The sequence below is a fragment of the Streptomyces sp. 6N223 genome, assembly GCF_052246635.1.
Lineage (GTDB): Bacteria > Actinomycetota > Actinomycetes > Streptomycetales > Streptomycetaceae > Streptomyces.
This window is the reverse complement of record NZ_JBQQCA010000033.1, coordinates 1-83,091: the sequence shown is the minus strand read 5'-3', so window position 1 is coordinate 83,091 and position 83,091 is coordinate 1. Positions and strand designations below refer to the sequence as shown.

The following is an 83,091-nucleotide window of genomic DNA, read 5'->3' as shown; positions in this document are numbered from 1 at the left end:
ATCAACATCCTGGAGCGAGACGGGGACCCCGATATCTCCCTGTTCACCCAGCACACACGGGTGAAGCAGATCCTCCAGGAACGCACCGATCGCCAACGGTCCGGACTGCCCTTGGACCAGGACTCCAGCACCCGGCTCTGCCGCTGCGGAGAGCGAAATATCCGACCAACGCTCAACTCTGAGCAATAAGTAGGAAGCAGGTACTTCTCGCGTGGCTCGAAGGCAACGCCGTCGGGTGCGAGGTCACCCGGCCTCGGGCATGCAGGCGCACGCGGTACGTGCCGGGGCCGAACGGAGTGAGCAGGGGCAGGTCCGGGGCAACATATCCGGTTGGGCCGGGTGTTCGTCGTCGATGCGGGAGACAGGCGGGATGACTCGGATCACTGACTGTCGCGAGGAGGACGTGGCGCTGCTCGACGTCGGGTCCTGCCGTCGTAGTCGGTGACGGCGAATCACGCGCGGCGGTACGGCAGGCCGCGTGCCGGGGTCGGCACATACCTGATCGCCTGGCACGAAGGGCAGCCGGTCGGGACCTGCGAGGTGCGATGGGACGGTTGCGCGGCCCGAGAGGCGCGGGCCGTCGTGGGGAACTGCCCAGAGATCAACGGGCTGTTCGTGTGGCCGGAGCAGCGGCGGGTGGCCGGCGACGTTGGCGTCGCGACCGGACTGCGGCAGGTAGTTCAGATCGGCGAAGAGGACGCCCTCGAACAGTTCCTCCTCGCGGCGTGCGTAGTCGCGCAGCCGCTCGACGGCACGGGTGCCGGTCAGGTCGAAGAACCGCCCGTACGACCGGCCGCCGCGCGCGACCGCGCCGGGGTGAAGCACCGCGCGCCAGTCGCCGCGGTCGATGGCCGCCGCGGACTCGGCCTGGATCTGCAGCCGTGGCGCCACGTCCGCGCGCCCGGCGCCTGGGCGGCCCAGGTCAGCAGCCCGGTCAGCGGTCCGTGACCGGCCGCCGCCCGCTCGATGTCGCCGAGGCGTATGAGTTCTCTGGGTTCTGCCACGGGCCGTGCCATCAGGGTTCGTCCGCACCCTTACATGTGACCGGTCACACTGCTAGGTTGCGAGCGGGCTGTTGGAGTTATCCCCCCCACCTCCAAGGAGTCTCCATGCCGATGCAAAGGCGCACCTTCCTCACCGCAGCGGCCGCGGCCGGCGCCGGCGTGAGCGCGGGCGCGGCGTTCCTCCGACCGCAGGCGGCCAGGGCGCAGAGCACGCTGCTGATCGACGTGAGCGCGCCGATCCGCCCGGTCAGCCGGGTCGCGAACGGCTGTCTCTACGGTCTGGCGCTGCCCGACCGGCCACCGGTCGACCTGATCCTGCCGCTGAAGCTCAACACCCTCCGCCAGCCGCCGCCCAACCACGAGCACTACCCCAACGGCGAGACCGAGCTTGTCGGCGACCCCCTCGACATCGGCGCCAACGCCCTGGAGGCGGGCGCGGTCATCCAGGTCGACATGGCCGACACCTTCAACGGCTTTCCCTACTACTGGGAGGGCTGGGACGACTGGCTGGGCCGGGTGGACCGGATGATCGCCGACCTTCAGGCGCGTCCGGATCTCACCAACATCGCGTCCTGGGAGATCTGGAACGAGCCGGACTGGACCTGGCACGCCGACGCGGGCGACTGGTTCGAGGGCTGGGCCCGCACCTACGAGCGCATCCGCGCGAGCGACCCGTCCACGCCGATCCTCGGTCCCAGCTACTCCTACTGGGACCGCGGAATGATGGGCGACTTCCTCCGTGCCTCGCAGGCCTCCGGCACCGTCCCGGACGAAGTCTCCTGGCACGAGCTCCGCGGCTGGCAGGGCGTCGACGCCCACATCAGGGAGTTCCGCGCCCTGGAGCAGGAGCTGGGCATCGGGCCGCTGCCGATCTCGATCAACGAGTACGCGGCGCCCGAGGAGATCGACGTGCCCAGCACCGTCAACCACTACGTCGCCCAGTTCGAGCGCGAGGGCGTGCGCGACGCGGAGCGGGCGTTCTGGTTCGAGGCGGGGACGCTCAACGGCCTGCTGTACAACAACCAGCCGACCGCCTCGTTCTGGATGTACCAGTGGTACGCGGAGCAGACCGGCGAGATCGTCGGCGTGACCCCGACCGAGTACAACGACGCGGTCGCCGCCTACGACGCCGAGGCGCAGGTGGTCAGCGTCGTCTTCGCGGGCGAGTCGGGCGACAACACGATCCAGGTCAACGGGCTGGCCGACGCCTTCGGCTCGTCGGTTACCGCCACCCTGGAGTACACGCCCGGCTCGGGACGGCAGACCGTCGTCGAGGCGCCGACCGAGGTGTCGACGGAGACCTACGACGTCGCCGACGGCAGCGTCACCGTCCCGGTCGCCGGCCAGGACTCCCAAGGCGCGTACCGCCTCCTCCTCACCCCCGCCTGATCGCTACGGGTCCACACCCAGCAGCCGCCGGGTCAGCGGGGTCATGGCGGCGAGCTGCGCGGCGTCGTACCGCTCGGGCGGCTGCGGGCGGTCGGCGCCGTGGGGGTGAGGGACGCGGACGTGGCGCATGAACTGGGCGATGCGGGTGGCGGGGCGGCGGTGGTGGGAGGCGCCGTGCGGCATCAGGTGGTGGAGGAGGGCGAACGAGCCCGCGGGGCCGGTCACCTGAAACCCTGCTGACCGACCCGACCACGGGTCAACGATCAGCATGGTCGGCGTGATCTTCAGCCAGACAGTCCTGTAACAGACGGTGACGGAGTGGGGAGCCCGGCAGAGGGCTCCCCACTTCGTCACCGTTGCCGCTCAGCACGGTTCCGTATCGGCGCTCGTGCCTGAACCTGATCAACCTGAGCAACCTGAACGGCAAGCCTGGCCGACCCGGGGACCGTAGCCGTGTACGACGGGCAGAGATGCTCGTTGAGATCTCGACCGCCCTCAGCGGAGGTCACGAGGGGTGGTCATCGCGAGGAGCCGATCGGGCCGACCCGGTGCCGGACAGGGTTGCGTGGGTGATGGTCGGTTCCGCTACGACTCGGCTGATCGTGCTTCGCGGCAACTCCGCCTCGGGAAAGTCGGCAGTCGCCGCCGAGGTAGCGCCGTGTCGAGGTCGGCGAGCAGCGCCCACAGCAACGCCTCGCCGACCACCGCCGCCAGGTCCCCGCCGGGCGCGAGGCGGGCGGCGCTGACGTAGACGTCGGCCCCAAGACCGTTCGGGGCTTGGGGCCGGGGCGCGGTGCGGGTCAGGTCAGGCTGAGTAACCCTTTGGCGGGATGAGCGTCGCGAGTTGGTCGAACGACAGCCAGTAGATCTGGTTGCCGCTGAAGGAGGCGGGGTCGGCGATGAGGACCGTGCCGTTGGCGTCGTCGTAGCCGATGACCGTGAAGTAGTGATAGATCGTCTGGTCCGGCGGGTAGCCCGGGGGCTGGTTGCCGGGCGGGGCGACGATGTTGGCCACGATCGGGTAGTTGTTGTCGATGTCCAGGACGACGTCGCTCCACAGCAGGTCCCGCTCGGCCTGGGTGGGCGGGTCGTTCGGCATCTCCTTGGTCTCGTACCAGCCCGTGCCGAGGTGCGCGTTGAGCACGTCGGTGACCTGGCTGATGTGGTCCGTGCCCGCCTCGGTGGTGCCGAGCTGCACGGCGAGATCGGACTGGCTGGGCGGGGCCATGCGCGCGGAGAGCGCGATGCGGGTGGCGGCCGGGCCGCACCAGTAGCCGGTCTCCTGAACCTGGTAGTCGACGTTGAGGGTGTGCGCGCTCGCGGTGTGCTCGCCGGCGACCGATATCCGGCTGCCGGGGTCCTGGTGCCCGCTGACGACGGCCGTGCCGGCCTCGGAGCCGTGGGCGAGCGCCGACACGGTCGGGATCCTGGGCGGCGGCGACGCCTGGGCGGCGCCGGGAAGGGTGAGAGCGCCGACGGCGACGACGGCGATCGCGATGGATACGAGTCTCGTGCGCATGAAGCCCTCCTGGGGCGGGTGGGGGCCGCTGAGGAAGAACCGACTTCGGGGTCGCACTCGGCTGTGTGCGACCGCCGACAAGCGTGGCGCCTCGCTCGCCGTCCGCACAAGCGTTGAAAGCCCTGGCTTACCACGGACTTGGCGCGTGTACTCCGGCTACTCCGGCTACTCCGGAGCCGCCGCGTCAGCGGCGCGCATCAGGGCCCGCCCTTCCGCGGTGGTGACGTGGAAGGACCGCCCGGCCCTGCGGACGGTGGTGACCAGTCCCGCCGCGCGCAGCACCTTCACGTGCTGGCTGACGGCGGGGTGGGTGACGTCCAGGCGACGGGCGACCTCGACGGTGGAGCAGCCGGTGACGGCCGCACGCAGGATGGCAGCCCTCGTGTGCCCGAGCAGCGATGCCAGAGGTCCGGAGCCGTCCGCGTAGCGGCCATCACGGGCATCTCGGGCGTCGCGGGCGTGCCTTGCCCAGCCGTCGGCGTGATGAATGGGATAGACGAGGACGGGCGGCAGCCGCGGGTCGGCGAGGGTGATCGGCGTTGGCCAGCAGAAGAACGACGGCTGCAACGTGATGCCCCGGCCGCGCAGATGCAGCCGCTGACCAACGGGATACGCGACCTCGAGCACGGGAGGCCGCCATCGGAACTTCGGCCCGAGCCCGGCGAGCAGCCCCTCGACGCCGCCGTCGAGCAGGCTGTGCAGCCGGACGGCGCGGTCGGCGTCGATGTGGGCGCGGACGCGCTGCCAGAACGGCGCGAGCGCCTCCAGGTGGTAGGCGTGGACAGCCCGGCCAAGGCGGCGGAGGGTGTCGCCGTCGCCGTCCGCCAGCGACCGTGTCCAGCCCGGGAGTCGACGCGAGTCAACGAGCAGAGCGAGGTCGTCGCGCAGCCGCGTGCGCGGGGTGCGCATCAGGGTGTCGACGGCCGCGCGCAGCGTGGCGTGGTCGCCGGACGTCGGGGTCAGGAAGTCCGGTGAGTAGCCGACGGGCGGCAGCAGGCAGGACAGCAACCGGCCGCTGTCGGAGACCCGTTCCCGCGCCCACCGGCGCCACTCGCCGAACTCCGCCGTGCCATCCCGCCGTTGCAGGGTCTGCACGCTGTTGCTGACCTCCCAGAGAAAGTCAGGTCCCGGCGCCACACGCACCCGCGCGAGATCCTCGGACGTGAAGTACACCCGTAGCATGGCCGCTCCTCTGCCGCGCGCCCGCCGAGAAAACTAGACACCGACCGTCCTCTTGGGAAGCGCTCCGGGACGACCGAGGGGCGCTGGCGCCACCCGCGCCGCCCGCCAGGCGCCGGGGCGCGAGTAATCGTCAAGACTTGTGACGGGGCGGGATGTTGCCTCGCTTTGCGGCCGCCGGCTACTCCTGGGCCATCAACTCCCTCCAATGCCGCCCCGACCCCACCGACCTCCTCCTCGGCGCCCTGGGGGCCCTGTCAACGGCGGACAGATTGTCGATGCCGTGCGTTCCAGTCCTCGCGGCGGGTGCGGTCTTGAAGAGTCACGAGGCATCATCAGGGGTTCACTTGCGTTCGCCCGTCCGGCCTTCGCCTCGCCTGTGACTCCCCGATGACCGGAGTGCTCCTGGGCTTGACGCTCGGCTTCACACCCCGCCGTTACCAGCCACGCAAGCGAGCGCGGGACGGGCCTGGACACTGGCCCGAAGTTCAGCCGACCGATAGATCCTTCACGTGACTTCCTTACTTCCCTGGAGCGACCTCGTGTCGCACACTGAGCGTTCTGGCTGGCCGCAGGGCAGTGGTCCCGATCGAGGCTTCGTCAACGCGACATGATGAAGTCCAGGGCCAAGCCCGAGGCCGTGGTCCAGTAGGTGACACACTGACCGTCATCGGCGAACAACGCCTCGACGCCCGGCACCTCGATGATGATCGGCTCCCCCGCGTTGCTGCCGGGCTCGCGGCCCTGGAGGTCGAGAGTGATGAAGTCCGCCTCGTACTCATCCATGGCGCCACCGGCCACGAGCAGAGCGGCGTGTGCCTGTTCCCCCGGAGCGAGGCTGACGAACTCCTCCGGATCGCTCTCCTCGATCACCGGGGCCGTGGTCTGGGCATCAGCCCCGAGCTGTACGTAGGGGTAGTGGTAGACGGCGCACTGCTCCTCGCCGGTGTTGATGACGGTCAGGAGGACGTGCCTGACGGGATCGCCCTCCCCGTCCTCGTTCGAGGCGGAGAACGACAGATCGTCCTCCGAGCAGGCAGCGACGGCGGCGCCGTCACCGTCGGGCCGGGCCACTCGCGAAGGATTCGGGCTCGGCGGCGCCGACACCGCAGGCCCGGCAGGCGGCTGACGCTCCCCCAGCAGCCGTGGCACCGCCACCGCCGCACCCGCGACCAGCAGCACCGTCACCGTGGCGGCTGCCACCACCCGCCGACGCCGTCCCCGCGCCTCACCACGCTGCCGGATCTGCGCGCCGGTCAGCGAAGGAGACGCCTCACCCTCGACGGCGAGCTCACGCAGTACGGAGCCGAGCTCTTCCCTCCCGCCACCACCTTCAGACATGGCCGTCCTCCCTCACCCGCTCGGTCAGCAGCCCAGCGAGAGCGGCCCGGCCCCGCGACAGTCGCGCCTTGACCGTCCCGACCGGCGCGCCCGTCTCGGCCGCGACCTCCTCCACGCTCATGTCGCACAGATGATGCAGCACCACCGCACGGCGCTGCGCCTCGGGCAACTGCCGCAACGCCGCCACCAGCACCGTGTGCTCCGGCCCCGGACCGGGCGCATGGTCCTGCGGCGGACGCCGCCGCACCAACTCCATCCACCGCCGCGTGCGCCGCCAGCGGCTCACCGCGAGCCGCATCGCCACCGTCCGGACCCAGGCCTCCGGTGCGCCCTGGGCAAGCATGGCGGAGCGCCGGTCCCAGGCCCGCACAAAGGCTTCCTGGACGACGTCCTGGGCCTCGCCGTGATCCCCCGTCAGCGCGTACAACTGCCCTACGAGACGGGGGAAGGCCGTCGCGTAGAAGGCGTCGAACTCCTCCTCGGTCACAAGCGGAAGGAGAGTCCGCCGGGGCATTCGGTTCCCCGCGGAAGATTCCGTGTTTCAGATGCAACCTCCCCGCCCTGCCACGCGTACAGAAACCGACACGGCGCAGCTGGCCCTCAGCTGCCTCAAGGGGAGGAACCCATGCCACGCCACACCCGAGCCCGTACCCTCGCTGCCGCAGCCGCCGGCCTCATCTGCGCGCTGTCTCTCTCGGCCTGCAATGGTGCCGATGAGACAGCGGACCCGGCCGCAACGACGCCCGGAACGACAACGTCTCCGGCACCGGACGGCGGTTCGGACAACACCGATGACGACGGCGAGGACGGCGACGGTGACGGCGCCGCCGTCGCTGCCTGCTCGGAGGACGATCTGTCGTTCTCCGCCTCGAACGAGGACGGGGAGGGCGATCCCGTCAGGCACGTCCTCCTGACCGTCATCAACACCGGCGAGGAGCAGTGCGCCGTCTACCACTACCCCTACGTACAGCTCGGGGCTGATGCCCAGACCACGGCCCCGGTGATCGAGGAGAGCGATCCGGAGGAGTTCGTCAGCCTCGCTCCGGGGGAACAGGCACACGCCGCTCTGCTCGTGGCCGGTGGCGCCATGGATGAGTACGAGGCGGACTTCATCACTCTCGACCTCCAGGGCCGCGAGCCCGGCAGCAACGCGGGGGAGCCGGTCACCGTCGAGGTGCCGGGCGTCGAGGCGTTGTTCGCCGATGACGGTCAGTGTGTCACCTACTGGACCACGGCCTCGGGCTTGGCCCTGGACTTCATCATGTCGCGTTGACGAATGACGAAACCTCGATGCGGAGACAGCAGTCGCGGCCCGCCGCGACAAGTGCCTGGTGCATGCGCTGACTCTGGTCGAGCGCCATCTGCTGGTCCCGGTCACCGTGCACGATCAGAACCGGCGGCGCCTGGCCCAGGTGCTGGTGCAGAGGACTGGCTCGGCGGGCCTTGTCGAGGTCGGGACCGGGACCGGCCGGGTCGGCCGCCAGAAAGGCCGCGTCCGGTGGGTCGCGTAAGATCACGCGCTCCAGCGCGGTCCGGGACAGGCGAGCCGGCAGGTCGGTGGGACCGAAGAAGTCGACCACGGCGTCGATCCGGGCCCGGTCGTCTGAGCCGTTCGCGGTGAGCGCCGCCATGAGCGAGAGGTACCCACCGGAGGACGCGCCCCAGGCCCCTATCGCAACCGTGGCCAGACCGTACGCGCTGCCACGGCCACGCAGCCAGCGGACGGCGGCCTGGACGTCGTTGACGGAGGCGGGGAAAACGCCACCGGGGCCCAGCCGGTAGTCGATGCTGGCAAGGGCGATGCCGCGCCGGGCCATCCCGTGGGCGAGCGGGCCGACGCCGGTGGCGCGGTCCCCGTACAGCCAGGCCCCGCCGTGTACCCACAGGCACACCGGATGAGGACCGCTCCGCGCCGGCACGTACAGGTCAAGGCACAGCTCCTGCCCTGCCACGACGGCGTACTCCAGATCCCGGACCACGGTGACCGTTTCCGCCTGTGTCTCTGCCATGACCGGACTCTATCGAATACCGTTTTCATTTTGGGCGGCCGGCAGGTCCATAAATGAACACGGTTATCGATTGCCCTAACGGCAACTGCGAGTTAGATTGCTCCCGCCAGGAAGGACTGACCCCCAGTCAGCAGCAAGTGGAGGCGAACCATGGATGACGGTCCGTCAGGCCGGACATTGGGGCCAGCGATGAAGGTGGCCGTGGTCGGCGGCGGCATCGGCGGACTCGCGGCCGTTCTCGCGCTGCGGCGCGCCGGGCACGAGGTCGTCTGCTTCGAGAAGGAACCGGAGCTGTCCGAGGCGGGGGCGGGCATCCAACTCGGCCCGAACGCCTCCCGCCTGCTGCACCGTCTCGGCCTGGCCGATGCCCTGACGGACGTCGCGGTACGGCCGGCCCGCCTGCAGACCCGCCGTTGGGACACCGGGGATGTCCTCCAGGAACAGAGCGCGCACCCCGATGTGGAGGCCTTGTTCGGGGCGCCCTACTACACGCTCCACCGTGGCGACCTGCACCGGGTGATCGCCGCCGCGGTCCCCGCCGACGTCGTTCGCCTGGGCGCCCGGTGCACAGGCGTCGTGCAGGAGGAGGACGCGGTCACCCTGGAGTTCGCCGACCACCCCCCGCACCGCGCCCACGTCGTGGTCGGAGCCGACGGCCTGCGCTCCACGCTCCGCCGGCTGCTGGACCCGGAGGAGCCGCGCTTCTCCGGTGAGGCGGCCCTGCGCGTACTCGTCCCCGCCGCCGCCGTTCCGGATCTGGCGACACCACCGACCACCCGCCTGTGGATGGGGCCGCGCATCCACCTCGTCTCCTACCCGGTGTGCGCCGGCACGGTCCTCAACCTCGCCGGCGCGATGCCCGTGGGCGGCACCGGCAGCGCCGGCGTCGAGTCATGGACCCGGGAGGGATCGGTCGAGGAGTTCGCCGCGTTCCTCCGCGGCTGGGATCCGGACGTTCACCGCATCCTCGCCGCCGCCGAGACGACCCTTCGCCTCCCGCTCTTCGACCGCCCACCCCGCCCGCGCACCGGCCACGGCCGCCTCACCCTGCTCGGCGACGCCGCCCATCCCATGCTGCCGTTCTTCGCCCAGGGCGCCGCCCAGGCCATCGAGGACGCCTGGGTCCTGGGCCGCAGCCTCTCCGACGCGACGCCCCAGACCGCGCCGACTGCCCTCCGCCGATACGAGCGGGCCCGCCGTGGCCGCACCCACACCATCCAGCGGCGTTCCGCCCGCAACGGCCGGCTGTTCCACCTGCCGGACGGCCTCCGGCAACGAGCCCGCGACCGCGTGATGCGCCGGGCCGGCCTGTCCTCCTTCCAGTGGCTGTACGGATACGACGCCGACCACGCCCTCGACTGAGCTGCCGGGGAAGCGCTGCACGCCGCCTGGTGAGCCGGTCCACCGCCGACCGCATGCGCAGCGAACTGGTCACCGACGCGCTCACCGCCGCCGCCCGCACACGCGCGGCCTGGCCGAAGCCGTCTTCCACAGCAACCACGCTGAGCAGCATGAGCCGTGACTTCACCAGCTTCGAGGGCGAGTCGGCCGGGTCACGGCGGTCGCGCCGCCGGTGACGGCGGTGCGACCGCCAGCCAGTTCCTGCCGTACGTGGCGTCCGGGCCGTTCCAGTTCGCGGTCGCCGAGGGGCTGCGACGCCGCTGCATGCGTACCACGCCACGCTCCGCGAGGCCCAGCGCGCCGAGGCGAGATCCTGGCCGACGGGCCGGCCGAGACAGGCTTCGGGCACCTTCCGGGGCGGGCCCGCGGGATGCTACAGGCGGGCGGTGAACCGGCCGTCGGGCACTTGCGCAGCCAGTCGCGCTCGGCCGGCTTGGTCAGCTTCCCCCGCAGCGGTTCCAGTCTCCCGCGCACCGCGACATCCACGCCCAGCTCCCGTCCGACGTCCTTGGTCCACACCGGGCCGTCGGATCGGGCCACGACGGCGAGGATCTTCTGGTAGTCGCCCGGCAGGGCGGACTCGGAGGCGACGTCGCCGCGGTGCGGGACCAGCAGCACCGCCCGCCCGGCCACCTGGGCCTTCGCCGGAGCGGTACCGGACTCAGCCTCGGCGGTGGCCCACTGTCGTGGTGTGCCAACTCGGTGACGCATCGTAGGCGGGCGCGAGAGCCTCGTGCAGCCCAACCGGACATCCCCTCGCGCCGACCGGTCAGACGATCTTCGTCGTGGACACGCGCCCCCAGCCAGCCGTGGACACGCGCCCCCCACAGAAGCCCCGCCCACCGCGCGGGGCTTCCGCATGAGCGGCCTCTGCCCGGCGGCCGACCCGGGCGGCACTATGACGGTATGACGAACCCGCAGCAGGCCAACCCCCGCCTGAAGAAGATCGCCATGTGGATGTGGGCCGCCGTCGCCGCCATCGTGGCCGTCGTGGCCATCGGAATCATCGGCGCCCTCGCCGGAGACAGCGACGGTGAGGACAACACACACGCGCCGGCCCCCGACTACGCCATCACCAGCCGAGACACCACCGGCAACAAGCGCAACATCATCGCCGAGGTGGACACAGCCGACGACCTCCGGGCCGTCTTCGACTACATCGCCAACGGCCTCACCGATGAAGCCGGCTACTCCATCATGATCAACTGCTCGACCGGCGGCACCGACGCAGCAGACAACCGGCTCGCGAACGGCCAGGTCGCCATCGGCTCCCTGGGTGCCGCAACCACCGGCCTCGAAGAGGGCGGGACCGAGTTCATGGTCAACGAAGGCCGCACCTGCTCTGCCGAGCAGAACACCACAGACCACCGACATGAACACTGATGAGGACAGCCGCCCGAGGGCCAACCCCCAGACCCTCGGGCGGCACACCACAGGAGGGAGCCCGCGTCGATGTAGCGGCACCGGTGCTCGCCGAGCGGGACGAACGTGAGGTGGTGCCGCCACGTGCGAACCCGCCCGCCGTGCTCGGCGGCGTGGATCTCCAGCGGGTCCAGCCGCTCGACCGTGATGTGATGCGTTCACCCGGGAACACGCCAAACCACCACAACCGCTCCCTGCCGTGTGCACCCACCTCGATGCGCTCGGGCACGTCCATCCGGTACAGCCGCAGCACCGGGCTCATCACGAAGGCCATCACCTCGGGTTTGCGCGCCAGCCCGGCCGCAACCTGCGCAGGACCCGGCACAGCTGGCGACGCGAAGGTGTCGCGGTGTTCGGAGATGAACCGGCCCGCCGCCCGAAAGCCTCATAATGACAACGGTTTTCATTGTAAGGTGACGATGGTGAGATCGACTGATCGATCGCGTCGGACGGCTGGCCCCCTCCCACCTGTTCCGACGGAATCACCGATTCCGCAGGCGAGCGATACCTTCATGGAGGTGCGGCCGTGTGGTCGACGATCAAGCTGTTCCTGGCACTGCGACCGCGGGCCTGGGTGGAGATAGCCGGCCTCGTCGGCCTGATGCTGCTCATCACGGCGACGTATGTCGGTCAAGGGCTGCTGATCGCGGACCTGTTGTCCAGGGCGTTCTCCTCGGTCGAGATGGAGGGGCTGCTGGCGCCTCTGGCCGCGATCGGCGTGCTGCAGTTGGCTCGGATCGTGCTGATTGTCGTGAAGGATTCGTGGGCACCGCGGGTGTCCGCGCGGGTCAAGGAGGCGGTGCGCGAACGCCTCACGCTCAAGCTCATGGAGATCGGGCCCGGCCAGGCGCAGCGGATGCGCACCGGCGATCTGCAGTCGACGCTGGTGGACTCCGTTGAACTGCTCGACCCGCTGGTGGGGCGGTTCGTGCCCACAGTGGTGGCCTCCGTCATCGGGTCCTGCCTCGCTTCGGGGTATGTGACAGCGGTCGACCCGGCGGTGGGCCTCGTCGTGCTCGCGTGCGCCCTCCTGGCGCCCCTGTCCAAGGTGGCGGGGGAAAAGTGGATCAAGGAACGCGGTGGCCGCTGGATGGTGTCCTACCGGGGCCTCTACGCGGAGAGCCTGGACGCCGTGCAGGGGATGGCGACGCTCAAGGCGTTCAATGCCAGTGGCAGGCGTGGCCGGGAGCTGGTCGAGCGCGGTGAGGCGTTCTGCCGGGACTCCATCCGTCTGATGGTGGCGTGGTGCGGCACCTCAAGTGTCGGCGCGCTGATGGTGCCGATCGGTACGACGGCCGCGGTGGGCCTGGGTGCCTGGCACGCGGCCACCGGCTCGATGAGCGTCGCGGGGCTGTTCACGATCCTGATGCTGACCCGCGAGACCTTCCGGCCCATGGATGAGCTGGAGGCGGCTTACCACTCGGCGTACTCCGCCATCCCGGCCGGTCGGGCGGTCGCCGACGTGCTGCGCCTGGAACCGCAGGTGCAGGACACGGCGACAACGGCCCCTGCCTTGCGACAGACCCCTCCCGGGCTGGAGTTCCGCGACCTCCGGTTCTGCTACCCGACCCGGCGCGCCCCGGCCCTGGACGGGTTCAGCCTGGTGGTCGCGCCGGGCGAGCGGGTGGCCATCGTGGGCCGCTCCGGAGCGGGCAAGAGCACCGTGCTCGGCCTACTGATGCGCTACTTCGACGCCGACGCGGGCTCCATCCGCATCGACGGCCGCGACATCCGCGAGTTCCCGCTGGCCGGCCTGCGGTCACTGGTCGGTGTCGTGGCGCAGGACACCTACCTGTTCCACGGCACGGTTCGCGAGAACCTGCTGCTCGCCAAACCGGACGCCACCGACGAGGAGATCCGTCGTGCGGTGACCGCCGCGCAGGCGGTCGATTTCATCTCTCGCCTGCCCCAGGGCTTCGAGACGGTCGTCGGCGAACGCGGCCTGAAACTGTCCGGTGGCGAGCGCCAGCGCATCGCGATCGCGCGTGCGCTGCTCAAGGACGCTCCCGTGCTCGTCCTCGACGAGCCGACATCGAGCATCGACGCCGCCAACGAGGCGGAGATCACCCAAGCTCTCGGGGACCTGACCCGCGGCCGGACGACGGTCGTCATCGCGCACCGGCTGTCCACGGTGCGCGACGCCGACCGGATCGTCGTCATGGACTCCGGCCGGGTGGTCGAGTACGGCAACCATCCAGACCTCTTGGCACGCAAGGGCCTCTACGCCGAACTCGTCGCGACCCAGACCGGAGCGCCCGCATGACCTCGACCACCCACACCCACGAGCACGGCGTCCGACACGGTCACGGACACGGACAGGGTGACGCGCCGGTGACCGGCCGGGCGCTGGTCACCAGGCTGAGGAACCTGATGCCCCTGCTGGGCGAGCACCGCCGACTCATCGGGGTGGCCTACCTGGCCGGTGTGCTGCACCAACTGCTCCTGCTTGCCTCGTCCGGGATCGGCGCGTACGTGGTGGCACGGGCGGCCGAGGGCGCCTCGGCGGACCAGCTCACCGGCTGGCTGATCGTGCTCGGCTGCCTGATCCTGCCGCTGGTCGTCATGAACATCGTCGACAGCACCTACGCCCACGTCGCCGCCTTCCGCGCGCTGGCCGACACCCGGGCCAAGGTGTTCGCCGCCTTCGAGCGGCTCTCGCCCGGTTACATGCTCGAACGGCGCTCCGGCGACCTCGGCTCCGCCGCCGTTTCCGACGTGGAGCAGATCGAGCTGTTCTTCGCCCACACGCTCAGCCCGCTGGCCGTCGCGTCGACCGTTCCGGTGGCCACCACCGTCGCACTGGGCTGGTTCCACTGGTCACTGGCCTGCGTTCTGATTCCGGTCCTGGTGCTGCTCGCCTCGGTCCCGGCATGGTTGCGGCGCCAGGCCGAACGACACGGACACGAGCTGCGCGACTCCCTCGGCCGGATGAGCGCCGACAGCACCGACACCTTCCAGGGCCTGCGCGAGCTGGTGAACTTCGGCGCCCACGCCCAGCGACTCGGGCTGCTGCGCAAGCAGAGCGTCCGGCTGGCCAAAGCGAAGTCCGCGCACGGACGCCGAAGCGGCATCGAGTACGCCGCCACGGACACCATCGCCCTCCTGGGGATACTCGCGGTGCTCGTCCTGGGCGCGCGGCTCGTCGTCGCGGGCGACCTCGACCGCTCCCTCTTCCCGGTCGCTGTCGTGCTCGCCGCGATGGCGATGCTGCCAGTGCTGAAGGTGACCGAGGTCGCACGCGAGTTGTCCATGGTCGCGTCATCAGCTGACCGCATCAACACGCTGCTCAACGCGCCCGCCCCGGTCTCGGACCTGGTCAGCCGGGCGCCGGCGGGCCCGGTCGTGCCGCATGTCCGCTTCGACGCCGTCACCTTTGCCTATCGCAGTGACCTGCGGCCCGCCGTGCGGGACGTCAGCTTCGACATCCGTCCCGGCGAGACCATCGCGCTGGTGGGGCACTCCGGTGCGGGCAAGTCGACCTGCGCCAACCTGCTGCTCAGGTTCTGGGACGTCACCACCGGGTCGGTTTCCGTGGGCGGGCACGACGTCCGAGACTTCCCACAGGAAGACCTGCGCCGCCTCATGACACTGGTGCCGCAGGACACCTTCCTGTTCAACACCAGCCTGCGCGAGAACATCCGTCTCGGCCGCGCCGACGCCTCCGACGACGAGGTCGAGGCCGCCGCGCGGGCCGCCCAGGCCCACGGGTTCATCACGACGCTGCCGGACGGATACGACACGGTCGCGGGCGAGCTCGGCGCGCTCATGTCCGGCGGGCAGCGGCAACGGATCGCGATCGCACGGGCCCTCCTGAAGGACGCCCCGATCCTCGTCATGGACGAGGCCGTGTCAAACCTCGACGCCGCGAGCGAGCAGGCCGTCACCCGGGCGATGGACGAGGCCCGGCACGGCCGCACCGCCCTGGTCATCGCCCACCGGCTCTCCACCATCAGGACCGCCGACCGGGTCGTCGTCCTCTCCGGCGGACGAGTGGTCGAGACCGGAACCCACGAGGAGCTTCTCGCCGTCGGCGGCGCATACGTCGACCTGCTCGCCTCACAGCTCGACGGATTCACCGAACAGGGCTCCTGAAAGGTGGTGCGAGCACCCCGCCCACATCGAGCCAAGGGGCGGAGATCTCCGGTGTCCGGGGGCCGGGGTCCGGCCCTTCGCACTCACCGCCTGGCCCGATCGTTCCGGTGACGTCCGCATCCACTACCGGTGACGTGTCCAACCCGTCCCGATGGCCATCCACTTGGACCCGCAAGCCCTTCTGTACCCGCATGCGGGCTGCTAGCCTCTTCTGCTATGAAAACGAAAACGATTATCGCTACGCTTGCCTCCGTAGCGATGGTCGCGGCGGGTTGCGCGGGCGGCGGGTCCTCCGATGCGGGCAGGCAGGAGACGGCCACGGGGTCGGGCGCGGTGGACTACCCGTTCACCATGAAGAACTGCGGCACCGACGTGACCTTCGAGGCGGCGCCGCAGCGAGTCGTCACGCTGAACCAGACCGCCGCCGAGATCCTCATCCACCTGGGGGTGGGCGACCGGATCGTCGGATCGGGATACGAGATCTACGAGCCGCCGGACGAGATCGCCGAGCAGTACGAGAAGATCCCGATCCTGTCCCCACACGGACAGCCGATCAAGCACGAGCAGCTGCTGGAAGCACAGCCGGACTTCGTCTACAGCTCCTTCGGGAGCTTTCTCACCGCGGCGCAGGGCGGCGAACGGGAGCAGCTGCACAACCTGGGCGTGCCGACCTACGTGACCGAGTTCGACTGCACCGAGCACGTGAGCGTGGCGGGCGCGGATTTCGAGATGCTGTACGAGGAGTACCGCCAGCTGGCCAGGATCTTCGACATGCCGGCCGCGGGGGAGAGACTGGTGACCGAACAGCAGGCCGTGGTGGACGAGGCGCTGGGCACCGTCGAGAATCGGGACACCCCGCTGAAGGTGATGTGGTTCTACTCCACCTACGGCGGTACTCCGTGGGCAGCGGGTCCCGGCGGTCTGCCGCAGCACATCTCCGAGCTCGTCGGGGTCGAGAACATCTTCGATGACGCGTCGACCAAGTGGGCCGAGGTGAGCTGGGACGAGGTCGCCGCCCGGAATCCCGACGTCATCATCCTGGCCGATCTGACCAGGGGCGAACCCTATGACACCGCGCAGGAGAAGATCGACCTGCTCAAGAGTGACCCGCTCACCAGCAATCTCGGCGCGGTCACAGGCGACCGGTTCATCACCATCCCCGGCGGCCAACTGGACCCTTCCTACGGCAGCGTGGATGTGGTTCCCGCGCTTGTCGAAGGCCTGAACCAGTTCCGGTGAGCAGCCGACCGCTATGACAACGAGTCCACGCAGGACCGCCGGGCGCACCAAGAACCCGATCGTCGGCCATGAGACGGTTCCGGCGAGTCCGCGGCGCGCCGCGACGGCGGCCTTCTTCCTCCTGGCCGCGGCCGGGCTGCTGGTGTCGATCGTCGCGGCGTCCCTGTTCGGGAGCGCGAACATCGGCCCCCTCGATGTCGTCTCCACGATCCTGCGGCATGTCGGCCTGGGCGGGATCGCCCCCACCCCGCCACTGCCGAAACTGCTGGACGCCCTGATCTGGGAGTCACGCTTCCCTCGGGTGTTGCTGGCCGCCGCCGTCGGCGCGGCCCTGGCGGTCTCGGGCGCGGTCCTGCAAGCGATCACCAGGAACCCCCTGGCCGACCCCTACCTGCTGGGGGTTTCCTCCGGTGCCTCCACCGGCGCGGTGGCCGTTCTCCTGCTGGGCATCGCCGGAGGCATCTCCCTCTCGACCGGAGCTTTCGCCGGTGGTCTGGTCGCCTTCGGCCTGCTGCTGGCACTGCTCGGTGGGGGGCGCGTCGACAACCCTTCCCGCGTGGTGCTCACCGGCGTACTCGTGTCCCAGTTCTTCGCCGCCGTCACCTCGGTCATCCTCATGGTCAGCGGGGACGCGAACTCCACCCGCGGCTTCACCTACTGGCTGCTCGGCACCCTCGCGGGTGCCCGGTGGGAGGGGGTGAGCGTCACCGTCGTGATCATCCTGATCGGGGTGCTCGCCATTCAGTTCTTCGCGCCGGCCCTCGACGCCTTCACGTTCGGCTGGGACTCCGCCGCCGCCCTGGGGATCAACGTCACCGCCGCCCGCATCTGGCTGATGGTGCTGACCGCCGTCATCACGGCGGCTGCCGTGGCGGCCTCCGGCGCGATCGCCTTCATCGGGCTGCTCATCCCGCACGCCGTCCGCATCCTGGCAGGCCCGACGCACCGCTCCCTGCTACCCCTGTCGGCGATCGTCGGCGCCATCTTCCTCATCTGGGTGGATACGTTCGCACGGACCGCGTTCACGCCCCACGAATTGCCCGCAGGCGTCATCACCGCGCTTCTCGGCGCGCCCGCCTTCGCGCTGGTTCTGAAGCGTCTGGAGTCCTGATGGGCCGCATCACCTCCACCGAACTCTCCTGGTCGGTCAAAGGTCACCGGCTGCTCGACAACATCGAGATGGCGGCCCAGGACGGGAAGATCGTCGGGCTCCTCGGCCCCAACGGCTCGGGCAAGTCGACACTGCTGCGCCTGCTCGCCGGGTTGCGCCGCCCCGACACCGGAATCGTCCGCTACGACGACACCAGCCTGCGTGATCTCGGCCGCCGTGTGCTCGCCCGGCGGCTCGCCGTCGTCGAACAGGACGTGTCCGCCCACAACCACGTCAGCGTTCGCCAGGTCGTGGAACTCGGCCGCACACCTTTTCGGGGTCGCTTCGACGCACTGACCAGGCACGATCAGCAGATCGTCGACGCGGCACTGGAACGGGTCGACGTCGCCGACAAACAGCACCGGGCCTGGCACACCCTCTCCGGAGGAGAGAAACAGCGCACCCAACTCGCCCGTGCCCTCGCCCAGGAGCCCCGCGAGATCGTCCTCGACGAACCCACGAACCACCTCGACATCCGGCACCAGCTCGAACTCCTCGCTCTGCTGAGAACGCTGGACGTCACCTGCGTCGTCGCCCTGCATGACCTCAACCTCGCCGCCCGCTACTGCGACCACATCGTCATCCTCGACCACGGACAGGTGGTCGCCGCAGGCACCCCTGAGACCGCACTGACCTCCGACCTGATCGAGTTGGTCTACGGCGTCAACGTGCTCATCGACCGCGAACCCACCACGGGCATTCTCCGAGTCACCTACCTGGCTGCCACCCCCTTGGGAACGACAGCCAGGAAAGCGATGCAACTCGATCCTCAGTAGGTGGCCGCCGTTCGACGGTCCAGAGATGCCGATTCTGACCGTGACGACGGCGGAGCGGGGCGGCGCAGAGGGCAGCCACATGGCGCCGGGGGGAGCGCTGTTCCCCCGGCGCCATGTGGCTGAGAACCGAGCGTGTCGGCTCCCCGCGCACCACGAGCCCCGCGCCGGAATCACGGGCCGGGCCGAATCGGCCCCGAACCCCGGGGCCGGACAGCGACGAGGGTATCGCCGCCCGCATGCGGACCTCTCATGGTGACGTCTTCTCGGCCTCCAGCAGGAGGCCGCGCGATGCTCGTCCCCGTACGCGCCGGCGATGCGCAGCAGTTCGCCGTCGGTGCGACGACCCGGAACCGGCGACCGGCGAGCGGGATGGCGGCGAACAGGAGCACGTGAGAACGCCGTGGCGCCAGCTGTGCTGGTCGAGGTGACACTCGACGGCGAGCTCCCGCTTGCGCGTGACGAGGCGAGCGTCGCCGGTAGTCTGCGCCGCGCATGGTCGTCGACGGTTCCGTGCGGCATGCCGTCGGGGGCGGTACGAGGCCGGCGCGCGGGGCCAGCAGTCCACTGATCGCAGTCGTCGCCACGCAGCCGCGCGCTCCGATCAGCCACACTCCCACCCGTTCGCCAGTCATGTCCCGTCTCCGTAGTGGTGATGCGGGTGGTCCTTCGGTGCCCTGGCGGACGCCTGGCCGGTGGCGGCGGCGGGTGGGGCGTAGGCCCGCAGCAGGGACTCCGAGGGCAGGGCGTACAGCACCTCCAAGCGGCGGCGCCGGGCCCGGTGACCAGGACCGGGTCGAAGGCCCTCGCGGCTCCCATCGCCTGCGTCTCGGCCAGCGCGGCGAGGTTGGCCTCGTTGTCCAGCAGGATCGGGTACGAGGGATTCCCAGGAGGCGGCGATCTCGTCGACGACGGCGATGTCCCGCCAGCCCAGGTTCGGCGCCACGCGGACGACCCCGGTGGCGGACTCGACCAGGCCGGGCACCGCGATCGTCATGCCGACCGTCCGGATGTCCTTCTTCTCCAGGCCGCGCAGCACCGCGCCGGGCAGCTCGGCCACCAGGCTGGAGACCGTCGCCTTGTTCAGGCCCGTCTCTACCGCGAGCCGGGCCCGTGACCGGGGGCCGTGGTCGCGCGGGTAGGTGAGCACGAGCGAGAGGTTCTGCCTGCGGACCGCGATCTGGTCCGCGGCGGACATGCCGACCCGCGGTCGGATCTGAGCGCCGCTCATGCCGCCCCTTCGTGTGCCCCCACGATCCGGCACCGAGGCCGGATCGTGATACTGGAATGACGTTGTCACGCAGGTCAAGAGTTTGCCTGTTGAGCGGAAATCTAATCAGGCCCCAATGGAGGGTCAAGATGGAGGACACACCCCGGGCGGCCAATTCTGAGACTGGCCAGTGACCCTGAGCCCTGAGCTCTGAGCCCTGAGTCCCAAACATCGCAGCATCAAACAGAATGCAAAGGTATCTGTCATCGGGTGAGGGGCGTCGGGCCGGTGGTGCCGACGGCCCCGGCGCGGGCGGCACGCCGGGAGCGCCGGCCCGCCGGACGGACGATGCGGACGTCGTTCCCCGGCTCTGTCTCTTCTCGCCGCGCGTGCGCCGCGTACTCTCGCGGAAAAATCATTGCCTCGAACGCGCCGATGACGCCTGCGTGCGGCCGGCGCGACGCCGCAGGGAGGACGCCGTCCCCCGCCCTGTCGAGTCCTCCGCCATCCGTCCGTGCATTCATCACGAATGGCACACTGTTCCCACCCCGTTCCCATGCCGTTCCCACCATTTTCGCGGCGTTTCTCCCCACAGTGACCACGGATCGCAGCGTCCGCGGGCGCCATGCCGCGACCGCGCACACGCCGCCGACCTGCCACAAGTCGGCACGGGCCGACTCCATGTGACGCCGCGTCCCCCGCGGCCTGCTGCCGCCGCTCGCCGTTCCCGTTGCTGAGGAATCGGATGCGGCGCGCGCCTGCGAGGAAACAGAAAAATCAGAAAGAAGTCGCTGGAATGAGCACGAGAAAAGGCACGGGTATTTCCTCCGAGAATCTCACTCTCGACGGTGGAACGGGGGAAGGCATGGGCCTGAAAAGACCCATGCCTTCCCCCGTTCGGCAGATTCCGTCAGAGCTGCTCGCGCAGTGCCTCGCCGACGGAGATCAGGAGTTCACTCACCTCCTGGTCCTTCACGAGCTCGGCCTGATCAATGAAGCGGTTGAGCCATGCCTCCGCCTTCCCGGGCTTCGACGTGCTGTAGGCCTCGGCCTTCTCCAGATAACTGATCAGCTTGTCGCCGGTGCGCTCGCTGATCCGGTCCTCGCTGACGAGGTGCTCCACCAGAGCGATGGCCCCGGCGTAGTCGGCCACGACGGTGAACGACGCCCGGGACTCCGCGGTGTTGCCCGCCACGTCCGTCACGGTCGCGGCGAGCACGTGGTCGCCGAGTCCCAGGCCGGCCGGGTCGAGGGTGACCGGTGTCCCGGCCGGCTCCCCGTCCAGGGTGAACTCGACCCCGGCCACACCCGATGTCGCGTCCTCGGCCTCGGCCGTCACCTCGACGACGTCGGCCAGGCTGATCTCGTCGCCGTCGGCGATGCCGGTGAGGGATACCACCGGAGCGGAGCCGTCGATCCGGATCACCGTGGACACGACATCCGAGACGTTGCCCGCGGTGTCGCCGGCCCGCACCTGCACCGTGTGCGTGCCGTCGTCGGACAGGGTGAATGGCGCCGTGTACTCCGACCATGCGCCGTCACCGATCCGGTACTCGGTGGCGACCTCGCCGCCCTCCTCGTCGGTGGCGGTCGCCGTCACCGTCACGGGCGTCGTCCACCACCCGGCCTCGCCGTTGGGTTCGGCGGGGTCGGTCGTCACCTCGACGGCCGGCGGGGTGGTGTCGTCGTCGAGGAGGTGGAAGTAGTCGAAGGACGCGGGCTTCGACGCCGTCTGCGGGCCTCCCATGGCGTAGACGCCGAACTGCATGCCGCCGCCGGCCAGCGCCTCGTTGGTCACCGGCGGCAGGTCGGTCCAGGTCTCCCCGTCCGCGCTGTAGGAGCCGGTGAAGGCGTTGCCCGCCTTGGTCATCCGCAGGTACCAGACACCCTGGGTGGGTGCCGGAGACGCGTTGGGCTGCGGCGAGAGGACGACGTCGTCCGCCTCACCGCGCATCTCGATCCCGCGGCTGACCGCGTTCCCGGGGGCGTTGGTGGTGAGGTAGTCGAACTTGACGTAGGTGCCGTCGTCGGCGTACGCCATCAGACCCGCCTGCTGGTACTGCTCGTCGTAGGCGGACGCGTCCACCTTCGTCTCGATCGTCCAGTCGCCCTCGGGAGCGGGCTGCAGGATGAGGTTGTCCGGGTCGGTGTTGCTCCCTCCGTAGATGTCGCCGTCGCTGGAGTCGATGCGCAGCGCGCCGTCCGCCACCTCGCGGGCCGACGGGTCGGACCGGACGATGCCGGACCAGCGGCACGCGTCCAGCTCGGTGCCGTCGAACTCGTCGGACGGCTCGGCCGCGCCGGCGGTGTCGTCGGGTGTGACGACGAAGTTGTCGAACTCCGCTGTGATGGGCAGCGCGCTGGCCAGGTTGACCAGGCCGAACATGCCGATCCGCGGGTTCTCGATGGCCCCGAGGGACTTGGTCTGCGGCATCTCGGTGAACGTGCTGCCGTCGCCGCTGTAGGAGGCCCGCAGGGTGCTGCCGTCACTGGTGAAGCGGACCCAGACGGTGTCCGGGTAGTCCGCGCCCAGCGGGGCGGTGTTGCTGTCGGAGACCTCGTTGGGCTGCCCGTTGTCCTCCAGGATGAACTGGAAGATCCGGCTGGCCGCGTCGGGCCCGGAGGTGGAGCGGCCCCCGAGCACCATCTTGGCGTAGTTGTCGTCGTCGCCGTAGACGATGAGCCCGGCCTGCTGGTACGCGAGGCGCGCGGGCAGGGTCAGCTTCGTGGTCGCCTCCCAGGCTCCGTCCGGGAGGTCCTGGAGCACGATGTTGGGCGTGTTCCTGTTGCTGGTGCCGTAGATGTCGGTGTCGGTGAGCGGGATGACCAGGTGGCCGTCGCGCACGGCGAGGTCCTGGTTCTCACGGATCACCTCGGTCCACCGGCTCCGGTCCAGCTCCGCGCCGTCGAAGCCGTCGGACCTGCCGGTCAGGCAGACCGGCTCCTCGGCCCCGACGTTGATCGCGACGCTCTGCGAGGAGACCGCGCCACGGCTGTCGGAGACGCTGACCCGGGCCTGGTACCGGCCCACCCCGGTGTAGGTGTGGGTCGCGGTGGGGCCGGTGGCGGTGGTGCCGTCCCCGAACTGCCAGGCGTACTCCACGATGTCGTCACCGTCCGGGTCGACCGCGTCGGCCGCGAAGCTCACCTCCAACGGTGCGGTGCCGCTCACCGGGTCGGCGGTCAGGGTCACCTCCGGGCGCTGGTTGTCGGTGACGCCCCGGCCGTCGAAGTCGACCCAGTTGACATTGAGCTCGCCGCTGGTCTTCACGAAGTACAGCGGTCCGCTGGTGGTCGCCGACGGCCCGCTCACCGGGGCCGCGAAGTCGCCGTAGGTCTGCCACGCCCCGGTGGGCTCCACCTGGATGGTCGCGACCGTCGGGCCGGTGTCGGGGTCGCCGGTGCGGACCTCGACGGTGGCGCCCGCGGTCGGTGACGCCGCGCGCAGGCTGATCTCCTCGATGTTCGTGAGGTTGGCGGGGTCCCAGGCCCACCAGTCGCCGTCCTCGATGAATCCGATGTTCTGGCCGCCGCCGGCCGTGTCTCCCGTCGTCTCGGCCACCACGCCGGGATCGCCACCGGCGGCGGAGGTGGTCAGGCGGCCGGTGGTGTCGAAGTGCTCGGCCTCACGGTGCTTGGGCTGGAGGACGATCACCTCCGTGGTGGTGAGCGGCGGCGCCGCCCCGTTGCCCTGGTCGGTGTAGCTGACCTTCACGGTGCCGAAGATGTTGGCGCCGATGTGTCCCTGATCGCCTTCCAGGGGGATCACGCCGGTGCAGCCGTGGTACTGGCTGCCGCCGTGGTCGTGCTCATCGTGCCCGAGGGCCGGCTGCACCACCACGTTCTCGCAGTCGATCGCGCCGTCCTCCGGATCGGTGACCTGGACCTCGTAGGCGATGGTGTCGCCGAAGTCGAAGAACCCGCCGTCGGCCGGGGCGATGACCTCGATGGATGGCGCGGTGTTGCCCGCCACGATGTCGAGGTTCGACACGGAGGACCGGCCGTCCTGGTCCGTCACGGTCAGACGCACCGTGTACTTCCCGGGGTCGGCGTAGGTGTGCGTCGGCGCCACCTCGGCGCTGTCCTCGGTGCCGTCGCCGTCGAAGTCCCACGAGACGGTGATCGGTCCGCCCTCGGGGTCGAAGGAGTCGCCGGAGTCGAAGGCGACGTCCAGGGGCGCCGGGCCTGAGGTCCTGTCCGCGGTGAAGCGGGCCACCGGGGCCCGGTTGCCGGAGGTGTAGTCGATGCGGTAGATGCCGGAGTCGGCGTTGTTGCCGCCGAATCCGCTGCCCCACTCGATCAGGTAGAGCGCGCCGTCGGGGCCGAACTGCAGGGCATGGGGCCGGTTGAAGCTCATCTCCTGGAGCATCCGGGAGACGTCCGCGACATCGGCGCGGTCCTCGGTGGGCTGCACCGAGAACAGCCGGCCGTCGTTCCAGTCGGCGAAGACGGCCTTGCCGTCGAAGTACTCCGGCCACTTCCGGCCGGAGTCCAGCGCCGGGTCGTAGTCGTAGGCGCCGCTGGTCATCGGCGCGCCACTGCCGCCGATCTCCGGAACGCCGGTGGCGGACTTGCCCATCCACATCTCGGCCGGGATGGCCGCCGGCAGGTCGGTGACGCCGGTGTTGTTGGGGGACTCGTTGACCGGCGCGGAGCAGTCGAACGTCCCGCCGGAGGTGGCGGTGGCGAAGTCGTAGTCGTTGTAGGGCGTGTTCGCGCCGACGCAGTAGGGCCAGCCGTAGAAGCCGGGCTCGTCGACGATGTTCCACTCGACGCGGCCGTCCGGTCCCCGGGCGGGGTTGGCGCTCCCGGCGTCCGGCCCGTAGTCGGCGACGTAGAGCCGGTCGGTGGCCGGGTCGATCCCGATCCGGAAGGGGTTACGGAAGCCCATGGCGTAGATCTCGGGCCGGGTGTCCGCCGTGCCCGGCGGGAAGAGGTTGCCCTCGGGAACGGTGTAGGTGCCGTCCGGCTGCGGGGTGATCCGCAGGATCTTGCCGTTGAGCACGTTGCTGTTCGCCGCCGAGCGCTGGGCGTCCCAGAACGCCCGTCCCGGGCGCTCGTCGATCGGGCTGTATCCGTCCGAGGCGAACGGGTTGGTGTTGTCGCCGGTCGCGATGTACAGGTTGCCCTGGCCGTCGAATTCCAGGGCCCCGCCGGCGTGGCAGCACTCGGTGCGCTGCGTGTCGATCTCCAGGACCACCTCCTCGCTCGCGGGGTCGATGGTGTTGCCCTCGAGTGTGAAGCGCGAGACCCGGTCCACCGGATCGGATCCCGACGGGGAGTGGTAGAGATACAGCCAGTTGTTCTCCGCGAAGTCCGGGTCCAGGGCCAGGCCGAGGAGTCCGAACTCCTGGCCGGTGTAGACCGGGATGTTCCCGGCCGTGACCACGGAGCCGTCGGTGAGGACGACGCGCACGGCGCCGTTGCGGTCGATGTAGAAGACCCGGCCGTCGCCGGCGATCGCCAGCTCCATCGGGTTGCTGGTGTTGTCGTCCAGCGCGACCTTTTCGTAGCTGCTGGTCAGCGACGCGGAGCAGTCGGCGTCCACCACGCCCGCGGCGGAGCGGATGCCGCCCAGCAGGTGCTCCAGGAACAGCTCCTCGGAGAACGCGGCGGCGTCGTGTCCCATGCCGGTGTACCAGGCACGACCGCCGTCGTAGTTCTGGCACCAGGAGATCGGGTGCTCCACGCCCATGGAGCCGCCGGAGTAGGTGCTCTCGTCGTACGACGCGAGCACGTGAACGTTGCCGCGCGGGTTCGAGCGGAAGTTGTACAGCTCCTCCGAGCGCTGCCACAGCACCGGCAGGCCGGCGGTCGACGGATGGGCGGGATCTTCCACCTTCACCGTGACGTTCTGCGGCGCGGGGTGGCCCGAGAAGTAGGCACCCACCAGGCCGCCGTACCACGCCCAGTCGTACTCGGTGTCCGAGGCCGCGTGGACACCCGCGTAGCCGCCGCCGCCCTGGACGTACCGCTCGAACGCGGCCTGCTGGTCGGCGTTGAGGACATCACCGGTCGTCGAGAGCCATAGGACGGCCTCGTACTGGGCGAGGTCGGTGTCGTTGAACACCGAGGCGTCCTCGGTCGCGACCACCTCGAAGCCGTTCTCCTCACCGAGCGCCTGGATCGCGGCGACACCGGCGGGGATGGAGGTGTGGACGAACTCCGCGGTCTTGCTGAACACCAGGAGGCGGAACGTCTCGTCCCCGTGACCGGGATGAGCGGAGGCCATGTTCACGCCCGTCAGAACCATCAGGACCGCCATGACGAAGCCTGCGGCGCGCACCGCTCTTCGTCTCAGCCGTCGGGAAAGTGTCGTCACTAGTTGCCCCTAACTGAACACGTGTAGTTAGAGCGCTCCCATGGTTTCCGAGGCGGGTCCCCGGGCGTTCGGCCCTTGGCGGCGACGCGGCCACACCGTGGCCACATCCCCGGTGGCCTGAGGTTCCAGCGGTCACGGCGAGCGGCGCCCCGTTCCTCGCAACCGACCTTTTGTCAGGCCGGATGACAAATTAGAAGTGGGGACGAATCCAGTCAAGACATCGCGCACGATGTTTTAGGAGATAAGCGGACAAGGCATCCCTCAGCCCTGAGGGCCTCCGCGCATCAAACCGGCGGCCAGCCGCCCTCTCCACGTGTCCTCCCGCTCCGTCATGGGCGTGACCGGATGTGGTCGGTGAGGTGGGCCGTAGGTCCTCCAGGGCCGATGCCGGGACCATGCTGCCGTCGTGGCTCAGGACCCGCTCGGCCCCCTGGCCCACCAGCCGGATGCCGCCGCGCTGGTCGAGGCGTACCAGGTCCCCGGGGCGAAGCCAGCCGTCTGTGTCGGTGCCGACCTGCTGGGCTGCCGTGTCGCTTGAGAAGGCCGGCCCTCGCTGATCTCAGAAGACCTGGCTCTCGGGAAAGTCACGTCGGGTTGGCGGGCTGAGCGGGCGGGAGAGGGTGGGAGATCTGGTAGCGCAGGAACAGGTACGACGCTCGTCGCCGGGCGCTGACGAGGTCCGCTGTCCGGCGGTGGGCGGGTAGCAGTTCGAGGCCGGCGATCAGGCCGGGGCGGATCGTGTTCGCACGGCCGGCCAGCACGGGGGCGGTGGTCAGGAACAGCTCGTCCAGCAGCCTCTCGCGGATGAGCTGCCCGATCAGGTGTGGGCCGCCCTCGGTGAGTACCACGCCGTGTCCGCGGGCGCGGACGGCGTCGATCACGTTGCTGATGGGCAGGCGAGGGCCACGCCCGGCCGCCAGGACAGTGCAGGTTGCGGGGAGGCGTGCATGAAGGTTTCTGGCGTTTTCCGCGGTGGTGAGGATGACGGCGTCGGCGTGGAGGGCGGGGTGCTCGGTCGGGAGGTCGCCGCTCGCGGTGACCACGACGAGTTCCGGGTCGGGGGCGCGGCGTCGGCGGTGGCGGAGTTCAGCGAAGTCGGCTGTGGCGGCCGGGTAGACGTGCTGGGGCGTCCACAGGTGGTGTGGTGAGGCGCGCAGTGTGCCTGCTCCGATGACGACGGCGTCGGCGCAGGCCCGCAGCAGCCCCATGACGAAGCGGTCCGTCGCCTCGTTTCCACTGATGGCCGAGCCGGAGGAGGGGTGTTCGGGACCGAGGGCGACTACTCCGTCGAGGGAGGCGACGAAGTTGCTGTAGATGACGGGTTCGGCGAAGCCCAGGTCGCTTCCGTAGAGCTCGGTGAGCGCTGGTGGCAGGCTCCAGCGCGGTAGCTGGGGTGCCTCGTACAGCGGCACCAGAGGCCGCGCCTGCGTGCCCGGGGCATCGGCGCCGGTGTCAGGCCCGGCCATGTCCCGCGCTCCTCGGCCCCGACAGCTCGAAGAACTCCATCCTCAGTTGGCTTTCGGTGTCGTAGGTACCGCGCCAGTAGGTGGTGCGGGTGGTGGACTCGATCTCACGGACGCCGCGCATCTGTGTGCACAGGTGGACCGCCTCCAAGTGCACTGCGACGCCGTGGGGGAGCAGGATGCGTTCCAGTGCGTCGGCGAGTTGCTGGCCGATGCGCTCCTGTACCGAGAAGCGGCGGGCGAACAGCCGGAGCAGGCGGGTCAGTTTCGACAGGCCCAGAATGTGTTCGTGGGCGACGTAGCCGATGTAGGCGGTGCCGAAGAAGGGCAGGGTGTGGTGCTCGCACAGGGAGAAGAAGGGGATAGGTCCTTCCACCACCTGGCTGATGCGGCAGTCCGGGCCGCCGCGGCATTCGGTCGGGAACGCGGTGACCAGTTTCTCGTCGCCCTCATATCCGCTGGTCGCTTCGAAGATCGCGCGCAGGTAGCGGCGTGGGGTGTCGGCCGTCGCTGGTGATCCGTCGGGCATGCCCAGTGCGGTGAGGATCTCCCGCATGTATCCCTCGAATCGCTGCCATTGCTCGGGGGTGATCTGCCGGGGGCGGACAGCGGCCCATTCCTCGCTGTCGTAGCCGATGTCGTCACCGGCCAGGCCGCCCACCGTGGGCGTGTCGACGGGGTGATGTTGCTGATGAGTCACATGCCACCGCTTTCCTGCGGCTCCGTTTCCCTGCCGCGTGGCCGTCCAGGCCCGGGGAACTGCGAGAGCCGACGCCGCTTTCGCGCATGCCACGGGCACTGATCGATGGGGTCGGCCTCGGCCTCCGGTGCTCGTGGCCGCCTCGACCGGGTCCCCTGCGCGCCCCTGTATCCCTCGACGCCTCGAGCATGCAGCGGCGACCGAGATGGCGCACCCGGGGACCCGCCGTGCGGTGGACTGGGGGTCTCGCCTGGTCCCGCACCCTCGGGATGCGCGGCCCCGGCTGATCGGTGAGTCTTGATCCGAGGCGGCGTTTCGCGGGTTCGTGACGTCCGCGGCGACTGAGGCGAGGTGATGAGCAGATGGTGACCGACACTCTCGCGCGGCTTGCCGCCTCCGGGGTGTCGGCCTGGCTGGACGACCTGAGCCGGCAGCGGCTGGCGGATGGCAGCCTGGCCAGGCTGGTGCGCGACCGGCACGTGGTGGGCGTGACCACCAACCCGACGATCTTCGCGCACGCCATCGAGGGCAGCGACTCCTACGACGAACAGCTCACCGACCTCTCCCTGCGCGAGGTCGGGGTGGGAGAGGCGTTGCGCGCCCTGACCACGCTCGATGTGCGGTGGGCCTGCGATGTGCTGCGGCCGGTGTACGAGGCCACCGGAGGTGTGGACGGGCGGGTGTCGATCGAGGTCGATCCGCGGCTGGCGCACGACGAGGCACGCACGGTCGCCGAGGCGCGGGCGCTGTGGTGGCTGGTGGACCGGCCGAATCTGTTCGTGAAGATCCCCGCGGCCAAGCAGGGCCTTGGGGCGATCAGCGCGTGTCTGGCCGAGGGCATCAGCATCAACGTCACGCTGCTGTTCTCGCTGGATCGCTACGACCAGGTGATGGAGGCGTTCCTGACCGGCATGGAACGCGCCCGGGAGGCCGGGCGTGACCTGTCCGGCATCGCGTCGGTGGCGTCGTTCTTCGTCTCACGGGTGGACACCGAGATCGACCGGCGGCTCGACCGGATGGGCGGCGACCAGGCCGCCGCGCTGCGCGGGCAGGGGGCCACCGCCAACGCCCGGATCGCCTACGAGCACTACGAACAGATGCTCGCCACAGAGCGGTGGAAGCGGCTGGAGCGGGCCGGTGCCAGGCCGCAGCGCCTGCTGTGGGCGTCCACGGGCGTGAAAGACCCGGCCTACGACGACACCCGGTATGTCGTTGAGCTGGTCGCCCCCGATGTGGTCAGCACCATGCCGGAGGCGACGCTGAACGCGGTCGCCGACCACGGCGTGGTGCCGGCCAGCGGCATCCGCGACACCTACGGACAGGCGCATCAGGTGCTGGAGGAACTGGCCGCACTCGGCATCGACTACACCGACGTCGTGCGGGTTCTGGAGGACCAGGGCGTGGAGAGGTTCGAGGCCAGCTGGGACGAACTGGCCGGCAAGCTCTCGGACAGCCTGCGTGCTTCCGGCACCTCCCAGCCGCACGGCACACAGGGCAGCACGGAGCACACGTGAGCGCACATCAACGCACCTTCGTGATCACCGGGGCGAGCCTGGCCGGGGCCAAGGCCGCCGAGGCGCTGCGCGGCCACGGTTTCGACGGCCGACTCCTGCTCATCGGCGACGAGCCGGATCGACCGTACGAGCGGCCGCCGCTGTCCAAGGGCTACCTGCGGGGCAAGCAGGACCGCGAGACGATCTTCGTTCACCCGCCGCGCTGGTACACCGACCAGGACATCGATCTGCGCCTGGACACCACGGTCACCACGATCGACCGGAACCGGCACGCGGTCACCGTCTCCGGCGGCGAGAGCATCCCCTACGACAAGCTGCTGCTGGCCACCGGCGCCTCACCGCGCCGCCTGCCGGTGCCGGGCGCCGATCTGGACGGCGTCCTGTACCTGCGCCGCGTCGGCGACTGCGAACGCATCATGGACACCTTCCGCACCGCCTCCCGCGTCGTCTTCATCGGCGGAGGCTGGATCGGCCTGGAGGTCGCCGCCGCCGCCCGGGAGGCCGGCGTCGAGGTGACCGTGATCGAGCCGGGCGAACTGCCGCTGCTGCGCGTCCTGGGGCCGCAGATCGCACCCGTCTTCGCCGACCTGCACCGCGAGAACGGCGTGGACCTGCGACTGCGCGCGCACGCCACCGAGATCGTGGGCGGGAACGGAAGGGTCGCCGGGGTTCGGCTCACGGACGGCGCCCGCATCGACGCCGACGCGGTCGTGGTCGGCATCGGCGCCGTTCCCAACACCCGGCTGGCCGTCGAAGCCGGTCTTCACATCGACAACGGCGTGGTGACCGACGCGTCCCTGCGCACATCGGACCCCGACATCCACGCGACCGGCGACGTGGCCAACGCCCTCCACCCGATGCTGGGCAAGCACATCCGCGTCGAGCACTGGGCCAACGCCCTCCACCAGCCCGGGACGGCCGCGCGAGCCATGCTCGGCGAGCCCGCGTCGTACGACCGCGTCCCGTACTTCTTCACCGACCAGTACGACCTGGGCATGGAGTACGCGGGCTACGCCGAGCCCGGCGACTACGACGACGTGGCCGTACGCGGGGACCTGAACGGGCGGGAGTTCATCGCCTTCTGGCTGTCCAACGGCCGCGTGCTGGCCGGCATGAACGTCAACATCTGGGACGTCAATGACGCGATCCAGCACCTGGTCCGCTCGGGTGACCGCATCGACCGCAACAGGCTCACCGACCCGGACATGCCCCTGGACCAGCTCACCGCGGGGTGAGCCGCCGCTCCGGCTGGTGATCACGTGTCACCCGGACGTCGTCCCGCCCCGGTTCCGGCTGTCCGCCAATCCGGCGATCGCGGCGCCGTCGCGCAGCACATCACGCAGCGTGGCAGGGGTCAGCCCGCCGGTCTCCGTGAACGTCGCCGAGCACGACGAGGGCCCCGTGCGCGGAGGCCGGGCGCGGACGGGGCAGCTGCCACCCGGCGGCATCGAGCACCGGCAGCAGCGCCTGCCAGGCGAACCCGCCGAGCACGACGATCGCCCGCAGGGCCGACCGCAGCATCCGCAGCTCGCGCGCGAGCCAGACCGTGATCCGCACACCGAGCAGTTCCATCCCGTCGCCAGGGTGTGTAGCGGTGGGCTGGGAAGCCAGCCCGGCCGCGTGCAGAGCGGGGTAGAGCACGTCACCGGAGGGGTCCCCCGAGAAGATGCGTCCGGTGCGGTTGCCGCCGTGCGCGGCCGGAGCCGACCCGATGATCACCAGCGGCGCGTCCGGAGGACCGAAAGCCGGACACCGGCCGCGCCCCTACCGGGTCGGCCGCTCCGCATACCCACGGTCCTCTCCTCGCCCATCCTCGCCGGACGGCCGCCGTCAGCCGACGACCTGCCCGCTGGGCCAATCGCCCATAAAATGGATGAACTGGAAAAGGTGCCGAAGCCACACCGACCGGTGGCCCGCGCACGCCGGCCACCGCTCGCGCGAGCTCACCGGATGGCAGGGCGCTCCCAGCTCACAGGGTGTACCGGAGAGGTGCGGATGATGACCAAGAAGATCACCTACCGCAGAGTCTATGAGGAGACCTCCGCCAAGGACGGCAAGCGGATCCTCGTCGACCGCGTCTGGCCCCGGGGCATGCGCAAAGAAGACGCCCATCTGGACGAATGGCTGCGTGATGTCGCGCCCTCGACCGAACTCCGCAAGTGGTACAGCCACGAACCCAGCCGCTACCCCGAGTTCCGCCGCCGCTACATGGCCGAACTACGCGACCCCGGACGCCGGCAGGCAGCCGAGCATCTGCGTGACCTGGCAAGCCACGACAAACTCACCCTGCTGACCGCCAGCAAGGACGTGGACCACAGCCAGGCGGCCGTGCTGGCCGAATGGCTCACCGGCAGCGGCTCCTCCACGACCTGATCCGCCAGAATCCGGCAAGCGACCACCGCATCACCGCCATCGAACGCTCGCGCCCCAGGTACGTCGTGCGCGGCGCACTACAGCGGGCGGTGGGCGCACGAGTGAGAACACCCTGCGCCATCGTCCTGGCCCACCTCGGCACCCTCCACCTACGCCGCGGCGACCCTGCTTTTCGTCGGCTGCGCGGCGGGTGCTGTCCGCGTCACGTCATCGTATCCTCCGCGTCGCCGACGCCGGGGCAACCGTCGCCTGGCACGAGCGCTTGGGCTTCCCCGCCTCACATCAGCCAGCTCGCCACCAGGAGACTGAGCAGTGCCATGTCCGGCCCGGCGATGACTCTGTTGACGGTTTGCAGCGAGACCGCCCCGAAGGGCGTCGAGAGGAGGGCGGTTTCCGCTGCCGCGCTCCGTATCGAACGGCGCCGCGCCGTGATCGCTCCCGGCAGCGCGACGAGCATCAGCGGCATCACGAGACCGATCACCGGGATGACGGTGCGGAGATGGCGCGCCAGCACCGCCCCCGCAAGGCTGGCGGGCCACCTGATCCGGTACAAGAACGCCGGCAGCAGCCGCTTGGCCGCCTTGGTCTCGCGTTGCCGCACGACGTGAACGATCTCGTGGTCCAGCATCGTGATCCCGGCACCGACGGACCATCTGCCGCTAGCGCCTCGGTGCAGCTGCCATCGCGGCGTGAGCTCCGCCCGTATGCCGCCCAGTGTCCAGGTCCCGCTCCGGGCGACGAGCAGGCTGATCAGGCCGACGAGGAGACAGCTCCAGGCGATCACGGCGGCCGGGCCGTTCCAGGCCTCGCCGACCGCCAGAACCACGCCGGTCGAAACGAGGACGAGGGGGACGAGCCGAGCGACTTGGTCGAGGTCGCGGCGCTGAAGTCGCAGGGTGATCACCAGCAGGAGCTGGAGCGCGACCCAGACGGCGAGTGCCGGAACGACGTACGGGTCACCGGCGGCCGAGAGCGCGAGTCCGCTGAGCACCGCGACGACCGCTGAGACGAGCGCCCCGACGACGAGCGCGCCGATCCTCTCGCGTCGCAGCCACCGCGACGGGTGGTGACCTGCCACCACGACGGTTTTCAAGAACGTTCGGATCTCGAACGCCATGGGCCCTGACCTGCGGCCATACGCGATTTCGGCCGACATCACGACATGTCTGACCACAGGTTGACCACGGAAACGGAGCGCGCCGCCCATCGCCACAGAGCGGGCGACACGTGCGGATCCCTGGGTCTTCTCACCGATCGTGAACGGTCGGGTCAGGCCGATCAGCTCCGCGAAGCGCCAGGCCGGCATGTGACCACCGGCGCCGATCCCCGGTCGAACGTGTACACCTCGGCGTACAAGGGCGGCGACTCCGAGATCGTCATCGTCGTCATCAACAAGGGGACCCCAGAGCGTGACGACCTTCGTGACCGGGTAACGCGGACCGGGTGGCCCGGGGCGGGATGCGCCCCGGGCCACCCGGGTCCGAAAGGGTGAGCCGAATCGGCGACCTGGTCGCCCAGGCCGATCTGTGCCTAGGCTCATCTGCTCCGGTTGGCGGCACGAACGATGTCACGAGCTTCGCGGCTGCTGATCACACCGTCGGCCTTGAGCTGAGTGGTCACCTCCCTCACGTGGCCGATGAATGCGCGCTTGCTGCTCCACGACTGCTCGTCCAGGATGAGGTCGTTGATCGTGCATCCGTCGCCGACGTCGTAGTTCGGAACACCGCTGTCGACATCACCGATGATCACGGTCTCCCGCTGATCGGGATCGGTGCACGCACCCGGGTCCACGATCGCCTCGCCGAACTCCATCCAGTTCACGCGCACCTGAGCGTCCGGGAAGACCAGGTACAGCGGGAACGTACCCACGGTCTGGTTCAGGTCGAGCGTCACGTTCTGCCAGGTCGCGGCGTCCTCGGCGAGCAGGATGCTCGCGTCGTTGCCCATCCCGGAGGAGTCTGCGGCCGTGGCGCCGCCGTCCTCCTCGAACTGGTACCAGGCGACGTTGCCGCCGCCGACGTCCCCGCCGCCGGGAGCGGCGGTCAGCGACTGGATCTCGGCCGGGGTCAGGGCGCGGTCGAAGAGGTTGAAGTCATCGACAGAGCCGTTGAGCAGCGGGTCGGCCTCCCACTGCGAGTCGCCGATCCAGTTCTGCGTCGTCTGACCGAGGTCCGACGGGTTCAACGTGAGGTTGTCATTGGTCCCGATCGGCTCACCGTCCAGGTACAGCGTTCCCGTCGTACCCGACAGGGTGACGGCGACGTGGTGCCAGCCGCCGGTGGGCAGCGGCTGCGAGCCCTCGATCTGCTGCTCGCCGGAGCCGGTGGTGATCGCGAACCTCAGGTTGTCGCTGCCGCCGGCACTCGGCGTCAGGAACATGTAGTTGCCGGTGCCGGTTCCGAAGTCGAAGACCCGGGCCCACGTCTGGTTGCCGGCCCAGTTCACCCACGCGGAGATGGTGACGTCGTCGACACCGCTGACGACACCCGCGGGCAGCTCCACCTTCTCTATCTGGCTCGTGCCGTTGAGCCCGACGGCGCTGCCGAATCCCTCCGGGCCGGCCACTCGGGGCACCTCGACACTGCCCTCGATCTGAGCGGTGCCCAGCAGCTCACCGTCGGGCGCGCCACGCCGCACCTCGACCGTGGCGTCGCCGGCCGCGGCCGCGCGCAGCGTCATGTCGCCGATGCCGTCAAGGCTGTAGGGCTCGTACGAGGCCCACGCGCCGGCCTGCCCGGTGATCGCCTCACCGCCGCCCTCCGCGTCGTTCGCGTCGCTGACGCCGACGTCGGACGAGTCGCTGAAGTGCTCGACCTCCTTCCGCTTCTGTTGCAGGAAATGCGTCACGCCGCCCGTCAGCTCCGGTGAGCCGGCCTCGCCGCCGAGGTCGGTGTAGCTCGCCGTCACCGTCAGTGCGATGTCCGCGGCCTCGCCGTGCTCCGCGTCGGACTGGGTGGTGAGCACGCCCTCGCAGCCGGTCTGCAGCTGGCCGGGGTGCACGTGCTGGTTGCCGCCCTCGTCGTGGAAGAGACCCTGCTGGACGGTCACGCGCTCACAGTCGATCGCGTCGCCGGAACCGTCCTCGGCGTCCGCCACGGACACGCGATAGGGGATCTCGTCGCCCCAGTCGAAGGTCTGGCCCTGGTTCGGCAGCTCGATCGTCACCTCGGGCCGTGTGTTCCCCACGGTGATGGTGAGGTTGGAGCTGCTGGAGCGCCCTGACGGGTCGGAGACCGTCAACCGCGCGCTGTACTCGCCAGGCTCCGTGTACGTGTGGGTCGGGTTGGGCTCGTTCGACGTGGTGCCGTCACCGAGGTCCCACGCGTACGTCAGGGCGTCACCGTCCGGGTCGTGGCTGCCCTCGCTGGAGAACGTGACCTCCAGCGGGGTGGGCCCGGAGTCCCTGTCGGAGCTGGCCTCCGCGATCGGGGTGCGCGCCCCCTTGGTGTAGTTGATCCGGTACAGACCGGAGTCGGGGTTGACGTTCGATCCCGCGTAGTTGAAGTCCATGCCCCACTCGATCAGGTACATCGCTCCGTCCGGACCGAACTCCATGTCGTGCGGGCTGCGGAAGAGAGTGCTCGGCATGAACTGCTCGAAGCTCTCGTAGTCGCCGTTCTCGTCCAGCCTGAGCGCGCCGATCCACTTCCGGGACCACTCCATGACGAACACCGCGTCGTCGTAGTACTCCGGGAACTGCCCGTCGCCCAGCAGCCCTTCCTCGTAGTGGTACACGTCACCGGCGAACGCGGAGCGGCCGGCTCCCCCGGGAAGCTCCGGGAACTGCGGCGACGACCCGTACGGGTACCAGACGAAGGCGTCCTTGGCCGGTGGCACGACGTCCAGGCCGGTGTTGAACGGCGAGTCGTTGGCCGGGCCGTTCTCGCAGTCGAAGGACTCGCCGGGAGTGCTGGTCGCGAAGTCCCATTCCCGGTACGCCTGGCTGTCGGCGATGCAGTACGGCCAGCCGTAGTTGCCCGCCTCGCGGATCTGGTTCCACTCGTCGTAGCCGCGCGGGCCACGGTCGGGGTTGTCGGTGCCCGCGTCGGGGCCGACCTCGCCGGCATAGACCCAGCCGGTCTCGTCGTCGACGGCGATCCGGAACGGGTTGCGGTGGCCCATCGTGTAGATCTCGGGCCGGGTGTTCTCGGTACCCGGCGGGAACAGGTTGCCCTCCGGAATCGAATACGTGCCGTCGTCCTCGGGCGTGATCCGAATGATCTTGCCGCGCAGGTCGTTGGTGTTGCCCGAGGTGCGCCGCGCGTCGTAGGCGCGCTGGGCGTCCTCGCTGGTCTGCTCCTCGTGGATACGTCCGTCGATCGGCGCGAAGCCGTCCGAGGCGAAGTGCGCGGTGTCGTCGCCGGTGGAGATGAAGAGGTTGCCGTCGGGCCCGAACCTCATCGAGCCGGCGGAGTGGCAGCACACCTCCCGCTGGTGCGGGATCTCGAGAAGGACCTTTTCGGACGCCATGTCCAGGGTGGCGCCGTCGAGGGTGAACCGGGAGACGTGTTGCACCTCCGGCGATGGCGCGCTGTAGAAGAGGTAGAGCCACTGGTTCGTCTCGAAGTCCGGGTCGAGGGCTATGCCCAGCAGCCCGTTCTCGTTGCCGCGGTGGACCGGGATCTGGCCGGCGATGTCCACGGCGCCGGTCTCGGGGTCGTAGATCTTCACCGTGCCGGCCAGCTCGACGTAGATGACCCGGCCGTCGGGGGCGACGGCGAGCTCCATCGGGTTGGCGGTGTTGTCGTCCAGCGCGACCTTCTCGAACGAGGCCTCCGTGGGTATCCCTTCGCGCGGCTCGCCGCAGTCGCCCTCGGCGACGCCCGCCGCCCACTGGATGCCGCCGAGGATGTGCTCGCGCAGCAGCGGTTCGTCATAGTGCTCCGGCTGGTGGCCCATCGCCGTGTACCAGGTCCGGCCACCGTCGAAGTTGGAGCACCATGCGATCGGGTGGTCCTCACCCATGGCGTCCGGTCCCGGGTTGTACGTCGACTCGTCCAGCGTGGCCAGGACGTGGACCTTCTCGCGCGGGTTGGCGGTGAAGTTGTACCACTCGTCCGAGCGGACCCATTCGGCCGGCAGCCCGGCGGTGGACGGATGCGTGGAGTCCTCGATCCGCACCGTGGCGTCCTGGAACTGGTCGGCGCCGGAGGGATGGCTCTGGAAGAAGCCACCGCCCATGAGGTCGGACCACCAGGGCCAGTCCGTCTTGTCCATGTTCGACGACGAATGCAGTCCCGCGAACCCTCCGCCGCGCTGGATGTAGCGCTCGAAGGCGTGCCGCTGTTCGGTGTTGAGGGTGTTCTCACCGTCGGTGTAGAAGACGAGGGCCTCGTACTCCGCCAGCCCTTGGTCGGTGAAGACCGAAGCATCTTGTGTCTCGGTCACGGAAAAGCCGTTCTCCTGGCCCAGTTCCTGAACAGCGGCGAGGGCCGACGTAATTGATTCGTGCCGGAACCCCGTCGTCTTGTGGAAGAACAGCACGTCGAATGCCTGCTCGGAATCCTGTGCGGAGCTGGTGGAAATTCCTGGAAGAAACGAAACCAGGAAAGCCGCCACCACCGTGAACAAGGTGTACCGATAACGTCTTCGCATAGTCTTCTCTCCATTGCCTCGTTGCGGATGCAGATCGACACCCTGGGAGCCGTCATCATGGGGTTGGTTGGGTGGATGGATTTGGGCGTGTGGGTGGTTGTGACGTCGGGACAGGCTTCCCGTTATGGCCGGTCTCCTCCCCGCACGAGGGCGGCGAGAAAGGACAGCCCGTCAACGGCCAGTGCGTCCTGGCTCGGCGCCAGCGGTCGCCAGATCGACGCGGCTGTCGCGACCACGGCGTTGTCCCCGGTGAACGACTCGATCACGAGCGGGCCGCGGTACCCGACCGCGTCGAGCGCCGTGACGATGCCCGGCCAGTCGAGATGGTCCGCACCCGGAGTGCCCCTGTCGTTGGCACAGACCTGGACGTGCGCGATCCGGCCCGCCGCCCTCCGGACGGCCCCCGGGACGTCCCGCTCCTCGATGTTCATGTGGTAGACGTCCAGGCCCACCCCGCAGCCTTCGGGCGGCAGGCCCGTCAGCGCCTCCAGGGCCTGGTCAACGGTGTTGATCACGCTCGTCTCATACCGGTTGAGGGGTTCGACCGCGATGGTGATGCCCGCCCCCCTCGCGTGCTCGACCACCGGCGCGATGCTGTCGCGGAGCTGCTCGTAGCAGTCACGTCGCTCCGCATCGCCGATCCGCCAGGTGCGCCCGACCGACGCGTAGGCCGGGCCGGCGACCACCGGCGAGGAAACCGTGGCCGCCACGTCGACCACGCGCCGCATGTAGTCGCGCGTAGTGGCGATCGTCGTGGGGTCAGCCGCCACCAGTTCGCGGCCCGGTGCCATCGCCAGCACGACGGTGGCGGACAGGCCCAGCGAGTCGAGCAGCTTCGCCGCGCGCTGGGGATCCCAGTCACCCACGTTCTCCACCGGAAGCTCGATCGTGTCGAAGCCCCACTCACGGATGCGCGGTGCCAGTTCGGCCAGTCGCTGGTCGGTCAGGGGCGAGGTCCACACCCACGTGCTGACCCCGATCGCCCTCGTTGCCTTCATCGGTCCTCCCATTCCGTCTGCTTCTTCCCCAAGCACCACGCCGGGCGGGGCGGCCCGCCCCTGCCGGCCTGCTCGGCCGTGACGGCACGCCCGCGCGGACCGGGCATCACTGGCGCGCCCCGTCGGCGGTGCCGACGCCGAGGTACCTGCGTTGCAGGTCCGGCCGGGTCAGCAGCTCGTCACCGGTGAACTCGGCTTCGAGCCGGCCGGACACCATGACGAGCTGGCGTTGCGCCATCCGGACCGCGGCGCGCAGGTTCTGCTCGACGACGAGCACCGCCACCCCCTCGTCGACGAGCCGATGCACGGCATCGACGAGGATGTCGACGATGGTCGGGGCCAGCCCTTCGGACGGCTCGTCCATCACGATCAGGCGCGCGTTCAGCAGAAGCGCCCGCCCGACGGCGAGCATCTGCTGCTCGCCGCCGGAGAGCGCGGCGCCGCCATGCTTCTTGCGCTGGGCGAGCCGCGGGAACAGCTCGTAGACCGCCTCGGGTGTCCACCGCTTGGCGCGTGTCCCGCGGGCCAGCATGGTGAGGTGCTCGTTGACGGTCAGCGAAGGGAACAGCCGCCGCCCCTGGGGGACATAGGCGATACCGCCATCGGCGATCTTCTCCGGCGCCCGTCCCGTCAGCCGCTCGCCCCGCAGCAGGATCTCGCCGCCCGACGCCGGAAGGAATCCGACGAGGGTGTCGCAGAGCGTGGTCTTGCCCATGCCGTTGCGGCCGACGATCCCGACCGCCTCGGCACCCATGCTGAAGCTGAGATCGTCCAGGACCACCGACGCGCCGTAGCCGGCCCGCAGCCGGCGGACGTCGAGAAGGGGTGCGCTGCTCATGCCGACGCCTCCGTGCCCAGGTAGATCTGGTGGACGTGGGGATCGCTGCGGACCTGCTCGGGGGTGCCGGCCGTGACCCGCTCGCCGTCGGCCATCACCACCACCCGCTGGGCGACGCGGAACGCCACATCCATGTCGTGCTCGATGAGCAGCAGGGTCAGGCGTTCGTCGAACGACTCCAGCAGCTCCACGAGCCGCTCGCGCTCGCCCCGCGACAGGCCGGACGCCGGTTCGTCCAGCAGCATCACGTCCGGTCTCGTGGCGATCGCCATGCCGAGTTCGAGCTGCCGCTGCTGCCCGTGGGCGAGTTCCCCCGCCGGGGCGTCGAGCTGCCCGGACAGCCAGACCCGGTGCGCCACGTCGGCCGCCGCCTCTCCCATCCGCCGGTCGGTGGACGACCGCCACAGTGTCCGGTGCCGACCCCGGTGGCCGGCGAGCGCGAGATAGAGGTTCTCGCGCACCGTGAGGCCCGCCAGGGTCCGCGCCTTCTGGTACGTCCGTGCGACGCCGAGGCGGGGCCGGTACCGCGACGGCCGGTCGACGCACTCGACGCCCTTGATGACGACGGAGCCGCCGGCCGGCGTGACGTCGCCGGCGATCACGTTGAACAGCGTGGTCTTGCCGGCCCCGTTCGGCCCGATGATCGCCAGCCGCTCGCCCGGCGCGATGTCGAGGTCGATTCCGCGCAGGGCGAGCAGGCCACCGAACGCCACCGTGACCGCGCGGACCTGAACGACCGGCGTCGAGCCGTTTGGCTCGGTTCGCGCGGCGCTGGTGTGAGCCATGACCGGGATCTCCTAGTTCTGCGGGACGCCGTCGACGACGGGGATGGCCTGGCCCTCCCACGGCAGGTCCCGCTCCTCACATGCCGGGAAGTCCCGCCCCGGCGACGGCGTGTCCGGGCTGAACGTGCCACCGAAGGTCTGGTCGACGCCGGGCACGATGGCCACGGTCTCCTGCACGACCTCGCCGGAGTCGTTGACCGCGAGCCGCGAGAGCCCGACGTCGACGATGCCGCTGCCGTTCTCGTCGAGGCTGATGTCGCCGTACGGCAGTTCGAGGGTGAGGCCGGAGACGGCCGACTGGAAGGCCTCGGCGTCGGAGATGTCGCCGCCGGTCGCCTCCAGCGCCTCGACGAGCGCCACGCCGGCCGTGTAGTACCCGTAGAAGAACCCGAAGGCCGCGGCGGTCGAGGGCGGCGCGGGCTCGTTGGCGCTCAGCGCTCCCGGAAGGGTCTCCCACGTCTCGTCGGCGCTGGCGAGGTACTCCTCGATCTCCGGGGTCCGGACGTCACCCGGCAGCGTGGCGAAGCCGCCGATGTGCGCACCGGCGATGTCGGTGCCCAGAGCCTGGGCGAGATCCGGGTTGAAGAACAGGTTGCCCGCGTGCTGGTCGCCCGTCAGGTCGCCCTTGGAGTTGATGAACGCCTCAAGCGCGGACTGCGTCCCGGTGCCGCCCACGGCCCAGAAGTAGCCGTCCACCTCGTCCGGGTTCGGCAGCTGGGCGATGTAGGAGGAGTAGTCGGTGGTGCCCAGGGGCGGGAAGACCCGGTGGGTGACCTGGCCGCCGACGGCACAGAAGTCGGCGATGAAACCGGCCGCCGACGTGTGGCCGAAGCTGTAGTCGTCGGCGATGACCGCGACGTTCCGCCAGCCCTGCTCGTTGTACAGCAGGTCGCCCAGGCCGGCGTTCCAGATCGCGCCGTCGCCGTAGAACCGGAAGTAGTTCGGCGCCTGCACCTGGAGGGTCTGCTCCTGCGAGCCGGAGATGCCGGCGAACACCGTGATGTCGGGGTTGGCCTTCGCGTACTCGGCTATGGCGATGCCCTCGTCGCCGGAGAGCGGGCCGATGATGACGTTCGCTCCGAGTTGCTCCACCAGGCGCCGCACCTCTTGCAGGATGCGGTCGGCGGTGTCGTCGCCGCAGCCGACGCCGACGAGCTCGATCGGGGTCCCCTCGACCGCCGCGCCGGAGAAGCCCTCCAGCGCGCTGGTGGATGAGTTCGGCGTCGCGCCGGCGAACCGCGCCAGGGCGAGCGTCGTGCCCGCGACGACATCCTCGTGGAAGCCGCCGAAGGGGCCCTCACACTCGCCCAGGATGCCCAGCCGGACGTCGTTCTCGCCCGTGGCGCTCCCGTCGCCGACGTCCCCCTGCTCGTCGGCGGGCAACCCGGATGAGTCGTCCCCGCCACCGCATCCGACGGCCACCAGAGCCAGGATCGCCGCGACGGAGAACATCGGCGCCGTTCGGCGTCTGAGTCTGTTCATGATCGTGTTACTCCGAATTCTTTCTCGGTCTTGCGAACGGAAGGCGAGCCGCCGGTTGTCGGCTCCGGCGTCGTGTCGGGGCGCGCGCTGGGGCGGCGGCGCAGTCGCCGGACGATCCCGGTCAGCCCCTCGGGGGAGAGCACCATGATCGCCAGGACGATCACTCCGATCACGGTGTTGAACCGGGCCTCGGTGATGCCGATCCGGTCGATCAGCGGAAGATCACGCAGGTAGGTGAAGACCAGCACGTAGACGAAGGCGCCCAGCCAGGCACCCTCGAAGGACGCGATGCCACCGATCACCGCGATGATCAGCAGGATCAGCGTGGGCCCGATCGAGATCGACGCGGGATCGATCTGGCCGTTCCACCACACGTTGAGCAGGCCGCCAAGACCGGCCACGAACCCGGCGAGGGTGAATGCCAGCGTCCGGTGCAGCATCACGTTGAACCCCAGCGAAGCCATCCGGGTCGGGTCGTCGCGGACGCCCTGCAGCGCCAGCCCGAACGCCGTCCGCCCGACCGCCCGGAAGCCGAGGTAGGCCAGCGAGGAGAGCACGATGCCCGCGTAGTACAGCCGGACCGGCGGGCCCAGGACGTCCGGCCGCTGGATGCTGGTGATGCCACCGGGACCGGAGATCTCGACGATCTGGGCGAAGACGAAGTAGCCGATGACGGCGTAGACCAGCGTGAGCATCAGGAAATAGATCCCCGAGGTGCGGCTCGCGATCGCGCCGAGGACGAACGCCACCGCCGTGGTCACCACGATCGCGAACCCGACGGATGCCCACGGGTGCCAGCCGAGGTTCAGGCCACGGGCTCCGGCCTCCTGCGCCGCGTTGCCGAACATGAAGCCCGCGATCCCGAACAGCAGGTACTGCGCGAGCGAGGTCATGCCCCCGTACTTGGCGAGGAACACGATCGTCGCGGCGGCCAGTCCGAGGATCAGGGTCTGCGTCATGACGAAGTTGACGAAGAACGGTGTCGCGAGACTCGGCAGGACCAGCAGGAAGACGACGAGGGCGGCGAGGAGGAGGTTGTGCCGGGTCAGCAGTGCACGCGCGTTCATGCCGGCCTCCCGAACAGTCCGTAGGGCCGGATGGCCAGGACCAGCGCCAGCAGGGCGAAGGTGATGATGATCGCGTAGTAGGAGTACTCGGTCGGCAGATAGACGGGCGAGAACGCGACGACGGTGCCGTACAGCAGTGAGCCGGCCGCGGCGCCCCTGAGCGATCCGAGGCCGCCGACGATGACGACGATGAGCGCGTTCAGCAGCCAGCTCCCGTCGGTGCCGGGCGCGGCTCCGGCGAACGAGGCTCCGAGCACTCCGCCCACGCCCGCCAGGAATGAGCCGACGAAGAACGTGATCGCGAAGACCAGCCTGATGTTGATACCGAGTCCACGCACCATCTGGCGGTCGTCCACACCGGCACGGATCACGATCCCCATGCTCGTCCTGGTCAGCCAGAGCCAGAGCAGCGCGCCGACCAGCACGGCGACGCCGAGAATGAACACGCGGGTGAGGGCGTAACGCTCGCCCAGGATGGTGAAGAAGTGGCTGATGGCACCGGGCCAGACCATCGTCTGGGCCAGCCCGCCGAACTCGCGCAGCATCTGGTCGGCCAGGACGACCGTGAGGGCGAGCGTGATCAGCGCCTGGCGCAGCTCCTGGCCCTCGTTCCACCGGAGGAAGATCTGGTGGATCGCCAGTCCGAGCACGGCCGCGACGAGCGCGCCCGCCAGCATGGGCACCAGCCAGTCCAGCAGGCCGACCTGCGACGGGTCGATGTTGCGGGACTGGCCGACCATCGCCTCCTGCACGCGGATGGCGATGTAGGCGGCCAGCAGGAACAGCGAACCGTGTGCCATGTTCACCGTGCGCATGAGCCCGAAGACCAGGGTGAAGCCGGACGCAGCAACGAACAGGAGCCCGGCGAACGTGACCGCGTCGAGCGCCGTGACGACGAACTTGCCCGGGTTCTCCGTGGCCGGTCCGGCCGGGGTGCCGTCGGCGAGGAATGCCACCCACGCGGCAGCGACGGTGACGGCCAGGGCGACGGACCAGACCGGTAGCCGGCGGAGTTCCGCTCTCCGCCGCTTCGCGGCTGTCGCCGGTCTTCGCCCCGGGGGCGCGGTCACCTCGACCCCGCTCGTACGGCGGCCGGCGTACCGGGCCGGAGTGTCCTCGTCTTCCACGTGTGCGCATCGGTCTGGGCAGGACTCATCTGTTCTCCCGCTGTTCGGCGCCTTGAGCGGCGCGCGTTCTCCGTCATGGCGGCTTCGGTCGGCGGGCGCGGCATGGTTGACGCGCCGGGGCACGGCAGGGCCCTTGGGTCCCGTTGAGGACGTACATCGCGCCATCGGGCCGGCGATCGGGCTACCGTGGCAAGGGACGATGACTCACTGGTCACTCAGGCTGGTCACTCAGGCTGGTCACTCAGGCGGCGCACGGTGCTCGGCGCTCCGCCCGCGGCGCTCGGCCCGCGGCGCTCGGTGCCTGCGAGCGGCGGGTCAGCGCCGCCCGCTGCCCGTCACTTCGCGGTCGGCCCCTGCTCGCGGAGCCCCGGACAACCGGGACCAGGTAAGTACCAGCGCGAGTGCGGGTGCCGCTCGACGCGGCCTCGCCGGGCGGGCGTGTCGGGAAGCCGGTGCACGGTTGCCGGGGGCGGCTCGGTCGCGTTGCCGAGCGCACGCGCCACGGGCCGCCCAGACCCGCGGTTGGTGTCAGCCGCCATTACCCCCGCCTCCGACCCGGACCATGTGAGCATGTGACGTTCACAGTCGCCTCAAGCAGGCTCTACCAGCAGCCCGCGCCAGACGCAAGGGCCGCGGTACTGCGGCGGATGCTGTCGCCGTCATCCCGTCACGCCCTCGTAATCGGGGATCGTCACCCGTGCTCCCCCGTTCATGGCCGATTCGTGCGCGCAGATGCCCACCGACGTCCAGTTCGCGGCGGTGACCTCGTCGATCGCGGACTGCCGGTCCTCGACGATGCTCCGGACGAACTCGTGCGCCAGATGCGGATGCGATCCGCCGTGGCCGCTGCCCTGAATGAACGAGAGGTGCTCGTGATCGTCGTCGTAGACGCCACGCGTCGTGAAGGGAGCGACCTGGGGCGGCAACAGGTGCGCGAAATCCGGGATCTCGACGTGCTTCGGGACCTCACCGGTGTGCATCACGTGTCCCGAGCCCTGAGTCTGTTCCCATTCGAAGCTTGCGCGGTCACCGAACACCGTGAAGCTCTCGACGTACTCACGCGCCGTCTCGAACAGCGAGCGCGCGATCTCGGCGCCCACAGGTGAGTCACGAAGAGTGAGGAGGGCGCTCTCGACAGCGAACGGCGATCCGTACTTGCCGGCGAGCTGCGGTGAGATGCGGCCGGAGCCGATGCAGACCACGCTTTCCGCCAGCGCTCCGGCGAGACTCAGCACAGGACTCACCGCGTGTGTCGCGTAATGCATGGGCGGAAGGCCTTCCCAGTACCCGGGCCATCCGGCCATTTCCTGGTAATGGGCTCCGCGAAGGAACTGGAGCCGGCCCAGAGTCCCGTTCTCCAGGAGACCTCGAACGTAGAGGAACTCTCTTGAGTAGACGACCGTCTCCATCATCATGTATTTCTTGCCCGACTCCCGGACCGCGGCTACGATCGCCCGGCACTCGTCGAGCGTCGTGGCCATCGGCACCGTGCAGGCGACGTGCTTGCCGGCCCGAAGCGCCGAAACCGTGTGCTCGGCGTGGTTCGGAATCGGGGTGTTGATGTGAACCGCGTCGATTTGCGGGTCCTTCAGCATCGCCTCGTAGCTGGTGAACCGTCCTGGCACACCGAAATGGTCGGCGATCTCTTTCATGGGAGCCTCGGTGCGTTGGCAGACGGCCACCAACTCGGCATCGGGATGGGCCTGATAGATGGGGATGAACTCGGCACCGAATCCGAGCCCGGCAATCGCCATCCGTACTCTCTGCGTCATCTTTGACCTCCCACGGCCATGCCAGGCTACGGACGGGGAGGTGACCAAGCCATGCGTTATTCAGCAGTCTGACTTAGAATTTTTACATGCCTGAACGACGGACCCGTCACGTTGCGTTGCTGGTCGAGACGTCGAACGCGTACGCCCGCGGCGTGCTGGTGGGCGTGAAGAAGTACGTCGAGGCCCACCCCGGCTGGTCGATGTACCTCGCCGAACACAGCCGCCACGAGACCGACTTCTCGTGGCTGGAAGGCTGGCACGGCGAGGGCCTGCTGGCCCGCATCGAGAGCGCCGAGACGGCTCGGTTCATCCGGCGGCTCGGCCTCCCCACGGTCGATCTCAGCGCGGCACGGCTGCTGCCCGAGCTGCCCGGCGTAGAAACCGACGACGCCACCATCGCGCTGTGGGCCGTCGAGCACTTCAAGGAACGGGGTCTGCAGCATTTCGCCTTCTGCGGGGACGAACGTTTCGGCTGGTCCCTGAAGCGCGGCAACTGGTTCGCGGAGCACGTCCGCGCGCACGGCTTCACCCCGCGGGAGTTCCGGATGAAGCCGTCGGGGATGCGCGCGGCCGACCGCGAGCTCCTCGCGGAGTGGCTCACTGATCTTCCCAAACCGGTGGGTGTGCTTGCTTGTTATGACATCGCCGGTCAAGAGGTGCTGGAGGCCTGCAAGATCGCCGATCTGGCGGTGCCCGACTCGGTCGCCGTCATCGGCGTGGACAACGACGACCTCATCGGCAACCTCACGACACCGCCGCTGTCGAGCATCGAGCCGGACACGACGAGAACGGGATACCTCGCCGCAGAGCTTCTGGACCTCATGATGCGGGGGCACTCGCTCGCACCGGGGCTGCGGCTGATCGAGCCGACCCGGCTCGTCGCCCGGCAGTCATCGGACATCCTCGCCGTGGACGATCCGCTCGTCGCCGAGGCCCTGCGGTTCATCCGTGATCATTCGGACTGGAGTCTCGCGGTCGAAGCCGTGCTTCGCCATGTCGGGCTCTCGCGGCGCGCGCTCGACTACCGCTTCGTTCGGATACTGGGCCGGACGGTCCACGGCGAGATCGTGCGCGTCCGGGTGGGCCACGTCGCCGAACTGCTGTCCTCGACGGACTGGACGCTCCAGCAGATCGCGGAGCGGCTCGACTTCAGCCACCCCGAGTACATGAGCGTCGTGTTCAAGAAGCACACCGGCAAGTCGCCGGGCCAGTACCGCCGGGCGGTGAGCGGGTCCGTCGCGCGTCAGGCCTTCTGGCAGGAGTGACCGCGCCGAGCGGTTCGCGGGCGGCCCGGCGGCCGCCCGCGACCGGTTCGAGGGAGCCGGTTTCAACGAATACGGCCCGGTTCGGGGTTGGCACTTTCGAGTGCGGTCTCGGAGCACCGTGATGTCATCCGCGCCCCCTGTCGTGCGAGCGAGACGAGACGGCTGTTGAGCGGAGGGTGTCACCGCGCGGGAGTTGGCACGGTTCGCCAAGGGCATCGGCGCGCTCCTCCCACCGTTCTTCGAACAGGCCGCTGAGGAAGTGGACAGCGGCAGGTTCTCCGGTGAGGGCAACCCGATCACCTCGGCGGTGTCGTCCATGGCCCACATCGTCCACACATCCGAGGCCCACGGCATCGATGCGGGCGTGATGCGCGCGGCCGAGGGCATGGCCCGCCGCGCCATCGGACTGGGCCATGACACCGGCGGGTTCCTGCGGATCGCCGAGGTCCTCGGCCGTCGCTGAGGAAGCCGTCAACGATCGACCACGTGTTCAGGCGGACGCGGGCTGATGGAGTCGGCGCCGATGCCGCCGCCGTTCAGTGGCTGCCCATGCGCTCCTCTCGTCGGCCTCGGAGGTGACGGTGGCCAGAACATCGGTCACGTCACGGCGTCGACCTGGTCGTCACGGCATCACGCTGAGGTCGCTGAAGCCGAAATGTCCCGTCACTCCGCCGCTGTGCGACGTCGCGATCAAACCGGCGTCCTGCTGTTCGGCGGCTCCGGCAAGCGTCACGGCAGAGCCGACCTGGGTCCAGTCGCTGCCGTTCGTGGAGTAGTAGCCGCTGACCTGGTCACCCGAGCGGACCAAGCGGACCCAGGCCGGTGCCGTGATCCCTTGGATTCCACTGAAGGAGTCGAGGTAGCCATTGCCGTTGGAGTCCCACTGGAAGGCGACACCGTTGCCGGGCGTGACCACCATGACGGCGTACCCGGCCGATGATCCGGCACCGGTGAGGTCGTTGCGCAGTACCACGCCCGCTTTGGCCCACGGATTGGTGTCGTCCATGTGGGTGACGCGGGCGGTCACGGTCGACGTGGGTCCGGCGGCGCCGGGCTGGTAGATGGTGCCGTACTCGTCGAAGTTGTCCCAGATGTCGTTACCCGCGGTCAGGATGCCGAGCTCCGGGCCGGCCTCCGCGAACTGGCTCGGCACTGAGCCGTACCCCTCCAGCGTGGTCAGCGGGTTGAGCGCGGTCACCGTCAGCGACCGGGGCAGGGTGTGCGTCGTCCCGTCGGCGCGGAAGCTGAACCCCGCCCTGACCGGCGCCCGGCTGACCGGGGTGTCGAACGCCTCGGGCGCGGTGATCTTCCACGACGTGGTGGCGGAGGCACCCGGGGCGAGGGTACGGCGCAGCGGGCCGCTGGTGCGTTGGGCCTGCCAGCCCTCGGGGACGGTGACTGAGGCGGCCAGGTGGCTCACCCGGCTGTCGCCGATGTTCTTCACCGTGGCGGTGATGGTGGTCGAGCCTCCGGCGTCCAGGGTCACCGCGTTACTGGTGAGGAACGCGCCGAGCGGGGACCGGTCCGGATCGGCGGGGTCGGCGTACGAGCCGGTTGGCCCCGCGTCGGCGATGATCTCGCTGGCCTCGATCGGCATGTTGTCGGGGGTGAAGACGACGGTGCCCTCGACGGTGTTGCCGCGCTGGCCGTCGACGAGGCCGGTGATGGCGGCGTTGGTCGTGTAGTTGTTGGTCAGGGTCTGGTCGCCGGTGAGGTTGCTGTTCTGGTTGTTGGCGTGGGCCCACTGGCCGGCGGTGTTGAGGAAGACGTTGCGGTTGGCGGTGATGTAGCGGGAGCCCTCGTCGAAGTACAGGCCGAGCTGCCCGCTGTTCTCGCAGAGGTTCTCCTCGATGGTGCTGCCCGGCATCGCGGAGAGGGTGTAGATGCAACCGGCGTCGTTCATCGTGTGTATGACATCGCTGACGTGGTTGCCCACGATCCGGACGTCGCTCAGGGTGGTGGGCGTGTCGTAGATCGGCTGGAAGTCGTAGAGGCCGCGGTTGATGTACTCGGGGCTGCCGCCCGGGTCGTTGGCGCCCCAGCCGTAGCCGACGCCGATGCCGCTGTAGGGCATGTCGAACACGTCGTTGTGCTCGATGGTCAGCCGGGTGGCGTAGCTGGCGAAGATCCCGTCCTGGTCGAGGTATTCCAGCGCGGTGGAGAAGATGCGGTTGTTGCTGAGGAGGATGTCGCTGTTGGTCATGCGCGCGTCGGAGGGGTGATGGGCGTCGGGGCGTACGCCGCCGACCACGATGCCGCCTCCCGCGCTGGCGGTGAAGGTGTTGCCGGTGACGAAGACGTTCTGGGCGCCCAGGCCGACGCCGGTGGCGTGGGCGTTGGCGTCGTTGCCGATGCCGAGCCCGACCGAGCCGAGGTTCACGAAGCTGTTGCCCTGGAAGGTGATGCCGTCGGCCGCCGACACCTGCACGGCTCCGGGGGCCTGGGCCCAGTTGTTACGGGCACCCTCGAATCCCCGGCAGCCGACCGCGCACGAGGTGAAGGCGTCGGCGGGCCGGTGCTCCTGGACGCCGGTGATGAACGCGCCGGTCTGCTGGTTGGCGTAGCCGTTGGGCGAACTGGGGTGCAGCCACGTGGTGCCGGTGAAGGTCAGCCCCTCGAACGCCAGGTCCTGGGCCGGCTCGTCGTAGGTGCCGCCGACCTCGACCAGCGATTCCAGCCGCGGCAGCTCGACCTGGGCGCTGCTCAGGTCCTGCCCTTCCAGCGGCTTGTAGTAGAGCGTGCCGGCGGTGGTGTCCAGGTACCACTCGCCGGGCTCGTCGAGGAAGCTCTTGGAGTTCAGCAGCCAGAACGCCGGCGTCCTGAACGGCGACTGGATCGTGTCGTATCCGTAGGTGTTGTTGTCCCAGGCCGGCTGCTGCATGGTGACCGTGGAGCCGGAGATGCTCTCCACCGGCGCGAAGCGGTTGGTGAACGACAGCATCGCCTGGAGCTCGATGCGCTGCTGGTCCGGCAGGTCGGCCAGGTAGCCGAGGTCCGGATTGTTCAGGGTGAAGCCGTCCTCGTTGAGCGAGATGTCGGACGGGTTCAGGCTCATCCGGGCGCGCTGGGCCGGGGCGCCGTCGACGTAGAGCTGCCGGGTGTCGAAGCCGGTGCCGACGTCCGCCCGGTAGATGCCGGTCTCGGGATCGTCGAGCTCCCACTCGGTGACCGGGTCCGCACCGGTCAGCACGGGGCTGGCTCCCGAGGCGGCCTGCCAGGACACCGTGTTGCCGTCGCGGCCGGAGTCGGCGGCGCCGAACCGCAGCGGCTCGCTGAGCCGGTACGTCCCGTCCAGCAGGGTCACGGTGACATCGCCATCTCCTTCGGCGGCGAGGTCCTGCGCCCGTCTTCGCGCCTCCGCGACGGTCGCCAGCGGCCGCTCGGCGGTGCCAGGACCGTCGTCGTCGGCTCTCTCGGCACCGGTCGGCGCGACGACAAGCGTGTGATCGGCGGCCTCGGCGTGGGCCTGGGAAGCGGGCATGGAGGTGACGACTGCGGCGGTGAGGGCTGCGGCGGCTGCCGCGAGGAATATTCGGCTGTCCAACGAGAGCGGTGGAGACACGGTGTGTCCTCTCTTCGGGGGTAAGGGTGGATGACTGGGGTTGGTCAATGGGAAGCGATGTGCGGCGCATCGCTGTCCGGATGCGTCGCACGGGACGGGGGAACGCTCAGGCGGCTCCGTCGGCTGCTCCAGCCGTCGTCGGCCACCGGTTGCAGGCGTGGTCCGGCGCGCTGCGGCCTGACGCTGGGGCCGCTGGGTGTGGGCGCTGTGTCGGCGTGATGCGGCGATCTCGCCCTCGTCCAGGGAGAGGCCGACCGGCGGCCGGAGGTCCAGCAGCTCGCTGACGATGTGGTTCGGCACGGACGCCGCGGCGAGGCGGAGATGCCGCGTTGGACGACGGCCAGGCCTTCGGCGTCCCAACGCCGCACCGGCTCCTCGACCCAGGTGAGGTCCTTGATGCGTTCGAACTCGGCGGCGTGCCGGACGGCTTGCTTGCGGACCAGGACTCGTTCGCGTCGAGCACCAGGCTGGGCGGCAAGCCGCGTGCGGCCTCGGTTCGGCACGTCCGCCGTCAGGGTCAGCCGGTGCCGGTCCCACTCGACATCGAGGCCGCCCTTGAGCTTGGCCGCCGCCTCGACGTACGCGGCGGCCGCCTCATCACCGGACTTCCAGTCCCAGACGACCCATGTGTCATCACCGGAGCCTGAGAGGAAGCCGATCCCGCGCTGCAGCGGCCGGGCAGAGCCAGAGCCCCGGACCGCGGGGTCGACCACAGTGTTCGCTGCCTCATCGCCGCTCACTCTCCGGAGGGCGCGAGGGGCACCCGCCCGTCTGTTCTGATGGCCGGAACGTAATTCGTATGACGTCTCACGTCAAGGTGATGGGCGCGTTGCCGGGCGGCGAGTTGTGGCGCCGCCTGGTCGCGAGTCGGCCAGCGAAGGCACCATGACGGCATCACAGCACGTCACCCCGGGCGCCGCGACGCCACCGGCCTGGGTACGACGGCCGGTCAGCCTCGCGAGAGCGGTCACGGCGGAGATGGCTCGTCCACCGCTGCGGGCCCGGCGACCCGTGCGGTCGCGGCGCTACTGATGTTGAATGCGTGAGTCGGGTTCGGTCACGGTGTGTTCTCCAGGGACAGTCCGGCTTGGGTGAGGCAGGTGCCGATCAGTCGAGGCCGGTACTGGATCTTTCTAAGGCGGTGCTTCACGGCGGTGGCAAGGTGATCGACCGATGCGGCGGCAAGGTTGCCGATACCGCGCTTGACCTGTGACCAGATGCCCTCTTGCGGGTTGAGGTCGGGGGCGTAGGAGGGCAGGTAGAAGACGGTCAGCCAGTCGGCGCTGGCCTCGAAGAACGCCTTGAGCTGCGGCGTCTTGTGGGCGGAGAGGTTGTCCCACACCAGCACGACCGGTCCGTCGAGCTGGATGCGGGCCCGGATGATCAGGTCGCGGTAGTCGCGCCAAGTGAAGCCCTTCGGCTCGCCCTTGCGGCCCCGGTGGAGGCGGGAGCGGTAGATCAGCCGGGACCGCTCGCCGGTCTTGTAGCAGGACATCCCGGCCATCGAGATCCGTCCGGACCCCCGGCCCCGAACCCTGACCACCGGAGTGTGGCCGCGCCGGCCCCAGGTTCTGGCACGCGGCGGCCTCAGCGACTGGCTGGCTTCGTCCTCGAAGACGACCCAGGCGCCGCGGACCGCCGCTGTCCTTTTACCGCGGCTGTCCGACAGGGCGACCTTCAGCACGGCCAGGGACTTCGAGAAGCGCACGTCCGGGCCGGCGGCCAGGTCCCGTACGAGGAACGCGCGGCTTGTGGACCCCGTACCGAGGCGGCGCCTTACCTCCCAGCGGCCCGCCAGCACATCGCCCGCGACCGCGTCCAGGGCGTCCTTCTCGGGCTCGGGCGCAGGCTCCTGCGTGGCCGGGGTCTGGGCCTCAGTCGGCGGCGGCTCGGTCAGGTCCGCCTCGACGACCTCCAGCATGTCCAGGAAGTCGTCCACCGACGACAGCCGGGCGGAGACGTCGTAGGCCGTGGCCACCTGCACCAGCTCGTCGATGTACGGTGACAGGCCGTCCACCAGTGAGCTGGAGCGCAGACCCTCGCCCGCCTCGTAGCGTGCCACCAGCTCGGCCTGGCTGGCGGCAGGTGGTTTGCGGGTGGCCAGCAGATAGGTGAGCACGCCAAGCCCGTACACGTCGAGGGCGACCGGGTCGGGCCTGAGGGCGGTCAGCTCCGGGGCCAGGTACGGGTCCGCGCCGTCCGCGAGATGCGCGCCCGCGCTCGATAAGGCGGTCGGCGCGAGCCGGTCGCCGTGGCCGGTGACGCCGTGCTCCGAGCTGCGCTGGACGGCGACCCGCCAGTCGGAGATCTGCAGATGCGGGCTGAGCCAGACGGCGGTCTCGCTGTCGGCATCGCCCCGGCGGGCGGCACGGCGGGCGGCACGGCCGCGCGGGATGACGTGGATCGCTCGGGCCGCCAGGGTGCGGTGGAAGATTCGCCGGCCATGGGCCGAGCGCACCGTCTCGGCGAGTTGGCGTACGAGCGCCACGCGGCTGAGGATGTCCAGCTTCTCGCCGTACTGGGCGAGGTATTCGTCCAGGCGCAGCGTTCGGGGGTCGAAGTCGAAGATCAGCGCGGGCCCAGCGGCGTGCCCGGCGGGGTCGTACTGCTTGAGCTGGACGACGCCGGGGTGCGGGAAGTGACGCAGCACCGCGGCCTCGCGTCGCGCCGCACGCTCCACCGAAGCCCGTAACTCGGCGTCCGAGCCGCGCTCGCGCAGATAGATCCGGACGCGCGATGCCTCCGGCAGCTCGCTGTGCTGGGCCAGGTAGTCGGACCACGTCGGGCCTGAGTCGAACGACTTCCGGCTCAGCAGATACGGGCCGACCTTGTACGCGGCGTCGCTGCGCGCGATGCCGACGCGCGTCAGCGCCCCCTTGATCCGGCGCGACCGTGAGACGTCGATCCGGCGGTACTCGTCCTTCGGTGGCTCCTTCAGCATCTCGACGAGCTCGTGGATGGTGAAGACGCCGTGCCGGTCGTGGGCGGGCAGCCGGTTCCGCAGCGAGGAGTCCGTGAAGCAGACGGCCTCCGAGACCCACACCCGCTCGCCGCTCTGCTTCAGCAGCGCCGCCAGCTCCTTGGCCTTCTTGTTCGCCAGATGCAGCGGATTGCCGTGGGGGATCTGCCGCCCGCTCGGCTGGGTCTGTAACCAGGTGCCGTTGCGGGACTCGACGGAGCCGTGCCAGTCCTTCAGCTCGATCAGGTACACCCCGCCGGGGGCAACCACTAGGAGGTCCACCTCCCGGACGTGACCGGTGTGGGCGGTGAAGGTGAAGTTCGACCAGGCCCGCCATGGCTCGTTGTCCGGGAGCTTGGCGCGGATAGCCTCCAGGCCTCGGTATTCATGCTGGAACTCGGAGTCGGTGACCGTCGTCCACCGGCCGTCCCGCATGGACTCCCCCTGCTTCGTGTCTCTTCGTGCCGATTGGTGCTGCTCAGGCCGCAAGCTTCCCCGCACAGATCGTAGCGGTGCGGGGCTGAGGGACGAAGGTGGCGGATCGGGTCTCAAACGCCGGGCGGTGGCCATGCCGGGTGGAGACCGGATACCACCGCAGCCTCACAGCGTCAGTAAGCGTCAAGCGGCCGCATGAGCACGGGCGGCGACTCGCGGAGGCCAACAGGGTGTGTTTGGCCGGATGTCCCGCACACGAGCTCCGGTCGGCATCGGGGCGCTCGTTCCCCGGTTCGGCGATTTGCCCGTCCTGTGGACGTCCTGAACGGGTCCTAATCTCGCCAGGCTGTCCCGATGCCCGTGCTGCACGTGACGAGATTCCCGTGACACGGACGCTACCTCACGTCACTCCCGTATGCCTGCGTACCCGAGACACCATGTTGATCGTGGCCGGTCAGCGTCCTACCAGCGACGATCATCCTTTGCTGCCATAGAAGGAGGGGCTTGCCGGATGCGAGCCACGGACACCGGGCACCGGACAACGGGCCGGAGCTAAGGGGCGCGCGGATGGGGACGTCGAAGCCGTGGGATGGCCCGAGGGGCCACTTGTGGCGCGCGGCGGGGAGCAGCCTGTCGCGCTGGCGGCCGGACCAGCGGCATGCCGAGCGGCGGCTGGCTGAGATCAGCGAGCTGTACGTGCGCGCGCTGCACGGCACTGTGGGAGAGGACGTCGCGGCGTTCAACCTCCGCGAGGCGGCCAACGCGGCCGGTGGACGCCTCGTCGATGCCATGGATACGTTCGAGCACACCGCCCTGGTCTCCCCGTCGGCGTTCCTCACCCACCTTGCCACCGAGGTCGGCGGTCAGGGATGCACCCTCACCGATGCCGTGCTGCGGCGGGCCGCAGTGACGGCCGGCAGCCGTGTCCTTGACCTCCACCCGGACTTACGCGACGCCCTGGGCGCTGGTACGCGTGACCCCGGCGTGTCCCTGGACGCCCGCGGTCTCGCCTCCGACCTGCTCTGCATCCTCTACCGCCTCTTCTTCGCAGACATCGTCGGAGAGTTCCTGCGGGCCGTTGTCGCCGAGCAGATCTCCTCGTCCGTGCCTGTCGTGGAGGCCGCCGGCGCCGAAGGCCGCATCGCCGACTACGCGGGCGAGCATGTGCTGAGGCTCCTCCCGGACCCCTGCGAGGAGGCGATCGAAGACTCCCCGGTGGGGATGCGCTCCGTGGTCCCGACCGCCCGCCGCCTGGTGCCGCGCTCCGTGGACCGGGCGCTCGGGCTCCTCGCCGACGATCCTCCCGAGGAAGCGAGCGACACGGTGGAGGAGGCCGAGGCGGCATGAACCACCTCAACCGCTCCCTGATCTGGCACCCCGTCTGGTGGAGCAGCGACCCCACCGACCTGCCGACAGGCCGCACCGCCCGTACCGCGTGGACGATCCTCAGCGAGAACGCCTATCGGGAGCGGGAACATCGCGTCACAGGGCGCTTCCAGCTCCCCGGGCCCGTTCCCCAATGGGCCGAGGACTTCTTCCGCGTGGCGCGCGCCGTGTTCCTCGCCGACAAGGACGTGAAACGCTCCACAGCCCCGGACGGCTGGACCCGTCATATCAACCTGTCCGTTCCTGTCGCGGACCCCGACCGCTGGCGTGCCCCCGCCGCGTTGAGGCACCTGACCGGTGTGCTCGAAACGCTCACCGCAGACAGATGGGACCTGGTCTTCCGTCCCTTGCGCCGACGGCCGGTGCAGGAGGCGATGCCGCTCGCCGACCCAACGGACTTCGCCTCGGAGGTCGCCCTGTTCTCCGGAGGACTGGACTCGCTGGGCTGGGCCGCCACCCGCGCCCGTGCCGGCGACCGGCGCCCCCTCCTCCTCGTCACCTTCCGCGAGATCAAGCTCAGGGACGTCCAGCGGCAGGCGTTCGCCGCCGTCCGTCGCCTCACCACTAGGCGGCACGTCACCCACCTGCTGTTGAGCCTGACTCCGGCGGGCAAAGACGCGCCGAGAGAGCTGGAGCAGTCCTCGCGTAGCCGCGGCCTGCTGTACGCGTCGTGCGCCATCCGCGCCGCGGCAGCCCACCGCGTCGGCACGGTCCATCTGCCGGAGAACGGCCAGCTCGCCCTCAACCCACCCCTGACGGCGGCCCGGCTGGCCTCCTGCTCTACCCGCTCTGTGCACCCATGGACCCTGCACCACCTCAACACCCTGATGGACGAGATCAGCGGCGGCGAAGCCGTCGTGCGCGTAGACAATCCGCTCGCCCATCTGACGAAGGGCGAGGTGTGCCGGACCGCCCGCACCGCCGGCTTGAGCCAGGCCGACTTGGAGTCCACGCTGAGCTGTGGCAGGCCACCCAAGCGCTGGGCCCGCAAAGGGCCGCGCCCGAACAACTGCGGCTACTGCTTCCCCTGCCTGGTACGCCGCTCCGGCCTGGTGCACGCGAACGGGCACGATCACACGCCATACCTCGCGGACCCACGCTCCGAGGGTGAACCCGAGCACCGCACCGAGGACTGGCGTGCACTGCGGCGTTGGCTGCACTCCTCATTCACCCTTCCCGACTTGCTGGCCGACTTCCCCCTGCCCCTGGGATCCGACCTGGCGGTGGCGCTCGACGTCATCGCCCGCGGTCGACGGGAGCTGCGAAACCTGGAAATGCTGACGCAGGAGCCATCCTGACGGCGACCCCCACAGTCCTTGCCGACCGGGCAGCGGAAAAGACCAGCACGTCGGCCACCGTCTCGACCAAGAGCAGGCCGCGCCCCCCTTCCTCAGCCAGCCGCAGTGCGGGGGGCACATGTCCTGGTAGCCATACTCGGTCTTCACCACGCATCTTCACGATGCCCGAGCAAGGCACCCCGCTAAGGAACCCTCAACGGGGCAGCCCGCAGGCGCGAGAGTCAGACAGTGCGGACGACGAGGGAGGGTTTGTGTCCTGGGTTCGGCGAGAGCGTGGATGTCGTCGGGGTCGGAGGTCCAGACGATCGCGCCGTGGATGGCGGCCATGACGACAGCGGTGGCGTCCACAACGTCCGCTCTCTTAGCCTTGCCGCACAACACGCCCGCCGCCTTGGCAACTTCAAACCCGACGGACTCGCTGCGGCAGCTAGCCAGGAGCTTGCCTAGCCTGACTTGGCGGGGGGCGTTTCTCCATGCCTGGCTGACGACGACGGCAGCGATGTAGATGTCGCGGCCCTCGTCGAGGGCGAGGTGGTGCCGTGCCCACATGCGCCGGTCGTTGTTGTCGATGGCGATCAGCGCGCCGGGGTCGTATAGATAAGGGAACTCACGCGGCGATGGCTCCCGCGCCAACCAGGTGTTCGGCATCGGTGGCGGCCATCTCCGCGCGGGCGGCGGCCAGTTCTTCGGGGGTGAAGGCGCCGTGTTCGGCCTGCCACTCCTGGATGGCGGCGCGTCCGGCGCGCAACCGCAGCTCACGCTCGGCGGCGCTCGCGATGACGTGGGAGAGCGGCACCCCCAGTCGAGCGGCGGCGGCCATGGCCTCGACGAGTGACTCGTCGAGCGTGATAGCCACCTTCTTGCTTGCCATGCACGATCCATATCAGGGTATGGCGAATGGACGCCTGCTCCATCGACAACCGGCCCGATCCTGGCCACAGGTTGGCCGCGAATTAGCGCGGGTGAGGCACCGCCACGTTCTTCCTGACTGCTGGCACGCTGCCCATGTCAGGCTGATGTTCAGCGGGTGAAGACGGCGTGGTGCCGCACATCAGCGCCACGGCGGTGACTGGGCGTCCGCCCCAGCAGCCGTGGAAGTACCTCACGCCGTGGGTGCAGCGGTAAGTCGCTGGCACCCGGTTGGGCTTACTCTGTTCGGCCCAGCAGGAGCCTGCGGTGGGCCGGATCCCCAGCGGTCCGAACTCGTCGAAGGCGAAGATCCGGTCCGGGAAGCGTTTCAGCCGTGGAGGATGCTCGATGCCCCTCCCGACGGCGTCTGGATGACCTTCGTTCCGATCAGCAGTTCTCGCTGATCACCTGCTCTAGGGTGTCGAGAGACAACTCGTCCTGCTCAAGCTGCACCTTCAGACTCGCCAACCTCTGCTCAAGGGCCGCAATCGCCTTCTGGTCCGGGTTGGGCTGCCGTTTGAGCTGAGCGATATCGTCTTCGAGACTGAAGATATTGCTCCTGAGACGCTTAATCTCGCGGCGGGAACCCTTCGCTTGGCGGCGCATCATGGCGCAGGGAGTCTCTTCTCGCACAGCCTGGGCTGCCATCTCAGACCTCCTTACTCGTGGAATCCGTGAGCCCCAGCATGCGGGCTGTGCAAGCGTCCGGCACGCGCAGCTGTGTCCTCACTACTCCGTTCGGGGGTCTGGACGGAGCGGTGCACGACAGACCCGCGCGCGTATAACCGGGCTGCGGCCGGACCTGGCCCACCAACATCGTCGTCGACCCTGATCCGCCCACCCATCACCTCTGGGTAGGTCCGCAGGCGCCATCAGTGAGCCCTTTCCAACCTCAGGTGCAGACCTCAAGTGGAGGGTGAGCAGGGCTTTGACCAGGTCGGTGATGCGGGTCGTACTGCACACGTGAAGCTCCGGGCGGACAGGTTGATCTTGGCCGACAACCCATCTACCAGGAGCTTCACCCATGCCCGCAGCCAACCCGTTCAGGCGTTGGCTTCTCGAAGAAGATCCGAATGATCGGGACCTAGCGCAGGTGCGAAGCACCGTTGAAGTCGAGGATCGCACCTGATGCCCACTCGGCCTCGGGCGACGCGAGATACAACACTGCGGCGGCGATCTCGTCAGGGGTCGCGATGCGCCCGAACGGGCTGCCGGCGGTGATCCCAGCAGGGATCTCGCTGCCGAACCGCTCCGTAACGCGCTCCGTGGCGGTGAAACCGGGGGCGATGCTTGTCACCGCGATCCCATGCGGGGCCAATGCGATCGCGAGGGACTGACCGAGAGCGTGCAAGGCCGCCTTGGTCACCGCGTACGCGGGATGCTCCAGCTCGCCTCGGAAGGCGCCCCGCGAGCCGATGTTGACGATCCGGCCCGGGACACCCGAGGCGACCATGGACTGGGCCGCGGCCCATGAGACGTGGGCTGCCCCGAGGAGGTTGATGTTCGTGAACTGTGCCCACGTGTCGGTCCAGGTCGCGAAGTCCGTCCCGACGACAGGATGCCTAAGCGCGGGAGACGTCGCGATCGCCGCGTTGTTGACGACGACTTCGAGGCCGCCGAGCGCCCGCTCGGATTCCTCTACGACCGTTCGGCACTCCTCGGGGGAGGACAGGTCTCCCTGGATCAACGTATGTCCCTCACCGGGCAGGAGTCGCAGGGTGCGCCGGGCATCCGCCGTCCGCGCCAGATAGTGGACGGCGATCCGGTGACCGGCCTCCGCGAACCTCACAGCCACCGCGCGGCCGATGCCGCGGGAGGCACCCGTCACAAGGACATGCCGTACGCCACTGCGCTGGGGCGCGCGCCCTGCGCCGGTCACCATGGGGTCCCCGGCGAAACGAGCCGCTTGCCGGCGACGACCACCTCCAGGACCTTGGGCGCGCGCGCCGCGAAGTCAACTCCGTCGATGACCACCAGGTCGGCGGGGTGGCCGGGCCGGATCATCCCGGTGAGCCCGGGCACGCCGAGCGCGTCCGCGTTACCGCCTGTCGCCAGATGGAGGAGCCTCTCGGCGGGCACGCCGGCTCCGGCGAGCAACTGGAGCTCGCGTGCATAGGCCCCGAAGGGCGTGTGCTTCCACCCGGCATCGGTCCCGACGGCTATCCGCCCACCGGCACCGAGCAGCCGTTCCGCGTTCCTGCTGTAGTACTCGGTCCGGACGGACTGCTCGTCATACTCCACGGTGCCCCGCGAGCCTGACAGGTGCAGGTACGCCTCGTTGCAGCCGAGAGTGCTGCCGAAGACGATCCCGGCCGCGACGGCGGCCTCGAGCGCCTCCTGTTGGACGCGGCTGAGCCCGTCCGCCGCGAGGAATCCCAGATGCTCGACACCGTCCGCCCCTGCCGCGGCCGCCGCCAGGATCCCGCCGTTGGTCAGGGCGTGAACCGTGACCCGCTTGCCGCGGGCATGAGCGAGCCGGACCGCTTCGGCGACCTGATCGCTCACGAGGGTCGTCTCGTGCGGAACCGTCCCGAACGTCCCGCCGCCGCTGGCGACGAGCTTGAGCCCATCTGCCCCGGCCGCCAGGTTCGCTCGTGCGACATCGGTGACGGTGCGTGCCGCGCTGAGTACCCCACCGAAGAGGTGCATGTGCCCGTGCTCGGCGGTGATCGGCATTCCGAAGCGGAGTACCCGCGGCATGGGGCCCGGCCCCGGAGACCATGTCAGGTAGTCCAGATGGGAGCCCAGGTCACGGACGGTCGTCACACCACCGGCCAGGTGCGCCCGCAGGTTCGCTGTCGCGACGGCGATCCTCGTTTCGAAGGGGGCTGGAGCCACTTCTTCGATGGGCCGCCCATCCCCCGGCATCGTCGAGTGGACATGGGTGTCGATCCATCCCGGCGTCAACACGGCACCGGAGTGCTCGACGATCGGGAGCGCGGCGTACCTGCCGAGCAGCCGGGCCCTGGGGCCGAGATCGACGATTGTGCCCTCGGCGACAACGACGATGCAGTCGTCATCCGGGAGGAAGCCCAGGCCGTCGTGGACCCGGGCGACCGCCAGTGCGAACGGACCCGTTTCCGCGCCGCCGGCTGGTCGCATCGAGCCGCTCATGCGTCCCACCTCCACGGGGTCGTCGTGAGCAACTCGACCCCGTGCGCACGCACGATGACGTTGTCCTCGATGAGGCAGCTGCCGACGCCGTCCCTGGCGAGAAACGCCTCGACCCCGAGGACCATGCCCTCCTCGAAGACGTCGTCGGGCGCGGACAGGGCGCTCCCGATCCGAGGGGTCTCGAAGAAGAGTCCGACGCCGTGCCCGTAGAAGGGGAAGAACTTCGAGGTCGGCGAGGCGTCCCCCCCGTAGCGCGCCGTCAGTTCGTCGCCGCGTCGAGCGACGTCAAGGAGGCGGACGCCCGGCCTGATCATGCCGCGGAGCTCCTCGACGATCTCGACCGTGGCCTCGATCAGGCCGCGCTGCCCCCCGGACGGCGCGCCGCCGCACACCCACTCGCGGGCCGGGTCCAGGTAGTAGCCCTGATACATGGGGCCGTGGATCATCCCCGCCACGAGGTCACCCGGCCGCGGAGCCAACTGGCTGTATCCGGTCAGCGGTTCGGTGCACTGGTAGCCGATGTGCTCCCCATGGGTGGTACCCATGAGCTGGATCCGGCCTCCTCGTTCGACGACGATCTGGGAGGCGGCGCCAGCAGCGACGGCCTCCTTCTCGCCGGCGATGAGCCCGGACATCAGCCGGGTCAGGGCCAGCGATACCGTCTGACCGGCGTGCCGGTAACAGTCAAGCTCCGCCGCACTCTTGATCTTCCGGACCGTCTTGACGAGGTCGTCCTCGGGGCGCCAGTCGATCCGCGGGCACAGCTCGGACAGCTGCTGGTAGTACTTGACCGGCAAAAAGTTCGTCCCGACGAAACCCACCCGACCGGAGATGCCCAGCTCGCGGAGCCGCTCGCCCACGGCCCTGACGGGGTCCGAGCTCCACCGGACGTCCCGCACCGCGAGGCGGTCCATGCGTGGGTCGGGCTCATCGATGTGCAGCTCCGGTTCGTGGCCGGGGCGCACGATGAGCGCTGCGAAGGATCGCGCGTTCCAGATGGCGGAGTCCGCCCCCGCGCTGATCGCGAAGTGGTTGGACAGGTAGAGAATGTCGCCGCAGTGCTCGAACTGGCCACCGGCTCGGCCCCAGATCACCACGGTGTCGAGCCGGCGCCGCACGACCTCGTTCGCAACGGCTGTCCAACGCCGCTCGTACTCGGCATCGCTGAAGAAGCGGGGCACGTCAGCCCGCCGTGGGGAAGGACTCGAGCACTGCCCGCATCCGCACCAGGGCCGCCGCCCAGACCTGCTCCTCCTGGGCGAAGCAGATCCGGAAGTGCCGGGCTCCTTGGGCGCCGAACTGGTATCCCGGGTTCACCACGAGTCCGGCCTCGCGCTTGAGCGCCAAGGCAACGTCCTGGTCGCTCGCACGCAGGCCGGAGAACGAGGGGAACAGGTAGGCCGACCCGCCGGAACGCCGCACGTCGATCCCGGGCATGTCGAGGAGAGCCGACATGCTCTGGTCGCGTAGCGCCTGGTACTCGCCGATCCGCTGCTGTACGTAGTTCTCGTCGTCCTTGATCCATCTGGCCAGGATGTGCTGGGCGTATGCGGGAGCCCGTAGTGAGGCGATGCCCATGACATCCTCCATCCGGGTAACGAGGTCCGCTGGACCGGCCGCGACGCCGACCCGGTACCCGCTGAGCGACTCCGTCTTGCTCGGGCCGAGAGTCGTCAGGGTCCGTTCCCGCATCCCGGGCACGGCCGCGAGATGGGCGAACGGCGCCCGGTCGTAGACGAGACGGCAGTAGAGCTGGTCGACGAGGACGAGCGCGTCGGAGTCCAGGATCACCTGCGCGATCTCCTTGACGTGCTCCGGCGAGAACACCGCACCCGTGGGGTTGTTGGGGTGGGAGAACATGACGAGCTTCGGCCGTTTGGCCAACTGGGCCCGAAGCACGTCGAGATCGAGCCTCGGCGCCTGCCCCGCCTCCCAGATGAGGGGGACGGAAAGCACCTCCGCACCGAAGTACCGGACGGATCGGTCGCTCGTGATGTAGTCGGGGTCGGGAACGACGACCGCGTCGCCGGGGTTGAGCATCGCGGCGAGCGCGGAATAGAGCCCTGCCTGGGTGCCCGGGGTCAGGATGACCTCGCGATCCGGATCGACGTCGAGCCCCAGCAGGCCGCTGACATTGCCCGCCACCGCGGATCGCACTCCGGCGTCCCCTCGGTAGGGCGTGTACGTCATCCCGGAGCCGGATGCCGCCTTCGAGAACTCATCGAGCGCCCAGTCGGCGGGGGGAAACCGGTGCGTGTCCGCGTAGGTGATGTCGAGGAAGTCAGGTCCGGCGGGCTGGCTTTCGAGCTCGCGCTCGAGCTCCCTGAGGCTCTTGCCGTGCGTGGCCCGGAGGTGGCCACCTTCGAGGCGGAGGATGCGATCGGCAGGCTTGTAGATCACGTTATGGGACTCAGCTCTCTGTGCGATCCAGATTGATGGTGACGGTGGTGGTGAATTCGAGCCCATACGTCTCCCGAGCGAGCGCGGGGATGTCGACGGGATGGTGACCGGTGACCGCGAGTTCGTGCCCCCGTGACGCCGGGGCGGCTGTCGTCATCGCATCGGTTGCGGTCGGTCGGATGATGTCGCGCACGGCCCGCACCGCCCCATCCAGAGGGTCAAGGAGTGCGATTCCCGGCAACGCGTCGACCATGGCCGGCAGGATGCATGTGTAATCGGTGCACGCCAGGACGGCATGCTTCGCCCCGCTTTCGTCAAGCTCGTCTCGCAGCCGCAGGAGCAGGCCGGGCACGGCGGGTGCGCTCGCGTCACCCTGCTCGGCGTGACGAAGCAGCGCCTCCGTGGGGATGGGCACCCAGTCGTGATCGGGGTAGCCGCGTGGGATCACTCCGCTCACGATCGTGCCCGTCGTGCCGAGCAGGGCCACCCGCCCGGCCGTCGTAGGGGGAAGGACGCGACCGACGGCCTCAACCATGTCGACGCATGGCACCAGACGCTCGTCGGTGGCGGGGGCCACCACGCTCGCCGTGTTGCACGCGATGACCCACACGTCGACACCTTGGCCGGCGAAGAACCTCTCGGCCTGGCGGACATATCTCGCCACTGTTGCTCCCGGCTGGGGTCCGTACGGACGGCGGCCGGAATCGGCCAGGTAGCTGATTGCTACACCGGGCAGGCAACTGGCAACGGCGCGCGCGATGGGAAGCCCGCCGATCCCCGCATCGAACACGCCGACCGCCCGTCCCCGAAAGGATCCCTCGGCTGGTGTATACTCTGCGGTCATGCCACAAGATCCTGCACCATCACATGGAATGATGCAAGGGCGCGATTCTGACGGTCTTCCTACCCTGGCCTCGGAGTCTGGACGGTGTCATGCGGCCCGATGACGAGACCCTGCCTGAGCGAGTGCGCCGCAAGGAAAACATGCTCAGCGCGAGTCAGCGCAAGATCGCGCGGTACTGCATCGCCCAGCCACGCGAGGCTTCGCAGCTCACCGCGCTGCGGATCGCGGAAAAGCTCGGCGTCAGCGAGTCGACCGTTGTCCGCTTCGCCATCCGGATGGGTTACAAGGGCTTCCCGGAGATGCAGGCGGCCATCCGCCGTGCCGCCGAGCAACGCGCCGCCACCCAAGTCGCCGGCACCGTGTCTCCGCGTGATGGGCGGGTCCACGGCTCGCTCCGCGACGATCTGGACGCGTTGACCCAGAGCGTCGAGTCGTTCGACTACGAGACGCTTGACGAGTGCGCTGAGGCACTCCACGGCGCCAGGCTGCTCCATGTCGTCGGCTTCCGATCATCCTTCGGTCTCGCGTACACCGTGGAGTTCCACCTCCGGCACTTCATGAACACCAGGCTCATCGGGGCGGTCGGAGGAACCGTTCTCGACGACATCGACCTCATAGGGCCCGACGACGCGGTACTCGCGTTCACCTTCCCCGTCTACGACGATCGTTCACTCCAGGCCGTCGAGCGGGCCACCGTAGCCGGCGCCGACTCGGTCGTCGTCACCGACAGCGCCCTTGCCCCGGTCCCGATCGATCCGCTCGTGCGGACATTGATGACCCGGTATGAGACCCAGACCTTCTTCAACTCCGCAGTGGCTCCCTCCGCCGTCGCGAACGCCTTGGTCCTGCGCCTGCTCGAGCTCTCCGCGAAGCGGGACCGGGGACTGGAGCGCAGACTGTACGACCGGTTCCAACGGCAAAGGAACCCCTGACATGGGTACGCACACCGACCGCCGCATCATCACGACCGCCGACGCGCCGCCCCCGGCCGGCACGTACTCCCAAGCTGTCTGCACCGGCGGTCTGGTCCACGTCGCCGGGCAGACGCCACGCCTGCCGGACGGCACCCGGCTCAACAGCGCCCCGTTCGAGTCCCAGGCCCGCCAAACGCTCGCCAACGTCGAAGCCATCGCCCGGGCGGCAGGCTCCTCACTCGCCGAGGCGGCCTTCTGCACGGTGTATCTCACCGACGTCGAACAGCGAGGGATCGTCGACTCGATCTGGGGCGAGTTCGTCGGCGCGGCCGCCCCGGCACGAGCGATGGTCCAGTCCAACCTGCCCGGATTCTCCATAGAGGTCACCGCCGTCCTTCCGTGCCGTTGTGCGTGAGTCGACGGAAAAGGAATGCCTCCCCGGTGGCGGACCGATCACGTCCCCGTTTGTGAGGTCCGGGGTCATGCGTGACCACTCGTTAGACGCGGCTGGCCGGGGACATTCCGGGCCCTGCCGTGCGGTGTCGCCCGTCAGGCACGCCGGCCCGGCGCTCCCCTGGCGAAGCGCACGACGGTCCCCGGCAGACTCTGCGCGAGCATCGGCAGATCCGGCTCATCGACGACCGCGATAACGGGATAGCCACCCGTGGGTGGGTGATTGGCCAGGTGGACGATGGGCTGTCCCGAGGGGGGCACTTGGATCGAGCCGATCTGCAGCCCCTCCGTCGGGAGCTGGCGTGGCTCGACGAAGGCCAGCTCAGGCCCGGTCAACCGAGCCGCGATTCGGTTCGTGTCGGCACTCAACGTCCACTCCGTCGTGACGAGTAGCTCCCGTGCCTGGCGGGTGAACCATTCGTGTCTCGGCCCGGGCGAGACGCGCAGCTCGACGTCCCGGCGATCGCTCAGCCCGATCAGCCCATCCGCCGCGGCCGGAGAGCCGGCCACGAGGTCACCGATCGGCACGACCTGGCCCTGTGCCAGCGGTGGCGGCCCGATACCCGACAGGGTGTCCACCGACCGGCTCCCGAGCTGGGGCTCGACGTCGAAGCCTCCCCGAACGGCAAGGTAGCTCCACAGCCCGAAGGGAGGCACCGCCAGCGACAGGACCGCTCCCGCCCGCGCCCATACGGTGGCACCATACGCGACGGGGACCCCGTCGACGCGGGCGCCAACGGGAGCGCCCGCGACGGCGAAGAGTGCGGGCTCGAGAAACTCGACCGTAAGACCTCCGCGCAGGATCTCGACGGTCGCGGCCTGGATGGCGTTCCCGACGAGTCGATTGGCCAGGTGGTGGCTGGAGGGGTCCGCGGGGCCGCTCCGGGGCACCCCCAAGTGCCCCCAGCCCGAGCGGCCCAGATCCTGGGTCGTGGCGAGTAGCCCACTGGCAAGAACACGGATCATGTGACATCCCGGAACCGGATCCTGTCCCCGATGCGCAATCGGTTGGGCGGATCCGCATGCGGATCCCACAGCGGTGGCCCGGCCCGATGCCCGATGAGATGCCAGCCGCCTGGTGACTGCTCGGGGTAGACGGTGGTGAACTCGTTCGCGATGGCCAGGGCCCCGGATGGCACCCTCGTGCGCGGAACGCTTCTTCTCGGCAGTCGCAAGTCGTCCGGGAGCTCCCCGAAGAACGCCTGTCCGGGCGCGAACCCGAAGAAGGCCACCTCGTATTCCATCGTCGAATGACGCTGCACGAAGCCGCCGGCATCCATGCGGAGTTGCCCGGCGACGTAGTCGAGGTCCTGCCCGTCATAGCGGACAGGCACCTCGATGAGACGACGCTCCTCCCGCACCACCGCCTCGGCTGGAGCGTCACCCAACCGGGCCAGGATCTTGTCGAGGTGCTCGGGAGCGGACTGTAGATACACCGTGCGTGCCGCCGGAATGACCTCCCAGAGCCTCCCGTCGACATCGAGCCGGCGGGCCTGCGCGGCAACGATCTTTGCGTGCTCGAGCCGCCCCAGGTCGATGAGGGCGCCGGTCCGCGCCAGCCGGTGCACCCGCAGGATGATGTCCGCGCAGCGCTTGGGCGAATCAGGCAAGGACGCCTCGCAGCGTCACGCCCTCGTCTTCGAGTGCCGCCCGCACCGCCTGCGCGATCTCGAGCGCACCGGGAGAGTCCGAGTGGATGCAGACCGAGTCCACCTCGAGCGGGAGGGTTGATCCGTCGATCGCTGTCACGGTCCTGGTGGTCGCGATCTGGACGGCCCGGCGGGCCGCGGCCTCCGGATCCGTGATCATCGCGCCGTCCCGCCCACGCGGAACCAGCAGACCGTCCGGTTGGTACGCCCGGTCGATGTAGCCCTCCCGAAGGAGTCTGCAACCGGCGTCGGCGAGACTCGCGGCGAAGGGGGTGCCTGGCTGGCACACGACAGGGATCTCGCGACCAAACATGCCGAGCCCGTCCGCGATGGCGCGCGCCATGTCCGGGCGCTGGACACATGCGTGATAGAGCGCTCCGTGGACCTTGAGGTAGGTAACCGACAAGTCACATGCTCGAGCCATCGCGTCCAGGGCACCAACCTGGTAGAGCACGTCGGCCGAAAGGCTCGCGGGCGGGACGTCAATGAAGCGGCGGCCGAAGCCGCGCAGGTCGAAGTACCCGACCTGCGCGCCCACCGTCACACCAAGCTCGGCCGCGTCGCGGCAGGTCTGCAGGAGGATGTCGGGGTCACCGGCGTGGAAACCGCACGCGACGTTGGCGTCCGTGACCAGCTCCAGCAGGGCACGGTCGTCAGCCACGGACCACACACCGAATCCCTCCCCAATGTCGCTGTTGAGCGAGATCCGCAGATCACCTGGCTTCGTCTTCATGGCAACTCCTCGTGTGGCAGGGCCGGTGGCCGGGGCGGGATCGGCCACCCAGTCTTGCACCAACCACCCTTGATGACGCAAGCATCGGCGACTGCACCCTGTTTTACAAGGCAGAAATGCAAGAACTCTTGCGGCATGTTGGCAAGTGGTGCAGGATCTCCCGTACCTCTGGTGACCAAACAACGAGACGTTCTTGAGAGCAGGAGCCATACGATGCGAAGTCGCAAGCCACTCCTGTGCCTCACACTCATCGCCGCGCTCGCACTCGCGGCGTGCGGAGGCGGAGGCGGAGGCACATCAGGACAGGGAACGGGAGACCTTCTCTCCGAGATCGAGGAGAGTGGGGTCGTCACCATCGGGACGTCCAACGACGCGCCATGGTCGTCGGTGACGAGCGGCCAGGCCGAGGGCATCATCCCGGACCTCATCAGGGAGTACCTCGAGCACAAGGGCATCGACGCGGAGATCCAGTCGATCCCGATGCCCTTCGACAGCCTGATCCCGGCCCTCACCAGCGGTCGGATCCAGGTCATGGGCGACGCCATGTACCGCACTCCGGAGCGCGAGGAGCAGGTCGCCTTCACGGACGTCCTTTTCTACAACACCGAAGGCCTGGCCGTGGCCAAGGGAAATCCGCTGGGCATCCAAGACCTCGCTGACCTGTGCGGCCACACGGGCGCCACCTACAAGGGCACCGTCTGGGTCGACAGCCTGGATCAGGCGAGCGCGGCGTGTCCCGACGGACAGGAGATTGAGGTGAACGTGTACAACACGATCTATGAGGCGTTCCAGGACATCCAGACCGGCCGTGTCCAAGGTGTTCTCGCGGACGCCTCGATCGCGGTCCTGGCGATCGAACAGAACCCCAATCTCAACATGGAACTCTCGACGGGCTATGCCCCAGCCAACAAGCAGGACAGCGACAACGCTCTCGCGGTGACCCTGCAGAACAGCGCATTTGTCGACGACTTCAGCGCGGTCTTCGAAGAGATGAAGGCCGACGGATCCGTCGCGAGAATTTTTGAGAATGCGGGCCTGAGCCCGGCCGGCACCTGGCTGGAGCCGTGACTCAGTGAGGCCCGCGGACCCCGCATACCTCGAAGCGGACCTGCGGTTCCTGAGTTTCGACGTGCGCCCGGACCCTGTCCGCCGAGCCCACGGACGGCCCACCGCGCGGCACATCGCGCAGGACTACCTCCGCGACGGGCCGGAACGGTTCCTCGCCGAGCTACGCCCGAATTTAGCCCTCTATCTCCGGGGCGATCTGGACTTGTGCGATGCCGCCATTGTGCCGGGGGACCGCGACCCCTGAGTCGGGTGGCCTCGACTACGAGCACCTGCCAGACGTTCTCGCGGCCGTCTCGCGGAACCTCGGTGTCAGTGGCCTCGCGGACGCGGGAGCTTCGCGTCCCTCAACCCACCGAATTCACTCAAGGGATGACATGACCCTGGACATGACCAAGGAGTGGCTGCCGCGGCTGCTCGACGGGATGAAGTTCACTGTCGAGATCACCATTGGCGCGTTCATCCTCGCCATGCTGCTCGGTCTCGTCATCGCGATGATGAGGCTCAACCGGCGGCGGTGGTACCTCTACGTGCCGGCGACGATCTACGTCGAGGTCCTGCGCGGTACCCCCCTGATTCTTCAGCTGTTCTACGTGTACTTCGCCCTGCCCTCGATGGGGATCCGGCTCTCCCCGCTCACCGCGGCGATCCTCGGTCTCGGCGTCAATACGAGTGCGTATCTGAGCGAGATATTCCGCGGATCTATCCGCTCAGTCGACCGGGGACAGTGGGAAGCCGGCGCGGCCCTGGCCATGGGCTGGCCGACGATGATGCGCTCGGTGATCCTGCCACAGGCGATGCGAATAGCCCTGCCGCCAACGGGCAACTACGCCGTCTCCCTGTTCAAGGACAGCGCCCTCGCGTCGACCGTGTCCGTGGCGGAGCTCATGTTCACCGGACAGATGATCGGTTCTGAGACGTTCCGCTACATGGAGGTCTACGCCACGATCGGCCTCCTCTATCTCGCGGTCAGCTACCCGACGAGCCTGCTGCTTCGTCGCCTCGAGACCCGTCTCGACCTCAACCGGCCGCACCCCCGCAAGAAACGCTCAGTGCCCGCACCTGTCGAGGCGGAGAAGGAGCCTTTCACGTGACCGCCACCGAACAGCTCACCAAAGCCACCAGCCGACCCCTCATCCGTATCGAAGGAATTCACCGGACCTTCGGCGAAACTCCGGTGCTCCGTGGCGTCGACCTCGACGTCGCCGAAGGTGAAGTCGCCGTCATCATCGGACCCAGCGGGTCGGGCAAGACCACGCTGATCCGGACGATCAACGCCCTGGAGACCATCGACTCCGGGCGTATCACAATCGACGGGACCATCATCCAGGACGCGACGAACGGCCGGCATCGGATGAACACCAAGGCCGTTCGACTGGCCCGACTCGAACTCGGGATGGTGTTCCAGAGATTCAACCTGTTCCCCCACCTCACCGCCTTCGAGAACGTGATGACGGCGCCGGTTCGCGTCCGGAAGATACCGAAGGACGAGGCACGCCAGCGTGCCCTGCGACTCCTCACCCGGATGGGCCTCGCGGACCGAGTGGACAACCGCCCCCACGAGCTGTCCGGCGGCCAGCAACAGCGCGTCGCGATCGCCCGTGCCCTGGCGATGGAGCCCAAGGCCATGCTCTTCGACGAGGTGACCTCCGCCCTGGACCCCGAGCTCGTGGGCGAAGTCCTCAAGGTGATGCGAGACCTCGCCGAGTCAGGCATGACGATGATCATCGTCACCCATGAAATGCGCTTCGCCGCCAAGGTAGCCGACCGCGTCATCGTCATGGACCAGGGGAGGATCCTCGAACAAGGCACCCCCGAGGTGATCTTCAACGAACCGTCCCACGCCCGCACCGAGCAGTTCCTTCGCGCCGTCATCAGCCCTGCGGAGGACTGATCCTTTCGGGACTTTCAAACGTTGATGGGCCGTTTGACGTCGGTAGGCGAAGCTGCTGTCGCGGACGATGACCGGCACACCGAGCATGGCGGGCGGGGCGACCAGATTCCGTTCGATGGCGTCCTTCGTCGCCCTCGTTCCGGCGCCGGCGGGCACGTAATCCACCCACCGGTTTGCTCCATTTGAACGGACCTCTCCCGCGCCTGCTGAAGACCTCATCCCTGCTGGTCAGGACGCTCTCGTGTTCGCGAGCGGGAGCCGTCCGCGGCCCGCCGCGTTGCGGTGCACCGCACCAGACCTATGCAGAACGCCACGTCGGTGATCAGGAACGGACGCCTCACACTGGTGGGTCACACGGTGCGGATGACTACGGCAGGTTTGATGTTCTGAGCGTCGGCGAGGGCGTGGATGCCGTCGGGGTCGGAGGTCCAGACGATCGCGCTGAGGGTGGCGGCCATGACGATGACCGTGGCAGCCACGACGTCGGCGGTCTTGGCCTTGCCGCACAAAACGCCTGCCGCCTTGGCGACTTCCAGGCCGACGGGCTCGACGCGGCAGCTGGTCAGAAGTCTGCCCAGGCGCACCTGGCGGCGGGCGTCCCGCCAAGCCTGGCCGACGACAACGGCCGGAATGTAGATGTCGCGGCCGTCATCGAGGGCCAACTGGTGTCGCGCCCACATGCGCCGGTCGTTGTTGTCGATGGCGATCAGCGCGCCCGTGTCGTACAGATAGGGGATGCTCACGCGGCGACGGCTCCCCCACCGCCCAGGAACTCGGCATCGGCAGCCGCCATCTCCGCGCGGGCGGCAGCCAGCTCCTCGGGGGTGAAGGCACCGTGTTCCGCCTGCCACTCCTGCACCATGGCGCGACCGGCGCGCAGCCGCAGCTCACGCTCGGCGGCACTGGCGATCAGGCGCGAGAGCGGCATACCTGACTCCTGAGCGGCGGTGGCCATCGCCTCGACGAGCGACTCGTCCAGCGTGATCGTTACCTTCTTGCTTGCCATACAAACACCATATCAAGGTATGGCAGCCGCGTGACGTCGATCTCTATTGAGGGCTGCACATCCTGAAAAGGGCAGCTCAAAGTGGCTGGCGTGGACGACCGTCGGCGTACTCGCCCTGGTCGGCGGCGGTAGTCCACGCCGTAGCTCATCCGACAGGCTGGTATGGACAGTGCCCGGCTTCGCCCGCAACTCAACCCACCACTTCCTACGATCTGTAGCAGGAACATCACGTCACGGCGATCGGGGAGGCGCCCGGAGTGTTGGAGAGGATCACCGCGCGCCGCGCCGAACTGGACGCGCTGGCCGACAAGCTCGCCGAGCTTGCGAGAAGTGATCGCAACCTGTAGGTTGCCATCGATGGCAACCTACAGGTTGCTATAGGAAGGTAGCAATGGTTTCGGACACGATCGAGCGGGTGGTGGTGCTGCGGCACCCCATCGAGCGGGTGTGGGCCACGCTGACCACCGCCGAAGGGCTGTCAGGATGGTTCGGCTCGGTGGCTGAGATTGATCTGCGCCCCGGTGGGCGGGCGTTCTTCCGGTGGGACGACCTGGACGATGAATCGACCGCCACGATCACAGTCGTTGACCCGCCCTACCGATTCGCCTTCAGATGGGCAATGGAGGGCTTGCCGCAAGACAGCGCACCCCAGACGTTGGTGGAGTTCACCCTGGAGCCTGTGACCGAGGGCACCCGGCTACGCCTGGTGGAGAGCGGGTTCGCCCAAGCCGCCGTCGACATGGCTCGATCCGCACACAAGACCAACAGCCAGGGGTGGGACGCGAAACTCGCCGACCTTGAGACCTACCTCGATGCGGCCGCCTGACCCAGACTGGCAGGCCGTTGCGGTGTTCGCGGCGCTGACCGATCCGATCCGGAGAGCACTGCTGGACGAGCTGGCTCGTGCTGGGCCGGCCACGGTGACCGAGTTGGCGCGGCGGCTGCCCGTTAGTCGGCAGGCGGTGGCCAAGCACCTCGGCCAGCTCGCCGAGGCGGGCTTGATCAGCCCCGGCGAACCAACCGGCCGCCGTCACCCTTACCGGCTGGAACCGGCCGCCATTCGCACCGCCCAGGTGTGGCTGGCCACGCTCGCCAATCGGTGGGACGACCGACTGGCCGCGCTGGAACATGCACTGGACGCCACCAACACCAACGATGGAGACGCTCAATGAACGAGCCGAGATTCACCGCCGGTCTGAACATCGCCATGAAGATTCCCAAGGCACAGTACGACGCCACTGTGGCGTTCTACCGAGACACCCTGAGCTTCGATGTCAACGAAGACGACGTCTCCTACGCGCCGACCGTCTCCAGAACCCACTCGGTGCGGTTCGGCCCCAACACCCTGTGGCTGGACTGCGTCGACAACTACAGCCAGCCCGACCTGTGGCTCCAGATCCACACCGATGATCTCGACGCCGCCACCGACAAACTCGCCGGCATCGGCATCCGGCCATGTGACGAGGTCGAACCTCTAGAAGACCCCGAGTCCAGAACCCACTGGATCAAGAACCCAGCCGGTGTCATTCATCTGCTCGCCGAGACCACCTAACACGAAACGGACCGACCAAGCTCGAAGGATGTCCGCGCCCCTTCCCGATCGACGGTCGTGTGGCCGGAGGCTGCCCGCTAAACGGTGTAAACGGCCCCGGAGTTCGCACATCCCCGCAGGTCATAGCGCTGTAATCGCCCGACTACCACCGTTCGACGGACAGCCTCTGTGGCCGCCGCCGGCTGCTCCAGGGTCCGGACGAGCGGGAGCGGCGCGTACGGTTGCGCCGATCCGCTCAGGGGTGAGACGTTCCAGCAGGCGTTCGATGACGGCGCTGCCGAGCTGTCCGGTGGCGGCGGTGACCACGATCATGTGTCTGTCCTTCTATGGGGCGGCGAGGTCTGTTACCGGCGCGTGCCGGTGCCGGGCTCGGTGAGCTCGATGATGTTGCCGAGGTTGTCGGCCACGAACGCGATGCGCTGCCCGGCCTCCGGCACCTCCATCGGGCCACCGATCAGTCCCACTCCCTGGGCGGCGAGCGCGGCGACAGCTTCGTCGAGGTTCGCCACGGCGAGGCAGAAGTGGTGCAGGCGCGAGGGGTCCAGGCTCGTGAAGACGCTCTCGGTCGGCGTCTGCCGGGACTGTGCGCCTCCCGCCATCAGCTCGATCCTCACCTCCCCGCGTGCGAGGAAGACGAAGGCAAAGCCGTGGGTCTCGTAGCGCTGCTCGACGGCGAGCCCCAAGTGCCTCGCGTACCAGTCGATGGTGGCGTCCAGGTCGTCTGCGACCACGGAGAGACCGATGTGGTCATGGGAGATGGCGAAGGTCATGAGCTCGAGGCTGGTCGAAGCCGGGTCCTCGGAGAAGGGAGAGCTCTACGGTAGGAAGTCCTGTACCACCCTCCGAGCCGCTCATCGGGGCATACTTGCGACATGGCTGCCGAAGACGGATCGCTCGGCGCGACGCTCCGTGCCTGGCGCGACCGACTCTCGCCCGCGGCCGTCGGGCTCCCCTCCGGATATCCGCGCCGCGCGACCGGACTGCGCCGAGAGGAAGTTGCCGAGCTCGCCGGGATCTCGGTCGACTACGTCACCCGGCTGGAGCAAGGACGAATCACTACCCCCTCCGCCCAGGTCGCCGCTGCTCTGGCCCGCGCCCTACAGCTCACCCATCACGAGAGAGGCCACCTCTACCGGCTCGCGTCGCTGCTCCCGCCCTCCGACACCGACGTCTCCGACCACATTCCCCCGGGCCTCCACCGAGTCCTGAACCGGCTGAACGACACCGCCGTTGCCGTATTCGCAGCCGACTGGGAAATGATCTGGTGGAACCGCAGCTGGGCCGCCCTGGTCGGCGACCCGTCACTGAAGGCCCCCCGACTCCGCAACTTCGCCCGGTACACCTTCCCCAGCAGACACGGAGAACCTCACCTCTCAGACTGGACATCAACCTCGAGCGACCAGGCCAGCGTCGAGGTTGCCGTGGTCTCCGACCTGCGCCGCGCGACCGGGCGCTTTCCCGACAGCAAACGACTACGCCGCCTCGTCCAAGAACTGAGCGAAGCCAACCAGCGCTTCGCCGGGCTATGGTCCTCAGGAACCGTCGGGGCCCATCGAGAAGACCACAAGACCATCAACCACCCCACGGTCGGACCCATCGCCGTCGACTGCGACGTCATCAGCGAGGGAGACGCCGAGCAGAAGATCGTCATTCTCTCCACCGAACCGGGCAGCGAAGACGAATCGAAGATGCGACTAGCCCTCGTCTCCGGAGTCATACCCGCCACCACCTGAAGCCAGGGCTTCGGCGTAGTCGAGTGACACCCGGTTCGTGGCGATCTGTCAGCTCAGCGGTGCCCGGGGAACGTGACAGGCACGGCTTCCAAGATCATGGAGTTCTCGACGCCCCGTGATCCGAGTGGAAGACCGTGCCTGCCGACGCATCATCGCCGATCCCGCCTGCCCCTGACCAGCTACGCGAGCATCCCGAGGTCGCATCCGAGGAGGTGCCGGGCCTGCTGGAGCGGCTGGCCGAGGTGCCGGACCCGCGGGATCCGCGCGGGGTGCACCACCGCTTGGCCGTCGTGCCCGCTCTGACCGCGTGTGCCGTGCTGGCCGGGGCGACCTCGCTGCTGGCGGTCGGCGAGTGGATCGCCGACGCCCCGGCTCACGTGTGGGAACAGGTCGGCGCCCGTCCCGATTCCGCTTGTGCCCGGACGGGTCCTGCCCGCCGAGACAACGGTCCGCCGGCTGCTGGCCCGCATCGACGGTGTACGGGCTGGACCGGGCGGTCGCACACTGGCTCGCGGACCGCCGCCCCAAGGCGACTGGGGTCACCCCGCTGCGCGGCCTCGCGGTGGACGGCAAGAGCCTGCGCGGCGCGGCCAGGGCGAAGGGCCGCAAGATCCACCTGCTCGCCGCACCGGAGCACACCACCGGCCTGGTCCTGGCACAGCTGGACGTCGGCGAGAAGACAGGCGAGATCGCCTGCTTCCAGCCGCTGCTGGACACCATCGACGACCTGGCAGGAACCGTGGTCACCAGCGATGCGCTGCACACCCAGCGCGAGCACGCCGACTACCTCCTGGGCCGCGGAGCCCACTACATCGTGATCCGAGGCGCCCTCCGCACCCGCCCGCCCGCCGAACCGGCCCCTGAGCTCGTCGAAGGTGTCGCCGACCTGAACGCCCACGTTCTGCGCGCGGCCCTGGAACTCGTCTCTGGCCTGGTACATCCCCTGGATCTCGTCTCCGACGAGCGGGAGGAACTTCGCCAGCTGGAACGGCAGATACAGCGCGAGCCAGAGCAGGGCGATAGCCGTGAACACCGTCGCGAAGGACTGCCCGACGGACGGATCGCCGCCGCCGTCGCTGGCCAGCAAACCGGTGGCCAGCGCGATCGTGGTCAGCGTCACGTACTTGCTGGCGATGATCGCGCCCATGACGCCGACCCAGGTGTCAACGATGATCGTCAGTTTTAGACCGCCCCGCGGTACTGCGGTGCCCTCACTCCTTCGGAGACGAGTGTGCCGGAGTCGGTGTGGATGTCGTGGCCGGCTGGCTCAGCAGTTGTTCGATGAGGCGTTCCTTGGCCAGGGCGAGGTGGCGCCGGTAGGTGCCGTAGGGCACCCCCAGTCGCCGGGCGGCGGCCTTGTGGGTACGCAAGGCCGTGATGTAGGTGGCGGTGAGAGCCTCGTGGGCTTTGACGCCCGCGGGGTCGATCTGTATCGCGTCCAGGGCGGTGGTGATGGCACCGCGCAAGTCCGAGGTCGGGTCGGGTGAGCCTGGCGTCACGAGATGGGAGTGAAGCAGGACGCTGGTCGCGAATTCGCGTGGGGTGTGCCAGGTGCACAGCGCCTCGAGCACGCCTTCCTCGAACACGGCGCGCGGCAGCTGGTCGCCTGGGCCACTCGTGGATGCGGGTGCGGGCCATGTTGCTACGGGCGTGACCGCCGTGCGAGCCCGGCTTTGCGCCCACTGTTCCACTGGTTGCCGTCGCCAGTCCCGGCCGAAGACGTGCTGTCGCAGGCCGCCGACATCCACGGCCGCGACCTCCGGCATCCCGGCCTCGGCGAGGTAGCGTCCCCACCGGTCGGCGTCTTCGAAAACGGTGAAGGTCACCGCGCGTCCGTGGGTCCTCATCTCCTCGGCGATGGTGCGCCGGCTGATGAGTTCCATCAGGGGTGAGGGCCGCTGGTGCCCGCCGGGTTGCACCGCGAAGCGGCGGATGCCCAGGTGCTCGCCTGGTCCCAGGGGAGCGGCCGCCTCCACGAGGTCCCAGACTGCTGCGATCACCGGGTCCTCGGCGCGGTCCTCGGGCAGCGGTGCGTCCAGCCGCAGGATGGCCATGAACGACACAGGTGCGGAGGAGCCCGCGTAGCGGTGGACGCGGAAGGCCTCCGGCTGGCGCCGCAGCCAGTGTGCGACCGCGGCTGCCGATGCCGAGCCCTCGGTCTCCTCGGCCATGCGCAGCACGCCGGGCACGTCTTCGGAGCGGAGAGGAGTGTCCTCGATATGGGGGTGCGTCCGGTAGTTGTACAGGTTGTCCGGGCCGTCCTGGCCGCGGAAGAGGAACATCCATTCCGCGACTCGCAAGAGCGCGTCGTCGGCGGTGGCGGAGCGTACGGCGTGCAGACCGGCGAGGGAGATGCGCAGGCGGACGTCGTCGTAGCGCTCGGGGTCTCGCCAGCGCAGGTCGGCCTCGAGGGTGGCCCGCACCGCGTCGTGCGGGTGCAGCCCTTCGGGCGTGGCCTCGATGTAGGGCAGCTGGCGCAGCCAGGGGAACACCGTATTGGTGTCCTGGTCACCCAGTACTTTGCGGAGCAGGGGCTCGCGGGTGACGTAGGCCTGCGCGACGACTTCGAGGGCGCGTCGGTGGACGGCGCTGGGCAGATCGCCGACCAGCCGCTCGACCAGGGTCGTCAGGATGTCGCCGGTGGGGTACCACGGTGTGCCGGGCGCCGCGGCGGGCACGGAGGCGGCCAGCGAGAGGACGAGCGGGCTGCCTCCGGCGAAGGCGACGAAGGCGCCGCGCTGCTCGGCGGGGACACCCCGGGCGGCGAGCAGGGCGTGGGACTGGGCGGCGTCGAGCGGCCGCACGGCCAGTGCGGTGAACAGTTGCGCCCATCCGGGGTCCAGCGACCATTCGGCGTCGGGGGCGACTCTGCTGGCCACAACGACGATCGCATGGTCGGCGAGCCGCAGCAGGAAGGTGTCGCGCAGCCACGCCTCCAGTGGCTGACACTGCTCGAAGGTGTCGATGAGCAGCACCGTGCCGGGTTCGGTGCACGCCGGGGCGGCGACCTCCTCGAGTCGGCGCGGATCGGCGTCGAGGAACCGTCCATCCACGTGCACCACGCGGCGGCCGGTGAGCTCGGCCTGCCAGGCGGCGTAGCGCACCAGCGAGGACTTGCCGATGCCGCCGGGGCCGTGCAGGTAGGCCACGAGCGGAGCGTGCGCCGCGCCCGACAGCATCAGGTCGAGCACCGCCCGCTCCGGTTCCCTGCCCACCAGCGCTCCGGCTCGTGCCGCGGCCAGTCGGCCCGCCAGTCTCGCCGCTTCCAATCCGGGCTCCTTTCGTCAGTCCTGTCCTGCCGTCGAAGATCGGATTGCTGGAGCGCTTTCGACGCGGGTAGGACCGGGCACGGGGGAGCACGACGGGACGGAGAGTGCTGCTCGCATGTGTGCAGCACCGACTCGACGTCGTCCGGTTGCTATGCGACGGTCCCTGTCCTCGGCGTGGCTCGCCGGTTCTTCCCACTGGCCCCACGTTGATGAGCGGGACGTGTCGTTGTCCCTTCTGCGTGGCCTGGGTCGAGTGCTTATGCTCCGCCTTTACGGCGGCGAGGCGCGGCCGAGCGAGACGGCATTAAGCGCATGTGGTCGCGCACCGGCGCCAGCAGGCCGGCGAGAGCCTTGACGTCGTCGCGCGAAAGCGGCTCGAACAGCAGGCCGCTGACTACCTCAACGTGACCCGGCAGCACCTTCGCAAGCAGCGCACGCCCGGCATCGGTGATGGTGACGGTGATGCTCCGCTCGTCGTCGGGCGAGGGAGCGCGGACGACCAGGCCCTCCTTCTGGAGCAGACCTACCTGGTATGTCAGGCCGCTGCGGCTGTAGACGACGCCGTCGGCCAGGTCGGTCATGCGGTGGCTGCCCGTCGGCGAGTCCCCGAGGCGGGCCAGCAGCTGGAACTGCACATAGCTGAGATCGCCGGCCTCGCGCAGCTGCTGCTCGACGGCATGCCGAAGCAGGCTGGTCACCTCGACGAGGTGGAAGTAGGCGCCGAGCTGCACGGGGTCGAGCGACGGCGGTGAATCAGGCATGACCGAAGTCTACTGCTTCGAATTCGAAGCGTGTGGGGTGCCGGCTTCCAGTTACCGCAGGCGGCGCTGGAACTGAACTTCTCCGCGTGTTTCGATGCCATCCCGGCTGGGTGTATTGAGCCGGAGGCGAGGGTCTCACGGGTCTGATGTCGTGACCTCGTGCGCGCACGGTGTGGGCAGTGTTGGGCCCGGCTGAGCACCGCAGAACATGGAGATCGGGCAGTGGTGCGGCGCAGGGTTGCGAGCAGAAGGACGGCGCCGCCGCCCACAGATGTCGAGGACCGGCCATGAACTTCCCTACCTCGCGCACCGTCGTCCTCGGCCCTCCCGGTGACGGCACGGCAGCCCGGCCGCGAGGAGGAGGAAGCCATGAACACGATGCCGGGATGAGCACCGCCGCGTGGAGCCCGGTGTCTCTGGCCGTCCTGTGCGCCGGCGTCGGCTACGGGCACCCGACCCGCTTGCTCGCGGACTGGGTCGCGGAGGCCGTGTGCCGGTCACTCGCGGCCGGTCGTGCGCGCGCCGAGGTGGAGGTGCTGGAACTGCACCGGCTGGCGGTTGACCTCGCCCAGCACTCCACCCACGACCGCGTCAGCCTCGACCTGCGGGAGGCGATCGCGGCGGTCGTGGCGGCCGACGGGCTCGTGGTGGCGACCCCGGTGCTCGCCGCCTCCCCGAGCGAGGTTTTCGACTCGTTCTTCGCCGCCCTCGGGGACAAAGTCCTCTCCGGCATGCCGGTGCTGCTGGCGCTCAACAGCGGCTCCCGATGGCAGCCACCCGACCTCGCGCAGGTGCTACGCAGGCGGCTGACCAGCGTGCACGCCGACCCCGTGCCCACGATCGTCGTCGCCGACCCCGCCGACTGGCCGGCCACGGCTCACAGCGACGCGGCACGGCTGCGCACCCGCATCGACCAAGCCGCCGCCGAACTCGCCGTGGCGATGCGCTCGCACCGGCAGTGACCGACACCACTTGCTTCGAATTCGAAGCAGAGGTACCATCGTCACAGGTGCTTCGAATTCGAAGCAACTTCCATCGCAGTGAAGGTGAGAACCGAAATGAAGGCAGTGCGTTTCCACGAGTACGGCGACCCCGACATCCTGCGCTACGAGGACGTGGAGCAGCCCGTCCCCGGGGCCGGGCAGGTCCGGATCCGCGTCGCCGCGACGTCGTTCAACTCCGTCGACGGCAACATCCGCGGCGGCTTCATGCGCGGCCCCATCCCGGTGGTGCTGCCGCACACTCCCGGCATAGACGTCGCCGGCACCATCGACGCGCTGGGCGAGGGCGTGGACGGCATCGCGGTCGGTGACGACGTCATCGGCTTCCTGCCGATGGACGGGACCGGCGCTGCCGCGGAGTACGTCCTCGCGCCGGCCGAGGTCCTGACACCGGCACCCAAAAGCGTTCCCCTGCCCGACGCCGCCGCCCTGCCGCTCGTGGGCCTCACCGCGTGGCAGGCGCTGTTCGACCACGGCAAGCTGACGGCCGGGCAACGCGTGCTGATCAACGGCGCCGGCGGAGCGGTCGGCGGCTACGCCGTGCAGCTGGCCAAGGGAGCCGGGGCCCACGTGATCGCCACGGCCAGCCCGCGCAGCAGCGAGGCGGTCACGTCGGCCGGAGCCGATGAGGTCATCGACCACACCACCACCGGCGTGAGCGCGGCGGTGACCGAGCCGGTCGACATCGTGCTCAACCTCGCGCCGGTCGACCCGGCCGAGCTGGCAGCGCTCGTCACACTCGTCCGTCCGGGCGGGGTCGTGGTGAACACGACGGTATGGATGCCCGCGCCCTCCGACCAGGAGCGCGGTGTGCGCGGCATCGACCTGTTCGTCCGCAGCGACGCCGACCAGCTGTCGCAGCTGGTAGCGCTGATCGACCGCGGCGAGCTACGCGTCGACGTCGCCGAGCGGGTGCCGCTGGCCGAGCTGCCGGCGCTCCACGCCCGGGCCGCCGAAGGCACGGTGCACGGCAAGGTCATCGTCGTCCCGCCCGCCGCCTGACGCCGATCCTCCACCGAAAGGAAAAGGCCATGGCACTCAGTCTGGATCCCGAAATCGCCCAGGCGCTGGTGCCCATGGCCGGTGCGATGGCGGACGCCACACCACCGGCCGTGGGGGACATCGCGGCGCGGCGCGCCCTGTGGGAGCCGATCATCGGCGCCGCGGGAACGGCCCAGCCGGTTCCGGCCGACGTCAAGACCAGCGAGCACTACGCGACCGCCGACGACGGCGCGCGGATCACCATGCGCTGGTACACCAAGGACGGCGCGGCGCCGGGCCCGGCCGTGCTGTTCTTCCACGGCGGCGGATACATCTTCGGCCACATCGACCTGTTCGACGGGCCGCTCGCCCGCTACGTCTCCGCCAGCGGCGTGCCGATGCTGTCAGTCGAGTACCGCCGCGCCCCCGAGCACCCCTTCCCGACACCGCTCGAGGACGCCTACACCTCACTGCGCTGGCTGCACGAACACGCCGCCGAACTCGGCGTCGACCCCGACCGGATCGGCGTCATGGGCGACAGCGCCGGAGGCGGCATCGCCGCAGCCGTGTCGATCCTCGCCCGCGAGCGCGGCGGCCCGAAGATCGCCCGCCAGGTCCTCATCATGCCGATGCTCGACGACCGCACCACCACCCCCGATCGACACATCGCGCCCTACCTGCTGTGGTCCTACGACGACAGCCTCACCGCATGGCCGGCCCTGCTCGGCGAGGCCGCCGGCGGGCCCGACGTCCCGGCCACGGCGGCCCCGGCCCGGCTCGAGGACGCGACCGGCCTGCCGCCGGCCTACATCGAGGTCGGCCAGCTCGACGTCTTCCGCGACGAAGACACCGCCTACGCCACCAAACTCAGCCGCGCCGGCGTGCCGGTCGAATTCCACCTGCACCCCGGAGCCCCGCACGAGTTCGACTCCATCGCCTTCACCTCCGACGTCGCCCGCCGCGCCATCGCCGACCGCATCCGCGTCCTCAAGTCGATCTGAGCCGGCACCGAGCGCGCTCACCCCGTGCCGCAGGAGGGGTATGCAAGCGCTCCACACAGGTGGCCCCTCGCCCCGTTGCCCGCCGCGATGGGGCCCCTCGGACACCGGCAAGAACCCACTGAAGCACCGCGCGGCCGGGCCGGACTCCCACTTCGGGCAGCACGCGCATCGACGGCCGGGAGACTCCCGGACTGCATGAGACCCGCCCGGCGCCTGATCCTCACCTGACTGACCTTTGAAGGAGACGATTCCGATGATCCCCAACGACGACCCGTCCCGCTCGCTGACCGTGGCGGACCCCGACGACCCCGGCACGACGTACATCTCTCTGGTGGGCAACACGTACGCCATGCTGGTCACCGGCGAGCAGACCAACGGCCGGTACTGCCTGATCGACATGCGCGTCCCCGACGGCGGCGGCCCGCCGCCGCACCGGCACGACTTCGAGGAGATGTTCACGATCCTCGAGGGCGAGATCGAGTTCACCTTCCGCGGCGAGAAGCACCTCGTACGGGCCGGGTCCACGATCAACATCCCGGCCAACGCCCCGCACAACTTCCGCAACGCTTCGGGTGCGCCGGCCCGCATGCTGTGCATGTGCACCCCCGCCGGCCAGGACGAGTACTTCACGCGCATCGGCGATGTCGTCGCGGGCAAGGACGCGCCGCCGCCAAAACTGTCGGAGAACGAGCTCGCGGAGCGCCGCCGCCGCGCGGCTGAATTGGCCTCGACCTACCGGAGCGAGTTCCTGTGACTCGCAGGGCCGGCAAGCCCGGCACCGGTCGACAGGGTGAGGTTCCCCGCTGAGCTGGACAGCCAGGACGAGATCGTTCGGGTCCATCGCCTACACCCCCGACCAACAGTTCCTGGCTCAACCATATCGAGGCCCAGTTCACCGCCCGGTTCTCCCGGTTGAAGCGCCTTCAAAAGGCGGCTCCTTCTGGACTTTTTCTAGACCGTGACGACGATCTTCTTCCCGGCGTGGAGCCTCTTCTCGAGATGGCGGTGTGCCTCTGAGAGGGCGGTTCGTGTGTTTTTAGGCAGTTCTGTCGTCACCTGAGGGTGTGGGCGTGGGCGGGAATCCGCTGATCCGGGCCGGGTGGTCTGTTGGGGTGGCGGGGTGAGTGAACGCAGGCCGTACCC

General features: G+C 69.2%; 71 protein-coding genes and 3 pseudogenes. 33 read left to right on the top strand and 41 right to left on the bottom strand.

Going from position 1 to position 83,091, the window contains the following annotated elements:
- Positions 1-243: 243 nt before the first annotated feature.
- The gene (locus ACTWQH_RS20700) at positions 244-891 is read right to left on the bottom strand and encodes a lantibiotic dehydratase (protein WP_443288139.1); all 648 of its coding nucleotides are present in this window, start codon (positions 889-891) and stop codon (positions 244-246) included.
- 218 nt (positions 892-1,109) lie between these two features.
- Between ACTWQH_RS20700 and ACTWQH_RS20695 the strand changes: the two genes are divergently transcribed.
- The gene (locus tag ACTWQH_RS20695; RefSeq protein ID WP_443288138.1) at positions 1,110-2,393 is read left to right on the top strand and encodes an RICIN domain-containing protein; all 1,284 of its coding nucleotides are present in this window, start codon (positions 1,110-1,112) and stop codon (positions 2,391-2,393) included.
- A gap of 3 nt (positions 2,394-2,396) precedes the next feature.
- On the opposite strand, the gene ACTWQH_RS20690 is transcribed toward ACTWQH_RS20695, so the two are convergent.
- From ACTWQH_RS20690 to ACTWQH_RS20670, 5 genes are all read right to left on the bottom strand, one after another.
- Positions 2,397-2,618, bottom strand: a complete 222-nt coding sequence (locus ACTWQH_RS20690; protein WP_443288136.1) for a hypothetical protein — start codon at positions 2,616-2,618, stop codon at positions 2,397-2,399.
- A 580-nt stretch (positions 2,619-3,198) separates the two neighbouring features.
- Positions 3,199-3,912 (bottom strand): C39 family peptidase, encoded by a 714-nt coding sequence (locus ACTWQH_RS20685; protein WP_443288135.1) that lies wholly within the window; start codon positions 3,910-3,912, stop codon positions 3,199-3,201.
- A gap of 165 nt (positions 3,913-4,077) precedes the next feature.
- A complete protein-coding gene (locus tag ACTWQH_RS20680) occupies positions 4,078-5,094 on the bottom strand; it encodes an ArsR/SmtB family transcription factor (protein WP_443288134.1) in 1,017 nt (338 codons plus the stop codon).
- 597 nt (positions 5,095-5,691) lie between these two features.
- The gene (locus ACTWQH_RS20675; protein ID WP_443288133.1) at positions 5,692-6,432 is read right to left on the bottom strand and encodes a DUF4232 domain-containing protein; all 741 of its coding nucleotides are present in this window, start codon (positions 6,430-6,432) and stop codon (positions 5,692-5,694) included.
- The gene (locus ACTWQH_RS20670) at positions 6,425-6,946 is read right to left on the bottom strand and encodes a SigE family RNA polymerase sigma factor (protein ID WP_443288132.1); all 522 of its coding nucleotides are present in this window, start codon (positions 6,944-6,946) and stop codon (positions 6,425-6,427) included. Before ACTWQH_RS20670 ends, ACTWQH_RS20675 begins: the two co-directional genes overlap by 8 nt.
- A gap of 111 nt (positions 6,947-7,057) precedes the next feature.
- Between ACTWQH_RS20670 and ACTWQH_RS20665 the strand changes: the two genes are divergently transcribed.
- Positions 7,058-7,705 carry a DUF4232 domain-containing protein gene (locus ACTWQH_RS20665; RefSeq protein ID WP_443288131.1) on the top strand — a complete coding sequence of 216 codons (648 nt, stop codon included), beginning with the start codon at positions 7,058-7,060 and terminating at the stop codon, positions 7,703-7,705.
- On the opposite strand, the gene ACTWQH_RS20660 is transcribed toward ACTWQH_RS20665, so the two are convergent.
- Complete coding sequence (locus ACTWQH_RS20660) at positions 7,692-8,441, bottom strand: alpha/beta hydrolase fold domain-containing protein (protein WP_443288130.1); 750 nt, start codon at positions 8,439-8,441, stop codon at positions 7,692-7,694. The two genes, ACTWQH_RS20665 and ACTWQH_RS20660, sit on opposite strands and share 14 nt — an antisense overlap.
- 189 nt (positions 8,442-8,630) lie before the next feature.
- On the opposite strand from ACTWQH_RS20660, the gene ACTWQH_RS20655 reads away from it, so the two are divergent.
- The 8 genes from ACTWQH_RS20655 to ACTWQH_RS20620 all read left to right on the top strand — a co-directional run bounded on the left by ACTWQH_RS20655 (position 8,631) and on the right by ACTWQH_RS20620 (position 18,521).
- Positions 8,631-9,803, top strand: coding sequence for an FAD-dependent monooxygenase (locus ACTWQH_RS20655; protein ID WP_443288129.1), 1,173 nt, complete (start codon positions 8,631-8,633; stop codon positions 9,801-9,803).
- Between the two features lie 29 nt (positions 9,804-9,832).
- Positions 9,833-10,018, top strand: coding sequence for a hypothetical protein (locus ACTWQH_RS20650; RefSeq protein ID WP_443288128.1), 186 nt, complete (start codon positions 9,833-9,835; stop codon positions 10,016-10,018).
- Between the two features lie 730 nt (positions 10,019-10,748).
- Positions 10,749-11,225: a hypothetical protein gene (locus ACTWQH_RS20645; protein ID WP_443288127.1), complete on the top strand. Its 477-nt coding sequence runs from the start codon at positions 10,749-10,751 to the stop codon at positions 11,223-11,225.
- Positions 11,226-11,790: 565 nt separating this feature from the next.
- On the top strand, positions 11,791-13,527 hold the full coding sequence (locus ACTWQH_RS20640; RefSeq protein WP_443288126.1) for an ABC transporter ATP-binding protein: 1,737 nt from the start codon (positions 11,791-11,793) through the stop codon (positions 13,525-13,527).
- Positions 13,524-15,356 carry an ABC transporter ATP-binding protein gene (locus ACTWQH_RS20635; protein WP_443288125.1) on the top strand — a complete coding sequence of 611 codons (1,833 nt, stop codon included), beginning with the start codon at positions 13,524-13,526 and terminating at the stop codon, positions 15,354-15,356. The genes ACTWQH_RS20640 and ACTWQH_RS20635 overlap by 4 nt, the downstream gene beginning before the upstream one ends.
- Positions 15,357-15,614: 258 nt before the next feature.
- Positions 15,615-16,595, top strand: coding sequence for an ABC transporter substrate-binding protein (locus ACTWQH_RS20630; RefSeq protein ID WP_443288124.1), 981 nt, complete (start codon positions 15,615-15,617; stop codon positions 16,593-16,595).
- A 13-nt stretch (positions 16,596-16,608) separates the two neighbouring features.
- The gene (locus tag ACTWQH_RS20625) at positions 16,609-17,706 is read left to right on the top strand and encodes a FecCD family ABC transporter permease (protein ID WP_443288123.1); all 1,098 of its coding nucleotides are present in this window, start codon (positions 16,609-16,611) and stop codon (positions 17,704-17,706) included.
- Positions 17,706-18,521, top strand: a complete 816-nt coding sequence (locus ACTWQH_RS20620; protein WP_443288122.1) for an ABC transporter ATP-binding protein — start codon at positions 17,706-17,708, stop codon at positions 18,519-18,521. The genes ACTWQH_RS20625 and ACTWQH_RS20620 overlap by 1 nt, the downstream gene beginning before the upstream one ends.
- A 628-nt stretch (positions 18,522-19,149) precedes the next feature.
- Here the strand turns inward: ACTWQH_RS20620 and ACTWQH_RS20615 are convergent.
- Positions 19,150-19,749 (bottom strand): hypothetical protein, encoded by a 600-nt coding sequence (locus ACTWQH_RS20615; protein ID WP_443288121.1) that lies wholly within the window; start codon positions 19,747-19,749, stop codon positions 19,150-19,152.
- 889 nt (positions 19,750-20,638) lie between these two features.
- Entirely contained in the window at positions 20,639-26,014 is a 5,376-nt protein-coding gene (locus tag ACTWQH_RS20610; RefSeq protein ID WP_443288119.1) for a ThuA domain-containing protein, read from the bottom strand.
- Between the two features lie 442 nt (positions 26,015-26,456).
- Between ACTWQH_RS20610 and ACTWQH_RS20605 the strand changes: the two genes are divergently transcribed.
- On the top strand, positions 26,457-26,588 hold the full coding sequence (locus ACTWQH_RS20605) for a hypothetical protein (RefSeq protein WP_443288117.1): 132 nt from the start codon (positions 26,457-26,459) through the stop codon (positions 26,586-26,588).
- Positions 26,589-26,634: 46 nt separating this feature from the next.
- Here the strand turns inward: ACTWQH_RS20605 and ACTWQH_RS20600 are convergent, their stop codons facing one another.
- Complete coding sequence (locus tag ACTWQH_RS20600) at positions 26,635-27,516, bottom strand: dihydrofolate reductase family protein (RefSeq protein WP_443288116.1); 882 nt, start codon at positions 27,514-27,516, stop codon at positions 26,635-26,637.
- Positions 27,503-28,174 carry a GTP cyclohydrolase I gene (gene folE / locus ACTWQH_RS20595; protein WP_443288115.1) on the bottom strand — a complete coding sequence of 224 codons (672 nt, stop codon included), beginning with the start codon at positions 28,172-28,174 and terminating at the stop codon, positions 27,503-27,505. Before folE ends, ACTWQH_RS20600 begins: the two co-directional genes overlap by 14 nt.
- Positions 28,175-28,578: 404 nt before the next feature.
- Between folE and tal the strand changes: the two genes are divergently transcribed.
- Both tal and ACTWQH_RS20585 read left to right on the top strand, forming a co-directional pair.
- Positions 28,579-29,727, top strand: coding sequence for a transaldolase (tal, locus tag ACTWQH_RS20590; protein WP_443288140.1), 1,149 nt, complete (start codon positions 28,579-28,581; stop codon positions 29,725-29,727).
- Positions 29,724-30,962 (top strand): NAD(P)/FAD-dependent oxidoreductase, encoded by a 1,239-nt coding sequence (locus tag ACTWQH_RS20585; protein WP_443288114.1) that lies wholly within the window; start codon positions 29,724-29,726, stop codon positions 30,960-30,962. The genes tal and ACTWQH_RS20585 overlap by 4 nt, the downstream gene beginning before the upstream one ends.
- Positions 30,963-31,062: 100 nt before the next feature.
- Here ACTWQH_RS20585 and ACTWQH_RS20580 read toward each other — a convergent pair whose 3' ends face one another.
- Complete coding sequence (locus tag ACTWQH_RS20580) at positions 31,063-31,446, bottom strand: uracil-DNA glycosylase family protein (RefSeq protein WP_443288113.1); 384 nt, start codon at positions 31,444-31,446, stop codon at positions 31,063-31,065.
- A gap of 279 nt (positions 31,447-31,725) precedes the next feature.
- Between ACTWQH_RS20580 and ACTWQH_RS20575 the strand changes: the two genes are divergently transcribed.
- Complete coding sequence (locus ACTWQH_RS20575) at positions 31,726-32,100, top strand: DUF488 domain-containing protein (RefSeq protein ID WP_443288112.1); 375 nt, start codon at positions 31,726-31,728, stop codon at positions 32,098-32,100.
- Positions 32,101-32,377: 277 nt separating this feature from the next.
- Here the strand turns inward: ACTWQH_RS20575 and ACTWQH_RS20570 are convergent, their stop codons facing one another.
- From ACTWQH_RS20570 to ACTWQH_RS20530, 9 genes are all read right to left on the bottom strand, one after another.
- Positions 32,378-33,406 carry a hypothetical protein gene (locus ACTWQH_RS20570; RefSeq protein ID WP_443288111.1) on the bottom strand — a complete coding sequence of 343 codons (1,029 nt, stop codon included), beginning with the start codon at positions 33,404-33,406 and terminating at the stop codon, positions 32,378-32,380.
- A 230-nt stretch (positions 33,407-33,636) separates the two neighbouring features.
- On the bottom strand, positions 33,637-37,695 hold the full coding sequence (locus ACTWQH_RS20565) for a ThuA domain-containing protein (protein WP_443288110.1): 4,059 nt from the start codon (positions 37,693-37,695) through the stop codon (positions 33,637-33,639).
- 122 nt (positions 37,696-37,817) lie between these two features.
- Positions 37,818-38,693 carry a sugar phosphate isomerase/epimerase family protein gene (locus ACTWQH_RS20560; RefSeq protein ID WP_443288109.1) on the bottom strand — a complete coding sequence of 292 codons (876 nt, stop codon included), beginning with the start codon at positions 38,691-38,693 and terminating at the stop codon, positions 37,818-37,820.
- Between the two features lie 106 nt (positions 38,694-38,799).
- Positions 38,800-39,531, bottom strand: coding sequence for an ABC transporter ATP-binding protein (locus ACTWQH_RS20555; RefSeq protein ID WP_443288108.1), 732 nt, complete (start codon positions 39,529-39,531; stop codon positions 38,800-38,802).
- Positions 39,528-40,316 carry an ABC transporter ATP-binding protein gene (locus ACTWQH_RS20550; RefSeq protein ID WP_443288107.1) on the bottom strand — a complete coding sequence of 263 codons (789 nt, stop codon included), beginning with the start codon at positions 40,314-40,316 and terminating at the stop codon, positions 39,528-39,530. Before ACTWQH_RS20550 ends, ACTWQH_RS20555 begins: the two co-directional genes overlap by 4 nt.
- A gap of 12 nt (positions 40,317-40,328) precedes the next feature.
- The gene (locus tag ACTWQH_RS20545; protein ID WP_443288106.1) at positions 40,329-41,798 is read right to left on the bottom strand and encodes an ABC transporter substrate-binding protein; all 1,470 of its coding nucleotides are present in this window, start codon (positions 41,796-41,798) and stop codon (positions 40,329-40,331) included.
- Positions 41,795-42,865 carry a branched-chain amino acid ABC transporter permease gene (locus ACTWQH_RS20540; protein WP_443288105.1) on the bottom strand — a complete coding sequence of 357 codons (1,071 nt, stop codon included), beginning with the start codon at positions 42,863-42,865 and terminating at the stop codon, positions 41,795-41,797. Before ACTWQH_RS20540 ends, ACTWQH_RS20545 begins: the two co-directional genes overlap by 4 nt.
- Complete coding sequence (locus tag ACTWQH_RS20535) at positions 42,862-43,821, bottom strand: branched-chain amino acid ABC transporter permease (protein ID WP_443288104.1); 960 nt, start codon at positions 43,819-43,821, stop codon at positions 42,862-42,864. The genes ACTWQH_RS20540 and ACTWQH_RS20535 overlap by 4 nt, the downstream gene beginning before the upstream one ends.
- An 830-nt stretch (positions 43,822-44,651) precedes the next feature.
- On the bottom strand, positions 44,652-45,764 hold the full coding sequence (locus ACTWQH_RS20530; RefSeq protein WP_443288103.1) for a Gfo/Idh/MocA family protein: 1,113 nt from the start codon (positions 45,762-45,764) through the stop codon (positions 44,652-44,654).
- A gap of 86 nt (positions 45,765-45,850) precedes the next feature.
- On the opposite strand from ACTWQH_RS20530, the gene ACTWQH_RS20525 reads away from it, so the two are divergent.
- Positions 45,851-47,029, top strand: a complete 1,179-nt coding sequence (locus tag ACTWQH_RS20525; RefSeq protein ID WP_443288102.1) for a substrate-binding domain-containing protein — start codon at positions 45,851-45,853, stop codon at positions 47,027-47,029.
- A gap of 169 nt (positions 47,030-47,198) precedes the next feature.
- Positions 47,199-47,492: pseudogene (locus ACTWQH_RS20520) on the top strand (NAD(P)-dependent oxidoreductase); the annotation flags it as partial.
- A 159-nt stretch (positions 47,493-47,651) separates the two neighbouring features.
- Here ACTWQH_RS20520 and ACTWQH_RS20515 read toward each other — a convergent pair.
- The 3 genes from ACTWQH_RS20515 to ACTWQH_RS20505 form a co-directional block, all read right to left on the bottom strand.
- The gene (locus ACTWQH_RS20515; RefSeq protein ID WP_443288101.1) at positions 47,652-50,591 is read right to left on the bottom strand and encodes an NEW3 domain-containing protein; all 2,940 of its coding nucleotides are present in this window, start codon (positions 50,589-50,591) and stop codon (positions 47,652-47,654) included.
- A gap of 44 nt (positions 50,592-50,635) precedes the next feature.
- Positions 50,636-51,331, bottom strand: a complete 696-nt coding sequence (locus tag ACTWQH_RS20510; RefSeq protein ID WP_443288100.1) for a hypothetical protein — start codon at positions 51,329-51,331, stop codon at positions 50,636-50,638.
- 317 nt (positions 51,332-51,648) lie between these two features.
- Positions 51,649-53,985: a transposase gene (locus tag ACTWQH_RS20505; protein WP_443288099.1), complete on the bottom strand. Its 2,337-nt coding sequence runs from the start codon at positions 53,983-53,985 to the stop codon at positions 51,649-51,651.
- Positions 53,986-54,552: 567 nt separating this feature from the next.
- Here ACTWQH_RS20505 and ACTWQH_RS20500 point away from each other — a divergent pair.
- Positions 54,553-55,332, top strand: a complete 780-nt coding sequence (locus ACTWQH_RS20500) for a hypothetical protein (protein WP_443288097.1) — start codon at positions 54,553-54,555, stop codon at positions 55,330-55,332.
- Positions 55,329-56,669 carry a 7-cyano-7-deazaguanine synthase gene (locus ACTWQH_RS20495; protein WP_443288096.1) on the top strand — a complete coding sequence of 447 codons (1,341 nt, stop codon included), beginning with the start codon at positions 55,329-55,331 and terminating at the stop codon, positions 56,667-56,669. Before ACTWQH_RS20500 ends, ACTWQH_RS20495 begins: the two co-directional genes overlap by 4 nt.
- Positions 56,670-56,825: 156 nt before the next feature.
- On the opposite strand, the gene ACTWQH_RS20490 is transcribed toward ACTWQH_RS20495, so the two are convergent.
- The 9 genes and pseudogenes from ACTWQH_RS20490 to ACTWQH_RS20450 all read right to left on the bottom strand — a co-directional run bounded on the left by ACTWQH_RS20490 (position 56,826) and on the right by ACTWQH_RS20450 (position 63,936).
- Positions 56,826-57,317 carry a type II toxin-antitoxin system VapC family toxin gene (locus ACTWQH_RS20490; RefSeq protein WP_443288095.1) on the bottom strand — a complete coding sequence of 164 codons (492 nt, stop codon included), beginning with the start codon at positions 57,315-57,317 and terminating at the stop codon, positions 56,826-56,828.
- Complete coding sequence (locus ACTWQH_RS20485) at positions 57,277-57,540, bottom strand: hypothetical protein (RefSeq protein ID WP_443288094.1); 264 nt, start codon at positions 57,538-57,540, stop codon at positions 57,277-57,279. The genes ACTWQH_RS20490 and ACTWQH_RS20485 overlap by 41 nt, the downstream gene beginning before the upstream one ends.
- Before the next feature lie 211 nt (positions 57,541-57,751).
- Positions 57,752-57,904, bottom strand: a pseudogene (locus ACTWQH_RS20480) (IS630 family transposase); the annotation flags it as partial.
- A gap of 61 nt (positions 57,905-57,965) precedes the next feature.
- Positions 57,966-58,226, bottom strand: a complete 261-nt coding sequence (locus tag ACTWQH_RS20475; protein ID WP_443288093.1) for a hypothetical protein — start codon at positions 58,224-58,226, stop codon at positions 57,966-57,968.
- A 436-nt stretch (positions 58,227-58,662) separates the two neighbouring features.
- Positions 58,663-59,460, bottom strand: coding sequence for an SDR family NAD(P)-dependent oxidoreductase (locus ACTWQH_RS20470; protein ID WP_443288092.1), 798 nt, complete (start codon positions 59,458-59,460; stop codon positions 58,663-58,665).
- Entirely contained in the window at positions 59,454-60,692 is a 1,239-nt protein-coding gene (locus ACTWQH_RS20465) for an amidohydrolase family protein (RefSeq protein WP_443288090.1), read from the bottom strand. The genes ACTWQH_RS20470 and ACTWQH_RS20465 overlap by 7 nt, the downstream gene beginning before the upstream one ends.
- Positions 60,689-61,873 carry a M24 family metallopeptidase gene (locus tag ACTWQH_RS20460; RefSeq protein ID WP_443288089.1) on the bottom strand — a complete coding sequence of 395 codons (1,185 nt, stop codon included), beginning with the start codon at positions 61,871-61,873 and terminating at the stop codon, positions 60,689-60,691. The genes ACTWQH_RS20465 and ACTWQH_RS20460 overlap by 4 nt, the downstream gene beginning before the upstream one ends.
- A 1-nt stretch (position 61,874) precedes the next feature.
- A complete protein-coding gene (locus ACTWQH_RS20455; protein ID WP_443288088.1) occupies positions 61,875-63,158 on the bottom strand; it encodes an aminotransferase class I/II-fold pyridoxal phosphate-dependent enzyme in 1,284 nt (427 codons plus the stop codon).
- Positions 63,103-63,936 (bottom strand): glutamate racemase, encoded by an 834-nt coding sequence (locus ACTWQH_RS20450; RefSeq protein ID WP_443288087.1) that lies wholly within the window; start codon positions 63,934-63,936, stop codon positions 63,103-63,105. Before ACTWQH_RS20450 ends, ACTWQH_RS20455 begins: the two co-directional genes overlap by 56 nt.
- Positions 63,937-64,025: 89 nt before the next feature.
- On the opposite strand from ACTWQH_RS20450, the gene ACTWQH_RS20445 reads away from it, so the two are divergent.
- Together ACTWQH_RS20445 and ACTWQH_RS20440 are read left to right on the top strand one after the other, a co-directional pair.
- The gene (locus ACTWQH_RS20445) at positions 64,026-64,868 is read left to right on the top strand and encodes a MurR/RpiR family transcriptional regulator (protein WP_443288086.1); all 843 of its coding nucleotides are present in this window, start codon (positions 64,026-64,028) and stop codon (positions 64,866-64,868) included.
- Position 64,869: 1 nt separating this feature from the next.
- A complete protein-coding gene (locus tag ACTWQH_RS20440) occupies positions 64,870-65,265 on the top strand; it encodes a RidA family protein (protein WP_443288085.1) in 396 nt (131 codons plus the stop codon).
- Positions 65,266-65,399: 134 nt separating this feature from the next.
- Here ACTWQH_RS20440 and ACTWQH_RS20435 read toward each other — a convergent pair whose 3' ends face one another.
- Genes ACTWQH_RS20435 through ACTWQH_RS20425 form a run of 3 tightly spaced genes read right to left on the bottom strand, consistent with a single transcriptional unit; the run spans position 65,400 to position 67,685 of the window.
- Positions 65,400-66,269, bottom strand: a complete 870-nt coding sequence (locus ACTWQH_RS20435) for a biotin-dependent carboxyltransferase family protein (protein ID WP_443288084.1) — start codon at positions 66,267-66,269, stop codon at positions 65,400-65,402.
- On the bottom strand, positions 66,266-66,913 hold the full coding sequence (locus ACTWQH_RS20430; RefSeq protein ID WP_443288083.1) for a 5-oxoprolinase subunit B family protein: 648 nt from the start codon (positions 66,911-66,913) through the stop codon (positions 66,266-66,268). Before ACTWQH_RS20430 ends, ACTWQH_RS20435 begins: the two co-directional genes overlap by 4 nt.
- Positions 66,906-67,685 carry a LamB/YcsF family protein gene (locus tag ACTWQH_RS20425; RefSeq protein WP_443288082.1) on the bottom strand — a complete coding sequence of 260 codons (780 nt, stop codon included), beginning with the start codon at positions 67,683-67,685 and terminating at the stop codon, positions 66,906-66,908. Before ACTWQH_RS20425 ends, ACTWQH_RS20430 begins: the two co-directional genes overlap by 8 nt.
- Positions 67,686-67,898: 213 nt before the next feature.
- Between ACTWQH_RS20425 and ACTWQH_RS20420 the strand changes: the two genes are divergently transcribed.
- From ACTWQH_RS20420 to ACTWQH_RS20410, 3 genes are all read left to right on the top strand, one after another.
- On the top strand, positions 67,899-68,753 hold the full coding sequence (locus ACTWQH_RS20420) for a substrate-binding periplasmic protein (RefSeq protein WP_443288081.1): 855 nt from the start codon (positions 67,899-67,901) through the stop codon (positions 68,751-68,753).
- Positions 68,754-69,127: 374 nt separating this feature from the next.
- Positions 69,128-69,844: an amino acid ABC transporter permease gene (locus tag ACTWQH_RS20415; RefSeq protein ID WP_443288080.1), complete on the top strand. Its 717-nt coding sequence runs from the start codon at positions 69,128-69,130 to the stop codon at positions 69,842-69,844.
- Positions 69,841-70,644: an amino acid ABC transporter ATP-binding protein gene (locus tag ACTWQH_RS20410; RefSeq protein ID WP_443288079.1), complete on the top strand. Its 804-nt coding sequence runs from the start codon at positions 69,841-69,843 to the stop codon at positions 70,642-70,644. The genes ACTWQH_RS20415 and ACTWQH_RS20410 overlap by 4 nt, the downstream gene beginning before the upstream one ends.
- A 350-nt stretch (positions 70,645-70,994) precedes the next feature.
- On the opposite strand, the gene ACTWQH_RS20405 is transcribed toward ACTWQH_RS20410, so the two are convergent.
- Both ACTWQH_RS20405 and ACTWQH_RS20400 read right to left on the bottom strand, forming a co-directional pair.
- Positions 70,995-71,387: a twitching motility protein PilT gene (locus ACTWQH_RS20405; RefSeq protein ID WP_443288078.1), complete on the bottom strand. Its 393-nt coding sequence runs from the start codon at positions 71,385-71,387 to the stop codon at positions 70,995-70,997.
- Positions 71,384-71,650 (bottom strand): hypothetical protein, encoded by a 267-nt coding sequence (locus ACTWQH_RS20400; RefSeq protein WP_443288077.1) that lies wholly within the window; start codon positions 71,648-71,650, stop codon positions 71,384-71,386. The genes ACTWQH_RS20405 and ACTWQH_RS20400 overlap by 4 nt, the downstream gene beginning before the upstream one ends.
- Before the next feature lie 391 nt (positions 71,651-72,041).
- Here ACTWQH_RS20400 and ACTWQH_RS20395 point away from each other — a divergent pair, with 391 nt between their 5' ends.
- Genes ACTWQH_RS20395 through ACTWQH_RS20385 form a run of 3 tightly spaced genes read left to right on the top strand, consistent with a single transcriptional unit; the run spans position 72,042 to position 73,202 of the window.
- A complete protein-coding gene (locus tag ACTWQH_RS20395) occupies positions 72,042-72,476 on the top strand; it encodes an SRPBCC domain-containing protein (RefSeq protein WP_443288076.1) in 435 nt (144 codons plus the stop codon).
- 22 nt (positions 72,477-72,498) lie between these two features.
- On the top strand, positions 72,499-72,822 hold the full coding sequence (locus tag ACTWQH_RS20390; protein ID WP_443288074.1) for an ArsR/SmtB family transcription factor: 324 nt from the start codon (positions 72,499-72,501) through the stop codon (positions 72,820-72,822).
- Positions 72,819-73,202: a VOC family protein gene (locus ACTWQH_RS20385; protein WP_443288073.1), complete on the top strand. Its 384-nt coding sequence runs from the start codon at positions 72,819-72,821 to the stop codon at positions 73,200-73,202. The genes ACTWQH_RS20390 and ACTWQH_RS20385 overlap by 4 nt, the downstream gene beginning before the upstream one ends.
- A 344-nt stretch (positions 73,203-73,546) precedes the next feature.
- Here the strand turns inward: ACTWQH_RS20385 and ACTWQH_RS20380 are convergent, their stop codons facing one another.
- Positions 73,547-73,972 carry a VOC family protein gene (locus ACTWQH_RS20380; protein ID WP_443288072.1) on the bottom strand — a complete coding sequence of 142 codons (426 nt, stop codon included), beginning with the start codon at positions 73,970-73,972 and terminating at the stop codon, positions 73,547-73,549.
- Between the two features lie 102 nt (positions 73,973-74,074).
- Between ACTWQH_RS20380 and ACTWQH_RS20375 the strand changes: the two genes are divergently transcribed.
- From ACTWQH_RS20375 to ACTWQH_RS20365, 3 genes and pseudogenes are all read left to right on the top strand, one after another.
- Positions 74,075-74,935, top strand: coding sequence for a helix-turn-helix transcriptional regulator (locus ACTWQH_RS20375; RefSeq protein WP_443288071.1), 861 nt, complete (start codon positions 74,075-74,077; stop codon positions 74,933-74,935).
- A gap of 134 nt (positions 74,936-75,069) precedes the next feature.
- A pseudogene (locus tag ACTWQH_RS20370) lies at positions 75,070-75,267 on the top strand (transposase family protein); the annotation flags it as partial.
- 143 nt (positions 75,268-75,410) lie between these two features.
- Positions 75,411-76,121, top strand: a complete 711-nt coding sequence (locus ACTWQH_RS20365) for a transposase (protein WP_443288070.1) — start codon at positions 75,411-75,413, stop codon at positions 76,119-76,121.
- A gap of 25 nt (positions 76,122-76,146) precedes the next feature.
- Here the strand turns inward: ACTWQH_RS20365 and ACTWQH_RS20360 are convergent, their stop codons facing one another.
- Positions 76,147-78,204, bottom strand: a complete 2,058-nt coding sequence (locus tag ACTWQH_RS20360) for an ATP-binding protein (RefSeq protein WP_443288069.1) — start codon at positions 78,202-78,204, stop codon at positions 76,147-76,149.
- 257 nt (positions 78,205-78,461) lie between these two features.
- Positions 78,462-78,965 (bottom strand): MarR family winged helix-turn-helix transcriptional regulator, encoded by a 504-nt coding sequence (locus ACTWQH_RS20355; protein ID WP_443288068.1) that lies wholly within the window; start codon positions 78,963-78,965, stop codon positions 78,462-78,464.
- Between the two features lie 386 nt (positions 78,966-79,351).
- Between ACTWQH_RS20355 and ACTWQH_RS20350 the strand changes: the two genes are divergently transcribed.
- The 4 genes from ACTWQH_RS20350 to ACTWQH_RS20335 all read left to right on the top strand — a co-directional run bounded on the left by ACTWQH_RS20350 (position 79,352) and on the right by ACTWQH_RS20335 (position 82,702).
- Positions 79,352-79,927 (top strand): NAD(P)H-dependent oxidoreductase, encoded by a 576-nt coding sequence (locus ACTWQH_RS20350; protein ID WP_443288067.1) that lies wholly within the window; start codon positions 79,352-79,354, stop codon positions 79,925-79,927.
- 96 nt (positions 79,928-80,023) lie between these two features.
- Positions 80,024-80,968, top strand: coding sequence for an NADP-dependent oxidoreductase (locus ACTWQH_RS20345; protein ID WP_443288066.1), 945 nt, complete (start codon positions 80,024-80,026; stop codon positions 80,966-80,968).
- Between the two features lie 29 nt (positions 80,969-80,997).
- Positions 80,998-81,948 (top strand): alpha/beta hydrolase, encoded by a 951-nt coding sequence (locus ACTWQH_RS20340; RefSeq protein ID WP_443288065.1) that lies wholly within the window; start codon positions 80,998-81,000, stop codon positions 81,946-81,948.
- Positions 81,949-82,201: 253 nt separating this feature from the next.
- Positions 82,202-82,702: a cupin domain-containing protein gene (locus ACTWQH_RS20335; protein WP_443288064.1), complete on the top strand. Its 501-nt coding sequence runs from the start codon at positions 82,202-82,204 to the stop codon at positions 82,700-82,702.
- The last annotated feature ends 389 nt before the right edge of the window (positions 82,703-83,091 follow it).

What these genes read in the sequence shown, in the direction of transcription:
- ACTWQH_RS20685 (WP_443288135.1), bottom strand. Translation starts at nt 3,912, where the DNA reads ATGCGCACGAGACTCGTATCCATCGCGATCGCCGTCGTCGCCGTCGGC.
- ACTWQH_RS20375 (WP_443288071.1), top strand. Translation starts at nt 74,075, where the DNA reads ATGGCTGCCGAAGACGGATCGCTCGGCGCGACGCTCCGTGCCTGGCGC.
- ACTWQH_RS20660 (WP_443288130.1), bottom strand. Translation starts at nt 8,441, where the DNA reads ATGGCAGAGACACAGGCGGAAACGGTCACCGTGGTCCGGGATCTGGAG.
- ACTWQH_RS20355 (WP_443288068.1), bottom strand. Translation starts at nt 78,965, where the DNA reads ATGCCTGATTCACCGCCGTCGCTCGACCCCGTGCAGCTCGGCGCCTAC.
- ACTWQH_RS20385 (WP_443288073.1), top strand. Translation starts at nt 72,819, where the DNA reads ATGAACGAGCCGAGATTCACCGCCGGTCTGAACATCGCCATGAAGATT.
- ACTWQH_RS20495 (WP_443288096.1), top strand. Translation starts at nt 55,329, where the DNA reads ATGAACCACCTCAACCGCTCCCTGATCTGGCACCCCGTCTGGTGGAGC.
- ACTWQH_RS20525 (WP_443288102.1), top strand. Translation starts at nt 45,851, where the DNA reads ATGCCTGAACGACGGACCCGTCACGTTGCGTTGCTGGTCGAGACGTCG.
- ACTWQH_RS20670 (WP_443288132.1), bottom strand. Translation starts at nt 6,946, where the DNA reads ATGCCCCGGCGGACTCTCCTTCCGCTTGTGACCGAGGAGGAGTTCGAC.
- ACTWQH_RS20465 (WP_443288090.1), bottom strand. Translation starts at nt 60,692, where the DNA reads ATGAGCGGCTCGATGCGACCAGCCGGCGGCGCGGAAACGGGTCCGTTC.
- ACTWQH_RS20565 (WP_443288110.1), bottom strand. Translation starts at nt 37,695, where the DNA reads ATGCGAAGACGTTATCGGTACACCTTGTTCACGGTGGTGGCGGCTTTC.
- ACTWQH_RS20620 (WP_443288122.1), top strand. Translation starts at nt 17,706, where the DNA reads ATGGGCCGCATCACCTCCACCGAACTCTCCTGGTCGGTCAAAGGTCAC.
- ACTWQH_RS20550 (WP_443288107.1), bottom strand. Translation starts at nt 40,316, where the DNA reads ATGGCTCACACCAGCGCCGCGCGAACCGAGCCAAACGGCTCGACGCCG.
- ACTWQH_RS20420 (WP_443288081.1), top strand. Translation starts at nt 67,899, where the DNA reads ATGCGAAGTCGCAAGCCACTCCTGTGCCTCACACTCATCGCCGCGCTC.
- ACTWQH_RS20625 (WP_443288123.1), top strand. Translation starts at nt 16,609, where the DNA reads ATGACAACGAGTCCACGCAGGACCGCCGGGCGCACCAAGAACCCGATC.
- ACTWQH_RS20675 (WP_443288133.1), bottom strand. Translation starts at nt 6,432, where the DNA reads ATGTCTGAAGGTGGTGGCGGGAGGGAAGAGCTCGGCTCCGTACTGCGT.
- ACTWQH_RS20635 (WP_443288125.1), top strand. Translation starts at nt 13,524, where the DNA reads ATGACCTCGACCACCCACACCCACGAGCACGGCGTCCGACACGGTCAC.
- ACTWQH_RS20425 (WP_443288082.1), bottom strand. Translation starts at nt 67,685, where the DNA reads ATGAAGACGAAGCCAGGTGATCTGCGGATCTCGCTCAACAGCGACATT.
- ACTWQH_RS20655 (WP_443288129.1), top strand. Translation starts at nt 8,631, where the DNA reads ATGAAGGTGGCCGTGGTCGGCGGCGGCATCGGCGGACTCGCGGCCGTT.
- ACTWQH_RS20560 (WP_443288109.1), bottom strand. Translation starts at nt 38,693, where the DNA reads ATGAAGGCAACGAGGGCGATCGGGGTCAGCACGTGGGTGTGGACCTCG.
- ACTWQH_RS20400 (WP_443288077.1), bottom strand. Translation starts at nt 71,650, where the DNA reads ATGGCAAGCAAGAAGGTAACGATCACGCTGGACGAGTCGCTCGTCGAG.
- ACTWQH_RS20500 (WP_443288097.1), top strand. Translation starts at nt 54,553, where the DNA reads ATGGGGACGTCGAAGCCGTGGGATGGCCCGAGGGGCCACTTGTGGCGC.
- ACTWQH_RS20475 (WP_443288093.1), bottom strand. Translation starts at nt 58,226, where the DNA reads ATGGCAGCCCAGGCTGTGCGAGAAGAGACTCCCTGCGCCATGATGCGC.
- ACTWQH_RS20435 (WP_443288084.1), bottom strand. Translation starts at nt 66,269, where the DNA reads ATGATCCGTGTTCTTGCCAGTGGGCTACTCGCCACGACCCAGGATCTG.
- ACTWQH_RS20440 (WP_443288085.1), top strand. Translation starts at nt 64,870, where the DNA reads ATGGGTACGCACACCGACCGCCGCATCATCACGACCGCCGACGCGCCG.
- ACTWQH_RS20570 (WP_443288111.1), bottom strand. Translation starts at nt 33,406, where the DNA reads ATGCCGGCCTGGCGCTTCGCGGAGCTGATCGGCCTGACCCGACCGTTC.
- ACTWQH_RS20415 (WP_443288080.1), top strand. Translation starts at nt 69,128, where the DNA reads ATGACCCTGGACATGACCAAGGAGTGGCTGCCGCGGCTGCTCGACGGG.
- ACTWQH_RS20695 (WP_443288138.1), top strand. Translation starts at nt 1,110, where the DNA reads ATGCCGATGCAAAGGCGCACCTTCCTCACCGCAGCGGCCGCGGCCGGC.
- ACTWQH_RS20505 (WP_443288099.1), bottom strand. Translation starts at nt 53,985, where the DNA reads ATGCGGGACGGCCGGTGGACGACGGTCACCGACTCCGAGTTCCAGCAT.
- ACTWQH_RS20665 (WP_443288131.1), top strand. Translation starts at nt 7,058, where the DNA reads ATGCCACGCCACACCCGAGCCCGTACCCTCGCTGCCGCAGCCGCCGGC.
- ACTWQH_RS20485 (WP_443288094.1), bottom strand. Translation starts at nt 57,540, where the DNA reads ATGGCAAGCAAGAAGGTGGCTATCACGCTCGACGAGTCACTCGTCGAG.
- ACTWQH_RS20615 (WP_443288121.1), bottom strand. Translation starts at nt 19,749, where the DNA reads ATGAGCGGCGCTCAGATCCGACCGCGGGTCGGCATGTCCGCCGCGGAC.
- ACTWQH_RS20645 (WP_443288127.1), top strand. Translation starts at nt 10,749, where the DNA reads ATGACGAACCCGCAGCAGGCCAACCCCCGCCTGAAGAAGATCGCCATG.
- ACTWQH_RS20455 (WP_443288088.1), bottom strand. Translation starts at nt 63,158, where the DNA reads ATGGGCTCGAATTCACCACCACCGTCACCATCAATCTGGATCGCACAG.
- ACTWQH_RS20530 (WP_443288103.1), bottom strand. Translation starts at nt 45,764, where the DNA reads ATGACGCAGAGAGTACGGATGGCGATTGCCGGGCTCGGATTCGGTGCC.
- ACTWQH_RS20345 (WP_443288066.1), top strand. Translation starts at nt 80,024, where the DNA reads ATGAAGGCAGTGCGTTTCCACGAGTACGGCGACCCCGACATCCTGCGC.
- ACTWQH_RS20575 (WP_443288112.1), top strand. Translation starts at nt 31,726, where the DNA reads ATGACCAAGAAGATCACCTACCGCAGAGTCTATGAGGAGACCTCCGCC.
- ACTWQH_RS20555 (WP_443288108.1), bottom strand. Translation starts at nt 39,531, where the DNA reads ATGAGCAGCGCACCCCTTCTCGACGTCCGCCGGCTGCGGGCCGGCTAC.
- ACTWQH_RS20470 (WP_443288092.1), bottom strand. Translation starts at nt 59,460, where the DNA reads ATGGTGACCGGCGCAGGGCGCGCGCCCCAGCGCAGTGGCGTACGGCAT.
- ACTWQH_RS20540 (WP_443288105.1), bottom strand. Translation starts at nt 42,865, where the DNA reads ATGAACGCGCGTGCACTGCTGACCCGGCACAACCTCCTCCTCGCCGCC.
- ACTWQH_RS20335 (WP_443288064.1), top strand. Translation starts at nt 82,202, where the DNA reads ATGATCCCCAACGACGACCCGTCCCGCTCGCTGACCGTGGCGGACCCC.
- ACTWQH_RS20490 (WP_443288095.1), bottom strand. Translation starts at nt 57,317, where the DNA reads ATGCCGAACACCTGGTTGGCGCGGGAGCCATCGCCGCGTGAGTTCCCT.
- ACTWQH_RS20450 (WP_443288087.1), bottom strand. Translation starts at nt 63,936, where the DNA reads ATGACCGCAGAGTATACACCAGCCGAGGGATCCTTTCGGGGACGGGCG.
- ACTWQH_RS20395 (WP_443288076.1), top strand. Translation starts at nt 72,042, where the DNA reads ATGGTTTCGGACACGATCGAGCGGGTGGTGGTGCTGCGGCACCCCATC.
- ACTWQH_RS20445 (WP_443288086.1), top strand. Translation starts at nt 64,026, where the DNA reads ATGCGGCCCGATGACGAGACCCTGCCTGAGCGAGTGCGCCGCAAGGAA.
- ACTWQH_RS20350 (WP_443288067.1), top strand. Translation starts at nt 79,352, where the DNA reads ATGAGCACCGCCGCGTGGAGCCCGGTGTCTCTGGCCGTCCTGTGCGCC.
- ACTWQH_RS20600 (WP_443288116.1), bottom strand. Translation starts at nt 27,516, where the DNA reads ATGGCCGGGCCTGACACCGGCGCCGATGCCCCGGGCACGCAGGCGCGG.
- ACTWQH_RS20680 (WP_443288134.1), bottom strand. Translation starts at nt 5,094, where the DNA reads ATGCTACGGGTGTACTTCACGTCCGAGGATCTCGCGCGGGTGCGTGTG.
- ACTWQH_RS20630 (WP_443288124.1), top strand. Translation starts at nt 15,615, where the DNA reads ATGGTCGCGGCGGGTTGCGCGGGCGGCGGGTCCTCCGATGCGGGCAGG.
- ACTWQH_RS20545 (WP_443288106.1), bottom strand. Translation starts at nt 41,798, where the DNA reads ATGAACAGACTCAGACGCCGAACGGCGCCGATGTTCTCCGTCGCGGCG.
- ACTWQH_RS20340 (WP_443288065.1), top strand. Translation starts at nt 80,998, where the DNA reads ATGGCACTCAGTCTGGATCCCGAAATCGCCCAGGCGCTGGTGCCCATG.
- ACTWQH_RS20380 (WP_443288072.1), bottom strand. Translation starts at nt 73,972, where the DNA reads ATGACCTTCGCCATCTCCCATGACCACATCGGTCTCTCCGTGGTCGCA.